Annotated in this window: 115 protein-coding genes, 1 tRNA gene, 3 rRNA genes and 2 pseudogenes (2 of these 121 cut by a window edge); 80 read left to right on the forward strand and 41 right to left on the reverse strand. The window is 66.1% G+C overall.

Annotated elements, in window-relative coordinates; all coding sequences use genetic code 11:
* From infC to rplT, 3 genes are all read left to right on the forward strand, one after another.
* Positions 1-546, forward strand: the 3' portion of a protein-coding gene (infC, locus tag ACP7AR_RS01675; protein WP_426187575.1) for a translation initiation factor IF-3. 81 nt of this gene lie to the left of the window's left edge; the window shows 546 of its 627 coding nt (coding positions 82-627); the start codon falls outside the window, past its left edge; the stop codon is at positions 544-546.
* Positions 547-617: 71 nt separating this feature from the next.
* Positions 618-812, forward strand: a complete 195-nt coding sequence (gene rpmI, locus ACP7AR_RS01680) for a 50S ribosomal protein L35 (protein ID WP_017828564.1) — start codon at positions 618-620, stop codon at positions 810-812.
* 33 nt (positions 813-845) lie between these two features.
* On the forward strand, positions 846-1,232 hold the full coding sequence (gene rplT / locus ACP7AR_RS01685; protein ID WP_033106886.1) for a 50S ribosomal protein L20: 387 nt from the start codon (positions 846-848) through the stop codon (positions 1,230-1,232).
* A 67-nt stretch (positions 1,233-1,299) separates the two neighbouring features.
* On the opposite strand, the gene ACP7AR_RS01690 is transcribed toward rplT, so the two are convergent.
* Positions 1,300-1,722, reverse strand: a complete 423-nt coding sequence (locus tag ACP7AR_RS01690; protein ID WP_426181928.1) for a DUF2809 domain-containing protein — start codon at positions 1,720-1,722, stop codon at positions 1,300-1,302.
* 85 nt (positions 1,723-1,807) lie between these two features.
* On the opposite strand from ACP7AR_RS01690, the gene ACP7AR_RS01695 reads away from it, so the two are divergent.
* From ACP7AR_RS01695 to argH, 20 genes are all read left to right on the forward strand, one after another.
* Complete coding sequence (locus ACP7AR_RS01695) at positions 1,808-2,620, forward strand: TrmH family RNA methyltransferase (RefSeq protein WP_426181931.1); 813 nt, start codon at positions 1,808-1,810, stop codon at positions 2,618-2,620.
* Between the two features lie 103 nt (positions 2,621-2,723).
* A complete protein-coding gene (locus ACP7AR_RS01700; RefSeq protein WP_426181934.1) occupies positions 2,724-3,473 on the forward strand; it encodes an amino acid ABC transporter ATP-binding protein in 750 nt (249 codons plus the stop codon).
* Between the two features lie 35 nt (positions 3,474-3,508).
* The gene (locus ACP7AR_RS01705) at positions 3,509-4,411 is read left to right on the forward strand and encodes a glutamate ABC transporter substrate-binding protein (RefSeq protein WP_426181937.1); all 903 of its coding nucleotides are present in this window, start codon (positions 3,509-3,511) and stop codon (positions 4,409-4,411) included.
* Between the two features lie 55 nt (positions 4,412-4,466).
* A complete protein-coding gene (locus tag ACP7AR_RS01710) occupies positions 4,467-5,126 on the forward strand; it encodes an amino acid ABC transporter permease (protein ID WP_426181940.1) in 660 nt (219 codons plus the stop codon).
* Positions 5,123-6,037 carry an amino acid ABC transporter permease gene (locus tag ACP7AR_RS01715; RefSeq protein WP_426181943.1) on the forward strand — a complete coding sequence of 305 codons (915 nt, stop codon included), beginning with the start codon at positions 5,123-5,125 and terminating at the stop codon, positions 6,035-6,037. Before ACP7AR_RS01710 ends, ACP7AR_RS01715 begins: the two co-directional genes overlap by 4 nt.
* Positions 6,038-6,080: 43 nt before the next feature.
* Complete coding sequence (pheS, locus tag ACP7AR_RS01720) at positions 6,081-7,136, forward strand: phenylalanine--tRNA ligase subunit alpha (protein WP_426181946.1); 1,056 nt, start codon at positions 6,081-6,083, stop codon at positions 7,134-7,136.
* A complete protein-coding gene (pheT, locus tag ACP7AR_RS01725; protein WP_426181948.1) occupies positions 7,136-9,631 on the forward strand; it encodes a phenylalanine--tRNA ligase subunit beta in 2,496 nt (831 codons plus the stop codon). The genes pheS and pheT overlap by 1 nt, the downstream gene beginning before the upstream one ends.
* Positions 9,632-9,760: 129 nt before the next feature.
* Entirely contained in the window at positions 9,761-11,065 is a 1,305-nt protein-coding gene (locus tag ACP7AR_RS01730) for an HNH endonuclease (protein WP_426181950.1), read from the forward strand.
* A 77-nt stretch (positions 11,066-11,142) separates the two neighbouring features.
* Positions 11,143-11,730 (forward strand): pyridoxine/pyridoxamine 5'-phosphate oxidase, encoded by a 588-nt coding sequence (locus ACP7AR_RS01735; protein ID WP_426181953.1) that lies wholly within the window; start codon positions 11,143-11,145, stop codon positions 11,728-11,730.
* On the forward strand, positions 11,727-12,164 hold the full coding sequence (locus tag ACP7AR_RS01740) for a cupin domain-containing protein (protein ID WP_426181955.1): 438 nt from the start codon (positions 11,727-11,729) through the stop codon (positions 12,162-12,164). Before ACP7AR_RS01735 ends, ACP7AR_RS01740 begins: the two co-directional genes overlap by 4 nt.
* On the forward strand, positions 12,161-12,442 hold the full coding sequence (locus ACP7AR_RS01745) for a hypothetical protein (RefSeq protein WP_426181957.1): 282 nt from the start codon (positions 12,161-12,163) through the stop codon (positions 12,440-12,442). The genes ACP7AR_RS01740 and ACP7AR_RS01745 overlap by 4 nt, the downstream gene beginning before the upstream one ends.
* 12 nt (positions 12,443-12,454) lie before the next feature.
* Positions 12,455-12,865, forward strand: coding sequence for a DUF402 domain-containing protein (locus ACP7AR_RS01750; RefSeq protein ID WP_426181959.1), 411 nt, complete (start codon positions 12,455-12,457; stop codon positions 12,863-12,865).
* Positions 12,866-12,903: 38 nt separating this feature from the next.
* A complete protein-coding gene (locus tag ACP7AR_RS01755) occupies positions 12,904-13,863 on the forward strand; it encodes an NAD-dependent epimerase/dehydratase family protein (protein WP_426181962.1) in 960 nt (319 codons plus the stop codon).
* Positions 13,864-14,099: 236 nt separating this feature from the next.
* Positions 14,100-15,185 (forward strand): N-acetyl-gamma-glutamyl-phosphate reductase, encoded by a 1,086-nt coding sequence (gene argC, locus ACP7AR_RS01760; RefSeq protein ID WP_426181964.1) that lies wholly within the window; start codon positions 14,100-14,102, stop codon positions 15,183-15,185.
* The gene (gene argJ / locus ACP7AR_RS01765; protein ID WP_426181966.1) at positions 15,182-16,339 is read left to right on the forward strand and encodes a bifunctional glutamate N-acetyltransferase/amino-acid acetyltransferase ArgJ; all 1,158 of its coding nucleotides are present in this window, start codon (positions 15,182-15,184) and stop codon (positions 16,337-16,339) included. The genes argC and argJ overlap by 4 nt, the downstream gene beginning before the upstream one ends.
* Positions 16,336-17,253, forward strand: coding sequence for an acetylglutamate kinase (gene argB, locus ACP7AR_RS01770; RefSeq protein WP_426181969.1), 918 nt, complete (start codon positions 16,336-16,338; stop codon positions 17,251-17,253). Before argJ ends, argB begins: the two co-directional genes overlap by 4 nt.
* Positions 17,250-18,467 (forward strand): acetylornithine transaminase, encoded by a 1,218-nt coding sequence (locus ACP7AR_RS01775; RefSeq protein WP_426181972.1) that lies wholly within the window; start codon positions 17,250-17,252, stop codon positions 18,465-18,467. The genes argB and ACP7AR_RS01775 overlap by 4 nt, the downstream gene beginning before the upstream one ends.
* Positions 18,464-19,387, forward strand: a complete 924-nt coding sequence (gene argF, locus ACP7AR_RS01780; protein ID WP_426181975.1) for an ornithine carbamoyltransferase — start codon at positions 18,464-18,466, stop codon at positions 19,385-19,387. Before ACP7AR_RS01775 ends, argF begins: the two co-directional genes overlap by 4 nt.
* Positions 19,388-19,410: 23 nt before the next feature.
* A complete protein-coding gene (locus ACP7AR_RS01785) occupies positions 19,411-20,556 on the forward strand; it encodes a heparan-alpha-glucosaminide N-acetyltransferase domain-containing protein (protein ID WP_426181978.1) in 1,146 nt (381 codons plus the stop codon).
* Positions 20,557-20,565: 9 nt separating this feature from the next.
* Positions 20,566-21,996 (forward strand): argininosuccinate lyase, encoded by a 1,431-nt coding sequence (gene argH / locus ACP7AR_RS01790; RefSeq protein ID WP_426181980.1) that lies wholly within the window; start codon positions 20,566-20,568, stop codon positions 21,994-21,996.
* An 8-nt stretch (positions 21,997-22,004) separates the two neighbouring features.
* On the opposite strand, the gene ACP7AR_RS01795 is transcribed toward argH, so the two are convergent.
* Positions 22,005-22,577 carry a DUF1349 domain-containing protein gene (locus ACP7AR_RS01795; RefSeq protein ID WP_426181983.1) on the reverse strand — a complete coding sequence of 191 codons (573 nt, stop codon included), beginning with the start codon at positions 22,575-22,577 and terminating at the stop codon, positions 22,005-22,007.
* Positions 22,578-22,669: 92 nt separating this feature from the next.
* Between ACP7AR_RS01795 and ACP7AR_RS01800 the strand changes: the two genes are divergently transcribed.
* Positions 22,670-23,836 (forward strand): ATP-binding protein, encoded by a 1,167-nt coding sequence (locus ACP7AR_RS01800; protein WP_426181985.1) that lies wholly within the window; start codon positions 22,670-22,672, stop codon positions 23,834-23,836.
* A gap of 36 nt (positions 23,837-23,872) precedes the next feature.
* Here the strand turns inward: ACP7AR_RS01800 and ACP7AR_RS01805 are convergent, their stop codons facing one another.
* Positions 23,873-24,229, reverse strand: a complete 357-nt coding sequence (locus ACP7AR_RS01805; protein ID WP_426181987.1) for a MerR family transcriptional regulator — start codon at positions 24,227-24,229, stop codon at positions 23,873-23,875.
* A 53-nt stretch (positions 24,230-24,282) separates the two neighbouring features.
* Between ACP7AR_RS01805 and ACP7AR_RS01810 the strand changes: the two genes are divergently transcribed.
* From ACP7AR_RS01810 to ACP7AR_RS01820, 3 genes are read left to right on the forward strand one after another with little or no spacing between them, the layout of a single operon-like run.
* Positions 24,283-25,236, forward strand: a complete 954-nt coding sequence (locus ACP7AR_RS01810) for an aldo/keto reductase (protein ID WP_426181990.1) — start codon at positions 24,283-24,285, stop codon at positions 25,234-25,236.
* Positions 25,237-25,268: 32 nt separating this feature from the next.
* Entirely contained in the window at positions 25,269-26,570 is a 1,302-nt protein-coding gene (gene tyrS / locus ACP7AR_RS01815; protein WP_426181992.1) for a tyrosine--tRNA ligase, read from the forward strand.
* Complete coding sequence (locus tag ACP7AR_RS01820) at positions 26,570-27,379, forward strand: DUF4184 family protein (RefSeq protein ID WP_426181995.1); 810 nt, start codon at positions 26,570-26,572, stop codon at positions 27,377-27,379. The genes tyrS and ACP7AR_RS01820 overlap by 1 nt, the downstream gene beginning before the upstream one ends.
* Here the strand turns inward: ACP7AR_RS01820 and ACP7AR_RS01825 are convergent.
* Both ACP7AR_RS01825 and ACP7AR_RS01830 read right to left on the reverse strand, forming a co-directional pair.
* Positions 27,306-28,571 (reverse strand): CoA transferase, encoded by a 1,266-nt coding sequence (locus tag ACP7AR_RS01825; protein ID WP_426181998.1) that lies wholly within the window; start codon positions 28,569-28,571, stop codon positions 27,306-27,308. The two genes, ACP7AR_RS01820 and ACP7AR_RS01825, sit on opposite strands and share 74 nt — an antisense overlap.
* Positions 28,568-28,891: a hypothetical protein gene (locus ACP7AR_RS01830; protein WP_426182001.1), complete on the reverse strand. Its 324-nt coding sequence runs from the start codon at positions 28,889-28,891 to the stop codon at positions 28,568-28,570. Before ACP7AR_RS01830 ends, ACP7AR_RS01825 begins: the two co-directional genes overlap by 4 nt.
* Positions 28,892-29,468: 577 nt before the next feature.
* Between ACP7AR_RS01830 and ACP7AR_RS01835 the strand changes: the two genes are divergently transcribed.
* The 24 genes from ACP7AR_RS01835 to ACP7AR_RS01950 all read left to right on the forward strand — a co-directional run bounded on the left by ACP7AR_RS01835 (position 29,469) and on the right by ACP7AR_RS01950 (position 54,016).
* Positions 29,469-30,993 (forward strand): 16S ribosomal RNA (locus ACP7AR_RS01835).
* Between the two features lie 432 nt (positions 30,994-31,425).
* Positions 31,426-34,534, forward strand: a 23S ribosomal RNA gene (locus tag ACP7AR_RS01840).
* A gap of 112 nt (positions 34,535-34,646) precedes the next feature.
* Positions 34,647-34,763, forward strand: a 5S ribosomal RNA gene (rrf, locus tag ACP7AR_RS01845).
* Together the 16S, 23S and 5S rRNA genes form the textbook arrangement of a ribosomal RNA operon.
* An 81-nt stretch (positions 34,764-34,844) precedes the next feature.
* A complete protein-coding gene (locus tag ACP7AR_RS01850; protein WP_426182003.1) occupies positions 34,845-35,540 on the forward strand; it encodes a hypothetical protein in 696 nt (231 codons plus the stop codon).
* The gene (locus ACP7AR_RS01855) at positions 35,486-36,268 is read left to right on the forward strand and encodes a hypothetical protein (RefSeq protein WP_426182005.1); all 783 of its coding nucleotides are present in this window, start codon (positions 35,486-35,488) and stop codon (positions 36,266-36,268) included. Before ACP7AR_RS01850 ends, ACP7AR_RS01855 begins: the two co-directional genes overlap by 55 nt.
* Positions 36,269-37,300, forward strand: coding sequence for an HAD-IIA family hydrolase (locus ACP7AR_RS01860; RefSeq protein WP_426182008.1), 1,032 nt, complete (start codon positions 36,269-36,271; stop codon positions 37,298-37,300).
* Between the two features lie 57 nt (positions 37,301-37,357).
* Positions 37,358-37,540 (forward strand): hypothetical protein, encoded by a 183-nt coding sequence (locus tag ACP7AR_RS01865; RefSeq protein WP_426182010.1) that lies wholly within the window; start codon positions 37,358-37,360, stop codon positions 37,538-37,540.
* Positions 37,537-38,334: a TlyA family RNA methyltransferase gene (locus tag ACP7AR_RS01870; protein WP_426182013.1), complete on the forward strand. Its 798-nt coding sequence runs from the start codon at positions 37,537-37,539 to the stop codon at positions 38,332-38,334. Before ACP7AR_RS01865 ends, ACP7AR_RS01870 begins: the two co-directional genes overlap by 4 nt.
* Complete coding sequence (locus ACP7AR_RS01875) at positions 38,331-39,254, forward strand: NAD kinase (protein ID WP_426182016.1); 924 nt, start codon at positions 38,331-38,333, stop codon at positions 39,252-39,254. The genes ACP7AR_RS01870 and ACP7AR_RS01875 overlap by 4 nt, the downstream gene beginning before the upstream one ends.
* Complete coding sequence (gene recN / locus ACP7AR_RS01880; protein ID WP_426187577.1) at positions 39,251-40,933, forward strand: DNA repair protein RecN; 1,683 nt, start codon at positions 39,251-39,253, stop codon at positions 40,931-40,933. Before ACP7AR_RS01875 ends, recN begins: the two co-directional genes overlap by 4 nt.
* A gap of 26 nt (positions 40,934-40,959) precedes the next feature.
* Positions 40,960-42,657, forward strand: coding sequence for a CTP synthase (locus tag ACP7AR_RS01885; protein WP_426182019.1), 1,698 nt, complete (start codon positions 40,960-40,962; stop codon positions 42,655-42,657).
* Positions 42,650-43,252, forward strand: a complete 603-nt coding sequence (locus ACP7AR_RS01890; protein ID WP_426182021.1) for an NUDIX domain-containing protein — start codon at positions 42,650-42,652, stop codon at positions 43,250-43,252. The genes ACP7AR_RS01885 and ACP7AR_RS01890 overlap by 8 nt, the downstream gene beginning before the upstream one ends.
* Before the next feature lie 2 nt (positions 43,253-43,254).
* Entirely contained in the window at positions 43,255-44,157 is a 903-nt protein-coding gene (gene xerD, locus ACP7AR_RS01895) for a site-specific tyrosine recombinase XerD (RefSeq protein ID WP_426182023.1), read from the forward strand.
* Between the two features lie 150 nt (positions 44,158-44,307).
* A complete protein-coding gene (locus ACP7AR_RS01900; RefSeq protein ID WP_426187579.1) occupies positions 44,308-45,141 on the forward strand; it encodes a ParA family protein in 834 nt (277 codons plus the stop codon).
* Positions 45,125-45,949: a segregation and condensation protein A gene (locus ACP7AR_RS01905; protein ID WP_426182026.1), complete on the forward strand. Its 825-nt coding sequence runs from the start codon at positions 45,125-45,127 to the stop codon at positions 45,947-45,949. Before ACP7AR_RS01900 ends, ACP7AR_RS01905 begins: the two co-directional genes overlap by 17 nt.
* Entirely contained in the window at positions 45,939-46,541 is a 603-nt protein-coding gene (scpB, locus tag ACP7AR_RS01910; RefSeq protein WP_426182028.1) for an SMC-Scp complex subunit ScpB, read from the forward strand. The genes ACP7AR_RS01905 and scpB overlap by 11 nt, the downstream gene beginning before the upstream one ends.
* The gene (locus ACP7AR_RS01915; protein ID WP_426182030.1) at positions 46,538-47,350 is read left to right on the forward strand and encodes a pseudouridine synthase; all 813 of its coding nucleotides are present in this window, start codon (positions 46,538-46,540) and stop codon (positions 47,348-47,350) included. The genes scpB and ACP7AR_RS01915 overlap by 4 nt, the downstream gene beginning before the upstream one ends.
* Complete coding sequence (locus tag ACP7AR_RS01920) at positions 47,347-48,471, forward strand: prephenate dehydrogenase (RefSeq protein ID WP_426182032.1); 1,125 nt, start codon at positions 47,347-47,349, stop codon at positions 48,469-48,471. Before ACP7AR_RS01915 ends, ACP7AR_RS01920 begins: the two co-directional genes overlap by 4 nt.
* Positions 48,464-49,141 carry a (d)CMP kinase gene (cmk, locus tag ACP7AR_RS01925; protein ID WP_426182035.1) on the forward strand — a complete coding sequence of 226 codons (678 nt, stop codon included), beginning with the start codon at positions 48,464-48,466 and terminating at the stop codon, positions 49,139-49,141. Before ACP7AR_RS01920 ends, cmk begins: the two co-directional genes overlap by 8 nt.
* Positions 49,131-50,654, forward strand: coding sequence for a ribosome biogenesis GTPase Der (der, locus tag ACP7AR_RS01930; RefSeq protein ID WP_426182037.1), 1,524 nt, complete (start codon positions 49,131-49,133; stop codon positions 50,652-50,654). Before cmk ends, der begins: the two co-directional genes overlap by 11 nt.
* A gap of 50 nt (positions 50,655-50,704) precedes the next feature.
* A complete protein-coding gene (locus tag ACP7AR_RS01935) occupies positions 50,705-51,079 on the forward strand; it encodes an ArsR/SmtB family transcription factor (RefSeq protein WP_426182039.1) in 375 nt (124 codons plus the stop codon).
* A complete protein-coding gene (locus tag ACP7AR_RS01940; RefSeq protein WP_426182042.1) occupies positions 51,076-51,567 on the forward strand; it encodes an SRPBCC domain-containing protein in 492 nt (163 codons plus the stop codon). The genes ACP7AR_RS01935 and ACP7AR_RS01940 overlap by 4 nt, the downstream gene beginning before the upstream one ends.
* 102 nt (positions 51,568-51,669) lie before the next feature.
* Entirely contained in the window at positions 51,670-52,743 is a 1,074-nt protein-coding gene (locus ACP7AR_RS01945) for a Glu/Leu/Phe/Val dehydrogenase dimerization domain-containing protein (RefSeq protein ID WP_426182045.1), read from the forward strand.
* Positions 52,744-52,804: 61 nt separating this feature from the next.
* A complete protein-coding gene (locus tag ACP7AR_RS01950; RefSeq protein WP_426182047.1) occupies positions 52,805-54,016 on the forward strand; it encodes an epoxide hydrolase family protein in 1,212 nt (403 codons plus the stop codon).
* On the opposite strand, the gene ACP7AR_RS01955 is transcribed toward ACP7AR_RS01950, so the two are convergent.
* Positions 54,004-54,561, reverse strand: a complete 558-nt coding sequence (locus tag ACP7AR_RS01955) for a nucleoside phosphorylase (RefSeq protein ID WP_426182050.1) — start codon at positions 54,559-54,561, stop codon at positions 54,004-54,006. The genes ACP7AR_RS01950 and ACP7AR_RS01955 overlap by 13 nt on opposite strands.
* Positions 54,562-54,641: 80 nt before the next feature.
* Here ACP7AR_RS01955 and ACP7AR_RS01960 point away from each other — a divergent pair.
* Positions 54,642-55,133 (forward strand): annotated as a pseudogene (locus ACP7AR_RS01960) (NUDIX domain-containing protein); the annotation flags it as partial.
* 23 nt (positions 55,134-55,156) lie between these two features.
* On the opposite strand, the gene ACP7AR_RS01965 reads toward ACP7AR_RS01960, so the two are convergent.
* The 3 genes from ACP7AR_RS01965 to ACP7AR_RS01975 are packed head-to-tail and all read right to left on the reverse strand — an operon-like array spanning position 55,157 to position 56,836.
* Positions 55,157-55,540: an RNA-binding S4 domain-containing protein gene (locus ACP7AR_RS01965; protein WP_426182052.1), complete on the reverse strand. Its 384-nt coding sequence runs from the start codon at positions 55,538-55,540 to the stop codon at positions 55,157-55,159.
* On the reverse strand, positions 55,537-56,208 hold the full coding sequence (locus tag ACP7AR_RS01970; protein ID WP_426182055.1) for a lysoplasmalogenase family protein: 672 nt from the start codon (positions 56,206-56,208) through the stop codon (positions 55,537-55,539). The genes ACP7AR_RS01965 and ACP7AR_RS01970 overlap by 4 nt, the downstream gene beginning before the upstream one ends.
* A gap of 43 nt (positions 56,209-56,251) precedes the next feature.
* Positions 56,252-56,836, reverse strand: coding sequence for a GNAT family N-acetyltransferase (locus tag ACP7AR_RS01975; RefSeq protein ID WP_426182058.1), 585 nt, complete (start codon positions 56,834-56,836; stop codon positions 56,252-56,254).
* Positions 56,837-56,943: 107 nt separating this feature from the next.
* Here ACP7AR_RS01975 and ACP7AR_RS01980 point away from each other — a divergent pair.
* Positions 56,944-57,020 (forward strand) — tRNA-Pro (locus ACP7AR_RS01980).
* Between the two features lie 155 nt (positions 57,021-57,175).
* Here the strand turns inward: ACP7AR_RS01980 and ACP7AR_RS01985 are convergent.
* Positions 57,176-59,739, reverse strand: a pseudogene (locus ACP7AR_RS01985) (ABC transporter).
* 359 nt (positions 59,740-60,098) lie between these two features.
* Here ACP7AR_RS01985 and ACP7AR_RS01990 point away from each other — a divergent pair.
* On the forward strand, positions 60,099-60,236 hold the full coding sequence (locus ACP7AR_RS01990; RefSeq protein ID WP_188438237.1) for a hypothetical protein: 138 nt from the start codon (positions 60,099-60,101) through the stop codon (positions 60,234-60,236).
* A gap of 143 nt (positions 60,237-60,379) precedes the next feature.
* Here ACP7AR_RS01990 and ACP7AR_RS01995 read toward each other — a convergent pair whose 3' ends face one another.
* The 4 genes from ACP7AR_RS01995 to pdhA form a co-directional block, all read right to left on the reverse strand.
* Complete coding sequence (locus ACP7AR_RS01995) at positions 60,380-60,946, reverse strand: NADPH-dependent FMN reductase (RefSeq protein WP_426182062.1); 567 nt, start codon at positions 60,944-60,946, stop codon at positions 60,380-60,382.
* 64 nt (positions 60,947-61,010) lie between these two features.
* The gene (locus ACP7AR_RS02000; RefSeq protein ID WP_426182064.1) at positions 61,011-62,285 is read right to left on the reverse strand and encodes a dihydrolipoamide acetyltransferase family protein; all 1,275 of its coding nucleotides are present in this window, start codon (positions 62,283-62,285) and stop codon (positions 61,011-61,013) included.
* A gap of 10 nt (positions 62,286-62,295) precedes the next feature.
* A complete protein-coding gene (locus ACP7AR_RS02005; RefSeq protein ID WP_426182066.1) occupies positions 62,296-63,288 on the reverse strand; it encodes an alpha-ketoacid dehydrogenase subunit beta in 993 nt (330 codons plus the stop codon).
* Positions 63,285-64,382, reverse strand: coding sequence for a pyruvate dehydrogenase (acetyl-transferring) E1 component subunit alpha (gene pdhA, locus ACP7AR_RS02010; protein WP_426182069.1), 1,098 nt, complete (start codon positions 64,380-64,382; stop codon positions 63,285-63,287). The genes ACP7AR_RS02005 and pdhA overlap by 4 nt, the downstream gene beginning before the upstream one ends.
* 238 nt (positions 64,383-64,620) lie before the next feature.
* Between pdhA and ACP7AR_RS02015 the strand changes: the two genes are divergently transcribed.
* From ACP7AR_RS02015 to ACP7AR_RS02025, 3 genes are all read left to right on the forward strand, one after another.
* On the forward strand, positions 64,621-64,794 hold the full coding sequence (locus ACP7AR_RS02015) for a hypothetical protein (protein WP_426182072.1): 174 nt from the start codon (positions 64,621-64,623) through the stop codon (positions 64,792-64,794).
* A gap of 174 nt (positions 64,795-64,968) precedes the next feature.
* On the forward strand, positions 64,969-66,366 hold the full coding sequence (locus ACP7AR_RS02020; protein WP_426182075.1) for an NAD(P)/FAD-dependent oxidoreductase: 1,398 nt from the start codon (positions 64,969-64,971) through the stop codon (positions 66,364-66,366).
* Complete coding sequence (locus ACP7AR_RS02025) at positions 66,356-68,059, forward strand: cytochrome b (protein ID WP_426182078.1); 1,704 nt, start codon at positions 66,356-66,358, stop codon at positions 68,057-68,059. The genes ACP7AR_RS02020 and ACP7AR_RS02025 overlap by 11 nt, the downstream gene beginning before the upstream one ends.
* 107 nt (positions 68,060-68,166) lie before the next feature.
* Here ACP7AR_RS02025 and ACP7AR_RS02030 read toward each other — a convergent pair whose 3' ends face one another.
* The 3 genes from ACP7AR_RS02030 to sigJ form a co-directional block, all read right to left on the reverse strand.
* A complete protein-coding gene (locus ACP7AR_RS02030) occupies positions 68,167-68,982 on the reverse strand; it encodes a sigma factor (RefSeq protein WP_426182081.1) in 816 nt (271 codons plus the stop codon).
* A 52-nt stretch (positions 68,983-69,034) separates the two neighbouring features.
* Positions 69,035-70,147 carry a lipocalin-like domain-containing protein gene (locus tag ACP7AR_RS02035; RefSeq protein ID WP_426182083.1) on the reverse strand — a complete coding sequence of 371 codons (1,113 nt, stop codon included), beginning with the start codon at positions 70,145-70,147 and terminating at the stop codon, positions 69,035-69,037.
* 71 nt (positions 70,148-70,218) lie between these two features.
* On the reverse strand, positions 70,219-71,121 hold the full coding sequence (gene sigJ, locus ACP7AR_RS02040; RefSeq protein ID WP_426182086.1) for an RNA polymerase sigma factor SigJ: 903 nt from the start codon (positions 71,119-71,121) through the stop codon (positions 70,219-70,221).
* Positions 71,122-71,398: 277 nt separating this feature from the next.
* Here sigJ and ACP7AR_RS02045 point away from each other — a divergent pair, with 277 nt between their 5' ends.
* On the forward strand, positions 71,399-72,259 hold the full coding sequence (locus ACP7AR_RS02045) for an NAD-dependent epimerase/dehydratase family protein (protein ID WP_426182089.1): 861 nt from the start codon (positions 71,399-71,401) through the stop codon (positions 72,257-72,259).
* Between the two features lie 427 nt (positions 72,260-72,686).
* On the opposite strand, the gene ACP7AR_RS02050 is transcribed toward ACP7AR_RS02045, so the two are convergent.
* Both ACP7AR_RS02050 and ACP7AR_RS02055 read right to left on the reverse strand, forming a co-directional pair.
* Positions 72,687-73,754, reverse strand: a complete 1,068-nt coding sequence (locus ACP7AR_RS02050) for a DUF2515 family protein (protein WP_426182092.1) — start codon at positions 73,752-73,754, stop codon at positions 72,687-72,689.
* Between the two features lie 232 nt (positions 73,755-73,986).
* Positions 73,987-74,385, reverse strand: a complete 399-nt coding sequence (locus ACP7AR_RS02055; RefSeq protein ID WP_426182095.1) for a hypothetical protein — start codon at positions 74,383-74,385, stop codon at positions 73,987-73,989.
* A 357-nt stretch (positions 74,386-74,742) separates the two neighbouring features.
* Between ACP7AR_RS02055 and ACP7AR_RS02060 the strand changes: the two genes are divergently transcribed.
* Positions 74,743-75,204: a hypothetical protein gene (locus tag ACP7AR_RS02060; RefSeq protein ID WP_426182098.1), complete on the forward strand. Its 462-nt coding sequence runs from the start codon at positions 74,743-74,745 to the stop codon at positions 75,202-75,204.
* A gap of 363 nt (positions 75,205-75,567) precedes the next feature.
* Here the strand turns inward: ACP7AR_RS02060 and ACP7AR_RS02065 are convergent, their stop codons facing one another.
* Positions 75,568-75,729: a hypothetical protein gene (locus ACP7AR_RS02065; RefSeq protein ID WP_426182100.1), complete on the reverse strand. Its 162-nt coding sequence runs from the start codon at positions 75,727-75,729 to the stop codon at positions 75,568-75,570.
* A 32-nt stretch (positions 75,730-75,761) separates the two neighbouring features.
* Positions 75,762-76,703 carry a LysR family transcriptional regulator gene (locus ACP7AR_RS02070; protein ID WP_426182102.1) on the reverse strand — a complete coding sequence of 314 codons (942 nt, stop codon included), beginning with the start codon at positions 76,701-76,703 and terminating at the stop codon, positions 75,762-75,764.
* Between the two features lie 125 nt (positions 76,704-76,828).
* Between ACP7AR_RS02070 and ACP7AR_RS02075 the strand changes: the two genes are divergently transcribed.
* Entirely contained in the window at positions 76,829-77,821 is a 993-nt protein-coding gene (locus ACP7AR_RS02075) for a DUF1852 domain-containing protein (RefSeq protein WP_426182105.1), read from the forward strand.
* A 20-nt stretch (positions 77,822-77,841) separates the two neighbouring features.
* Complete coding sequence (locus ACP7AR_RS02080) at positions 77,842-78,876, forward strand: methionine synthase (RefSeq protein ID WP_426182108.1); 1,035 nt, start codon at positions 77,842-77,844, stop codon at positions 78,874-78,876.
* Positions 78,877-79,090: 214 nt separating this feature from the next.
* Here ACP7AR_RS02080 and ACP7AR_RS02085 read toward each other — a convergent pair whose 3' ends face one another.
* The 3 genes from ACP7AR_RS02085 to ACP7AR_RS02095 form a co-directional block, all read right to left on the reverse strand.
* Positions 79,091-79,873 carry a hypothetical protein gene (locus tag ACP7AR_RS02085; RefSeq protein ID WP_426182111.1) on the reverse strand — a complete coding sequence of 261 codons (783 nt, stop codon included), beginning with the start codon at positions 79,871-79,873 and terminating at the stop codon, positions 79,091-79,093.
* A gap of 79 nt (positions 79,874-79,952) precedes the next feature.
* On the reverse strand, positions 79,953-81,287 hold the full coding sequence (locus ACP7AR_RS02090; protein WP_426182114.1) for a sensor histidine kinase: 1,335 nt from the start codon (positions 81,285-81,287) through the stop codon (positions 79,953-79,955).
* Positions 81,280-81,957: a response regulator transcription factor gene (locus ACP7AR_RS02095; protein ID WP_426182117.1), complete on the reverse strand. Its 678-nt coding sequence runs from the start codon at positions 81,955-81,957 to the stop codon at positions 81,280-81,282. Before ACP7AR_RS02095 ends, ACP7AR_RS02090 begins: the two co-directional genes overlap by 8 nt.
* A 167-nt stretch (positions 81,958-82,124) precedes the next feature.
* Here ACP7AR_RS02095 and ACP7AR_RS02100 point away from each other — a divergent pair, with 167 nt between their 5' ends.
* From ACP7AR_RS02100 to ACP7AR_RS02110, 3 genes are all read left to right on the forward strand, one after another.
* A complete protein-coding gene (locus tag ACP7AR_RS02100; protein WP_426182120.1) occupies positions 82,125-82,496 on the forward strand; it encodes a hypothetical protein in 372 nt (123 codons plus the stop codon).
* A 406-nt stretch (positions 82,497-82,902) separates the two neighbouring features.
* Entirely contained in the window at positions 82,903-83,274 is a 372-nt protein-coding gene (locus ACP7AR_RS02105; protein WP_426182123.1) for a hypothetical protein, read from the forward strand.
* Positions 83,275-83,463: 189 nt separating this feature from the next.
* Positions 83,464-85,323, forward strand: coding sequence for a diguanylate cyclase domain-containing protein (locus tag ACP7AR_RS02110; protein WP_426182126.1), 1,860 nt, complete (start codon positions 83,464-83,466; stop codon positions 85,321-85,323).
* Here the strand turns inward: ACP7AR_RS02110 and ACP7AR_RS02115 are convergent.
* Positions 85,315-85,617 carry a hypothetical protein gene (locus ACP7AR_RS02115; RefSeq protein ID WP_426182129.1) on the reverse strand — a complete coding sequence of 101 codons (303 nt, stop codon included), beginning with the start codon at positions 85,615-85,617 and terminating at the stop codon, positions 85,315-85,317. The two genes, ACP7AR_RS02110 and ACP7AR_RS02115, sit on opposite strands and share 9 nt — an antisense overlap.
* A gap of 40 nt (positions 85,618-85,657) precedes the next feature.
* On the opposite strand from ACP7AR_RS02115, the gene ACP7AR_RS02120 reads away from it, so the two are divergent.
* Positions 85,658-85,915, forward strand: coding sequence for a hypothetical protein (locus ACP7AR_RS02120; RefSeq protein ID WP_426182132.1), 258 nt, complete (start codon positions 85,658-85,660; stop codon positions 85,913-85,915).
* Between the two features lie 13 nt (positions 85,916-85,928).
* Here ACP7AR_RS02120 and ACP7AR_RS02125 read toward each other — a convergent pair whose 3' ends face one another.
* Complete coding sequence (locus ACP7AR_RS02125; RefSeq protein WP_426182135.1) at positions 85,929-86,699, reverse strand: EAL domain-containing protein; 771 nt, start codon at positions 86,697-86,699, stop codon at positions 85,929-85,931.
* A gap of 71 nt (positions 86,700-86,770) precedes the next feature.
* Here ACP7AR_RS02125 and ACP7AR_RS02130 point away from each other — a divergent pair, with 71 nt between their 5' ends.
* Positions 86,771-87,079, forward strand: coding sequence for an ATP-dependent DNA ligase (locus ACP7AR_RS02130; protein WP_426182138.1), 309 nt, complete (start codon positions 86,771-86,773; stop codon positions 87,077-87,079).
* A gap of 253 nt (positions 87,080-87,332) precedes the next feature.
* Here the strand turns inward: ACP7AR_RS02130 and ACP7AR_RS02135 are convergent, their stop codons facing one another.
* Positions 87,333-87,929 (reverse strand): TetR/AcrR family transcriptional regulator, encoded by a 597-nt coding sequence (locus ACP7AR_RS02135; RefSeq protein WP_426182141.1) that lies wholly within the window; start codon positions 87,927-87,929, stop codon positions 87,333-87,335.
* 34 nt (positions 87,930-87,963) lie between these two features.
* Between ACP7AR_RS02135 and ACP7AR_RS02140 the strand changes: the two genes are divergently transcribed.
* Complete coding sequence (locus tag ACP7AR_RS02140) at positions 87,964-88,896, forward strand: DMT family transporter (RefSeq protein WP_426182144.1); 933 nt, start codon at positions 87,964-87,966, stop codon at positions 88,894-88,896.
* A gap of 10 nt (positions 88,897-88,906) precedes the next feature.
* On the forward strand, positions 88,907-89,665 hold the full coding sequence (locus ACP7AR_RS02145; protein WP_426182147.1) for a glycosyltransferase family 2 protein: 759 nt from the start codon (positions 88,907-88,909) through the stop codon (positions 89,663-89,665).
* Between the two features lie 17 nt (positions 89,666-89,682).
* Here ACP7AR_RS02145 and ACP7AR_RS02150 read toward each other — a convergent pair whose 3' ends face one another.
* The 4 genes from ACP7AR_RS02150 to ACP7AR_RS02165 form a co-directional block, all read right to left on the reverse strand.
* Positions 89,683-90,579, reverse strand: coding sequence for an alpha/beta fold hydrolase (locus ACP7AR_RS02150; protein WP_426182149.1), 897 nt, complete (start codon positions 90,577-90,579; stop codon positions 89,683-89,685).
* Between the two features lie 78 nt (positions 90,580-90,657).
* Positions 90,658-91,323 (reverse strand): SRPBCC domain-containing protein, encoded by a 666-nt coding sequence (locus ACP7AR_RS02155; RefSeq protein ID WP_426182152.1) that lies wholly within the window; start codon positions 91,321-91,323, stop codon positions 90,658-90,660.
* 2 nt (positions 91,324-91,325) lie between these two features.
* Entirely contained in the window at positions 91,326-91,712 is a 387-nt protein-coding gene (locus ACP7AR_RS02160) for an ArsR/SmtB family transcription factor (RefSeq protein ID WP_426182155.1), read from the reverse strand.
* Between the two features lie 42 nt (positions 91,713-91,754).
* Complete coding sequence (locus ACP7AR_RS02165) at positions 91,755-92,417, reverse strand: hypothetical protein (RefSeq protein WP_426182157.1); 663 nt, start codon at positions 92,415-92,417, stop codon at positions 91,755-91,757.
* Between the two features lie 109 nt (positions 92,418-92,526).
* Here ACP7AR_RS02165 and ACP7AR_RS02170 point away from each other — a divergent pair, with 109 nt between their 5' ends.
* Both ACP7AR_RS02170 and ACP7AR_RS02175 read left to right on the forward strand, forming a co-directional pair.
* The gene (locus ACP7AR_RS02170; RefSeq protein ID WP_426182160.1) at positions 92,527-93,648 is read left to right on the forward strand and encodes a sensor histidine kinase; all 1,122 of its coding nucleotides are present in this window, start codon (positions 92,527-92,529) and stop codon (positions 93,646-93,648) included.
* Entirely contained in the window at positions 93,645-94,262 is a 618-nt protein-coding gene (locus ACP7AR_RS02175) for a response regulator transcription factor (RefSeq protein ID WP_426182162.1), read from the forward strand. The genes ACP7AR_RS02170 and ACP7AR_RS02175 overlap by 4 nt, the downstream gene beginning before the upstream one ends.
* Positions 94,263-94,298: 36 nt before the next feature.
* Here ACP7AR_RS02175 and ACP7AR_RS02180 read toward each other — a convergent pair whose 3' ends face one another.
* The gene (locus ACP7AR_RS02180; protein WP_426182165.1) at positions 94,299-95,405 is read right to left on the reverse strand and encodes a serine hydrolase domain-containing protein; all 1,107 of its coding nucleotides are present in this window, start codon (positions 95,403-95,405) and stop codon (positions 94,299-94,301) included.
* A 138-nt stretch (positions 95,406-95,543) separates the two neighbouring features.
* Here ACP7AR_RS02180 and ACP7AR_RS02185 point away from each other — a divergent pair, with 138 nt between their 5' ends.
* The 3 genes from ACP7AR_RS02185 to ACP7AR_RS02195 are packed head-to-tail and all read left to right on the forward strand — an operon-like array spanning position 95,544 to position 97,820.
* On the forward strand, positions 95,544-96,224 hold the full coding sequence (locus tag ACP7AR_RS02185) for a histidine phosphatase family protein (protein ID WP_426182168.1): 681 nt from the start codon (positions 95,544-95,546) through the stop codon (positions 96,222-96,224).
* Positions 96,225-96,272: 48 nt separating this feature from the next.
* Complete coding sequence (locus ACP7AR_RS02190; RefSeq protein WP_426182170.1) at positions 96,273-97,145, forward strand: Rieske 2Fe-2S domain-containing protein; 873 nt, start codon at positions 96,273-96,275, stop codon at positions 97,143-97,145.
* 12 nt (positions 97,146-97,157) lie between these two features.
* Positions 97,158-97,820 carry a DNA alkylation repair protein gene (locus ACP7AR_RS02195; RefSeq protein ID WP_426182173.1) on the forward strand — a complete coding sequence of 221 codons (663 nt, stop codon included), beginning with the start codon at positions 97,158-97,160 and terminating at the stop codon, positions 97,818-97,820.
* A gap of 14 nt (positions 97,821-97,834) precedes the next feature.
* Here the strand turns inward: ACP7AR_RS02195 and ACP7AR_RS02200 are convergent, their stop codons facing one another.
* From ACP7AR_RS02200 to ACP7AR_RS02215, 4 genes are read right to left on the reverse strand one after another with little or no spacing between them, the layout of a single operon-like run.
* Positions 97,835-98,539, reverse strand: coding sequence for an NADPH-dependent F420 reductase (locus tag ACP7AR_RS02200; protein ID WP_426182175.1), 705 nt, complete (start codon positions 98,537-98,539; stop codon positions 97,835-97,837).
* Between the two features lie 45 nt (positions 98,540-98,584).
* The gene (locus ACP7AR_RS02205; RefSeq protein ID WP_426182178.1) at positions 98,585-99,424 is read right to left on the reverse strand and encodes a transposase; all 840 of its coding nucleotides are present in this window, start codon (positions 99,422-99,424) and stop codon (positions 98,585-98,587) included.
* Positions 99,425-99,452: 28 nt separating this feature from the next.
* Positions 99,453-100,097 (reverse strand): DedA family protein, encoded by a 645-nt coding sequence (locus tag ACP7AR_RS02210; protein WP_426182181.1) that lies wholly within the window; start codon positions 100,095-100,097, stop codon positions 99,453-99,455.
* A gap of 10 nt (positions 100,098-100,107) precedes the next feature.
* A complete protein-coding gene (locus tag ACP7AR_RS02215; protein ID WP_426182184.1) occupies positions 100,108-101,076 on the reverse strand; it encodes a methyltransferase family protein in 969 nt (322 codons plus the stop codon).
* 84 nt (positions 101,077-101,160) lie between these two features.
* Between ACP7AR_RS02215 and ACP7AR_RS02220 the strand changes: the two genes are divergently transcribed.
* Positions 101,161-101,541 carry a hypothetical protein gene (locus ACP7AR_RS02220; RefSeq protein WP_426182187.1) on the forward strand — a complete coding sequence of 127 codons (381 nt, stop codon included), beginning with the start codon at positions 101,161-101,163 and terminating at the stop codon, positions 101,539-101,541.
* 18 nt (positions 101,542-101,559) lie between these two features.
* Here the strand turns inward: ACP7AR_RS02220 and ACP7AR_RS02225 are convergent, their stop codons facing one another.
* From ACP7AR_RS02225 to ACP7AR_RS02245, 5 genes are read right to left on the reverse strand one after another with little or no spacing between them, the layout of a single operon-like run.
* Positions 101,560-101,991 carry a GbsR/MarR family transcriptional regulator gene (locus ACP7AR_RS02225; RefSeq protein WP_426182190.1) on the reverse strand — a complete coding sequence of 144 codons (432 nt, stop codon included), beginning with the start codon at positions 101,989-101,991 and terminating at the stop codon, positions 101,560-101,562.
* Positions 101,984-102,802 carry an alpha/beta fold hydrolase gene (locus ACP7AR_RS02230; RefSeq protein ID WP_426182193.1) on the reverse strand — a complete coding sequence of 273 codons (819 nt, stop codon included), beginning with the start codon at positions 102,800-102,802 and terminating at the stop codon, positions 101,984-101,986. Before ACP7AR_RS02230 ends, ACP7AR_RS02225 begins: the two co-directional genes overlap by 8 nt.
* Positions 102,803-102,845: 43 nt before the next feature.
* Positions 102,846-106,343: an error-prone DNA polymerase gene (locus tag ACP7AR_RS02235; RefSeq protein ID WP_426187581.1), complete on the reverse strand. Its 3,498-nt coding sequence runs from the start codon at positions 106,341-106,343 to the stop codon at positions 102,846-102,848.
* The gene (locus ACP7AR_RS02240; RefSeq protein WP_426182196.1) at positions 106,343-107,875 is read right to left on the reverse strand and encodes a DNA polymerase Y family protein; all 1,533 of its coding nucleotides are present in this window, start codon (positions 107,873-107,875) and stop codon (positions 106,343-106,345) included. Before ACP7AR_RS02240 ends, ACP7AR_RS02235 begins: the two co-directional genes overlap by 1 nt.
* Before the next feature lie 2 nt (positions 107,876-107,877).
* On the reverse strand, positions 107,878-108,642 hold the full coding sequence (locus tag ACP7AR_RS02245) for a hypothetical protein (RefSeq protein WP_426182199.1): 765 nt from the start codon (positions 108,640-108,642) through the stop codon (positions 107,878-107,880).
* Between the two features lie 93 nt (positions 108,643-108,735).
* On the opposite strand from ACP7AR_RS02245, the gene ACP7AR_RS02250 reads away from it, so the two are divergent.
* From ACP7AR_RS02250 to ACP7AR_RS02275, 6 genes are all read left to right on the forward strand, one after another.
* On the forward strand, positions 108,736-109,026 hold the full coding sequence (locus ACP7AR_RS02250) for a DUF1905 domain-containing protein (protein ID WP_426182202.1): 291 nt from the start codon (positions 108,736-108,738) through the stop codon (positions 109,024-109,026).
* A gap of 79 nt (positions 109,027-109,105) precedes the next feature.
* Entirely contained in the window at positions 109,106-109,588 is a 483-nt protein-coding gene (locus ACP7AR_RS02255) for a prepilin peptidase (protein WP_426182205.1), read from the forward strand.
* Between the two features lie 34 nt (positions 109,589-109,622).
* Positions 109,623-109,838: a response regulator gene (locus tag ACP7AR_RS02260; protein ID WP_426182207.1), complete on the forward strand. Its 216-nt coding sequence runs from the start codon at positions 109,623-109,625 to the stop codon at positions 109,836-109,838.
* 5 nt (positions 109,839-109,843) lie between these two features.
* Positions 109,844-110,461 (forward strand): CYTH domain-containing protein, encoded by a 618-nt coding sequence (locus ACP7AR_RS02265; RefSeq protein WP_426182210.1) that lies wholly within the window; start codon positions 109,844-109,846, stop codon positions 110,459-110,461.
* Positions 110,462-110,508: 47 nt separating this feature from the next.
* Positions 110,509-111,672 carry a type III polyketide synthase gene (locus ACP7AR_RS02270; protein WP_426182213.1) on the forward strand — a complete coding sequence of 388 codons (1,164 nt, stop codon included), beginning with the start codon at positions 110,509-110,511 and terminating at the stop codon, positions 111,670-111,672.
* On the forward strand, positions 111,662-111,891 hold the beginning of the coding sequence (locus ACP7AR_RS02275; protein ID WP_426182216.1) for a methyltransferase domain-containing protein. 487 nt of this gene lie beyond the right edge of the window; 230 of the gene's 717 nt are visible here — the first part of the coding sequence; the start codon lies at positions 111,662-111,664; the stop codon falls past the right edge of the window. The genes ACP7AR_RS02270 and ACP7AR_RS02275 overlap by 11 nt, the downstream gene beginning before the upstream one ends.

Below are 111,891 nucleotides of genomic sequence, written 5' to 3' on the forward strand. Positions count from 1 at the left end.
GTCCGCATCGAGGCAGCGTTGCGCCTTGCGCAGGAAGCCGACCTAGACCTCGTAGAGGTCGCCCCAAACTCGAAGCCGCCCGTGGTCAAGATCATGGACTACGGCAAGTTCAAGTACGAGGCCGCGCAGAAGGCGAAGGAAGCTCGTCGCAACCAGGCGAACACGATCCTCAAAGAGGTGCGCTTCCGTCTGAAGATCGAAGCACACGATTACACGACGAAGCTCAAGCGCGCCGAGGGCTTCCTCAAGGCCGGCGACAAGGTCAAGGCCATGATCCTGTTCCGCGGTCGTGAGCAGTCGCGCCCCGAGCAGGGTGTACGCCTGCTGCGCAAGTTCGCCGAGGACGTCGCCGAGCTCGGCACCGTCGAGTCGAACCCGACGATCGACGGACGCAACATGGTGATGGTCGTGGCGCCGCTGAAGAACAAGTCGGACGCGAAGGCAGAGCAGAACGCACAGCGTGACGCGCAGCGCGCGGCCAACAAGCAGGCGTCGCATACGACGCGTGAGACAACGGATTCGACAGAAGAAGCCGTCGCGGAGTAACACCCGCCCCCAGACTCCCGCAACGCGGGTTGAACCGTCGCCTGAGAAGGCGCCATACGAAGGAAGAGAAGATGCCGAAGCAGAAGACCCACTCGGGTGCTAAGAAGCGCTTCAAGATCACCGGCAGCGGCAAGCTGAAGAAGCAGCAGGCCGGGATGCGCCACAACCTCGAGCACAAGTCGAGCCGTCGCACCCGCCGTCTGAACCAGGACCAGGTGCTCTCGAAGGCTGACACCAAGGTCGCGAAGAAGCTTCTCGGTCGCTGAAGCGGCCGAACGCAGGAATAGGAACTCAGGAAAATGGCAAGAGTAAAGCGGGCGGTAAACGCCCACAAGAAGCGTCGCGTCATCCTCGAGCGCGCCTCCGGTTACCGGGGCCAGCGTTCGCGCCTCTACCGCAAGGCCAAGGAGCAGGTCACCCACTCCCTGGTCTACGCGTACCGTGACCGCCGCAAGCGCAAGGGCGACTTCCGCCGCCTCTGGATCCAGCGCATCAACGCTGCTGCACGCCAGAACGGCATCACGTACAACCGCTTCATCCAGGGTCTCGGCCTTGCCGGCGTTCAGGTGGACCGTCGCATGCTCGCCGAGCTCGCTGTGAACGAGCCCGCGACTTTCGTCTCGCTCGTCGAGACGGCGAAGAAGGCACTGCCTTCCGACGTCAACGCTCCGAAGTCGGCTGCGTAAGCATCTTCAGAAGACGGGCGCTTCCCTCAGGGGAGGCGCCCGTCTTCGTCTGTGTGCGCTGAGCCCGTCAATGCCTCGGCAGTGACCTTTGCCGTCGCGCTCCTCGTGAGAGCGCGGCGTCGACGATCAGCGCGAGCAGAACGGATGCCGGGTACACGAGCAGATCGCGTTGCGCGAAGCTCGAGCCGAGAACAAGCGCAGACGGCGGGAATGCGAGAGCCCACGTGCGCGGCAGGTCGGTGAGCTGCAGGAATTCGACAGCCGTGCAGAAGATGATCGCAAGCGCTGCGGGCAGCGTGCGTGAGGTCCGTGCCAGGAGGGTCGCGAACAGCAGGTAGACGAGCACGGCGTACAGAGCGTCGCCCGCGATGTCGCCCGCCTTGCCCGAACCGAACCGATGCACGAGCAGACCGCCGATGAGTACCACGACCGCCACTGCCACGAGCGCGAACCGGCGCCGAGCAGTGAAACGTCTGGTGCGATCGGTCACCTGAGTACAGTACGAACCGAACCTGCGCGCAGGCTCGATGTCTCCATGTGCGCAGCTGGGTGTCTGTGTCCCTAGACTGGGGATCGTGCTGGAGAATCCCCGGTCCCCGCGTGTCCGAGCCGTCGCGAAGCTGACGAAGCGCAGCGCGCGAACGGAGACTGGACTCTTCCTTCTGGAAGGACCCCAGTCCGTTCGCGAGGCGCTCGAGTACCGCCCTGAGGGGATCGTCGAGCTGTTCGCGACGCCGACCGGGTGGGAGAAGCATCCCGATCTGCGTGCCGCAAGCGCTGCACACGGGGTGAAGGTCGAGTACGTCACCGAGTACGTGCTGAACGCCATGGCCGACACCGTCACTCCGCAGGGCGTGATCGCGGTCGTCCGGCAGGCTCCGACGTCGGCCCGCGACATCTTCGCGGCATCCCCGCGTCTCGTCGCCATCTGCGAGGAGGTGCGTGATCCGGGCAATCTCGGCACCATCATCCGGGCCGCGGATGCCGCAGGTGCCGATGCGGTGATCCTCACGGGCCGCACGGTCGATCCCCACAACCCGAAGGTCGTGCGTGCCACGACGGGATCCCTGTTCCACCTGCCGGTGTCCGTCGGCGGAGATCTCGAAGACGTCGTCGAAAGGGCCCATGCTGCGGGCGTCACCGTGCTCGCTGCGGACGTCAAGGGCGACGATCTGTTGCAGGCCCGCGCTGACGGCGTGCTCGCGCAGCCGACGGCCTGGCTGTTCGGCAACGAGGCCAGGGGCCTGGAGGAATCAGCCCTCGCGCTGGCGGATCACGTGCTGAAGCTTCCGATCTTCGGTCGCGCCGAGTCTCTGAACCTCGCCACCGCGGCGAGCGTGTGCCTGTACGAAAGCGCCTTCACTCAGCGAGCGGCCGACGGCCGCTGACGGCGACGGCCGCCCTGCTCCACTGTTTCCGATCGGTTACAACTCGATAACCCGCCGAGGCGGATGCTGGTTCCTGCGCTCGTGCACTCACTAGTGTGGGGACATGACCGAGACTGGTGCACCCCTCCTCGTAGTGGAGAACGTTCAGAAGCACTACGGCGACTTCCAGGCGCTGACCGATATCGACCTCACCGTCAACAAGGGTGAGGTGGTCGTCGTGATCGGACCTTCCGGATCCGGCAAGTCGACGCTGTGTCGCACGATCAACCGCCTGGAGACGATCACGAGCGGAAAGATCTCGATCGACGGCGAACCGCTTCCTGCCGAAGGCAAGGGACTCGCGAAGCTCCGCGCCGATGTCGGCATGGTGTTCCAGTCCTTCAACCTCTTCGCGCACCTGACGATCCTCGAGAACGTCACGCTGGGACCGATCAAGGTGCGTGGGCTGAAGAAGGCCGACGCGGAGAAGGAGGGCATGGCCCTTCTCGAACGCGTCGGCGTCGCCCAGCAGGCCTCCAAGCTCCCGGCGCAGCTCTCCGGAGGCCAGCAGCAGCGCGTGGCCATCGCTCGTGCTCTCGCGATGCGTCCGAAGGTCATGCTCTTCGACGAGCCGACCAGCGCGCTGGACCCCGAGATGATCAACGAGGTGCTCGATGTCATGGTCGGCCTGGCGAAGGACGGGATGACGATGATCGTCGTCACGCACGAGATGGGCTTCGCTCGCAAGGCGGCCAACCGCGTGGTCTTCATGGCGGACGGAAAGATCGTCGAAGAGGCGACGCCGGAGGAGTTCTTCACGAACCCGAAGAGCGACCGCGCCAAGGACTTCCTCTCGAAGCTCCTCACCCACTGACCTTTTCTGTACACACAGCACACAAGGAGACGAAAATGCGACGCACACGGACACTGGCAGGGATCGGCATCGCGGCGGTCACGCTGCTCGCCCTGACCGCCTGCAACAGCGGCAGCCCCACGACTCCCGGCGGAGACGCCGGCGGTGACGCAGAAGAGCCTTCGACCTGGTTCGAGGTCGCCTCAGACGTCTCGCTGGAGGGCAGCCCGACGTTCGACGCCATGACCGAACGCGACGGCGTGGTCGTCGGAGTCAAGGAAGACCAGCCGGGCCTGGGCTACCTCGACGTCACGACGGGGGAGCGCACCGGTTTCGACATCGACATCGCGCGTTGGATCGCGGCATCCCTCGGATTCGATGAGGACAAGATCGAGTTCAAGCCGATCGCCTCGGCGAACCGCGAGCAGGCGATCACGAACGGCGACATCGACTACTACGTCGGCACGTATTCGATCACCGACAAGCGCAAAGAGTTGATCGACTTCGCCGGCCCGTACTTCATCACGGGTCAGGGCCTGCTCGTCGGCGCCGACACCGAGGGCGTCGAGACGCTCGAAGACCTCAACGGCAAGACCGTCTGCTCTGCGACCGGCTCGACGCCGATCCAGAACATCAAGGCGAACTTCCCCGAGATCACGCCGAAGGAGTACGACCTGTACTCGGCCTGCGTCGAGGACCTCATCAACGGACAGGTGGATGCTGTCACCACCGACCAGGCGATCCTCATCGGCTTCGCCGCACAGTATCCGGAAGATGTGAAGGTCGTCGGAGACCTGTTCACCGAAGAGCGCTATGGCGTGGGCTTCACCAAGGGCGACTCCGCACTGCAGGAGCACATCAACACGCTCTTCACCGACGGTGGCGACATCTGGCAGGCGATCTTCGACAAGAACCTCGGCGAGTCGGGGATCAAGGTCGAACAGCCCGCTGTCGACTGAGTGACCCTGGGGGCGGTCCGGTGGGCCGCCCCCTCCTATTCCTGAAGGGAAGACGATGTTCGACGTCATCTTCGGCAACCTCGACCTGTGGGGCGAGGCGATAGCCAACACGCTGCTCGTCTTCTTCGGAGGCGCGATCATCGCATTGGTGCTGGGCGTCGTGGTCGGCGCGATGCGGGTCTCGTCCGTGCCCATCGCCCGTGCGGTCGGCACCGTGTACGTCGGACTCGTCCGCAACACCCCGCTGACTCTCGTCTTCTTCTTCTTCGTCTTCGGCTATCCCCAGCTGGGGCTTCCGAAACTCGACAACCTGGTGCTGGGTATTCTCGCCATCGGCATCTACACGGCCACCTATGTGGCCGAGGTCATCCGGGCCGGCATCAACACGGTCCCTGTGGGGCAGGCCGAGGCTGCACGAGCGATCGGCCTCCCGTTCGGGCAGGTCATGACCCTCGTCGTGCTCCCGCAGGCATTCCGTTCCGTCGTGCCTCCCATGATGAGCGTGTTCATCGCGCTGCTGAAGAACACGACGGTCGCCGCCGGCTTCGCGATCGGTGAGCTCGCGGCACTGCGCGCCACCATCTACGACTCGCACGAGCGACCAGGCAACCCGATGGAAGTGCTGCTCTGGGTCGCAGTGGTCTTCGTCGTCCTGGTGCTTCTGATGAGCTGGCTGCAGAACAGACTCGAGAACCGATGGAGGATCGCACGATGACTTCCGTACTCTATGACGTCCCAGGTCCTCGGGCGGTTCTGCGAAACAGGATCCTCGGAGTGGCGACGGTTCTCGTCGTCCTCGGCGCGATCGCATTCATCGTCTATCGCTTCGCGGAATCTGGGCAGTTCTCGCCGTCGAAGTGGTACATCTTCACCTTCTCAGCGGTCTGGGAACAGATCCTCGAAGCGCTCGGCAACACGCTTGCGGCCTTCGCGCTCGCCGCGATCCTCAGCCTCGTGCTCGGCTTCGCGCTGGCGATCGGCCGTCTGTCCGAACACGCATGGGTGCGCGTCCCCGTCACCGCCGTGACCGAGCTGTTCCGTGCGGTGCCGGTGCTCGTGCTGATGATGCTGCTGTACTACGGCCTGCCCGTCATCGGCATCAAGATGGAGCCCTACTGGGCCGTGGTCATCGCGCTGATGGCTTACAACGGCTCGGTGCTCGCCGAGGTCTTCCGCGCGGGTGTCGAGTCACTGCCTCGCGGTCAGAAGGAGGCTGGATACGCGATCGGACTCCGCAAGAACGGCGTCATGCGGTTGATCCTGCTGCCGCAGGCGATCAGAGCGATGCTGCCGGTCATCGTCGCCCAGCTCGTAGTGACGATGAAGGACACCGCGCTCGGGTTCATCATCACGTACCCCGAACTGCTGTACTACGCCAAGCTGCTGAGCTCGCAGCAAGGACGTCCGATCCTCCAGTCGGCATTCATCATCGGCGGCATCTACATCGTCATGTGCCTGATCCTTTCCGGCATCGCGAAGTACCTCGAGATCCGCACCCGTCATTCGCCGAAGCTGCAGGCACTTGCCGCCGATAACGCGGCGGTCATGCACGAGGGCACCGACACCGAGATCATCGTGGCGCAGAAGGGCGCGGGGAAGTTCGACGGGACGAGCACGGGAGCCTGAGGCCGACGGGCGAGACCGGTACGCGCCGGTAGACTCATGTCTCGTGTCTGACGTTCCCCACTCTGAATCAGCAGAGATCACGCCCGAGGCGGTGGAATCCGCCGTCGCCGCAGCGCTCGATGCGATCGGTGCCGCTGCCGATACCGCAGAGCTGAAGGCCGCGCGCGCCGCGCACGTCGCCGAAGGGTCGCCGCTGGCTGTACTGAACGCGTCGATGCGCCAGGTGGCGCCCGAGCACAAGGCCGCCTTCGGCAAGCTCGTCGGGCAGGGCCGTGGTCAGGTCACCAAGGCGCTCGCCGCCCGCGAGGTCGAACTCGCCGAGGCCGAGACCGCAGCGCGGCTGGAGTCGGAGCGGGTGGACATCACCGCCGTCTCCTCGCGCACGCGCGTCGGCGCACGGCATCCGCTCAGCCAACTCCAAGACGATGTCTCCGACATCTTCGTCGGCATGGGGTGGGAGATCGCGGAGGGCCCGGAGCTCGAGCACGAGTGGTTCAACTTCGACGCGCTGAACTTCGACGTCGATCACCCCGCGCGTCAGATGCAGGACACCTTCTTCGTCGATCCGGTCGATCGCCACCTCGTCATGCGCACGCACACGAGCCCGGTGCAGGTGCGGTCGATGCTCGACCGCGAGGTGCCGATCTATGTCCTCTGCCCCGGTCGCGTGTACCGCACCGACGAGTTCGACGCGACTCACCTTCCGGTGTTCACGCAGTTCGAGGGTCTCGTCGTAGACAAGGGCATCACGATGGCGCACCTCAAGGGCACGCTGGATCACTTCGCGAGACTGCTCTTCGGGCCGGAGGCCAAGACGCGCTTCCGCACCAACTACTTCCCGTTCACCGAGCCGTCCGCCGAGCTCGACCTGTGGCACCCGACCTTCAAGGGCGGCGCACGCTGGATCGAGTGGGGCGGCTGCGGCATGATCAACCCGAACGTGCTGCGTGCAGCGGGCATCGACCCCGACGTGTACAGCGGCTTCGCCTTCGGTATGGGGATCGAGCGCGGACTGATGTTCCGCAGCGATGTGAAGGACATGCGGGACATGGCCGAGGGCGATGTGCGCTTCAGCGAGCAGTTCGGGATGGTGGTGTGATGCGCGTCCCGCTTTCGTGGTTGCGTGAGTACGTCGATGTGGCATCGGATGCCACTGCAGAAGACATTCTCGAGTCGTTGGTGACCGTCGGGTTCGAAGAGGAGGAGATCCACCGTTTCGAGGTCTCCGGACCTGTCGTCGTCGGGCAGGTGTTGTCCTTCGACGCCGAACCGCAGTCCAACGGCAAGACGATCCGCTGGTGTCAGGTGGACGTCGGTGAAGCCGAGCCGCGCGGCATCGTCTGCGGCGCGAGCAATTTCGCCGTCGGAGACAAGGTCGTGGTGACGCTGCCGGGTGCCGTGCTGCCAGGGCCGTTCCCGATCGCCGCGCGCAAGACGTACGGCCACGTCTCGGACGGCATGATCGCGTCGGCGCGAGAGCTGGGCCTCGGAGACGAGCACGACGGCATCCTGATCTTGTCCTCGCTCGGCATCGATGCCCCGGTCGGCACGGACGCGATCGAGCTGCTGGGCCTTGACGACGTCGCGGTCGAGATCAATGTCACGCCTGACCGCGGCTACGCGTTCTCGATCCGCGGAGTCGCACGGGAGTATGCGCACGCGACCGGTGCGGATTTCCGCGACCCGGCAGAGCACGAGTGGTCAGAGGTGGAGCCGGGTACAGGGTTCCCGATCTCCGTCGATGCCGTACCGTTGCGTGACACCCCTGCGGTTCAGGAGTTCGTCGTGCGCGTCGTGCGCGATGTCGACCCGTCCAGACCCACCCCGCCGTGGATGGTGGCGCGGCTCTCGCTCGCCGGCATCCGCTCGCTCGGCGTCCTGATCGACATCACGAACTATGTGATGCTCGAGCTGGGAAATCCGATCCACGGATACGACCTCGACAAACTGGCAGGCGGCATCACGGTTCGTCGCGCGCAGCACGGCGAGAAGATGAAGACCCTCGACGGTCAGGAGCGCACGCTCCACGTCGAAGACCTGCTCATCACCGATGATTCCGGTCCGATCGGTCTCGCCGGCGTCATGGGCGGCAGCAGGACCGAGATGGGCGATCAGACGCGCAATGTGCTCATCGAGGCCGCGATCTTCGACCCGATCTCGATCGCGCGCAGCGCACGACGCCACAAGCTGCCCAGCGAGGCGTCCAAGCGCTTCGAGCGCGGTGTCGACCCGCTGGTTCCGTTCGTCGCGGCCCGTCGCGTGGCCGATCTCATGGTCGAACTCGCCGGCGGCCGCATCGATGAGACCGGCGGGGCATTGTTCAGCGACGTCTCCATCGACGGCATCGAACTGCCGGCTGAATTCGTCCCCGGTCTGATCGGCGTCGACTACACCGACGAGGAGATCGTCGACGCTCTCGAGACGATCGGCGCAGAGGTCACCGAGACCTCTGACGGCTGGCAGGTCATCCCGCCGAGCTGGCGTCCCGATCTCACGGACAAGTGGACGCTGGCCGAGGAAGTCGCCCGCATTCACGGCCTCGACCGCATCCCCGCCGTGCTGCCGACGCCCCCGTCCGGGCGCGGACTCACCGTGCTTCAGCAGGGTCGTCGTCGCGTCTCGAACGCGCTGGCTGCTGCCGGCCTCGTCGAGACGCCGGCATTCCCGTTCACCACCGAGGCGCACAACGACATGCACGGCTCGGCGTCGGGGGAGCACCTTCCGAGCATCAAGCTCGCGAACCCGCTCGACGGACAGGCGCCGTTCCTGCGCCGGTCCTTGATCCCGGGTCTGCTGCAGATCGCACATCGCAACATCGCGCGCGGACTCACCGATCTCGCGATCTTCGAGACCGGCGCAGTCTTCCTTCCCGAGCCGGGCGTCGCATACGGAACGGATGAGGTGCCCCCGCTGGGTGAGCGACCTTCGGATGAGACGCTGGCCGCGCTGAACGCCTCGATCCCTCCGCAGCCCCGCCACATCGCCGCCCTTTTCACAGGGAATGTCGTGGCACGTCAGCCTGGACGCGCAGCGGAGGCGTTCGGATTGTCAGACGCATTGGATGCTGTGCGCGTGATCGCCGTCGCTTCCGGGGTCGAGATCGACGTCGTGCAGGGGCAGCGCGCTGCGCTGCACCCTGGACGCACCGGTGTGCTGAGCGTCAACGGCACCGAAGTGGGCTACGTCGGTGAGCTGCACCCGAAGGTGGCGGCTGACGCTGATCTGCCCGGTCGCGCCGTCGTGCTCGAGCTCGATCTCGACGGCGTCCTGAAGTCCGCAGGAACCCGCGTCGTCGCCGAGTCGCTGTCCACCTACCCGGCCGCGACGCAGGACGTGTCACTGGTCGTTCCTGCTTCCGTGACGGCCGGCGACCTGCGCGCAGCCCTCGTCGAGGGGGCGGGGGAACTGCTCGAGTCACTGCGGCTCGTCGACGACTATCGCGGCGAGGGCATCGCCGAAGGCGAGAAGAGTTTGACCTTCGCGCTGCGGTTCCGCGCTGCCGATCGCACACTCACGGCTGCAGAGGCGACCGAGGCGAAGCTCGCCGGCGTCGCGGTGGCGTCTGATCGCTTCGGGGCGACGCTGCGCGAGTAGCATTCGAGTCTCGTTCGGAACGCCGGTGTCTCTTCAGAGACGCCGGCGTTCTGCTTTTGATCTCGATAGGTCGAATAAATATACGAGAGAAAGCCTTGTCGAAATCGAACATAGGAACTATACGGATTCATGGAACCTTGGTTCGACGATGTGGATGACCGACCGCGTGATGCCGCGTTCTTCGTCGAGTCTGCGTTGGATGATCTGCAGTGTGCGGATGTCGATCTGAATCGTCATGAGGCGATGCGGTCTGCTCGGATCGCGGATGCTGTCGCGTTGGCGCGTCGTAATCCTCAGGTGTATGTGCATCACACGACGGACAAGGATGCCGTGGATCAGGCCGAGCGTGCCACGGTCTTCGACATCGCGTTGCGGCTGCGGTGCTCAGAAGACTACGTGCGCGGGGTGCTGTTCACCGCGGAGCAGGCGATGGCGCATCTGCCGTTGCTGTGGCAGCAGGCCAAGGATGGTTTCGTGTCGATGTATCTCGTCGGCCGCACTGTCGGGGCGTTGGCGCGGGTGCGTGCGGATGTCGGAGCGCCGGAGGAAGAGCGCGAGCTTGAACGGGAGGCGATGCGGGTGATCGATGAAGCAGCGTCGGAGTGGGCGCTCTCATGCCCACCGGCGACGTTCCTGCGCCGGCTGCGCACCCTGGTCGACCGGCTCGATCCGGTCGGACCCTCCGAGCGCCACGCCCGTAAGATTCGCGGTCGTCGCGTCGTCGTCCAGGAGGATGAGGACGGCATGAGCTGGTTCATGGCGTACATCCCGACGGTCGAGGCGATCGCCGCCAAACGCCGGTTGACGTCCGCGGCCAAGCACCTGCAGAAGGACCCGAACGAGTGCCGCACGCGGGATCAGATCCGCGCCGATCTGTGCTCCGCGTGGCTGCGCGGTATCGGCACCGCCACGGCGGTCAAGACGAAGATCTTCGTCACCATCCCGGTCGAACTCCTCGGGGACGATCGTGGCACCGGCGCCCACCCGACAGGTGGGGCGATCCGTCCGGCCGAGCTCGTCGGGCACGGTCCGATCGACCCACTCACCGCGAAGCAACTGTTCCTCGACACGAATGCGTTCCGCCGGGTGATCGTCGACCCGATCCGCAGCGTCGTCGTCGACATGGACCGCCGCAGCCGCCACGCCACCCAGGCACAACGTGAATGGCTCATCCTGCAACACGGCACCTGCGCCAGAGACGGCTGCAACCGCCTCGCCCAAGACGCCGACATCGACCACAAGACTCCGTGGGCACAAGGCGGCACGACCGACCTCGACGAGCTCAGACCGCTGTGCCCGCGCGACCACACCCACCGACATCTCACCCGCGCGATCTACCGCAGCCGCCCAGACAACACCGTCCAGGTCATCACACCCACCGGACATGAAAGCAAGCCACCTTCTCGTTCTTCCGCGATCGCCCCACCGTTCTGAGCCGCGCTCAGTGTGCGCTGCCGGGTTCACTCGCGTGTCCGTCGACGTCTCTCCTTATGACGGGCGAGGATGAACGCATGTCCTCGGAAACCGCATCCACCTGGCTGCGCGCGCAACCCGCGCTGACCGGCACGCCTCGCTCGGTCGCGTTCGATGACCTGCCCGACGATCCGACCGCACTGTTCCTGTCATGGATCAGCGAGGCCGCAGAGCTCGGAGTCGCAGAGCCCCATGCGGCGAGTCTCGCGACAGTCGATGCCGACGGCGTCCCGGACGCGCGCACGCTGATTCTGAAGGATGTGAGCGATCGTGGCTGGGCCTTCGCCGGTCATCGGGCATCGCAGAAGGCGGAGCAGCTTCTCGCGCACCCCGTAGCGGCGCTGAACTTCTGGTGGCAGCCGCTCGTCAGAGCTGTGCGCGTGCGAGGCGCGGTGGAGGAGGCGACTCACGAGGAAAGCGACGCAGACCTGGCCGCAAGATCCGCATCGGCTCGCGAGGGCATCGCGCCGGGGGAGTGGGTGCTGTGGCGCCTCGCCCCGACCAGGATCGAGTTCTGGAACGGGTCGGTCGACCGTCGCCACACGCGGATCGTGTACTTTCGCGAGGGTGACAACTGGTCGCACACGGTGACCGGCGGCGAAGCGGACGGAGCGACGACGGCATGAGCGACTACCAGGTGACGCAGATCGGTGCCCCCGAAGAATGGCGCAATCACTTCGGTGGTTTCGTCGAAGCGCGCTCCCGTGACGGCCGCAGGGTCGTCGACCACGAACTGACGATGCAGTACATCGGCATGACCGCGAACGCGCTCGAGCCCGGTGAAGAGGCCGGATACTGGCACACCCACACTCACGTGGAGGAGCTCTACGTGTTCCTGGCCGGGCGCGGACAGATGGGACTGGACGACGACGTGGTGGAGGCGTCGCCTGGCACCGTGATCAGGGTCGGCCAGAACGTGTGGCGCACGTGGCGTGCACTCCCCGACAGCCCAGGCGAGCTGCGATGGCTCTGCGTCCGATCCGGAGGCGAGCAGTTGCCGCACATCCCGGACGACGCCACGCGCGACCTCGAGCGACCGATGCCGTGGCAGGGACGATGATCGTCGCTCCCCGCCCCACCGCACCCACAGCCCCTGTCGACGCCCGCGAGCTCGGAGTCGGTCCCTACCTGAACCCAGGAGCCCAGACCGACTGGCATTACCGCAAGCCGGGCTGGCAGGCCGGCGACGCATCCAACATCGCGCCGATGCGAGTCGTCCGTGACGACGAGCGGGGGCTGGTGGCATGGCTGGCGGCCGGCTCGCTCCTGGAGGGCATGGGGGCTCCGGACGGGCAGCGCATCCGCACCGTTCCGCTCGACGAGCGCTGGCTCGTCTAGCGGACCCGGATCGTGGAGGAGTGGTGGGGCAACGGCGTACTGCGCATCGCACCTGCCGGCACCCCGTGGTCGGTCTGGTTGTTCTGGAGCGACGCCAGCGGTACGGATTGGGTGTTCGACGGTTGGTACGTGAATCTCGAGAACGCGCATCAGCGCACCGACACCGCCACCCACTCATCCGACCATGTGCTCGATGTCGAGATCGACGCCTCTGGCGACATCCGCCTGAAGGACGAAGACGAACTGGAAGCGGCGATCGAACAGGGGCGCATCGCAGCCGATGAGGGCGAGCAGATCACCCGACACGCTGAGGCTGCGATCGCAGCCTTCCATGATGGGCACTGGGCCTTCGCGCAGGAGTGGGCCGACTGGCGTCCGGATCCGGCGTGGAGGACCCCGCAACTCTCCGACTTACCGCACTGACCCCCACATGCAGGAGCCGAAGATGGTGTGATGGCCGTATGACGAACGTGCTCATTCTCGGCGGGACGGCGTGGCTCTCCGGCCGCATCGCGACGCGCTGGATCGACACCGGAGCGCGAGTGACATGCCTCGCTCGTGGCACGCAGCCTGTGCCGAAGGGCGCTGAGCTCGTCCGGGCCGACCGCGGCGATGCCGACCCGTACGGCGAGCTGCGCGGGGAGTGGGATGAGATCGTCGACGTCTCCCGCCACGCCCATCACGCCAGCGGCGCGATAGCCGCGCTGGGTGCGCGTACCGCGCGCTGGACCTATGTCTCGTCCACCTCGGTCTACGCCGACGCGGCCACCCCGGACACCGACGAGTCCGCCGAGATGCTGGCGCCGGCACAGGATGGCGACGAGTACGAGTACGGCGCGCACAAGGTCGCGTCCGAGCAGATCGTCCGCACGCTCGGCGACCGGGCTCGCATCGTGCGGCCGGGGCTCATCGTCGGACCGGGGGACCCGAGCGATCGGTTCGGATACTGGGCTGCTGCATTCGACCGCGCAGCGGAGGGGCCTGTGCTCATCCCTCGCGTTCAGGGCCGCTCAGCACAGGTGATCGACGTCGACGATCTGGTCACCTTCCTCGTGGAAGGCAGTTCCTCCGGCGCCGTCAACGCCGTCGGTGACGTGCACGAGCTCGGCCACGTGCTGAATGCGGTTCGCGCTGCCACCGGACACAGCGGCGAGGTCGTCGCCGCCGACGATGGGTGGCTGGAGGCGCATGGCGTCGAGATATGGGCAGGGGAGCATTCCCTGCCGCTGTGGCTGCCGATGGACATGGGCGGATTCATGACCCGTTCGAATGCGGCGTTCAAGACTGCGGGTGCGACGCTGACGCCGCTGTCGGAGACGATCGCCCGCATCGTCGTCGACGAGCGCGCCAGGGGAGTGAATCGTGAGCGACGCGCGGGGCTCACCCGCGACCAGGAGCTGGCTCTTCTCGCCGCTGTGTAGGCGGTCGTGATTTGCGCACCACGCACGCACGGCGCTACTGTCGCCACATGCCTTCGGCTGCAACCTCCGCTCTGACGCCCGCTCCGGGCGTCGTCGTGGTGCGCCGACGCCGCAGCCGTCTGGGCGGCCGCCGACTCTAGGCGACCCCGTGTTCTCCGACCGTCGTCACCGACGAGAGGGCCGAGCACCGGTGTCGCCGCCATCGGCCCCTGACCCCAGACCGTTAAGGTAGAACCATGACGTACTCCGTCGCCGTCTCCGGCGCATCCGGCTATGCGGGAGGCGAAATCCTCCGCCTGCTGGCAAGCCACCCCGACATCGAGATCCGCACCGTCACCGCGCATTCCAACGCCGGCCAGCCGCTGATCCAGCACCAACCGCACCTGCGCTCGCTCGCGCACCTCACACTGCAGGACACCACTGCGGAGATCCTCTCCGGGCACGACATCGTCTTCCTCGCGCTTCCGCACGGTCAGTCCGGCCAGTACACGGATGCCCTCGGCGATGTGTCGCTCGTGATCGACGCCGGTGCCGACCACCGGCTCACGTCGCAGGATTCGTGGGATGCGTTCTACGGCGGCGACTTCCACGAGCCGTGGGCGTACGGTGTCCCCGAGCTGCTGATCGGCCCCCAGAGCGAGGGCCAGAACAGCGCCCGCAAGCAGCGTGAGAACCTGCGCGGAGCCACCCGCATAGCAGCCCCTGGATGCAACGCCTCGACGGTGAGCCTCAGCCTCGCTCCCGGCGTGGCGGCAGGCGTCATCGACCCGAGCGACATCGTCGCGGTGCTCGCGGTCGGCCCTTCGGGGGCAGGCAAGAGCCTCAAGACCAATCTGCTCGCCAGCGAGATCCTCGGCAGCGCCAATCCGTACGCCGTCGGCGGCACGCATCGGCACATCCCGGAGATCCAGCAGGCCCTTCGACAGGCGAAGGGAACGTCCGCTGCAGGAGCGGACGATGTGCGCATCTCCTTCACACCGGTCCTCGTGCCGATGGCACGCGGCATCCTCGCCACCTCGACGGCGCCGATCGTCGATGGCGTGTCGGATGAGGAGATCCGCGCGGCATGGGAACGCGCGTACGGCGACGAGACGTTCGTGCAGCTGCTGCCAGAGGGCCACTTCCCGCGCACCGCCGATGTCATCGGTGCCAACACCGCCTTGATCGGACTCGCCGTCGACCGCGCGGCGAACCGCGTCACGGTTGTCACCGCCGTCGACAATCTCGTCAAGGGCACGGCGGGCGCCGCCATCCAATCCATGAACCTCGCGCTCGGACTTCCAGAAGACCGTGCGCTGTCACTGAACGGAGTCGCGCCATGAGTGTCACCGCACCCCAGGGTTTCGAAGCAGCCGGTGTCGCAGTCGGCCTCAAATCGACCGGTAAGCCGGACGTCGCGGTCGTCGTCAACCGCGGCCCGCGCAGGATCGGCGCCGCCGTCTTCACGAGCAACCGTGCCAAGGCGAACCCCATCATCTGGTCGCAGCAGGTCATCACCGACCGCACAGTCGAAGCGATCGTGCTGAACTCGGGTGGCGCGAACTGCTTCACAGGGGCGTTCGGATTCCAGACCACGCACCAGACCGCCGAGAAGGCTGCCGAACTGCTCGACGTCAGCGCCGGCGACATCCTGGTCTGCTCCACCGGACTCATCGGCACGGGCGATGAAGAGTTCCGCGCGAAGGTGCTCAGCGGCACCGAGCAGGCGATCGCCCAACTCAGCTCCGACGGCGGAGACGCCGCGGCGCACGCCATCATGACGACCGACACCGTCGCGAAGACGGCGGTCGTCTCCCGCGACGGCTGGACGATCGGCGGCATGGCCAAGGGTGCAGGGATGCTGGCACCAGGACTTGCCACGATGCTCGTCGTCATCACCACCGACGCCGACCTCGAGGCGCTCGAGGCCGACACCGCGCTTCGCCGCGCGACAGGGCAGACGTTCGATCGGCTGGATTCGGACGGCTGCATGTCGACCAACGACCAGGTGACGCTGCTCGCCAACGGCGCGAGCGGCATCCGGCCCGATCTTGAGGAGTTCACGGCCGCTCTCACCGAGCTCAGCGATGAACTCGCCGTCAAACTCCAGGGCGACGCCGAGGGCGCGAGCCACGACATCACGATCCGCGTCACGAACGCCGCCTCCGAGCAGGACGCCGTCGAAGTGGGGCGATCCGTCGCACGCAACAATCTGTTCAAGGCCGCCATCTTCGGCAACGACCCGAACTGGGGCCGCGTGCTGGCGGCGATCGGCACCACCAGCGCGCAGTTCGACCCGTACAACGTCGACGTGTGGATGAACGGCGTGCGGGTGTGCTCCGAAGGTGGGCCCGACCGGCCGAGGGAAGACGTCGATCTCACGCCACGCGCGACCGATCTGCTCATCGATCTGCAGGTGGGCGACGCCGAGGCGACGATCCGCACGAACGACCTGACGCATGACTACGTCCATGAGAACAGTGCGTACGCCTCATGACCGACATTCAGGACACACCGCCTGACCTCGCGGCCCTCAAAGCCACGACGCTGATCGGGTCGCTGCCGTGGCTGAAGAAGTTCCGCGATCAGATCGTGGTGGTCAAATACGGCGGCAACGCGATGGTCTCGGACGAGCTGCAGGAGGCGTTCGCGCAGGACATCGCCTACCTCCGCTACGTCGGCGTGCAGCCGGTCGTCGTTCACGGCGGCGGCCCGCAGATCTCGAACATGCTCGATCGGCTTGCGATCCCGAGCGAGTTCAAAGGCGGATACCGAGTCACCAACACCGAGGCGATCAGCGTCGTGCGCATGGTGCTCACCGGTCAGGTCAATCCGCAGCTCGTCGCCAAGATCAACTCCCACGGCCCGATCGCCACTGGTCTCAGCGGTGAGGACGCCGGGCTGTTCGGCGGTCGCCGCCGCGGCGTGGTGATCGACGGAGAGGACATCGACCTCGGCCGTGTCGGTGACGTCGTCGAGGTCGATCCGACCGCGGTGCTCGATCATCTGGCAGCCGGACGGATCCCGGTGATCTCCAGCATCGCGCCCGACCTCGATCACCCGGGCCAGTCCTTGAACGTGAACGCGGATGCCGCGGCATCCGCTCTCGCCATCGCGCTGAATGCGCGCAAGCTCGTCGTCCTCACCGACGTGCCAGGACTGTACGCGGACTGGCCCAATCGTGAATCGCTCGTGTCGCACATCACGTCCGCACAGCTCACCGAGATGCTGCCGACGCTGGAATCGGGCATGATCCCGAAGATGCGCGCCTGCCTCGACGCGGTCGAAGGCGGAGTGGATGCCGCGGCCATCATCGACGGACGCGTGCCGCACTCGGTGCTCGTCGAACTCTTCACCAGCGAAGGAATCGGAACAGAAGTGGTACTCGGAGAATCAGGGGTGACGGCATGACCGTCTGGCAGGAAGACGCAGCACGGGATCTGGTGCTCAACTCAGGCGAGCGGTTCGCATTGCTCACCCGAGGCGAGGGCTCGTACGTCTGGGACGACCAGGGCAAGCGCCACCTCGATTTCCTCGGCGGCATCGCCGTGACCTCGCTCGGTCACGCGCACCCGGTGTTCGTCGACGCGATCTCGAAGCAGGCCGCCACCCTCGCGCACGTGTCGAACTACTTCGCCACACCGCCGCAGCTCGAGCTCGCCGCACGCCTGAAGCGTCTGGCGGGAGCCGGCATCGATGGCCGGGTGTACTTCTCGAACTCCGGCGCCGAGGCCAATGAGGCGGCCTTCAAGCTCGCCCGCCTGCACGGCGGATCCGAGCGGCCGCGCATCATCGCGCTGGACAATGCCTTCCACGGGCGCACCATGGGCTCACTCGCCATGACTGCGAAAGCCGCGATGCGGGCGCCCTTCGAGCCGATGCCGGGTGGCGTCGAGCACATTCCGGCCACGATCGAGGCGCTCGAGGCTGCGCTCGATGATCGCGTCGCCGCGGTCTTCGTCGAGCCCATCCAGGGCGAAGCCGGCGTCGTGGAGCTTCCGGAGGGATACCTCGCCGCCGCTCGCTCACTCACGTTGAAGCACGGCGCACTGCTCATCATCGACGAGATCCAGACCGGCGCGGGCCGCACCGGCACATGGTTCGGGTTCAACCACGAGGGCATCACGCCCGATGCGATCACGCTCGCCAAGGGCATCGGCGGTGGATTCCCCATCGGTGCTCTCGTCACGTTCGGCGCAGCGAGCTCGCTGTTCACACCCGGATCGCACGGCTCGACCTTCGGAGGCAACCCGCTGGCCACCGCGGTCGCGAATGCCGTTCTCAGCGAGATCGAGAGCGCGGACCTGGTGGAGAACGCGGCCGCGCGCGGTGCACAACTGCGCACTGTGATCGAAGGCATCGGTTCCCCGCTGGTCGGCAGCGTCCGTGGACGCGGCCTGCTCATCGGCGTCGTCCTGACCGCCCCGGTCGCAGGTGAGGTCGTCGCCGCCGCGCAGGAGAGGGGCCTCATCGTGAACGCCGCCAACCCCGAGACGGTGCGCATCGCACCCGCCCTCACCATCGGCGACGCCGAGATCGAAGAGTTCCAGACGCTGTTCGCCGCAGCCCTCGCCGACGTGCAGGCGAGCGTCACGGCATCCGAAACCGGAAAGGTTCCCGCATGACCCGCCACCTGTTGCGTGACGATGACCTCACCACGGCCGAGCAGACCGAGATCCTCGATCTCGCCGTCGAGCTGAAGAAGGACCGCTGGGCGGACAAGACGCTGGCGGGACCGCAGACGGTCGCCGTGATCTTCGACAAGTCGTCGACGCGCACCCGGGTGTCGTTCGCGGTCGGCATCGCTGATCTCGGAGGATCCCCGCTGATCATCTCGACCGCGAGCAGCCAGCTCGGCGGCAAGGAGACCCCTTCGGATACGGCCCGCGTGCTCGAGCGTCAGGTCGCCGCGATCGTGTGGCGCACCTATGCGCAGGCCGGACTCGAGGAGATGGCTGCGGGTACCAGGGTGCCCGTGGTCAACGCCCTCTCCGATGACTTCCACCCGTGTCAGCTTCTGGCCGACCTGCTCACGATCCGTGAGCACAAGGGCGAGCTCAAGGGACTCACGCTGACATTCTTCGGCGACGGCGGAAGCAACATGGCGCACTCCTATGCTCTCGCCGGCGTCACGGCCGGCATGCACGTGCGCATCGCCTCGCCGGAGTCCTACGCACCACGAGCGGACGTGGTGGCCGATGCCGATCGTCGCGCGGCAGAGACCGGCGGGTCGATCGCGCTCTACACCGATCCTGTCGAAGCGGCAGCCGGCGCTGATGTCGTGGTCACCGACACCTGGGTGTCGATGGGCAAGGAAGAGGAGAAGCTCGCGCGCATCCGCGACCTCGGCGGGTACAAGGTCACAGGGGAGACCATGACGCTCGCCGACCCCGAGGCGATCTTCATCCACTGCCTGCCGGCCGATCGTGGCTACGAGGTGGACCCCGAGGTCATCGACGGCTCGCAGAGCGTCGTCTGGGATGAGGCGGAGAACCGCCTGCACGCCCAGAAGGCACTCCTGGTCTGGCTGCTCCGGCAGAACTAGTCCAGCCCGTTGCTCGGATGCGCATGAGATCCTCGGCGGAGAAGCAGACGCGGTCATCGGGAGCGCGCATGCGCGACAACTGGCGCCGCCTCAACGGACCAGCGCGAATCTCCGGCGTCGATCTCGCGCGCGGGCTCGCCGTCGTCGGGATGTTCGCCGCGCACCTGCTGCTGACCGCCGAGAACTTCGTCTGGACAGAGCCCGAGACCTGGACGGCGATCGTCGACGGGCGCTCGTCGATCCTGTTCGCGACGCTCGCCGGGGTGTCGATCGGGCTGGTCACCGGGGGAAGCACACCGTTTCCCGATGCGCGGATGGCATGGGCGCGGTGGAAGCTGGTGCTGCGCGCGCTGATGCTGCTCGCCCTCGGCATCCTGCTGATCCTCACTGGAGTCCCGGTCTTCGTCATCCTGCCCGCCTACGCGATCCTGTTCCTGCTGGCCTTGCCGTTCACCCGGCTCCGAGCCGGCACTGTGCTGTGGACGGCGGCCGGACTCGCGGTGGTCATGCCGCTCGTGCAGCCGGCACTGGCGGCGCTGCCGATCTGGGAGGCACCCTTTCGCGACGAGATCGACGCGATGATCGGCTGGCACTACCCGTTCACGGTGTGGATCGCCTTCGTGCTCGCAGGCCTCGGCGTCGCTCGCGCCGGCGTGACGGGGCTCGCCGTTCAACTGCGGATGCTGGTGATCGGATCCGTGCTCGCCGTCATCGGTTACGGACTCGCCGGCCTGCCATCCCCGGCGCGAGGCACGTACTGGGACGCGGTCTGGACAGATGAGCCCCACTCGTCAGGTGTGTTCGAGGCCATCGGCTCCGGTGGCTTCGCGATCGCGGTGCTGGCTGCCTGCCTGCTGGTGTGCCGCGTCGGTGCGGTGAGGATGCTGACGCTGCCGTTGCGCGCCACCGGTGCGATGCCGCTCACGGCCTACACGGCGCAGCTGGTGGTGTGGGCTGTCGTCGCGCTGTTCACGCTGGGCGACACCACGGACTACTTCGGATTCGTCGCCCTCGAACCTTTCTGGCCGATGACGATCGGCACCCTCGTCGGCTGCACGGCGTGGGCGCTGCTGATCGGCCGCGGCCCGCTGGAATGGGTGCTCGAACGTGCGACGCGATCAGTCGGCCCCAGCAGGGACGCCGACGGGCCGAGTGGCGCGCGCCAGTAGGCTGGATCCATGAGCGACGCGACGCATGAGGGCACGAACGAGGGCGCACTCTGGGGTGCACGATTCGCAAGCGGGCCGTCGCCCGAGCTGGCGGAACTCAGTCGCTCGACGCACTTCGACTGGATTCTCGCGCCCTACGACATCGCCGGTTCGCACGCGCACGCCAAGGCGCTCGCCGCGGCGGGGTACCTCGAGTCCGACGAGGAGCAGCGGATGCATGCCGGCCTCGACTCGGTGGCACGCAGGGTCGCCGACGGCTCACTGCGCCCCGCACCGAGCGACGAAGACGTGCACGGCGCGCTCGAGCAGGCGCTGATCGCCGAACTCGGCCCCGAACTCGGAGGACGTCTGCGCGCGGGGCGCAGCCGCAACGACCAGATCGCGACGCTGGTGCGCATGTACCTGATCGATCACGCCAAGGTCATCGCCCGCGACATCCTGCGCGTCATCGACGCCCTCGTCGCGCAGGCCGAAGCGCATCCTGAGGCGATCCTCCCCGGCCGCACCCACCTGCAGCACGCGCAGCCGGTGCTGCTCGCGCACCACCTCCAGGCGCACGCGTGGCCGCTGGTTCGCGAACTCGAGCGCTTGGTCGACTGGCGCGTCCGCGCCGGTGTCTCACCGTACGGCGGGGGAGCGCTCGCAGGCTCGACACTGGGACTCGACCCGGAGCTCGTGGCTCGCGAACTGGGGCTCGACCGTCCGGCCGAGAACTCCCTCGACGGCACAGCCGCTCGCGACGTCGTGGCGGAGTTCGCCTTCATCACCGCGATGACCGGTGTCGACGTGTCACGATTCGCCGAGGAGATCATCCTCTGGAACACGCGCGAGTTCGGCTTCGTCACTCTTCACGACAGCTGGTCGACGGGTTCGAGCATCATGCCGCAGAAGAAGAACCCCGACATCGCCGAGCTCGCTCGTGGCAAATCCGGTCGTCTCATCGGCAACCTGTCCGGCCTGCTCGCCACCCTCAAGGGTCTGCCGATCGCGTACAACCGCGATCTGCAGGAGGACAAGGAACCGGTCTTCGATTCGGTGAACACGCTCGAGGTCCTGCTGCCGGCGTTCGCCGGAATGGTCGCGACCCTCACCTTCGACACCGAGCGGATGGCCGAACTCGCGCCGCAGGGATTCTCGCTCGCGACCGATGTCGCCGAGTGGCTGGTCAAGCAGCGCGTGCCGTTCCGTGACGCGCACGAGATCTCCGGTGCGCTCGTGAAGGCGTGCGAATCGCAGGGGATCGGGCTCGAGGACGCCTCGGACGAGCTGCTCGCTCAGGTCTCGCCGCATCTCACCCCTGAGGTGCGCGAAGTCCTGAGCATCGAGGGCTCTGTCGCGTCCCGCACCGGCACCGGCGGCACAGCTCCGGTCCGCGTCGCAGAACAGCGCGCCGAGTTGATCGCCCGCGCGCAGGCTGCCGCGCACGCGCTCGGTCTCTGACGCCCGACCTAGTGCAATGCGCCGTCCGCGGCGCTGCGCTCCCAGCGACTGAACTTCACGACCAGGTTCGCACTCGTCGGCGCGGCGAGGAACGGGCCGGCTGAGGCGACGGCGTCTCCGTCGAACGGCGCGACGCGCACCAGGCGCCACTCGCCGTCATCCGCTCGCGCACGCACGATCAGCGCGTCGGCCCAGCGGCTCACGCGCACCGTGATCTCCGACCCGTGCCACTCATCGACGAACCCGACTGACCAGTCCGAGCGGATGTCGGTGACCACGGCGCCGAGCCCGAGGTGGCCGTCGGCGAACTCCAGCCCGGCCTTCATCCAGTGCTCGTCGTCGATCTGGACGAACACGCCGGCCTGATCGAACTGTCCGTCCCAGGGGGCGCGGAAGGAGACCTCCATCGCTTCACCGACGGCCAGGGGTGCGAGGAGCGCATGGGCGTTCTCGTGAACGAACCCGTACGCCGTGTGGCGCCACGCGTCGCTTCCCTCGCGGGCGGTAACGTCGAGGTGGCTCCCCGTGACGCTGCTCGCGGCAGGGGGAGTGGTCCATGTTCCTTCGTTCCAGGCGATCATGCTCGCCACCATATCGGCCGTTGACGTCCTTTGGATACTTTGCGATACTTGGGCCGAAGTATCTCGTAGTATCTCGCGCCGATGGAGGTCCGATGCAGCCGAGTCCGTACACCCCGGGTGAGATCGCACGTGCCGTTCCCGGTCGTGGCGAGCTGATCGAGGAGTTCAACGAGCGGCTCTCGCTTCTGGTCGACCTGCAGCGACTGATCGGCCGCATCCATGTCGCGTTCGGTGAGCGCGGGATCGGCAAGACCTCCCTCCTGCGCGCTTACCAGCGCCTCGCGGAGGAACGCGACGTGCTCTGCATCTGGGTCACCGCGGGGGAGCCGAGCGGACTGATCGCCCAGATCATCGACGGCATCCGCGAGGCGACGAGCTCGTGGCCGCAGGCCACTGCGGCATCGATACGCCAGCACCTCGATGCGCTCACCGTCACAGTGGGCGTCCCGGGGATCGCCTCGGTCAGTGCGAAGACCACCAGGCACGCAGCGCCCGATGCCGTCGGCGCACGCGCGCTCGAGAAGCTGATCCGCGCGACGACGGAGGATCGAAAGCGAGTGAAGGCGCTCGTGCTGTTCATCGACGAAGTGCAGTCCGCCGATGCCGAGGGCATCCGCACGCTCGCCTATGCCTGGCAGCACCTGCAGGCAGAGGCCCCGAACATCCCCGCCGCGGTGTACGCGGCCGGCCTCCCCAACGCGCCGGAGCAGATCGCGGATGCCGTCACCTTCAGCGAGCGCTTCGCATACCGACCGCTCGAGATGCTGTCCGTCGGGGCGCAGGTCGCGGCGCTCCGCGACCCGGCTTCGGAACTGAACGTGACGTGGGAGCCGGACGCGCTCGAACTCGCAGCCGAACTGGCCGTCGGTTACCCCTACGCGGTGCAGCTGTACGGCGACGCCTCCTGGGTCGCCGCCGGGCGACCGGATCCCGGAGGCGCGATCACCCCGCGGCATGTCAAGACCGCCAGGGCCAGCGTCGACCGTGACCTTCGCAACCTCTTCGCCGCCCGCTGGGCGAACACCACGGCGAACCAGCGCCGATTCCTCGTGGCTGTCGCCTGGCTGCAGGCGAACGACGACGCCGTGGACCGCGGCGATCTCGCCGACGTCCTCGACGTGTCATCACGCAGTCTGTCGTCGGTGCGCGCCCGCCTGATCGCGAAGGGTCTGATCCGCTCGGAGGGACACGGGCGTGTGACGATCCCCGTTCCCGGATTCGCGGACTACATCCGCGAGCTCGAAGACGACCCGCGATAGCCGGTCGGCCGGTCATACGATCAGCCGACTCTTCGATCAGAGCGTCGAGCGGTACCAGTCGATCTTCTCCGCGAGCCGCACCTGCTTGGCGAGTACTTCGTCGAGCTGCCGCTGCACGCTGGCAGCGTGCTCCTCGAGCAGAGCGATGCGTTCCGGGACCGTGTCTTCTTCGCGACACAGCTCGCCGTAGCGACGAAGCCGCTCCACAGGCATGCCGGTGTCACGCAAGCACTTGAGGAAATCAAGAGTGCCCAGCTCGGAATCCGAGTAGACCCGATGTCCGCCGGCGGTGCGTCGCACCGGAGCGAGGATTCCTTCGCGCTCGTAGTACCGCAGGGTGTCGATGCTGAATCCACTGCGCTGTGACGCCTCAGCGGGTGTGTACGTCGTCATGACCCGAGCATAGAGCTTGACCTGGAGCGCGCTCCAGGTTGCAGAGTGGGCGCATGACCGCTCAGAACCACCCCGTTTCCCCTCTCGTCCTCGGGGCGATGTCCTTCGGCACCCGCATCGACGAGGACACCTCGTTCGCGCTGCTCGACCGCTTCGTCGAACGCGGCGGTGTCTGGATCGACACGGCCGACTGCTACAGCTTCTGGGACAGCCCTACCGGTCACGGCGGGGCCTCGGAAGCGGTTCTCGGTCGCTGGTTCGCCGCGCGCCCCGGGATCCGTGAGAACGTGAGGCTGTCGACGAAGCTGGGTGCCGAGCCACTGTGGCCGGGATCGTGGCCGGAGCGTCGGGCTGGTCTGTCGGCTCGCGCGATCCGCGAGGCGGTGGCGGGCAGTCTCGATCGACTCGGGATCGATCAGATCGATCTGCTCTGGTTGCACCAGGAGGATCGATCAGTGCCGATCGAAGAGACGGTGGAGGCACTTGCCGAACTGACCTCGGCGAACACCGTGCGTCGCGTCGGCGCATCCAACCATCCGGCATGGCGGGTCGAGCGCGCACGCGCGCATGCGACGCAGATCGGAAGCCTTCCGATCGACGCGTTCCAGCTCAACAGCACCTATCTGCGGGCCCGGCCAGGCACACGGCTGCCAGGAGTCATCCACCGGTTCGGAGTGCTCGACGACGAACAACGCGACTACGCGACCGAGCACGGCATCGAGATGTGGGCGTACACCCCGCTCCTGTCCGGGGCCTACGACAACCCGCACAAGGCGATCGCAGAGGTCTACGACCACCCAGGCAACACCCGGCGCCTCGCAGTGCTCAACGAGATAGCGGGCGAGCGCGGCGTGCAGCGCGGTCAGGTCGTGCTCGCATGGCTGCTGGCCCACGGCATCCGTCCGATCCTGGGTGGGAGCCGACTCGACCAGCTCGAGACGGCGATGGATGCTGCGGTACTGACCCTCACGCCTGACGAGCTCGACGCGATGGATGCACCGGCCTGAGGGGGCAGCGGCGCGCTGATAGCCTGAGACGCGTGTCGAATTCTGATCTGACGACTGCTGAACCCGCGATCGACCCCACGTTCGAGAACGTGTGGGACGAACTCGTGTGGCGCGGCCTCGTCCACGTGTCCACCGACCAGGAGGCGCTGCGCGCCCTTCTCGCCGGAGACCCGATCACGTATTACTGCGGGTTCGACCCGACCGCTCCGAGCCTGCACCTGGGCAACCTCGTGCAGTTGCTCACGATGCGCCGGATCCAGCTCGCCGGCCATAAGCCGCTCGGCCTCGTCGGCGGCTCGACCGGACTCATCGGCGACCCGCGGCCGACAGCCGAACGCACCCTGAACACGCCGGAGACCGTCGCCGAATGGGTCGGCCGTCTTCGCGCGCAGGTCGAGCGCTACCTGAGCTTCGAGGGCGAGAACGCGGCCAGGATGGTGAACAACCTCGACTGGACGGCGCCGATGTCGGCGATCGACTTCCTGCGCGAGATCGGCAAGCACTACCGCGTCGGCACGATGCTGAAGAAGGATGCCGTCGCCGCGCGCCTGAACTCCGACGAGGGCATCAGCTACACCGAGTTCAGCTACCAGATCCTGCAGGGCATGGACTACCTCGAGCTCTACCGCCAGTACGACTGCGTGCTGCAGACCGGCGGATCCGACCAGTGGGGCAACCTCACCAGCGGAACGGACCTCATCCGTCGCGCCGAGGGAGTCTCGGCGCACGCGATAGGCACGCCGCTGATCACCAACAGCGACGGCACCAAGTTCGGCAAGAGCGAGGGCAACGCGATCTGGCTCGACGCCGAGATGTGCAGCCCGTACCGGATGTACCAGTTCTGGCTCAGCACGGCCGACGCCGACGTCATCGAGCGCCTGAAGATCTTCACTTTCCTCCCGCGCGCCGAGATCGAGGAGTACGCGCAGCTCGTGGAGGCCGAGCCGTTCCGTCGTGCCGGCCAGAAGCGCCTGGCGCTCGAGGTGGTCGCCACCGTGCACGGGACGGATGCGACGGCAGCGGTCATCGCGGCGTCCGAGGCACTGTTCGGTCAGGGCGATCTGACCTCGCTGGATGCGCCGACGCTGCGATCTGCGCTCGAGGAACTGCCGAACGCGACGGTCGCAGCGGGTACACCCGTCGTCGACGCGCTCGTCGAGACCGGTCTCGTCGCGAGCCTGTCCGAGGCGCGTCGGGCGATCGCCCAGGGCGGAGTCTCGCTGGACGGCGCACGGGTCGAGGACGACGCCGCGATCATCGAGGGAAGCCTGCCGGGAGGGGTGTCGGTGCTGCGCCGAGGCAAGAAGACACTCGCCGGCGTCTTCATCGGCTGATGCCGTTCACACCGAGTCATGCGGTCGTCGCGCTGCCGTTCATCCGCACACCGCTGATCCCGGCGGCGATCGCGATCGGGGCGATGACGCCGGACCTTCCCCTGTTCCTCCGCGGATTCGGTGTCACTTACGGGTTCACACACACGTACGCGAACGTGCTCTGGACGATGGTGCTCGCCTTCGGGTTGTTCCTCATCTGGCGCGTCGTGCTGCGGCCCACGGCATCCGAGCTGTCGCCGCGCTGGCTGGCTCGCCGGCTTCCGAGCGAATGGGACGAACCAGCCGCGGATGCCGCATCGAAGGCGGTCGGGATCGGACAGGGCCGGTCGTACATTCCGCTGCTCGTCGTCTCGCTGCTGCTCGGTGTCGTCTCACACATCCTGTGGGATGAGTTCACCCACGCCGCGCGCCTGGGTCTTCAGCTCTTTCCGGCGTTGGCCGAGCAGTGGGGCCCGTTGCAGGGCTTCAAATGGCTGCAACACGGATCGAGCGTCGTCGGACTCGTCATCATCGGCATCTGGGTGCTGCTCCGATTGCGTCGCAGCGAGAGCCGCGATGCCGGCGCGCGAGCGATGCCGGGCTGGGTTCGGGTGTCGTGGTGGATCTCGCTTCCGGTGATCCTCCTCGTCGCGTGGCTGATCGGCTATCTGGCCTACGGCCCGTTCACCGCGGAGTTCACGCTTCAGCATCTGGCCTATCGGGTACTGCCGGCCGCGTGCGGAATCTGGGCGATGCTCACGCTCGTTCTGTGCGTGGTGACAGCCATCGTGGGCGGTCGCCGCCCCACGGGCGCGGCGCGGCGAAGCTGAAGCCCGGCAGCGCTGACGCCGCTGTCACGACCGAGCGTCCATCGACGAGGAACTCTTGGCTGTGCGCGGCTGCATCGATCTGACGCTCTGGTCGCGGCTCATCGCGTCGTGGCATTGCGAGCAACTCAGCGGCCACGCGTCGCAGCGAAGTCTCCACGTGCCAGGTGCCGCCCTCAGCCATGCGGCGACGGAGCGTCTCGCAGACCGCCGCAGCCAGAAGATAGCCGGCACTGTGATCGAGTGCCTGCGCCGGAAGTGCGCCGGGGCGCTCGCCATCGGGCGACTCGATCATCGCGATGCCCGACTCCGCTTGCACCAGCGAGTCGAATCCCGCGCGGTCAGGGTACGCGGTGCCCCAGGCGCTCAACTGCGCGATGATCAGGCCAGGATGCTGTTCGGCGAGGAGCTCGGGGGAGAGCCCGAGGCGCGCGAGTGCCGACGGACGGTAGCCGAGCACGACGACATCCGCGTCCTTCAGCAGCGATGTCATCTGCGCGGATCGTGCGTCCAATCGGGCGCTGCGCTTGCCGTGACCGGTGTCGAAGTGCTGCCACTCCGGTTCGTCGAGCCGCGGTGGATCGATGCGCAGCACCTCGGCGCCGAGAACGGCGAGAGTGCGCGTGCAGACCGGGCCGGCGATCACACGGGTGAGGTCGAGAACGCGGATGCCGCGAAGCGGCGCAGCCGGATCGGCGCGAGCCGTTCCCTCCGACCACGCGGACCGTGTCGGCGCTTCGCCGATGCGCCGGACTTCGACGAGAGGGTGCGAGCGCAGTGTCGCGTCGAAGTCCGGGTTCTCTCGTGCGACGGGGACGGCGAGGCCTCCGCCGGACGTGATGCGGTCGATGGAATCCACAACGGATGCTGCGGCGAAAGCTGCACGCAGATCATCGGCGTCAGCATCCGCAGACAACCCGAGACCGCGACGAAGAGCGCTTGCGTGATGCGGGTAGTTCCCGTGGGTGCGAAGCCAGCCGTCACCCGCCCGCCAGAATCCGGAGAACGGCGACCACACGGATGGGGGCTCGCCATCGATGCGCAGCAGGCGGTCGCTGCGATACGCCATCGCGATCCGGTCGGGATTCGGATCGGTAGGAGTCGACTCGCCGATGGCCCGAAGCACCGCAGTCACGCTGGCCCAGGCAAGATCACCGGTCGCCAGGCGAGAGGGGAGCGGGACTGACAAGCTCATCTGTGCTCCGATCGGCCGAGCGCACGCCAAGCCTGGATGCGCACGCGCCACGATTGATCGGCGGTGGCGGCGAGGACGACTTCGGTGCGGTCGGGGCCGAGATGCAGCAGTGCGCGCGCGCCCCATACGCGTGACCAGTACGCCAGCCAGCCGTGCGTCCCTCGGAGCCAGGCGATGTCGGGGTACGCGGAGTCATCGGCGGTGGTACGTCCGACGAGCAGCTCTTCCGACCAGCGCACGACGAGATCGCGCCCGAAGACCTCGGCCGCCATAGCGACACACTCCCGCGGCGAAAGGCGGCGGTCGGGGAGTGCATCCATGGTCGCGATCGTACGCCGAGGAGGGCATTCCGAGCAGAAAACGGGCGTGACCAGGACTGATGATTCTGCGCCGCACAGGCGACACGCCCGGGATGATCCCGTGATTTGCCGGACCCCCGGTTCCCGCGTAACTTATTACCTGTTCGCCCCACAGGGTTGAGCAAGGGCCAAGGCTCAGCTCCCCTCAAGCGGTAGAACAACTCCCCAAACACAGAACATCACCTCGGTGAGATGCTGTGTGGGGATGCTCTGTGGCCCCGCAGATCGTGACCGAGTTCGCTCGGATCGCCGATTTGACAAACGGAAGCCACGGGGTAAGATTGAGAAGTTGCCCTTCGGGCCTGGTTGTGATGACTGGGTCGGGGGAGCGTCCGATCCTTGAGAACTCAACAGCGTGCACTTGTCAAATGCCAAATTATCCTCGTCCATTGACTTCGGTTGATGGTTGAGAATTCCTTTGGATCAAAGACCAGCCCTTCCGGGGGTTGGCATTTTAAATGAAGTCAGTTTGATTCATTTCTTTGGTCAGTTCAAACTCGCTGTTCATGCCTTTTTCCGGTGTGTTCAGTTTTTTTCTTTTACGGAGAGTTTGATCCTGGCTCAGGATGAACGCTGGCGGCGTGCTTAACACATGCAAGTCGAACGATGAAGCCCAGCTTGCTGGGTGGATTAGTGGCGAACGGGTGAGTAACACGTGAGCAACCTGCCCCTGACTCTGGGATAAGCGCTGGAAACGGCGTCTAATACTGGATACGAACAGCGACCGCATGGTCAGTTGTTGGAAAGATTTATTGGTTGGGGATGGGCTCGCGGCCTATCAGCTTGTTGGTGAGGTAATGGCTCACCAAGGCGTCGACGGGTAGCCGGCCTGAGAGGGTGACCGGCCACACTGGGACTGAGACACGGCCCAGACTCCTACGGGAGGCAGCAGTGGGGAATATTGCACAATGGGCGCAAGCCTGATGCAGCAACGCCGCGTGAGGGATGACGGCCTTCGGGTTGTAAACCTCTTTTAGCAGGGAAGAAGCGAGAGTGACGGTACCTGCAGAAAAAGCACCGGCTAACTACGTGCCAGCAGCCGCGGTAATACGTAGGGTGCAAGCGTTATCCGGAATTATTGGGCGTAAAGAGCTCGTAGGCGGTTTGTCGCGTCTGCTGTGAAATCTGGGGGCTCAACCCCCAGCCTGCAGTGGGTACGGGCAGACTAGAGTGCGGTAGGGGAGATTGGAATTCCTGGTGTAGCGGTGGAATGCGCAGATATCAGGAGGAACACCGATGGCGAAGGCAGATCTCTGGGCCGTAACTGACGCTGAGGAGCGAAAGGGTGGGGAGCAAACAGGCTTAGATACCCTGGTAGTCCACCCCGTAAACGTTGGGAACTAGTTGTGGGGTCCATTCCACGGATTCCGTGACGCAGCTAACGCATTAAGTTCCCCGCCTGGGGAGTACGGCCGCAAGGCTAAAACTCAAAGGAATTGACGGGGACCCGCACAAGCGGCGGAGCATGCGGATTAATTCGATGCAACGCGAAGAACCTTACCAAGGCTTGACATATACGAGAACGGGCCAGAAATGGTCAACTCTTTGGACACTCGTAAACAGGTGGTGCATGGTTGTCGTCAGCTCGTGTCGTGAGATGTTGGGTTAAGTCCCGCAACGAGCGCAACCCTCGTTCTATGTTGCCAGCACGTAATGGTGGGAACTCATGGGATACTGCCGGGGTCAACTCGGAGGAAGGTGGGGATGACGTCAAATCATCATGCCCCTTATGTCTTGGGCTTCACGCATGCTACAATGGCCGGTACAATGGGCTGCAATACCGTGAGGTGGAGCGAATCCCAAAAAGCCGGTCCCAGTTCGGATTGAGGTCTGCAACTCGACCTCATGAAGTCGGAGTCGCTAGTAATCGCAGATCAGCAACGCTGCGGTGAATACGTTCCCGGGTCTTGTACACACCGCCCGTCAAGTCATGAAAGTCGGTAACACCTGAAGCCGGTGGCCTAACCCCTTGTGGGAGGGAGCTGTCGAAGGTGGGATCGGTAATTAGGACTAAGTCGTAACAAGGTAGCCGTACCGGAAGGTGCGGCTGGATCACCTCCTTTCTAAGGAGCAACTGGCAGCCTTTGGCTGTCCAGACCCCAGATCGAAGGCGTATGTTCTTCGCTGGGAGCTCATGGGTGGAACATTTGACATGGCATTCGGACCGAGAGTGGTTCTTAGTACGTGGCTTCGGCTACTGGAACGGGATGCTTGAGGAAAGGGTGTCTGCACGCTGTTGGGTCCTGAGGGACCGGAACCGGTTTGATCTCCTTCGGGGGGTTGGATGGGGACTGGGTCTTCTGGACCTTTTGCTGTTTCTGGCTTTGGCTGGGGATGGTTTAAGGTACCGCCCGTACTTTGAGAACTACACAGTGGACGCGAGCATCTTGCAGCTGATCATCGATCAGTTGCACAAGATGATCTTAAAGATCATTAGTCAATTTCAGACGCACACCTTCGGGTGTGGGTCGAGTTTTTGATTCAAACTCATGTGATTTCAAGTCTTTAAGAGCAAACGGTGGATGCCTTGGCATCTGGAGCCGAAGAAGGACGTAGCAATCTGCGATAAGCCTCGGGGAACTGATAAGCAAGTTTTGATCCGAGGGTGTCCGAATGGGGAAACCCCGCTGGGCGGCGTGCCGACCTAGTGACTCCCGCCTGAATATATAGGGCGGGTAGAGGGAACGTGGGGAAGTGAAACATCTCAGTACCCACAGGAAGAGAAAGCAACCGCGATTCCGTTAGTAGTGGCGAGCGAAACCGGATCAGGCTAAACCGAGTATGTGTGATATCCGGCAGGAGTTGCATATTCGGGGTTGTGGGACTCACCAGTCATCTCTGCCGAGATGGCGACGTTACAGAAGCGTATAGACGAACGGTCTTGAAAGGCCGGTCATAGAGGGTGCCAACCCCGTAGTCGAAATGCGTGTTCTGGCGTGGAGAGTATCCCAAGTAGCACGGGGCCCGAGAAATCCCGTGTGAATCTGTCAGGACCACCTGATAAGCCTAAATACTTCCAGATGACCGATAGCGGACAAGTACCGTGAGGGAAAGGTGAAAAGTACCCCGGGAGGGGAGTGAAATAGTACCTGAAACCGTTTGCTTACAAACCGTTGGAGCCTCCTTAGTAGGGGTGACAGCGTGCCTTTTGAAGAATGAGCCTGCGAGTTAGCGATATGTGGCGAGGTTAACCCGTGTGGGGTAGCCGTAGCGAAAGCGAGTCTGAATAGGGCGATTCAGTCGCATGTCCTAGACCCGAAGCGAAGTGATCTATCCATGGCCAGGTTGAAGCGTGTGTAAGAGCACGTGGAGGACCGAACCCACTTAGGTTGAAAACTGAGGGGATGAGCTGTGGATAGGGGTGAAAGGCCAATCAAACTTCGTGATAGCTGGTTCTCTCCGAAATGCATTTAGGTGCAGCGTTGCGTGTTTCTTGCCGGAGGTAGAGCTACTGGATGGCCGATGGGCCCTACAAGGTTACTGACGTCAGCCAAACTCCGAATGCCGGTAAGTGAGAGCGCAGCAGTGAGACTGTGGGGGATAAGCTTCATAGTCGAGAGGGAAACAACCCAGACCACCAACTAAGGTCCCTAAGCGCGTGCTAAGTGGGAAAGGATGTGGAGTTGCTGTGACAACCAGGAGGTTGGCTTAGAAGCAGCCACCCTTGAAAGAGTGCGTAATAGCTCACTGGTCAAGTGATTCCGCGCCGACAATGTAACGGGGCTCAAGCACGCCACCGAAGTTGTGGCATTGACATTATTGGTAGGCCTTCGTGGTCCAGCCGTGTTGATGGGTAGGAGAGCGTCGTGTGGCCAGCGAAGCGGCGGTGTGAACCAGCCGTGGAGGCTACACGAGTGAGAATGCAGGCATGAGTAGCGAAAGACGTGTGAGAAACACGTCCTCCGAAAGACCAAGGGTTCCAGGGTCAAGCTAATCTTCCCTGGGTAAGTCGGGACCTAAGGCGAGGCCGACAGGCGTAGTCGATGGACAACGGGTTGATATTCCCGTACCGGCGAAGAACCGCCCAAGCTAATCCAGTGGTGCTAAGTATCTGAATCCTCATGACCGGATCCCTTCGGGGTGATGGGGTGAGGCCTAGCGTACGACCCCATGCTGGTGCGGTTAGCGTATTAACAGGTGTGACGCAGGAAGGTAGTCCATGCCAGGCGATGGTAGTCCTGGTGCAAGTGTGTAGGCCGAGTCGTAGGCAAATCCGCGACTCACATAGGCTGAGACATGATGCGGATAAAAAGTGGATGATCCTATGCTGCCAAGAAAAGCATCGACGCGAGGTTCTAGCCGCCCGTACCCCAAACCGACTCAGGTGGTCAGGTAGAGAATACCAAGGAGATCGAGAGAATCGTGGTTAAGGAACTCGGCAAAATGCCCCCGTAACTTCGGGAGAAGGGGGGCCATCCACTTATACGGACTTGCTCCGAAAAGGGTGTGGTGGCCGCAGAGACTAGTGGGTAGCGACTGTTTACTAAAAACACAGGTCCGTGCCAAGTCGCAAGACGATGTATACGGACTGACGCCTGCCCGGTGCTGGAAGGTTAAGAGGACCGGTTAGCCGCAAGGCGAAGCTGAGAATTTAAGCCCCAGTAAACGGCGGTGGTAACTATAACCATCCTAAGGTAGCGAAATTCCTTGTCGGGTAAGTTCCGACCTGCACGAATGGCGTAACGACTTCCCAACTGTCTCAACCGCGAACTCGGCGAAATTGCATTACGAGTAAAGATGCTCGTTACGCGCAGCAGGACGGAAAGACCCCGTGACCTTTACTACAGCTTTGTATTGGTGTTCGGTGTGGCTTGTGTAGGATAGGTGGGAGACTTTGAAGCCATGACGCCAGTTATGGTGGAGTCATTGTTGAAATACCACTCTGGTCACTCTGGATATCTAACTTCGAACCGTGATCCGGTTCAGGGACAGTGCATGGTGGGTAGTTTAACTGGGGCGGTTGCCTCCCAAAAAGTAACGGAGGCGCCCAAAGGTTCCCTCAACCTGGTTGGTAATCAGGTGGCGAGTGTAAGTGCACAAGGGAGCTTGACTGTGAGACTGACAGGTCGAGCAGGGACGAAAGTCGGGACTAGTGATCCGGCAGTGGCTTGTGGAAGCGCTGTCGCTCAACGGATAAAAGGTACCTCGGGGATAACAGGCTGATCTTGCCCAAGAGTCCATATCGACGGCATGGTTTGGCACCTCGATGTCGGCTCGTCGCATCCTGGGGCTGGAGTAGGTCCCAAGGGTTGGGCTGTTCGCCCATTAAAGCGGTACGCGAGCTGGGTTTAGAACGTCGTGAGACAGTTCGGTCCCTATCCGCTGCGCGCGTAGGAAATTTGAGAGGATCTGACCCTAGTACGAGAGGACCGGGTTGGACGAACCTCTGGTGTGTCAGTTGTTCCGCCAGGAGCACCGCTGATTAGCTACGTTCGGGATGGATAACCGCTGAAAGCATCTAAGCGGGAAGCCGGCCTCAAGATGAGATTTCCATACCCTTCGGGGTGAGAGGCTCCCAGCCAGACTACTGGGTTGATAGGCCAGATGTGGAAGTGCAGCAATGCATGCAGCTGACTGGTACTAATAAGCCGATGACTTGATAACACACCAAAGTTTGTTGGTGCTACGCGTCCACTGAGTGGTTCTCGATGTACGGTCGAGAACCCTAAACACACGTTCACGCGTGTACTTTAGGTTTTTGAAACATCAATAGTGTTTCGGCGGCCATAGCGTGAGGGAAACGCCCGGTCACATTCCGAACCCGGAAGCTAAGCCTCACAGCGCCGATGGTACTGCAGGGGGGACCCTGTGGGAGAGTAGGACACCGCCGAACTTCTTCTAAACAAAATGGCCACCCAACGCAGGGTGGCCATTTTGCGTTGTACAGGAAGTTGAGAGAATCAGATCATGCCCAATGAGGACGAGCGTCGACCACGACGCGAAGACGATTCCGCCCGACGCAACGATCGTCAGGGCCGTCCTCCGCGCACTGATCGCTCGTCTTCGTCCGGCAGCAGGGGCGCTCCGCGTCGTGATGGCGAGGGAGCACCGCGCCGTGAAGGCTCAGGCGCTCCGCGTCGTGAGGGTTCCGGCGCGCCACGTCGCGATGGCGCCACGCCGCGTCGCGATGGCGGTTACCAGAGTCGCGATGGAGCACCTCGTCGCGAAGGTGGTCCGCAGAAGCGTGAGGGTGGCTATCAGAAGCGAGACGGCGCGCCGCCGCGTCGCGATGGCGCCCCGCCCCGCCGCGAGGGTGGCTACCAGGGCCGCGACGGCGCGCCTCGCCGTGACGGTGGAGGCGCTCCGCGACGCGATGGCGGCTACGTCAAGCGTGATGGCGCGGCCCCTCGACGTGACGGGGCTGCACCACGCCGCGACGGTGACCGGCCAGGCGGCGGATACCAGAAGCGTGAAGGCGGCTATCAGGGTCGTGACAGCTCTCCTCGCCGCGACGATCGCAGCTCCGGCGGGCGCGGGTTCCCGCAGCGCGGTGGCAGCGACCGCGAGCGTCCTGACCGCCGGTCCGACGACCGTCCGCGTCACGACGATCCGATCGTGCCTGAGGATGTCACGCCCAACGATCTGCACGCCTCGGCTCGCAACGAGCTGAAGACACTGAGCAAGGAGAACGCCGAGCAGGTCGCCCGGCATCTTGCCATGGCCGCGCGCCTGATCGATGAGGACCCCGCCCTCGCCCACCAGCATGCCCTCTCCGCATCCCGTCGAGCGGGCCGCATCGCCATCGTGCGCGAGTCGCTCGGCATCACCGCCTATGCGACCGGTGACTTCGCACTCGCCCTGCGCGAGTTGCGCACATACCGCCGCATCTCCGGCAAGGACGATCAGATCGCCCTCATGGTCGACAGCGAGCGTGGCATCGGGCGCCCGGACCGTGCTCTCGAGACCGGCCGCGCAGCGGATCGTTCTAAGCTCCCGACGCCGGTGCGCGTCGCCCTCGCCATCGCCATGTCTGGCGCACGACTCGACCTCGGCGAGACCGAGCTCGCTCTCGGGGAACTGCAGATCCCCGAGCTGGACCCTGATCGTGCTTTCGAGTGGAGCCCCGCGCTGTTCGCCGCTCACGCGGCCGTCCTGGAAGACCTCGGTCGTGACGACGAAGCCGCCTTCTGGGCCGAGCGCGCCGATGTCGCCGCCGACGCGCTCGGAATGGGCGGCGATGACGAGGATGAGATCTTCGTCGAAGACGGCCTGATCGAAGGCGAACTGCCCGACGAGCCGACGCGCAAGATCGATGAGCCGACCAGCAAGATCGACGAGCCGGCGAAGACCGTCGAAGAGCCGAACACGTCTGTCGAGGCGACGGAAGAGGAGTCCTGAGTGGGGCTTTTCTCCCGGTCGCGCCCGACTCCGCTCGATGGCGTCGACGTCGTTCTCGCTGATCTTGACGGCGTCGTGTACGCCGGCCCAGGGGCCTTGCCGCACGCCGTGCAGAGTCTCAACCTGGTCGCCAGTACTCGACGTGTCGGCTACATCACGAACAATGCGTCCCGCACCGACGCATCCGTAGCAGAGCACCTGACGTCTCTCGGATTGACGGTGCAGGCACGCGAGGTCGTCACGAGCCCACAGGCGGCGATGCGCTTGCTCGCGTCCATGGTCCCCGCCCCAGCCACGCTGCTCATCGTCGGCGGTGAGGGGCTCGTCGTGGAGGCCGAGAAGGCCGGTTACACCGTCACCCGCAGCGCAGAAGACGCGCCGGATGCTGTCGTGCAGGGCTTTGCTCCCGAGGTCGCGTGGACCGACCTGGCGGAGGCCGCGTTCGCGCTGAAGGTGCCGGAGGAAGAGGGCGGCATCCCGTGGATCGCCACCAACAGCGACTGGACGATCCCACGCGAACGCGGCATCGCTCCGGGCAATGGCACTCTCGTCTCGGCCGTGCACACCGCTGTGGGCCGCCTGGCCACCGTGGCCGGCAAGCCGGAGGTGCCGATCTTCGAAGAGGCGATCGCGCGCTTCGGCGCCACCAAGACGCTGTTCATCGGTGACCGCCTCGACACCGACATCATGGGCGCCGTGCGCGTGGGCATCGACTCCGTACTGGTGCTCACCGGAATCGATCGGCCCAAGCATGTGCTGGCGGCGCCGGAGGGATCCAGACCCACGTACATCCTCGGCGACCTTCGCGAGCTGCACGAGCCATACCCGCAGACCGAGCGCAAGGACGGCGTCGTCACCGTGAACGGCGCATCCGTGCGAGTGGTCGGGGGAGACGTCGAGATCCTCGCCGAGGGCTCACGGCAGATCGACCTGGTGCGCGCCGGTGCGACCGCGATCTGGGAGTCCGGTACGCCCATCTTCGTGCTGCGTGTGCCCGAGAAGCTCTATGAGGACCCGTTCCATCGTCCATGAGTCGCGCATCCGCCGTGCCTCACCTGGCACGTCAGGACCGCGCCGTAGAGTGGAGGCGTGAGCGATGAGACGACTGCAACGCCGACCGACGGGCTGTGGAGCCGGTTGCGCCTGATCGAAGGGCAGCCGCTGGCCGACCGTGCCGACGCATATTCGACTCTGCACGACGAACTCTTCCGCCGCCTCGAGAGCGGCACCAAGCTCGACGCCCGCGACAAGATGCCGTCGGGAGACCGGTGACGCGCCTCGACGCCGCCCTCGCTGCCCGCGGACTCGCACGTTCGCGCTCGCACGCAGCCACACTCATCGCAGCGGGTGTCGTGAGCGTCGACGGCCGCCAGATCATCAAAGCCTCCACCTCGGTGAGCGATGAGGCCGTGATCACGCTCGCCGAGACCGATCACTACGTGAGTCGCGGTGCGCAAAAACTGGTCGCCGCACTCGAAGCGTTCGAAGTCGTCGTCGACGGGCGGCTCGCGCTCGACATGGGCGCCTCCACCGGCGGGTTCACCCAGGTGCTCCGCGAACGTGGGGCGCGCAAGGTTCTCGCGGTGGACGTCGGACACGATCAACTCGCGGCATCCATCGCAGCAGACCCGGCCGTCGTGAGCGTCGAAGGCTTCAATGTGCGCCATATGACGCGTGACGGTCTCGCCGAGGCGACCGGAGAGACGGATGCTCCCGAGCTGATCGTCGGCGATCTGTCGTTCATCTCCCTTGAGCTGGTCATGCCGGCAGTCGCTGCTGTCGCAGCATCCGATTCCGATATCGTCCTGCTCGTGAAACCGCAGTTCGAGGTCGGACGCACTGCCGTGCGCGGCGGATTGGTGACCGACCCCGCCACTCGAGCGGATGCCGTCGCCCGGGTGATCTGGAACGGGTGGGACGCCGGATTCGGCATGCTCGGGATCATCGCTTCGCCGATCCTCGGCACGCACGGGAATGCGGAATTCGTCGTTCACATGGCGCCCGGCCGGGGGAGCAATCCGACACAATGGAGAGACCGGATCGACGAACTGGCTGGAGGACGATGAACGAGCGAAACATCCTGGTCGTCGCCCATGCCGGGCGGTCCGACACAGTCGCCGCCGCTCGTCGCGTCATCGAGTTGCTTCGCAGCGCAGGTGCACGCCCGGTGCTCGCTCCAGACGACCGCGCCGAGCTCTCCGCCGTCGACACCGACTTCGGTGAGGTCGTCGCACTGGGCGAAGACGTCGGCGTCGACGATCTGGAGCTCGCGATCGTGTTGGGCGGTGATGGCACGATCCTGCGCGCGGCCGAACTCGTCCGTGGCGCCAACAGCGCACCGGTGCTCGGCATCAACATGGGGCATGTCGGATTCCTCGCCGAGATCGAACGCGACGCGATGGACGATGCCGTGCAGCGCGTCATCGCGCGCGACTACGCGGTCGAAGAGCGACTGGCGCTCGCTGTGCGGGTCAAAGACGCTGAGGGCAAGGTCGTCTTCGAGACGTGGGCTCTCAACGAGGCGACCGTCGAGAAGGCGAGTCGGGAGCGGATGATCGAGGTCGTCGTCGAGATCGACGGCCGTCCGCTGTCGAGCTATGGCTGCGACGGCATGGTCATCTCGACCCCCACGGGCTCGACCGCATACAACTTCTCCGCTGGAGGACCGGTGATCTGGCCGAGCGTCGAGGCCATCACGGTGATCCCGCTCTCCGCGCACGCCCTGTTCGCCCGGTCTCTCGTCGTCAGCCCCGATGCCTCGGTGGCGATCGAGATGCTCGAACGCACGGCGGGCACAGGCATCCTCTGGTGCGACGGCCGACGTTCGCACGAGCTTCCGCCCGGCGCGCGCGTGGTCGCCCGCCGCTCATCCCGCCCGGTGCGCCTCGCCCGTCTGCATCCGACAGCGTTCACCGATCGGCTGGTGCGCAAGTTCCAGCTCCCCGTCGCCGGATGGCGCGGACAGGACGGGGGCGCGTCGGCGTGATCGAGGAGATGCGCATGCAAGGGCTCGGCGTCATCGCCGATGCCGTCCTGCCGCTCGGCCCAGGATTCACCGCGATCACCGGAGAGACGGGCGCAGGCAAGACCATGGTCGTCACAGGTCTCGGCCTGCTGCTCGGTCAGCGCGCGGACTCAGGTGCCGTGCGTGCAGGGTCGCCGCAGGCGTCGGTCGCCGGTGTCTGGGTCGTCCCTGAGCACGGCGTTGTGGCCGACATCGTCACGGATGCCGGAGGCGACCTCGAGCCGCTCGACGACGGCCACGGCGAACTTTATGTGTCACGCACTCTCACCGCTGAAGGACGCAGCCGTGCAAGCGTCGGCGGACGGGCGGCGCCGGCTGGAGTGCTCTCCGCCCTCGCCGATGAACTCGTCGTCGTGCACGGGCAGTCCGAACAACTGCGTCTTCGGTCGACAGCCGCTCAGCGCGACGCGCTGGATCGCTTCGGAGGCGCGCCGATCGCGGACGCTCTCGCGACCTACGGGGCCGCATTCGCACGCTGGCGCGAACTGGATGCCGAGATCGTCGAGATCGCCGACAATCGTGACCGCAGGGCCGAGGAGGCTCAGCGATTGCGCGAAGCGCTCGCCTTGATCGAGGCGACCGCACCGGAACCGGGTGAGGACATGGCTCTCGCCGAGCGGTCCGAGCGCCTCTCCAATGCCGAGGAACTCAGGATCGCGGCGTCCCTCGCGCACAACGCCCTCTCGAGCGAGGAGGGCGAAGCCGACGCATCCGCACTCATCGCAGAGGCACGACGGAACCTGGAGCGCGCGACAGATCCGGCGCTCACCGAGATCTCCGAATCGATCGCCGACCTCGGGTATCGCATCGCGGATATTGCTGGTCAGCTCTCCGCATACCTCGCCGACCTGGACGAGACAGGGCCGCACGAGCTCGCCGCGGTCGAGGAGCGACGGGCGGCGCTCACGACGTTGATCCGTGCGCACGGGTCATTGGATGATGCGCTCGAGGTGTGGCAGACCGGCTCTGCACGGCTCGCCGAGCTCGACGACGACGACGATCGCCTCGAGCGGTTGCAGACCGAGAGAGACGCCGCACGCGCAGCGCTCGACGACGCCGCGACGTCGCTGACCTCCGCGCGCACGGAGGCTGCGGGGCGCCTCGGCGCCGCCGTGACTGACGAGCTGCACGCTCTCGCCATGCCGGACGCTCGACTCGAGGTCGCGGTCCGTGAGGGCAGCGAGAGCACGCATGGGCGCGACGACGTCGCCATCCTGCTGGCACCGCACCCCGGCGCAGAACCACGATCTGTCGCGAAGAGCGCGTCCGGCGGAGAACTCTCGCGAGTGATGCTCGCGATCGAGGTCGTGATCGCGGGCACCGACCCGGTTCCGACGTTCGTCTTCGACGAGGTGGATGCCGGCATCGGCGGTGCTGCGGCGATCGAAGTGGGTCGGCGACTCGCCCGGCTTGCAGAGACGTCGCAAGTCATCGCGGTGACGCACCTCGCGCAGGTCGCAGCCTTCGCGTCCAACCATCTTTCCGTCGTGAAAGCCAACGATGGCGCGGTCACCGCGTCCAGCGTGCGGCGTCTGGAGGGGGAGGACCGAGAAGCGGAGATGGCGCGGCTGCTGTCGGGACTGACCGATTCGGATGCCGCGATCACCCACGCCCGAGAACTTCTCAGCCTTGCGGTCTGAGCGAACTGTTAGGATCGAAGCCCGTGATGAACTCTTCTGACGCGGGGCCCAAGAACGACACGACCAAGCACATCTTTGTGACCGGTGGTGTCGTTTCGTCTTTGGGTAAGGGCCTCACGGCCGCCAGCCTGGGAAACCTGCTCACCGCCCGCGGAGTCCGCGTCGTGATGCAGAAACTCGACCCCTACCTGAACGTCGACCCCGGCACCATGAACCCGTTCCAGCACGGTGAGGTGTTCGTCACCGACGACGGTGCGGAGACCGACCTCGACATCGGGCACTACGAGCGTTTCCTCGACATCAACCTGTCGCAGGCGGCCAACGTCACCACCGGCCAGATCTACTCGCAGGTGATCGCGCGGGAGCGCCGCGGCGAGTACCTCGGCGACACCGTGCAGGTCATCCCGCACATCACCGACGAGATCAAGCGCCGCATGCGCCTGCAGGCGGATGAGACTCCGAAGCCGGACGTCATCATCACCGAGGTCGGCGGCACTGTCGGTGACATCGAGTCGCAGCCGTTCCTCGAGGCCGCGCGTCAGCTGCGCCATGAGCTCGGCCGCGACAGCGTGTTCTTCGTGCATGTCTCGCTCGTGCCGTTCATGGGTGCCTCGGGTGAGCAGAAGACCAAGCCGACGCAGCACTCCGTCGCGGCGCTCCGCCAGGTCGGTATCCAGCCGGACGCATTGGTGCTGCGCAGCGATCGCCCCGTCAGCGAGAGCAACCGCAACAAGATCGCGCTGATGTGCGACGTCGACGTCGAAGGCGTCATCAACACCGTCGACCTGCCCAGCATCTACGACATCCCCTCGACACTGAACGACCAGGGCCTCGACTCCTACATCGTCCGCCGCCTCGGACTGGATTCCAAGGCAGCGCCAGAGGTCGACTGGACGCGCTGGCAGAAGGTCCTGCAGGCCGTGCACAACCCGAAGCACGAAGTCACGATCGGCCTGGTCGGCAAGTACATCGACCTGCCTGACGCGTACCTCTCGGTCACCGAAGCACTGCGGGCCGGTGGCTTCGCGCACGAGGCTCACGTCAGCATCCGCTGGATCCCGTCCGACTCGTGCGAGACCCCAGAGGGCGCGGCCAAGGCACTGTCGGACGTCGACGGCATCTGCGTGCCCGGTGGGTTCGGCATCCGCGGCATCGAAGGCAAGCTCGGGGCGCTGAAGTTCGCTCGCGAACAAGGCATCCCGACGCTCGGCCTGTGCCTGGGTCTGCAGTGCATGGTCATCGAGTACGGCCGCAACGTCGCCGGCATCGCCGGGGCCTCCTCGAGCGAGTTCGATCCCGAGACCTCCGAGCCGGTCATCGCGACGATGGCCGAGCAGGTCGAGATCCTCGACGGCGGTGACCTCGGTGGCACCATGCGCCTCGGCCTCTATGAGGCCGAGCTCGGCGAGGGCACGCTGGCTCGTGAACTGTACGGCACAGCCCAGGCATCCGAGCGGCACCGTCACCGCTACGAGGTCAACAACGCCTACCGCGGCCGCCTGTCCGACGCCGGTCTCGTGTTCTCGGGCCTCAACCCCGACCTCGACCTCGTCGAATACGTCGAGCTGCCGCGCGACGTGCACCCGTACTACATCGCCACGCAGGCGCACCCCGAGCTGCGCTCGCGCCCGACCGCACCGCACCCGCTGTTCCGCGGTCTGATCGGCGCAGCGATCGAGCGACACCGCTCCAGCGAGCTGTTCGACGTCTCAGCCGATGACTGAGCCGCTCCGCTCGCACACTGAGCCCGTCGACGCGCACGCACTGCGAGACGAGCCGTTCGAGCCCGAGGTCGTGAGCAGCGACGTCGTCTACAAGGGCTGGGTGTGGGACGTGCGCTCCGACCGCGTCGCCTACGGTGACGGCGAGATCATCCGGGAGTACGTGGATCACACCGGAGCTGTCGCCGTGCTCGCTCTCGATGACGCCGGTCGGGTGCTCCTGATCCAGCAGTACCGGCATCCGATCCGTCACCGTGACTGGGAGCTCCCCGCCGGGCTGCTCGACATCGAGGGGGAGGACCCTCTTGTCGCTGCGCAGCGCGAACTGGCGGAGGAGGCCGACCTCGTCGCCCAGGAGTGGCAGTTGCTCGTGTCGACCTGGACGACTCCGGGCGGCAACAACGAGATGATCCGCATCTACCTCGCCACCGGGATCCAGACGGCGCCTGCCGCGTATGCCCGCGAAGACGAGGAAGCCGACATCCGGGTGGAGTGGGTTCCGCTCTCCGACGCCGTGGATGCCGTGCTCGAGGGAAGGCTGCGCAACGGCATCCTCTCGCTCGGCGTGCTCGCAGCCGAGCGGAGATTGCGGGGCTGAACGTGCGGCTGGATCGTGCGATCGATGCCTATCTCAGGCACGTCACGATCGAGCGCGGCCTCTCCGAGCACACCGTCGGGGCGTATCGCCGCGACCTCGGCGTGTATCTGGAGTGGCTGACGGAGGCCGGCGTCGACGACACGACCGCGGTGACGGGCGCCATCATCAGCCGGTTCATCTCCGACCGTTCGAGCATCGTGCCGCCGCCTGCGGCGACGAGTCTCGCACGCCTGCAGTCGTCCGTGCGGGGTCTGCACCGTTTTCTGGTGCGCGAGGGGATCGAGTCGGAGGATCCGACCGGACGGCTGCGACCGCCCAAGATGTCGCAGCGTCTGCCCAAGGCGCTCACGATCGATCAGGTCGAGCGGCTGCTGGCCGCGCCATCCGCGGAGGAGCCCATCGGCATCCGCGACCGCGCGCTGCTGGAGCTGCTCTACGCGACGGGAGCGCGCGTCTCCGAGGCCGTGGGCCTGGACGTCGACGACCTCGCGCACGGCGACGTGCTGCGCCTGCGTGGGAAAGGGTCCAAGGAGCGCATCGTGCCGATCGGATCCTTCGCGCGGGATGCCGTCGACGCGTACCTCACTCGCGTGAGGCCTGACCTCGCGGCGAAAGGAAGGGCGTCGGCGCGGCTCTTCCTCGGCGCGCGAGGCGCGCCGTTGTCGCGGCAGAGCGCCTGGCTGGTCATTCGCGCCGCAGCCGGCGCCGCGCACATCACCTCCGAGGTGTCGCCGCACACTCTGCGCCACTCGTTCGCCACCCATCTGCTGCAGGGCGGTGCCGATGTGAGAGTGGTGCAGGAGTTGCTGGGGCATGCGTCGGTCGCGACGACGCAGATCTACACGCACGTGTCGGTCGACACGCTCCGCGACATCTACGCGACCTCGCATCCGCGAGCGCGCTGACGGCGCCATTCCGCGGGATCGCCGAGGCCGCACCCCGCGTATCCATGCGTAAATCGCTACAATCGAGCAAGCACTACGGAAGCAGGAGAATCGGTGGCTCAGAAAGTGGCGAAGTCCAAGGGCAAGACGTCGAACGTCGGCGACACCCCGATGGGACCCACTGGGCGGCCGTATCACGGCTTCCCCACGCCTGCCCCGCTCGACTCGCACGGCCCGGCACGCATCATCGCGCTGTGCAACCAGAAGGGCGGCGTCGGTAAGACGACCACGTCCATCAACCTGGCCGCCGCGTTCGCCGAGTACGGCCGAAAGGTGCTCGCAGTCGACTTCGACCCGCAGGGCGCCCTTTCGGCAGGTCTCGGCATCCAGACCCACGACGTGCCGACGATCTACGATCTGCTGCTAGACACGAAGCGCGACGTGCACGAGGTCATCGTGCCCAGCGGCGTGGAGGGTCTCGACGTCCTGCCCGCGAACATCGACCTGTCGGCCGCTGAGGTGCACCTGGTCAACGAGGTCGCTCGTGAGACGATCCTGGCGCGTGTGCTGCGACAGGTCGCGGGGGAGTACGACGTCATCCTGATCGACTGCCAGCCTTCGCTCGGCCTGCTCACGGTCAACGCGCTGACCGCGAGCCACGGCGTGCTCATCCCACTGGAGTGCGAGTTCTTCGCTCTGCGCGGCGTGGCGCTGCTCATCGAGACGATCGAGAAGGTGCGCGACCGCCTCAACCCCGACATCAAGCTCGACGGACTCCTCGCGACGATGTACGACGCACGGACGCTGCACTCGCGTGAGGTGCTGGAGCGGGTCGTGGAGGCCTTCGGTGACGATGTGCTGGAGACCGTGATCGGACGCACTGTGAAGTTCCCCGACGCATCGGTGTCAGGGGTGCCCATCACCGAGTTCGCGCCGGAGCATGCCGCCGCACAGGCGTACCTGCGACTGGCGCGGGAGCTGGTCGCCCGTGGCGCCGTCGCGTGAACCGATCGAGCCTGCTGAGTCCGATTCTGGGTTCCGCGTCTCACTGACGAATTTCGACGGCCCGTTCGACCTTCTGCTGAATCTCATCTCCAAGCATGAGATGGACATCACCGAGGTGTCGCTGAGTGCCGTCACGAATGAGTTCATCGCGTATCTGAAAGAGATCGACGGTGATGATCGTGAACTCGATCAGGCATCAGAGTTCCTCGTCGTCGCGGCGACCCTGCTCGACATGAAGGTCGCAGGGCTCCTGCCCCAGGGTGAGCTGGTCGATGCGGAGGCGGTCGCGCTGCTCGAGGCACGTGACCTTCTGTTCGCTCGGCTGCTGCAGTACCGCGCGTTCAAAGAGGTGTCGGTCTGGTTCGCCCGCTGCCTGCAGCGTGAAGACCGCCGACACGTTCGTGCCGTGCGTCTCGATGAGAAGCATCGTGCACGGACGCCGGAGCTGGTGTGGACGCTCAGCGCCGACGACTTCGCAGCCATCGCACTGCTCGCGTTCGCGCCCAAGGAGATCCCCAACGTCGGGCTCGATCACCTGCATGCCCCGCTGGTCAGCATCCGCGAGCAGGCCGCGATCGTGGTGACCCTGTTGCGCAATGCGGAATCGCTCAGCTTCCGCGAACTCGTCGCCGGGACGACAGAGCCGGGCATCGTCGTCGCGCGGTTCATCTCCGTGCTCGAGCTCTACCGCCACGCGGCGCTGTCCTTCGAACAACTGGAACCGCTCGGCGAGCTGACGCTGCGCTGGGCCGCCGACTCCTGGTCGGACGAGACACTTGCGAGCCTGGGGGCCGACTATGACCGATGAGACGCCAGTCGACACGCCCGTCGACACCGTGATCGACGCGCCGTTGACCGAGAAGCTCGAGGCCATCCTCCTGATCATCGATGAGCCGCTTGGCCTCGTCGCACTGGCTGCGGCCGTCGGCGCCCCGGTGCCCGCAGTCCGGCAGGCGATCGAGACGCTCGTCGCCGACTACGACGGCAACGGGCACGGCCCTCGGCGCGGGTTCGAGCTGCGCGAGGTCGGCGGCGGATGGCGACTGTACGTTCGGGACGATCATGACGCGCTGGTGGCGGAGTTCGTCGGCGGACAGGCACCGGCACGCCTTTCGCAGGCGGCGCTCGAGACCCTCGCGGTGATCGCCTACAAGCAGCCCGTCACCCGAAGCCAGGTGGCATCGATACGCGCGGTCAACGTCGACTCGGTCGTCCGCACGCTGCTCGCCCGTGGGCTCATCACCGAACTGTTCGCCGACTCCGAGACCGGCGCCATCAACTACGGCACCACCGACGCGCTGCTGCAGAACCTGGGCATCAACTCGCTGGACGAACTGCCCCCGATCTCGCCGCTGCTCGATGACGGGGCTGACGGATTCGACGAAGGAACCATCCGATGAACGATTCCACACCCACCCCTGACGCGGCTCCAGAAGGCGTTCGGCTGCAGAAGGTACTCGCTGCGGCCGGTGTCGCGTCCCGCCGCGTGGTCGAGCAGTACATCGTGGAGGGGCGCATCCGTGTCAACGGTGTCGTCGTGGAAGAACTCGGCCGCCGAATCGACCCGGAGACCGACCTGGTCGACGTCGACGGCACGGCGATCCAACTCGACGTCTCCAAGCGCTACGTCATGCTGAACAAGCCCACCGGCGTCGTCAGCACCATGAAGGACGAGAACGGCCGTCCGGATCTTCGCCGGTTCACGGAGGACTGGGAAGAGCGGCTGTACAACGTCGGCCGTCTGGATGCCGAGACCAGTGGTCTGCTGATCCTGACCAACGACGGCGCACTCGCGCACGTGCTCGCGCATCCGTCGTTCGGCGTCACCAAGGTGTACATCGCCAAGGTCGAAGGTGTCGTCACCGCACAGACGATCGCGAAGCTGACGAAGGGGTTCGACCTCGACGACGGCTTCATCAAGGCCGACAAGGCCCGTCTGCTCGACGTCTCGAAGGGCGGATCGGAATCGAGCCTGGTCGAGCTCACGCTGCACTCCGGACGCAACAGGATCGTGCGCCGGATGATGGCCGCGGTCGGACACCCGGTGACCGAACTCGTCCGCCGCCAGTTCGGCCCACTTCACCTGGGAACGCTCCCGGCGGGGAAGACGCGAGAACTGAGTAAAATCGAACGTGGTGCGCTGTTGACTCTCGCGCGCCATGATTCCCCTGCGGACGCCACGCCGGGAGACGTCCAGGAGACCGAGTGAGCGATACGGCCAGAACCAACGGCAGCGGCATCGCGCCGCGGCTCTCGGGGACGGTCCGCATCGTCGGCGCTGGCCTGCTCGGCGCAAGCATCGGGCTCGCCCTCCGCGCCAAGGGCGTCGACGTCGTATTGGCTGACACCTCGCCTGCTCAGCTGCGCCTCGCCGTCGATTACGGCGCTGGCCGCGCCTCGCGAGACGACGACGCTCCGGCACTCATCGTCGTCTCCGTGCCACCGGACGTCACCGCCGACGTCATCGAAACCGAGCTGGATCGTTTTCCGGATGCCGTCGTCACCGACGTCGCGAGCGTCAAACTCGAGCCGTTCCGGGCTCTGAAGGAACGCGGCGTCGACATCACGCGCTACATCGGTTCTCACCCGCTCGCCGGACGAGAGCGCGGGGGAGCCATCTCCGCACGTGCCGATCTGTTCATCGGGCGGCCATGGGTCGTCTGCCGTGATGAGGAGACGCAAGCTGCTGACCTCGCCCTTGTGGAGGCGCTGGCCCTCGACGTCGGCGCGATGCCGCTCGAGATGACGCCAGAGGAGCACGACAGCTCGGTGGCTCTCACCTCGCACGTGCCGCAGGTCGTCGCGAGTCTTCTCGCAGGACGATTCGCAACCGCAGACGAGGGTGCTCTCCGCCTCGCGGGCCAGGGAGTGCGCGACACGACGCGCATCGCCGCATCCGCTCCAGAACTGTGGGTGCAGATCCTCGGGGCCAATGCGCAGCCGGTCGTGGAGATCCTCGACGCACTCGCTGATGATCTGCGCCAGGTGTCGGATGCGCTTCGCGCCCCGGCCGAGCCGGGAGCCAGGCGCGCGGTCGCCGAGGCGATCCGCCAGGGCAACGACGGCGTGGAGCGGCTGCCAGGAAAGCACGGGCAGAACCGCAGGTTCGAGCAGCTCGTCGTCATGGTCGACGACACCGCCGGGCAACTCGGCCGGCTGTTCGGCGAGCTCGGCGAGCTCGGAGTGAACGTGGAAGACCTGCGCCTGGAGCATTCGCCGGGCGCGCAGTTCGGCCTCGCCGAGATCAGTGTGGCCCCTGCCGCGCTGCGCGGCGCGATCGACGGACTGCAGGAGCGCGGATGGCGGATTGCAGGAGCGACCAATGAGTGATTTCATCGCGATCGACGGCCCCGCGGGCTCTGGCAAGTCCAGCGTCTCAAAGGCTGTGGCGCGCTCGCGCGGCTACGGATACCTCGACACCGGAGCCGCCTACCGCGCCCTCGCCTGGCACGTGCTCGACCGCGGCGCCGAGACAGATGACGCCGACGCGGTGCTCGCCGCGGCATCCGATTTCGATCTTCGTCTCGGTCTCGACCCCGACGACCGCACCGTCGCCGTCGGAGACATCGACATCACTTCGGCGATCCGCGAACCGCGGGTGTCCGCCGCCGTCAGCGGTGTCGCCCGCGTGCCCGCAGTGCGCGCACAGGTGAACATCTTCTTCCGGTCACTGGTGGCGGAGGCCTCGTACCCGGCCGTCGTCGTGGAAGGGCGCGACATCACCACGGTGGTCGCCCCCGATGCACCGGTACGCATCCTTCTCACCGCCGCCCCCGAGGTGCGGGCGGCCAGACGCGCCGGCGAACTCGCCGGAGAGAACGCCGCTGTCGTGGCCGAAGCGCTGCACAAGCGCGACGCCTCGGACAGCGCTGTCGTCGACTTCCTCAACGCCGCAGAAGGTGTGGAGGTCGTCGATTCGACGCACCTCGATTTCCCCCAGACCATCGACGCCGTACTCTCGGTGATCGAACGAAAGCAAGGAGCGGAACATGGCCGCTGAAGAAGAATACGAGGGCGGTCCCGACCGCCTCGCCGAGAAGATGGACGAGCTCGACGAGCAACTCGCCGAACAGCGCGCTGAGGCTCTGCGCGCCGGTCTCGCCGACTACGACCTCGATGAGGATGATGCCGCGCTCCTCGCCGGCATCACGCAGGGCGAGGGCGGGATCGAGTTCCTTCCGGCGCTCCCTGTCGTCGCGATCGTCGGACGTCCGAACGTGGGCAAGTCCGCACTGGTGAACCGCATCCTCGGTCGACGCGAAGCCGTCGTGGAAGACACTCCGGGCGTCACCCGCGACCGCGTGACGTACAAGGCCGAGTGGAACGACCGGCGCTTCTCGCTGGTCGACACCGGCGGCTGGGAGCCCGATGCCAAGGGCATCGACCGTTCCGTCGCGGCGCAGGCAGAGGTCGCGATCGATCTGTCCGACCTCGTGCTGTTCGTCGTCGACGCGATGGTGGGGGCCACCTCCACCGACGAGCACGTCGTGAAGCTGCTGCGCAAGAGCGGCAAGACGGTGTTCCTCGTCGCCAACAAGATCGACGACGCCAGGCAGGAGCCGGAGGTCGCTGCGCTGTGGAGCCTCGGCCTCGGCGAGCCGTACCCGACGTCGGCCGTGCACGGGCGCGGCGTCGCAGACCTGCTGGATGCCGTGCTCGAGAAGCTGCCGTCGATCTCGTCGGTTGCGAAGTACGAGATCGGCGGTCCTCGCCGGGTCGCGATCCTCGGTCGCCCCAACGTCGGCAAGTCCTCGCTGCTGAACAAGGCCGCCGGCGAAGAGCGCGTGGTCGTGAACGAGCTGGCCGGAACCACTCGTGACCCGGTCGATACGGTCGTCGAACTCGGCGGCAAGCTGTGGCGCCTCGTCGACACCGCCGGCATCCGTCGCCGTGTGCACCTGTCGCAGGGTGCGGACTTCTACGCCTCGCTGCGTACTTCCGCTGCGCTCGAGCGCGCAGAGGTCGCTGTGGTCGTGCTCGACGTCTCGGAGACGATCAGCGAGCAGGATGTGCGCATCATCGACCTCGTGCTGGAGTCGGGCCGTGCGCTCGTGCTGGCGTTCAACAAGTGGGATCGCCTCACCGATATCGACCTGGAGAACCAGGATCGCCGCCGCTACCTCGAGCGCGAGATCGAGCAGGATCTCGCTCACGTCGCATGGGCTCCACGCGTGAACATCTCGGCGAAGACCGGTCGCCACTTCGACAAGCTGGTGCCTGCTCTCGAGACGGCGCTGGAGAACTGGGATCGTCGTATCCCGACCGGCAAGTTCAACGCCTTCATCTCCGAACTCGTCGCCGAGCACCCGCACCCGCTGCGTGGTGGCAAGCAGCCGCGCATCCTGTTCGGCACGCAGGCGTCGACGCGTCCGCCGACGTTCGTGCTGTTCACGACCGGCTTCCTGGACCCCGGCTACCGCCGCTTCATCCAGCGCCGTCTGCGCGAACTGTACGAATTCGACGGCACGCCGATCGTGATCAACATGCGCGTGCGCGAGAAGCGCCAGCGCTAGTCGTGAAGCAGGGGTGGACAGAAAGGTAACCAATCGGTTACCGTTTTGTCGTGGACGTGTTCGGAGCGATCGCAGATCCGATCAGACGCGAGCTGCTCAGGCGGCTCTCCGGCGGCCCGGCACGGGTCGTCGACCTCGCGGCTGATCAATCCATCTCGCGCCCGGCGATCAGCAAGCACCTGCGCATCCTGAGCGATGCCGGTCTGGTGCGCGCCGAGGTCAGCGGGCGCGAACGGCATTACGCGATCGATGTCGAGCCGTTGGCGGTCGTCAGCGAACTCATGCGCGCGTTGACGGTCGAGCGAGCCCCGATAACGGCTCACCATCTCGACGCTCTCGACACCGAGGTGCATCGAGCCGCACGAGATCGCCGGCGCGGTGCGTCCACATCGGACAGCTCGCACTCGGAGGAGGACATCGCATGACCCTGACAGGAAGAGTCGACAGCGCTCGGCACACGCTGGTGCTGACGCGGCACTTCACGACATCGATTGATGACGTGTGGGAGAGCATCGCGGATTCCGATCGCCTGAGCCGCTGGTTCGGGACGTGGAGCGGGGATTCATCCACCGGAACGGTCTCGGTGACGATGAATGCCGAGGCTGAGCCGATGCCGGCGGTGCCCTACGAGATCCGGAGATGCGAGCCGCCGACGGCGCTCTCCGTGCGCGTCACCGATGAGTACGGCACCTGGAGCCTGACCGCAGAACTCAGTTCGGTCGACGGGACGACCACCCTGGTCCTCACTCAGGAAGACGTCGACTCCGCGACGCTCGAGCAGACCGGTCCCGGCTGGGAATGGTACCTCGACAGGCTCGTCGCTGCCGTTCACGATGAGCGGATGCCGACGTTGGACGACTTCGACACGAGCTACATGCCGATGAGCAAGGAATACGCAGCACTCGCCAGGTGATGCCAGTTGCTCTCGACGCGCACTGGTGGTGCAATGGAGATGGATGCCGTAATCAGACGGCGTCCGTACACGTGCCCACAAGGCCCGCCGAAAGAGGATGCGATGACGCACACCCTGCCCCTGCCCGATTTCACCCACGAACGCGTGGAGGTGATCACCGGCCGACGCAGTGGCCTCTTCATCGCGGTGGCTCTGCACTCGTCCGTGCTCGGCTCAGCGCTCGGCGGCGCACGACTGTGGACGTACCCGCATTGGAGCGACGCCCTCGGAGACGCGCTGCGGCTGTCTGCCGCGATGACGTTGAAGAACGCGACCGCCGGGCTCGACGCCGGTGGCGGCAAGGCCGTCATCGGTCTGGAGGCGGGGACGGTGCTCGACGCCGAGCGGCGTCGTGCCGCTTTCCTCGATCTCGGCGATGCCGTCGAGTCGTTCGACGGACTGTATCGCACGGCGGAGGACGTCGGTTCGACGATGGACGACATGGCTGTCGTCGGCGAACAGACGACGCACGTCGTCGGTCTTCCTGATGCGTCCGGCGGGTCGGGAGAGCCGGCCGGACCCACGAGCCTCGGCGTCTATGAGTCGCTGCGCGCCGTGCTGGAGCGTACGACGGGCTCGTCGGACGTCGCGGGCCGGCGGATCACGATCTCCGGACTCGGCCAGGTCGGTGGGCGTCTCGCCGTGCGGCTCTCCACCGAGGGCGCCGTGCTGACGGTCACCGATGTCAACCCGGAACGCCGTCACCTCGCCAGAGAACTCGGCGCAGTCTGGGCGGAGCCGGGAACGGAGCACCTCGTCGCCTCGGACGTCTTCGTGCCGGCCGGCATCGGGGGACTGCTCACGGACGAGGTCATCGACACTCTTGACACCGCGGCCGTTTGCGGTCCGGCCAACAACCCACTCGCATCGCACAGCGGCGCCGACCGGCTGGCCGCACGCGGCATCCTTTACGCGCCGGACTTCGTCGTGAACGCCGGGGGCGTCATCTACCTCGATCACGAGGCGAAGAAGCTCGGCTCCCGCGCCGAGATCATGGAGCGCGTGTCGCAGATCGGCGAAACAGTGCGAAGGATCCTCGCCGACTCCGAAGAACGTGGGATCACGCCACTGGCCGCGGCGGAAGAACTCGCGGCAGCACGTCTGCGGTCGGGAGTGGAGACTCCGGTACTGCGTTGAGCGACCATCGCAAGGGTGTCACAGGCCTGTGGCACCCTTGCGATGGAACTCAGGAGGTCACATGTCCCACGCGGCGGACGAAGTGCACGCATTCGAAGCCCACGCGACCGATGCAGACCTCGACGATCTGCGCGCGCGATTGGCGGCGGCGCGTCTACCGGAGGCCGAAACCGTCTTTCGCCCAGCGCCGCACCCTCGCCGGTGGGACCAGGGCGTTCCACTTGCCGATCTCGTCGATCTCGTGGAGTACTGGCGCGACGGATACGACTGGCGCTCGTTCGAAGCGCGCCTCGATCGGATCGGTCAGTTCCGAACGACGATCGACGATCTCGGCATACATTTCCTGCACCGCAGATCGACGCGTGCAGATGCCACGCCGCTGATCATGACGCACGGCTGGCCGGGTAGCATCGCCGAGTTCGTCGACGTGATCGACGAACTCGCAGATCCGAAAAATGCGGACGCGCCGGCGTTTCACGTCGTCGCCCCGTCGCTTCCAGGTTTCGGCTACAGCGACAAGCCGGCTGAGATCGGGTGGGGAGTGGAGAAGATCGCCGCCGCATGGGTGGAACTGATGAGACGGCTGGGGTACAGCAGATTCGTCGTCCACGGTGGAGACTGGGGAGGCAACGTCACCACGGTGCTCGGCGGGATGTTCCCGGAGCACGTCGTCGGCATCCACACGACTTTCGCGCTGGCGCCGCCAGGAATGACGACGGATTCCCTCACGGCGATAGAACACGAATGGGTCGAGCAGACGCGCGATTTCTGGCAGCACCACCGGGCATACGCGAAGCAGCAGGCGACGAGGCCGCAGACCATCGGCTACTCGCTCGTCGACTCACCGGTAGGGCTTCTCGCCTGGCTTCTCGACAAGTTCGCCGAGTGGTCAGACACCGAAGACAGCCCCTTCGAGACGATCTCCAGAGACCGGATCCTTGACGACGTCACGCTCTACTGGCTGACACGCACCGGTGCATCGGCAGCGCGCATCTACTACGAGAGCCCGCACTCGTTGGACCCCGACCTGCGGGTCGACGTCCCGTCAGCCATCACGATGTATCCCGGCGACATCGAATCCCGCACGCCTCGAGCCTGGGCGCAGGAGCGGTATCGGCGGATCGTCCGATGGAACCTTCCCGAATCCGGGGGACACTTCCCGTCCTTGGAAGTACCCGAGTACTTCGTCGAAGATCTGCGGGCAGGTCTCGGCGCCGTCTTGGCCGCGAATCGGCCGGCCGGAGCTGAGCCGGACGCAGATCAGACGCCGTAGACCTCGCGCATGTGTTCGCGCAGTTGGTGACTGCAGTCGGTGACCGCCTCTTCCCACGTGATGTTCGCGCCGTCCTTGGCATTGTCGGAGACAGCTTTCCAGATGCGAATCGGGACGCCGAACTGTGCGGCCACCCAGGCGTACGCGTATGACTCCATATCGACCAGGCGGCCACCGAGAGACAAGATGACCTCGACCGCATCGGCATCGTCGATGAAGCTGTCGCCGGTGGCGATGGAGACGTCGCCGACGCCGAGGTCTATGCGCTGGGGCATTGACACGTGCTCGCCGCGCACGCCGTCCTCGTTGATGACGTCGTGCTGGAATGCCCAATGGATCTCATGGACACCGGATCCGACCGTCTCATCGAGCGCGCCGGCGGTGCCCACGACGAGGATCTCGTCATAGGCGCCGGCGTCGAGGGCTCGTGTCAGGCCGTAGGTGGCTTTGAGCTTTCCCGGCCCCGTCACGAGCCGGTCGAAGCCGTCCAGGGGCTCGGAGAAGGCGACGAGTTCGGATTCGAGGGCGGCGACGAGAAGCTTCACCGCTTCATTCTCCCAGACACGGGTTACCTCTCGCGTCGGCCGACGGCACGCAACGGCGGATGCTGTGAAAGGCTGAGGGGGTGACGATCGTTCCTCCTGCACCCGGTGAGCCCCGGCGCCCTGATGGGCCGCGCGACCCTGGCGACGCCTGGGTCGTCGCCGACACGGGGGAGAAGTACTGGGGCCGTTTCGGTGCCGCGGGTCTTCTCGCCGTCGATGCGGAGCGGGGGATACTGCTTCAGCATCGGGTGAGCTGGAGCCATTTCGGCGGCACGTGGGGGCTCCCTGGCGGCGCACTGCACGAGGGCGAGTCGGCGATCGACGGCGCGCTGCGCGAGGCGACGGAAGAGGCCGGCATTCCGTCCGGTGCCGTGGAGGTTCGCTTCACGAGTGTGCTCGACCTGAAGATCTGGTCGTACACCACTGTCGTCGCGGACGTCGTGGAACAGTTCACGCCCGTGATCAGTGACCCCGAGAGTGTGGCTCTCGAGTGGGTGCCGTTGGATGAGGTCACCGACCGTCCGCTGCATCCGGGGTTCGCCGTATCGTGGCCGAGCCTGCGCGCCGAACTCGGCTGAGCGTCCTCGGCTGAGCGTCAGTAGTCGTCGCGCCCGCGCAGTTTGTCGATGTCGCGGCGCTCGCGCTTCGTGGGGCGACCCGCGCCGCGATCTCGCATGCCCATGATCGCCTGCGGTTCGCGCGCAGGGGTGCGATCGTCGTAGGCGAGGGCGGCGACCGGCGCGCCGACGCGTTTCACGAGCGTCTTCCGCACGACGAGGATGCGATCGAAGCCGCTGACGCGCACGCGCAGTTCGTCGCCGGGCTTCACCGTCTGCGCGGCCTTCGCCTTCTCGCCGTTCACCCGCACATGCCCGGCGCGGCATGCCGTCGTGGCAGCTGAGCGGGTCTTGTAGACGCGGATCGCCCACAGCCAGCTGTCGACCCGAACCGGCTTGTCCTGCGCGGGAGCATTCGTCATGCGCTTCTCCTTGCTCGCAGGCTCGTGAGTGCGCCAGCGACGATGAGCCCCTGGCCGAGCGTATAAGTGAGCATCACGAGGGGACTCGTCCACTGCGGCATGGCGTCCGGTGTGAAGAGTCGGAAGGCCAGGACGGTGTCGCTGATGAGGAAGAAGACGCCGCCCCACACGACCAGCGGATGACAGCGCGTGGAGAACGCCGCTGTGCCGCCGAGCACCAGACCGTAGGCCGCGACGGCGAAGAAGAGTGCGCCGGTGTGCGGGCCGAGCACGACCAGCATCAGTACCCACCACGCGACATAGACGAGAGCCCACCACGGCATCCGCCGTACGCCGAGCACTCGTGCGAAGAGCACGATGTAGGCGATGTGCGCGAGTCCGAAGAACATGAGCATCAGCGGGAGTTCTGGTCCGCCCGGGAAGAACGCGCCGGCACCGTCGCCGAGCCAGGACATTGCGATGGCCGCGAGCAGCAGCGCGATCGCGCTCGTGGGGCGCAGGCGCGCTGACAGCAGCACCGGAACCGCGAGGAGCGGCATGAGCCACAGTTTGGTGGGGGAGGCGATGTCGCTCTGCAGTGCGAGGGCGACGACGTGCACGATCGAGATCACGACGTACGGAACGAATGCCCACGTGAGGAGCGTTCGATCGGTGGTGCTGCGTTGCATCCCTCCATCGTAGGTTCGCCGGAACCCTACGCCGTGCCAGTGGTCAGGCCGCGAGCGTCAAGCTCACCAGCGGTCGACCTGGCTTGGCGCTGGCGACTTCGGCGAAGCCGGCGTTGAGGAACGTCGAAAGAGCACCGTGGAACAGATCGTTGACGCGTGGGTCGGTGACGGAGGTGTCGATCGGATACCCCTCGACGACTCGGGCTCCGGATGCTCTGGCGAACTCGATGCCGGCTTCGAGGAGTGCGGCGTTCAATCCCTGACCGCGGTGTTCCTTACGCACGACGAAACAGGTCACGGCCCAGACGGTGTCGTCATCGAGCGGTTCGCGCGTGGTGGTGATGATGTTCCTCGTCCGCGCGAGGCGGTGCTGGGCCGGGCGAGGTCCGATGCGCATCCATCCGGCGGCCTCGCCGTCGATGTATGCGACGAGTCCCGGTGGTCTTTCGGAGGACACCTCGCGCTGGAACATCGCGGTGCGCTCGTCGAGGTCGGTCTCGTCCCACTCCTTGTTCGTGAGCACCGGCCACACGCACTGGCAGCTGCGCCCATCGCCGCCGCCGCTGAGAGCATGTTGGATGTCGTCCCACACGTCAGGGCTCGCGAGCGTCGTCGTGATCTTTGACATGTCGGGCAGGCTACGCCGTGTCACAGACACGGGCAAGAGTGGCGGTTCGCGATGGCGCCTGGGTGCGGCTAAGATAGTGGAGTTGCCTGCGCGAGAGCGCAAGACAACGGGCTGTGGCGCAGCTTGGTAGCGCACTTGACTGGGGGTCAAGGGGTCGCAGGTTCAAATCCTGTCAGCCCGACCAAAGCAAAAAGGGTCGATCCGAATGGATCGGCCCTTTGTCTTTGCTGCGGAAAGTGGACGCCCTTCGCGGCAGCGGCGCGTACGGCCTCCAGTACTCGCTGATCCTTGTTGTCGCGGGGCGTCCGACGTGCGGGTGGGCTGAGTCACTCGGGACGGTCAACGGCGGAGGCACTCGGCGAGATACGGGGCCGTACGGCTCGCGGGGTCTTTCGCCACGGCATCCGGTGTTCCCGTCGCGACGATGCGCCCGCCGGCATCCCCACCCGACGGGCCGAGGTCGACGACCCAGTCCGCGGCGGCGACGACATCCATCTCGTGCTCGACCACCACGACCGTGTCTCCGGAGTCGACCAGCGCGTGCAACTGCGCGAGCAGTCGCCGCACATCGGCGGGATGCAGGCCCGTCGTCGGCTCGTCGAGCAGGTAGAGGGTGTGGCCTCGGCGCACACGCTGCAGCTCGGTCGCCAGCTTGATGCGTTGCGCCTCGCCGCCCGACAGCTCGGTCGCGGGCTGACCGAGTCGCAGATAGCCGAGTCCGACGTCGAGGAGGGCCTGCAGGCTGCGCGCAGCCGGAAGCACCGGCGCGAGGAAGACGGATGCCTGCTCGACCGTCAGCGCGAGCACATCGGCGATCGTCTTGCCGTCGTAGGTGACCTCGAGAGTGTCGGCGTTGTACCGGGCGCCGTGACAGGTCGGGCAGCGTCCATAGCTGCCGGGCAGGAAGAGGAGCTCCACCGACACGAACCCCTCGCCGAGGCAGGTCTCGCAGCGTCCACCGGCGACATTGAACGAGAAGCGTCCGGCGGTATACCCGCGCTCCCGAGCGAGGTCGGTCTTCGCGAAGGTCGTCCGGACCGCGTCGAACAGGCCTGTGTAAGTCGCCAGGTTCGACCGAGGGGTGCGTCCGATCGGCTTCTGATCCACGCGCACGAGCCGGTCGATGTGCTCGAGCCCCGTGGCACGGCGCACCGTCAGCGTGTCGGCGTGCGCATCCGGGACCGTCGCTTCGGTGAGACCCGCGTCATCGCCTGCCCGGTCGGTGGTCGTGGCGTCGTCGTCCGGATCATCGATGCCGTCGTCGCGGCCGGAGCGCAGATGCTCGCGCACGACATCACGCAGCACGCGGCTCACGAGCGTCGACTTGCCCGACCCTGAGACACCGGTGACCGCGACGAAGGTGCCGAGCGGAATGGCCGCATCGACGTCGGCGAGGTTGTGCAGCGTGATGCCCTCGACGGTGAGCCAGTTCGCGGGCTCGCGCACGTCGCGGCGGTCTGCCGCCGTGGTGCCCTGATCGGGGAAGAGGAACGGCCGGGTGACGGATGCCTCGACTGCGGCGAGTCCGTCGACCGCTCCGCTGTAAAGCACGTCACCACCGCCCTCGCCCGCTCCGGGGCCGACGTCGACGATCCAGTCGGCGTGGCGGACGACATTCATGTTGTGCTCGACCACGAAAACCGAGTTGCCCGAGCGCTTGAGCTGCTCCAAGACGTCGAGCAACGGCTCCGCATCGGCGGGGTGCAGGCCGGCCGACGGCTCGTCGAGCACGTAGATGACACCGAAGAGCCCTGACCGCAGCTGGGTGGCGAGCCGCAGCCGCTGCATCTCGCCGGGGAGAGCGTGGTCGTCACCCGGCCGAGTCCGAGGTACCCGAGGCCGAGGTCGGTGAGCACGGTGATGCGCGCCAGGAGATCGGTGGTGAGAGCGACGGCGACATCAGTGCGCTCGCCGGAGAGCGTGGTCGGCAGCGCGTGCGCAGCGTCAGTGAGCTGCGTGGTCGGGCGCAACACCTCGGCGAGTTCGGTCATCGGGAGGGCGTTGAGCTCGGCGATCGTGCGCCCGGCGAACGTGACGGCCAGTGCCTCGCGGCGAAGACCTGTGCCGTGGCAGAGCGGGCACGGGCCCGACCGCACGAACTGCAGCACCTTCGTGCGCATCATCTGGCTCTTCGAGTCGGCCAGCGTGTGGAAGACGTACTTCTTCGCACTCCAGAACATGCCGTTGTAGGGCTTCGCCACGCGGTCGCGCTGCGGGGTGATCTGCACGACCGGCTGCTCGTCGGTGAAGAGGATCCAGTCGCGGTCGGCCTGATCGAGGTCGTGCCACGGGCGCTCGACGTCGTACCCGAGCGCAATGGTGATGTCTCGCAGGTTCTTCGCCTGCCACGCACCCGGCCAGGCGGCGATGGCGCCATCGCGGATGCTCAGCGAGGGATCGGGTACCAGCGAGTTCTCGCTGACGGTGTGCGAGACGCCGATGCCATGGCACTCGGGGCAGGCGCCGGCTGCGGTGTTCGGCGAGAACGCGTCGGAGTCGAGGCGCGTCGTGAACCCTTCGGGGAAGGTGCCGGCGCGGGAGAACAGCATCCGGAGCGAGTTCGACAGCGTGGTGACGGTACCGACGCTCGATCGCGAGCTGGGGGCGCCGCGGCGCTGCTGCAGTGCGACGGCAGGGGGCAGGCCCGAGATCGACTCGACGTGCGGATCATGACCCTGCTGGATGAGGCGCCGTGCATACGGGGCGACGGACTCCAGGTAGCGGCGCTGGGCCTCGGTGAAGATGGTGCCGAATGCCAGGGAGGACTTGCCCGATCCGGAGACGCCGGTGAACGCGACGATCCTGTCGCGCGGCACATCGACGTCGACGTTCCTGAGGTTGTTCTCGTTGGCGCCGCGAACGCGGACGAACGCATCGGTCGGGTCGCTTGGGGTCTCGGGCATCGGTCGAGTGTATCCGTGGGGCCCTGGGGGCGAGGTGAGGGGGCGGTGCAGGCGTCAGGTATCAGTCGGATGCAGGAGGATTCGCCCCTGGCCTCAGAGAGCGATGTGACGTGACGAAGTCGACGCCAAAAGCGTTCGGATCGCGATGATGCTGTTCGCCAGCGCCTACATCTGGGATGGCTTGGTTGAAGATCCCACCCTGCCCACGTCGCGATAGTGATATTCGGTGGGGGCGGGCACCTGATCGACCTCAGGCGTCCGCGGATCCGCGGTGAGTCTGGTGTGACGGCATCCGTCAAGGCCCTCACTCGAGGTGTTGACGTGTGCGTACGGTCGTCGGATTCGACGAAGGAGACATCATGAGTGATCCGAAGGATCCGCAGAAGCACACTGACGACACTGCCGCCCAGGCCGGGTCGGAATCACCCGAAGAGGGCGCCGAAGCCGAAGAGGCCGCGGAGGATGCCATCGTCGACGGCGACCACCTCGACGCCTGAGGGGGTGGCCTGAGGCGTCGCCCGAGGTCATTGCCTGAAGGTCAGGCCGCTGTTGCGGTATGTGTCGGTGTGGCTGTAGCGAGGCGATCTAGGGCCTCGACTGCGGCTGATCGCCGCGGTCGACAGGGCGCGGGATGGGAAGCTCAGGCGGACGTGCGGATGGCGTGCGCGACGTGCTCGTGCAGCGACTTCAGCCAGGTGATCAGGAAATCCGTGGTGCTGTCGTCAGTCACGACGCCGTCTTCCGTGATGAGTCCCTCGCGTGACTGCAGGAATGCCTCGGGCTGAGTGAGCGTCGGTGAGGCGAGGAACGCGAGGATGGTGCGCAGCTGCTGCTGAGCGACAGCCGTGCCGATCGCACCGATCGACATGCCGATGACGGCTGACGGCTTCGCGTCGAAGCTGTTGTCGCCCCAGGGACGGCTGGCCGTGTCGAGCGCGTTCTTGAGCACGCCAGGCACCGAGCGGTTGTACTCGGGGGAGACGAGGATGACAGCGTCGGCTGCTTCGATCGCTCGCTTGAAGTTCGCCGCATCGGCGGGCATCGCGGAGTCGTGGTCCGCCGAGTAGAACGGAAGGTTCCGGATCGGGATCTCGTTGAGGCGCAGATCTGCCTGCGGTGCGAGCTTGGTGAGGGCGCGGGCAAGGCGCCTGTTGATGGATGTCGAGGAGATGCTTCCGACGATCAGGCCGATGTCGTACGTGGTCATGCTGTTTTCCTTTCGATGGGGACGGCACGGGAAGATGAAAGCAATTTGCCGGTATTCATGGCTCTCAGCCGATGACGCGGAGCGGGTTCTCGAGCAGGCTCCTCAGTGTTTCCAGGAACCGTGCGGCATCGGCTCCGTCGATGATCCGATGGTCCGACGTCAGCGTGAGGCTGAGCATGCGACGCGTGATCAGCTCGTCATCCACGAACGAGAGCTCGTCCCGCGTGCCACCGACGGCGAGGATCGCGCCCTGCGGGGCATTGATGATCGCGGTGAAGTGATCGACTCCGAACATCCCGAGGTTGCTGATCGTGAAGGTCCCGCCGCCCATGTCCGCGCTCGACAGTTTCCGCTCCGATGCCTTGCGGACCAGCGCGCGGGACATGTCGGCTATCGCTGACACGGCTGTGCGGTCGGCATCCCGGATAACGGGGACGACGAGACCCGCCGGAGAAGCGACCGCTATACCGACGTGCACGTGAGCGTGCAGCACGGTGAATCCGACGCCCGTCGGATCGTACGACGCATTGACGACGGGATGCTCGCGGAGCGCGAGGGCGACAGCACGTACGAGGAGATCGTTCACGCTCACCTTGACGCCGGTATCGGCGTGGGCCTCGTTGATGCGTCCACGGAGTATCAGTAGCTCGCCGACGTCCGCTGACACGGTCGCGGTGAAGGTGGGGATCGTCGTTGCACTCTCCGTCAGACGTGCGGCCACGGCCTGGCGGATCTTGTCGAAGGGGATCCGCTCGGATGATTCTTCGATGTGCGCATCTGGCGCGTGGGTCATCGGCCCGGACGGCAGCTGGGGTGTCGGGCTCGCGACAGCGTCGAGATCCGCGCGCACGATTCGTCCGCCCGGCCCTGTCCCGGAGACGTGATCGAGATCGATCCCCTGCTCGCGAGCCAGTCTCCGGACGAGCGGGGTGGCCGGGCGATGCTCCTCCTGATAGATCGGTTCCGGTTCCGGCGCCTCGGCCGGTGAAGAATCGGATGCTGCCGTGGCGGCGGGGGGCGCGACCACGGCAACATCCTCGGCTCCCGCGTCCGCGGGGGGAGCGGAGTCCGCCGCGGGAGCATTCGTGGGCCTGGACGGCCCGGTTCCGTCGTCGAGTCGCGCGATTGGGGTGCCGATCTCGACGTTCTCGCCTTCGGCGACCAGGATCTCGACGAGGACGCCTGCGTCGTAGGCCTCCTGTTCCATAAGAGCTTTGTCGGTCTCGATCTCGACGAGGATGTCGCCGGGCTTGACCTCGTCGCCGATCTTCTTGTGCCATGCCGCGATGGCGCCCTCCGTCATCGTGTCGGACAGGCGGGGCATGAGGATGTCGATCATGATGGTCCTTTCAGGCTCGCCGCGCGACGGCGTCGAGGGTCTCCCGGATCGCGTTGACCGCGTCGTCGAGAGAGGGAAGAGCGGCGGACTCCAGGGATTTCGCATAGGGCATGGGCACTTCGGCCATGGCTACGCGCCGGACCGGCGCATCCAGCCAGTCGAAGGCGCCGTCGGAGATCGTCGCCGCGATCTCCGCTCCGATTCCGTAGGTCAGCCAGTCGTCCTCCAGGACGACCGCGCAGTTCGTCTTCTTCACCGAGGTGACGATGGTTTCGCGGTCCAGCGGGCGCAGGCTCCGTAGGTCGACGACCTCGACGTCGATGCCTTCCTTTGCGAGCAGCTCCGCGGCCTGCCGCGCGATGACGGCCATCCGCGAGTAGGCGATGACGGTGACGTCCCTCCCGGGACGGGCGATCAACGCCTTGCCGATCTCCACCGGTTCGACGACATCGGGTACCTCACCGGTGGTGTTGTACAGCGCGAGATTCTCCAGTACGAGCACGGGGTCGTCGTCGCGGATCGCCGCAAGCATGAGAGCCTTCGCGTCGGCAGGTGTCGACGGGGCGACCACCTTCATTCCGGGGACGAATGCGTAGTAGAGCTCGATGTTCTGCGAATGTGTCGCGCCGAGCTGCTGTCCGCCACCGCCAGGGGTTCGGATGACCAGCGGTACTTTGGCCTGTCCACCGAACATTCCGTAGATCTTGGCGGCGTGGTTCACGATCTGATCCAAGGCGAGGAGTGAGAAGTTGATGGTCATGATCTCTACGACGGGGCGGAGGCCGACCATCGCGGCACCGATCGCGGCACCGGTGAAACCCTCCTCGGCGATCGGAGCATCGCGCACTCGCCGCGGACCGAACTCCTCCAGCATCCCGGCGGTGATCTTGTAGGAACCTTCGAACCGCCCGATCTCCTCGCCGATCAGGAAGACATCCGGATCGCGCTGCATCTCTTCCCGCAGTGCGTCGTGAAGAGCCTGTCGATAGCTGATGACACTCATGCCGAGACCTCCGAGCTCAGGGGGGCGACCGATCTGGCGGGCGCGGGGAACAGCGGCTCTCCCGGGAGCCGGCGGGAATCGTTCGGCACGGGGGTCGCATAGTTGTAATCGAAGAGAGTGGAGACCGAGGGATGCGGACTGGCATCGGCGAACTGCACCGCGGCGTCGACCGTCGACCTGGCGGCGTCGTCGATCTCGCGCTCCGATTCGTCCGACAACAGGTTGCGTGCCCGCAGGTCGGAGGCATAACCGTGAAGCGCGTCCGCCGACAGCAGTTGGGCCTTCTCCTCGCGCGTGCGGTACCCGGCGGGGTCGACGACAGAGTGTCCCTTGAGTCGTTCGGTCATGGTTTCCAGCAAGAACGGCTTCCCGGACCGAGCACTAGTGAGAGCGCGTCGCATCGCCTCATGCACCGCCAGTGGATCGTTCCCGTCCACGCGGGCGGAGGCCATCCGATAGGATGACGAGCGCTTGTAGAGTTCGGGTTCCGCAGATGACTGCTCCACCGTCGTCCCCATCCCCAGTCCGTTGTTGTTCACGACGTAGACGATGGGAAGGTTCCACAGTGCCGCGAGATTCAGCGACTCGTGGAATGCTCCGATATTGGTCGTACCGTCCCCCATCTGGCAGACGACCGCTTCCGAACCGCCGCGATGGGCGATGGCGAGTGCCGTGCCTGTTGCGAGCGGAACCTGGCCGCCGACGATGCCGTAGCCGCCCATGAACCGCACGTCAACGTCGAAGAGATGCATGGATCCGCCCCAGCCTTTCGAGACGCCGTCAGCTCGTCCGTAGAGCTCCGCCATCACTCGCTCGGCACTGATGCCGCGCGCCAAGGCGTACCCATGATCGCGATAGTTCGTGTAGACGTAGTCGTCCGGCTTGAGAGCGCCCATCAGCCCGACGACCGCGGCCTCCTCGCCGAGATTCAGATGGCAGTATCCGCCGATCTTGGCTTCGGAGTAGCCACGGGCTGCGCGCTCTTCGAAACGTCTGATCAGCACCATCTGCCGATAGAAGTCCAGCGCGAGAACACCGTCCTCGGTTGGAGCTTCCGTCTTCGCAGGACGCTGCGTCTTCGATCGTGTGGGCATCGACTGCTCTCCCTGATGTTGTCGCGGAGGTGAGCTCGCCGGTCCGACGGAGGTCGGTGCCGATGCCGGGTCACGGCGTCTGCGAGCGTCAGCGCATTCGCGCTTCCTCTACTAAGACCGGACGCCATGCTGGGATGTGAGGTCGAGGCGAGTTGCACGTTTGACCTCACATTGCAGCCGCCCGCGCGGTCATCTATCACGAGGTGCGACCTACGCGCCGCAGAGAGAAGGCGCGCTCATGACGCACGTGAACATCGGAAAGGTGCACCCGGACGCCTATCGGGCGATGGAGGCGCTCGCCGAGCAGGCGGCGGCCGATGCCCGCGAGGCGGGGCTCGCTCCCACCCTCATCGAACTAGTCAACTGTCCTGCCCGACCGAGGCATCGCCGACGCCGATGCGCTCACGGATGAGCAGATCATCAACTCCTGGAATCGAGTTGCGATCACCAGCCACTATTCCGTCGGCCCTACTCGCTGACACCACGCTCCGACCGCGTAGATCAGGACGCGGATTTTCCTCGCTCCCAGGCATCACATCCTGACCGTCTGCCTGGTCTTTGTTTGTAACAGCATTTGGAGGTAGTCATGCGAAGGATTCTCATCATCGGCGGGGGCTATGCGGGCTTCTACGCGGCTTGGAACCTCGAGAAGAGGATCAAGGCGAAAGAGGCGCAGATCACGATCATCGAGCCGCGGCCCTACATGACGTACCAGCCCTTCCTCCCGGAAGTCGTCGCCGGATCGGTGGAGGCGCGACACGTCGCGGTCTCTCTCCGAAGCAATCTCCGGCGTACTGCGGTGATCCCCGGAACGGTGACGTCGATCATGCACGCCGACAAGCAGGTCGTCGTGAAAATGCCGGACGGGTCTTCGCGCACAGTGGACTACGACATCATCGTCATCACTGCCGGTGCCGTCACTCGCGCCTTCCCCATCGACGGCATCGCCGAGCATGCGATCGGACTGAAGACCGTCGAGGAGGCCGTGGCCATCCGCGACCAACTCCTCACGGCTTTCGAGCGCGCCGCCGCTGTGCCCGACGGTCCGGAGCGGCGACGGCTGCTCACGGTGACAGTCGTGGGCGGCGGCTTCTCGGGCGTCGAAGTCTTCGGCGAGATGCTGTCTCTGGCCTCTTCGCTTTTGCGGTCCTACGCGGAGCTGAACTTCTCCGACCTCAGCTTCCACCTCATCGAGGCGAACAGCAGGATCCTCCCGGAAGTGACCGAGAAGCCGGGTCGCTGGGTCGTGGAGCATCTTACGAAGCGGGGCGCGAACGTGCACCTCGGCACTCAGATAGTCTCTGCCAGTGGCGGAGAGGTCGAGCTGTCGACGGGGGAGCGGTACCGGACGAATCTCCTGGTCTGGGCAGCGGGCAACGCCACCAATCCGGTAGTCGCGAACAACACGGACCTACCCATCGACGCCAGGGGTCTGCTGATCACTCGTCCCGACCTCCGGGTCGGCACCGAGGACGCCCCGATCGAGGACGCCTGGGCCGCCGGTGACAACGCGGCCGTTCCCGATCTCGCGCGAAATGTGGTCGGCGCACGAACGGTCCCCAACGCACAGCACGCTGTGCGGCAGGGCAAGCTCCTGGCCAAGAATCTCGCAGCTGTGCTTCGCGGGGAACTGCCGCGCGAGTACTTCCACCAGAGCCAAGGTACGGTCGCGACCTTGGGGATGGGGCACGGGGTCTTCCAGTACAAGCGTCTCGTGATCAGGGGACTCCTTGCCTGGTTCATGCACCGCGGATATCACGTGCTCGCGGTTCCGACCTGGAGTCGGAAGGTGCGAGTGCTGCTGCTCTGGGTATCGGCATTCCTGTTCGGGCGGGACATCGTCTCGCTCGAATCGGTCCAGCAGCCGCGAGCGGCATTCCTCGCGGCAGTGCCGCCGCCCCGGAGTATGGCCGAGAAGCCGCCGGTCGCGACCGAGCTGCCGCGCCTCCGCGAAGAGCCGACGGAGTTCCGCCGTGCGAGTTGATCGCCGCCGCACGCGATCCTTCTCGGAGATCGCGTCGGAGTACCTGCGGGAGCGGACCGCGCCCGGACGCGCATTCGCGGCGTTCCGTGCGGAACTCCGCACGCGCGTCGTGCCCGTGCACTGGACGAACCTGTTCGGAGTGATCACCGTTGCGAGCATCGCAGTGCTCTTCGTCACGGGCGTCATCTTGATGTTCGTCTACGTGCCCTCGAGTGAGCCCGTCATTTACAAGGGCGACTTCGCACCGCTGGTCGGTATCGAGGTGTCCCGGGCGTTCGATTCGGTCATGCGGCTGTCCTTCGACGTGCCTGGCGGGCTGATGCTCCGTCAGCTCCACCACTGGGCGGCTCTGCTCGTACCGGCGTCGATCATGCTGCAGCTGCTCGTCAGCTTCTTCACCGGCGCGTTCCGCCGACCGCGGCGAGGCAGCTGGCTGGCTCTGTTCCTCCTCCTGATCGCCGTCCTCGCCGGCGGCTGGAGCGGATACGCGCTCCCCGATGACGCGCTCTCTGGCACCGGGCTGCGAATCGTGCACGGGATCGTCCACAGCATCCCCTTCGTCGGCACCTGGATCGCCTCATTCCTCTTCGGCGGCGAATTTCCGAGCACGATCATCGAGAACCTGAACCTGATCCATGTGGCGATCGTCCCCGTGGTGGTCCTGCTTCTGATCGCGCTGCGCGCTCGGTCGGCCTACAAAAACAAGCCGCCGCAGTTCGCCGCAGGGGGGCGCGAGGAGGGCAACGTCGTAGGCATGCCGATGTTGCCCCACGCGGCAGTCCGGTCCGGCGGGTTCTTCGCCATCGTGGTGGGTGTGCTGGTGCTGATGGCCTCCGCCGTGCAGATCAGCCCGCTCTGGACCTACGGTCCGGCTGATCCCGGTACGGTATCGGCCGGCAGTCAGCCGGACTGGTACACAGGGTTCCTCGACGGGGCGCTGCGACTCGTGCCGCCGGGCTGGGAGTTCGTCCTCTTCGAACGCACGTTCACGCTTGCGCTGCTCGCGCCATTGGTCGTCATCGGCGTCTTCCTCCTGACCGTCGCGGTGTACCCGTTCCTCGAGGGATGGCTATCGAAAGACAAGAGCGACCATCACATCCTCGATCGTCCTCGCAACACCGCGACCCGGACGGGCATCGGTGTCGCGGGCATGACGTTCTACGGGGTGCTGTGGCTCGCAGCAAGTGCCGATGTGATGGCGTTCGTACTCCAGCTCTCCTTCGAGTCGGTCATCGTGACTCTGCAGGTGACGCTGTTCGCGGGTCCCGTGCTGGCTTTCATTCTCACCAGACGCATTTGCCTCGCACTGCAGAAGAAAGACCGCGATCTCGTGCTACACGGATACGAGACCGGCCGGATCGTGCGTCTTCCCGGCGGCGAGTTCGTCGAGGTGCACCAGCCGCTCGAGGCTCAGGAACGGTGGCGGCTCGCCGCTCATACGCATCCTGATGCGATCGAAGCGCGGCCATCAGAAGCGGGACGGCTCTCGGTGCTCGAGAGGACGCGCTCCGCACTCGCCGCGAAGTTCTACGCGGACCGGATCGACAAAGGAGCCCCGGAGAGTGCGCACGAGGAGCCGGAGGGTGCGCACCAGGAGCCGGAGGGTGCGCACGAGGAGCCGGACCCCGCCCCGAATGCCACGGCCGCCGCGGTGGACACGGGAACGAGGCCGCAGCCGACGATGGTGCGCTGAGGGGCGGTTCGGGGTCGTACTCGATCAGCAGTTGGATGCGCTTCGCGGCCGCCTCATCCGCGAGGAGCGCGACGAGCGTCAGAGCGAGGCGTTGCGCACGCGCAGCCTCAACTCCATAGGGTGAGCCGGCGCGGAACCGTCGACAGCCGTATGTCTCTAGCGATCCCGCCCGCGAGCTCGATATTGGCGACTCCGACGATACAACCGTCCTCCCAGAGGGAGAAGCCGAGCCCATCCGGTGTCTCCTGCTCGAGGATCGTGGTGTCCGGGTAGGTCCGCAGAGGTCGGACGAGGTGGCGCGCGACCCGTCGCGCGCCGATGATCGGAAGCCGATAGTCGTGGTCAGACCCCGAACCGGCTGCGCGGAATCGCACGCACGGATCCAGCAGGGCTGACAATCCTGCGATGTCGCGTCGACGAGCGACAGAGATGAGCGCGCGGACGTGATCATTGCGCTGCGCGCGCGCAAGGCGCTCGGTTCTGTCCTCGGCAGTGCGACGCCGCGCCGTTCTCGCGAGCCTTCGACATGCCTCGGGCGTGCGTCCGATGATCTCGGCGATCTCGTCGAGATCCATCCCGAATCCGTCGTGCAGAATCATGGTGATCCGCTCCGCCGGGGTCGCCTCGTTCGGCACCGCTACGGCGGCACCTTCCTCGGGCCACGTGCTGAAGGAGGCATCGATAGGGCGATCTGCCGATGTGAGGACGTACAAGCACATTCGGCCCAGCGTGCGCGTCAGCCAGGCGCGAGGCTCTGCGACACTCGCTTGACTCTCCACACTGAGCCGGTACCAGCACATGTACGTGTCCTGCACGGCTTCTTCGGCATCGGGCAGCTCGCCGAGCACGTGGTAGGCAAGCGATACGAGGTGGCGACGTTCGCTCTGCATTGCTGCGTGCAGCTCTACTTCGTCCGGAGTCATCGGGTCCGCTATCGAGTCGGGCGAATCGGTCCGGACGTCCGCATCCGGCGCATCAGCGCCCGATGCGGACGGGGGCCTTGTCGTCCTTGCGGGGATGGCCGAAGTACATGACCTCCCAGATGGCCTCGTTAGTGAAGGTCTCGACCAGGGTCGCTCCCGACCAGCGCTGAACGGTGATCTCGCCGGAGAAGCGCAGATAGGCGCCGTCGAAGCGGACGAGGCGGGCAGCCAGCTTGCGCCAGCCGTCCATCTGCTCGACGAACGTCGCGGCGACGAGCTCGCGTCGCTTCTTGAACGTCACCACGTAGCGCTCTGCGCCATCGTCGTAGAAGTATTGGGTCACGTTGGCGACCGGCTTCTTGGTCTTGGGGTCCACGTAGACGTCTGATGCGCGAAAGCGCACGTACTCCGCTCGGTCGGCGACGATCTCGCCGTCGCGCGCGAGCATGAAGATCGGGATCTCTTCGAAGTCGTACTTCTCGTGCGACGTGATGTACGAGGCGATCACCGAGTACGGGCCTGCTTGGCCGCGCGCCCAATACCAGTCGTTGATGATCGCGGTCATCCCGACATTTCCCCAGTTGTGATCGTGGTAGCCGATCCCGCTGACCTCGGTGCGCACCCCATCGATCTCGTAGTATCCCGCGACCTTGCCCTCCGGCACAGAGGGCAACCAGGAGAACGCCGCGTCGCGATTTTCCCCGAAGACCAGATACCCGGTGTCTGGACGCCATGGACGGATAGTGGCGTCCAGAGAGACGGACACCTCCAGGTCATCGATCTCGACGTAGATCTCGTAGTGGGAGAGGTCGCCTACGAACGTGTTGCCATCGATCCTCACGTCGGCTGTGTGCCCTGCTGCCGAGAACATATCGGCGCGGTAGGGGCGGATGAAGCTCTTGCTGGTGCCGTCGGGCAGATCCAGGTTGAGTCGGATCATCGGTGCCAACGGCTTGCCGGGCGTAGAGAGGTCCTTGGTCATGAAGATCACGACCAGCGTCGCACCGTTGTCGAGATGCGCATCGAAGTACCACCACTCGTAGGTCCCCCGCCCGCCATCAGTCCGGGCGCCGTCCTCGGCCAGGACGATCTCGTCCCGGGATATCCCGATACGCAGGTAGTCCCGATCGAGATTCGCGATACTCGCGGTGTGCTTAGTGCTCACGATCTTCTCCGTTCACGGCATTGTCGGCGCCGTTCACGAATACTGACCGCGTAAGCAGTGCTTTCGTGAGGTCACTTCCAGAGCGTGAGCTTGTACGGGTTCATCATCATCCGCACATCGGTGACGAGCCCGTCCATGACATCGAGAGTCACGATTCCGAAGATGCGCCCGTCGTCCCACATCGCGAAACCGGTGCCGTCGGGTGTGTCCTGCTCGACGATGGTGGCGTGGGGGCGCTTGTGCAGCGCACCCATGATGAAACGCGCGACCTTGTCGATGCCGAACACGGGGTTGCGAGCCGCGGTCACTATGCCGCCGCCATCGGAGCGCAGAACGACGTTCGGATCGAGCACAGCAATGAGCCCTGCGATGTCGCCGGCCCGCGCCGCGGCGGAGAAAGCCTTGACGACCTTCTCGTGTTCGGCGTGCGTCGCTCGACGACTTCGACTCTGCTGCACCCGGCGTCGAGCCGAAGTCGCCAGCTGGCGGCAGGCGGCCGGTGAGCGCCCGACCGTCTCGGCGATCTCATCGAACGGCATGGCGAACACGTCATGGAGTACGAACGCGACCCGCTCCGCCGGCGTCATCGACTCGAGCACGACGAGTAGCGCCGTGCTCACGGACTCATCGAGGGTCACCCGGTCCAGAGGATCCGTCGCTCCCTCCGAAGGCGTCGCGAAGGCCAGTGCAGGCACAGGCTCCGGCAGCCACGGTCCCACGTACATCTCTCGACGATGGCGAGCGGAGGCGAGAACGTTGAGGCAGACCCTGCTCGCGGCTCTCGTCAGCCAGGCGCGCGGGACTTCGATCGCCGCACGCTGTTCCTCGCTCATGCGATACCACCGGATGTACGTCTCCTGAACGGCGTCCTCAGCGTCTGCGACGGTTCCCAGCATTCGGAACGCCATCGAGACGAGATGGCGGCGCTCGCTCAGGGCTTCATTCTGGGGCGGGTCATCGTGGTCCATGGTCATGTCGAGCCTCTCGTCTTACTATCCGACCAGGTAGCCAGGAAGAATGTGAGGTTTCGGCTCACATTCTTCCTCGGTGTCCGGTCTAGATAGGTATGAACGCATCACTCAGCCGAGTCTCGCCGAATCCGGGATCTCGACTGGGCGAGCTGACGTTCGAAGAGTGGCTGGCGACGCACGCCACGTGAAGCATCGCCCTCGCCGCGCATACAGACCCGACGTCAACCGGTCACGAACCGAATCGGCGGATCGCTCGGGCGTTCGATCTGAAAGAGCATCAATGAGAATTCTCCTCGCCGGCGGGTCCGGCGTCATCGGCAGCCGGCTCATCCCGGCGCTTCTCGAACACGGGCACGACATCGTGGCGACCTCTCGTCGCCGAGACAACGTGCGCTTCCTCGAGGGCCTCGGCGTCCACGGCGTGGCCGTGGACGCGTACGATTCACCGCACCTCACCGCCGTCGTCCGCGACGCTGCGCCCGACCTGATCATCAATCAGCTGACCGACCTCAGCGACTTCGATCTCGAGGCGAACGCCCGCCTGCGTCGTGCTGGCACGGCGAATCTCGTCGCCGCCGCGAGGGCCGCCGGAGTCGACCGCATCATCGCGCAGAGCATCTCCTGGGCCTACGAGTCCGGTGCCACCGTCGCCATGGAAAGCGACCCGCTCGTCCCGGACACGGCGGTCGCGATAATGGAACGCAATCTCCTGCAGATGCCCCGCGCCACGATTCTTCGCTACGGGCGGTTCTACGGGCCCGGCACCTGGTATGCGGAAGACGGTCGGATCGCCAACGCCGCCACGGCCGGTCTTCTCCAGGCGACGCCGGCGATCGCATCCTTTCTCCACATCGACGACGCTGTCGCGGCGACCGTGGAATCCCTCGGCTGGCCAGACGGCACGTACAACATCGTCGATGACGAGTCGGCTCCTGCTTCGGTCTGGGCGCCGGTCTTCGCTCGCGGAATCGGCGCGCCGATTCCGCGAGCAGTCCCGTTACCCGCACACGAGGTTCGCGGTCGGGCCGTTTCGAATGAGAAAGCCCGTCGGGCGGGGTGGATCCCGCTGCATCCGACCTGGAGGAACAGCTTCCCGTATGCCGAGGAGATCGCGCGGCGTTCAATCGAGAGCCAGGAGTAGCGACGGCACGGGTCTGCTCCGCCGAGCCACTTGGTTCTATGCACTCGTAGCCACCGCCGTCGCGATCATTTCTCGCCGCGTGCGTCACGGCGTTCGTCCTGGTCGGACAAAGCTGGTTCCAGTTGATGCTGTCAAGGCGAGAGGCCCCTTGAAGTCGATCGCTCGAAAGCAGGGCCGGCTCTTCTTCCCTCTCCTCACGCTCGCGGGGATCAACCTTCACTACCTGCGGCTCGAGTTCCGTTTCATCAAGCGGAAGGTCAAGGGGCGCTGGGTCGAGTTAAGCCTCCTCGCCCTGCGGTTCGCCGCCATATGTATCCCTCCGCGTGTACGTGGAGGGACACGCGAGAGGGCATTGGCGGTGCGGGTGGGGGTCGTGGCAGACAGATCCGGAACGTCCGCCCAGCGCCTGCACACATGACGCGCTCGACTACCCGATCGTCAACGTGTCGGTGTGGGCTTCAGTGGGCGCGTGCAAAGGCGAGGACATGGCAGCGGGTGCCGGTTCCGATGGCTCCGTTGGACGTGGGTCGATTGACGATCGCTTGATCGAGGTGCCACATGGGGAAGGAACGGGGTGGCGGTCCTGGTCGAGGATGCGTCGCAGGATGGCCCCGATCACGCGCGGATCGGTATCGACGCGTTGGAACCGGGGCACGACGCTCGACTCGAGCCACCGCCACCGGTCGTCGTAATTGGTGACGAGCGGACACATCCGTCCGTCGAGGCCACGCGGATTCTTGCGCAGGAGGGTGTAGATGAAAAACGATGTGAAGAACTCGATCGCCCGGCGCGGTGCACGCGCATCGAACGTCGTTGCCGACCCGATCGAGACGACCCGGGCGTACCTGGCGGAGAGGCGATCATAGTTGGGTTGCACGACGAAGCGCTGCTCGTGCTCGAGAAGGAGAAGAGTGCCTTTCCATATAAGGTCCCGGGCTCTCCCTCGAGCCGTTCGCGACGCCGTCGCGTCCTCCAGCACCCGACGGCCCCCGTCGAGTGCTTCGAATCCGGCCAGTATCGGCGCATAGTGGCGCTCGTTTCGCAGAAGGGCGCGGAGTAGTCCGATCCCGTCTTCCGAGGTGACGTACGCGAGGTGGACCCAGAACAGATCGTCGAAAATATCGTTGTTCGTCGCCCGGAGCGTGTTCACGTCCGCACTTAGCACTCGACATCTCTTCAGCCTGCGCATGTGACCAGGTGTGTCCTTGAAGGTGTTCTCGATGTGTAGTGGAAGGAGGGCGACGCGGATGTGGTGCGACGCGATCGCCGCCATCCCGGCCCACTTAAAGGAACTGGGCAGAGCCATGTAGGCCCATGCGTAGTACGACGAGATTTGCCGGTTGCGATGGACAGCACAGCATTCGTCGACCAAGAGCCCTTCGGACAGGGCCTTCCATTCAGCGATCGTGCGAGGAGCGCCCTGCTGCTGGATCTGATCAAGTGCCAGAAGGAGGCGATCGCTGACGAAGTCTCCTTCCAACGATCGAACGTTCATCGTCGGTATGGTTCGCGTCGGGTTGAGGCTGCGTGCTTGCTCAAGAACCTTCGGCGTCTCGTACCGGGGCAGGCGGGATGTGCGGCGTACCCTCACCGTTTGGGTGGAGCTGGTCCCGGTCATCGCCAGGTTCCTAGGACCATGCTGCGGCTGCCGTGTGTGTCGTACCGCGCTCGATCCGAACTTGTCATGTGTGTCTCCCGAATGATGTGAGGGTGAACCCCCTCATCACCTATGACCGCAGTCCGACCTTGATTGTGAGGCTGTCAGCGGGAGATGAGCCCGTCCACCACTTTGGGGATGACCACACCGATGACCCGGCGAAGCCACCCCGACGAACGTGACGGTCAGTGCTGGTGCGCGCCGATCCCTTCGGCAGGTCAGCGGCACGGTCGAGCGCGGTGAGGAACTCATCCCGGACTGCGGCGGCTTCCTCGACGTGCTTGAGGCGGAACGCCACTTCGGCGATGCCCGGCACGGGCAGCGTCCGAGTGACGGCCCCTGCCGTGACCACGATGACGTCGTAGGACAAGCTGACCTCGCGCCGCAGGTGCCTGCGCAGTGCCACGGCCACATGCGGTGCCTCGATCGAACCCGAAGCTACCTCCGGCAAGAACGGCTGGTATGTCATGTGCGGACGGGATCGAGGATGGTCACGTGTGGAGTACCGGACATGAATGCGTCCCCTGACCTGACTGATGTAGATCCCAAGGGGGTCTCACGGTATTGACAGTTCTGCGCGTCGGGATGCGGATGCGGATGCGGATGAGTCGATGAGCTGCTCGGTTTCCAATCTTTAAGTCATGAGGGTGACGTCCTTCGCGCCCTGCAGCTCCTGGACCATCGAGGTGGTCATGTCGACGAGGTCTCGCCGATCCGTGGAATGGAAGGTCACAATTCTGCCTGCTGTCAGGTCTTAATAGGCAACAGGTTGGATCTGGCCGACGGCCGGTGCCGATTAGGTCGGGGCAGTCACGAGGAGAAAAATATGAGAGCCCTCACGTCCAGTACGACCGCCCGAAAGAACAGCGAACATACGACGTCTCTGCGGGACGCCCTGTGGGAATGGGTGGCCCGACCGACTCACTATGTGGCCGTTCGCAGGCTCCGTACCATCGCACAGGAGCAGGATCTCCCCGCCCTCGTCGCAATGCTCCATCCGGACGTCGCTGTGGCCGTGACCTCAACCCGCGGCGGCCACGAGAAGACCGTCGTGGCGCGCGGTGCACGAGATGCCGCGCCGGTTCTCCTTCACGGATTCAGAGGTGGCCCCGGCGTCGACGTCGCTGAGCGGTCAGTCGACGGTCAGGCGGGCCTTGTCATGAGGAGCGGCGATGAGGTCACGGCGATGATCACCGTGGATTTCACTGGGCGTCTAGTCAGCCTCGTATGGGTACGGCTACACCCGGACCACCTCCACCACGGGAACGCGTACTGGTTCGCTGATTGACTCGTGTGAGGCCAGACCTCGTTCTCACGCCAAACGAGCAGGCACAAGTGAGTTGACTCGCCTACCGGGGCGCCTGGGGTCAACGGGTCGCAGGTTCAACATCCTGTCAGCCCAACCAGAGGCGATCTGAAGCTCCTTGTCGATCTCGGTGGGCACGCCGGGGCGCAGCTCGAAGGATCGATAGGTCACTTCGACCTGTCCGTCGAACCCTGCGACGGCCGTCTGAAACCTCGGATGTGCGATGAAGCACCACACGCACTGGGGTCGGATCACACTTCGACCTGGTGGGGCCTGGTGGCTGCGGTTGTCATGATGAGATCCCTTCATGTGGACGGTCAGTCGTTGCGCCGGGCGGCGTCGGCCTCAGCGAAGTCCTGTCAGGTCGTCGGGTTCACCCACAAACTCCGCGGTCATGGCCTGCTGCCATCCGGCGATGATGCCTCGTTCGCGGGGCCGGTCGAGTACCTCAGCCTGGTCGGAAGGCAGGGCCAACGGGCCCATGTACACGCGTCCAGCAGCGACCACGAACACTGATACGGACCGACCGGCGGACAGGGTCAGCCGAGCAAGGTCACACCGAACCCCGAGACAACGGTTCGCAGCTCGGCGAGAAATCGCTGCGCCTGCTCGGTGAGGGGGATCGCAGAGTGGCCGATCCAGCCGATCTCGATGCGCTCGTCGACGTCGAGTGGGATGGCGACGATCTCGGGGTCGAGGTCGTCGCTGATGATGCCTGTCGAGATGGTGTACCCGTCGAGCCCGATCATGAGGTTGAAGATGGTCGCGCGGTCGGAAACCCGGATCTCTTGCGGACTCGAGAGGGTGGAGAGGATCTCCTCGGCGAAGTAGAAGGAGTTGTTCGCGCCCTGGTCGAACGTGAGCCGCGGCACGTCGGCGAGATCGGCGAGGGTGACGCGATCACGAGAGGCGAGCGGGTTCTTGCGTGAGATGAAGATGTGCGGCTCGGCGACGAAGAGCGGGTGGAAAGCGAGCCCGGAGTCCCGGAGAAGCTTGTCGATGACGTTGCGGTTGAAGTCGTTTCGGTAGAGGATCCCCAGCTCGCTGCGGAGGGTGCGGACGTCTTCGATGATGTCCCACGTGCGCGTCTCCCGCAGCGAGAACTCGTACTCGGCCGCTGAGGTCGCCTTCACCATTCGCACCAGCGCATCGACAGCGAACGAGTAGTGCTGCGTCGACACCCCGAGCAGGCGCCGTGAGGGCGGCCGCCCGAGATAGCGCTGCTCGAGGAGTGCCACCTGCTCGACGACCTGCCTGGCGTACCCCAAGAACTCCACACCGTCGGTGGTGAGGGTCACACCGCGCGCGGAGCGGAGGAGCAGGACGCGGCCCACTCTGCTCTCCAGATCCTTCATCGCGGCGGACATGGTGGGCTGGGCGACGTAGAGCAGATCGGCGGCGGCGCTGATCGAGCCCTCCGCGGCGACCTCGATGTAGTAAGTGAGTTGCTGCAGAGTGATGCCGCTCGAGCGCTTAGCCATAGCTGCAGACTATGCCATGGCATAGTCGCAGCACATTTCTCGATGGGGGTGCTCAGCCGCCACGATGGAGGAACCCACCCTTCGCGAGGCCGAGCCCGGCCGATAAGCTCACCGTTTGGCACCTCATGGCACACGAGTTCACCTTCCGCATCACGACGACCCGCTTCGACGAGGACTACTCCCCGTCGGACAGCTCCCGGATCACCACGAACTTCGCCAACCTGGCGCGAGGTGAGAATCGTCAGCAGAACCTCCGCAACGCATTGACGATGATCGACCGTCGTTTCAATGATCTCGCGGACTGGGACAACCCGAACCGCGACCGCTACACACTCGAGCTCGAGATCGTCTCCGTCGCGGTGCGGTTCGCCGCAGACGGCGAGGATCGGGAGTTCCCCCTGCTCGAGGTTCTGGACATCCAGATCTTCGACCGTCTCACCGGAAAGCGCAGCCAGGGGATCGTGGGAAACAACTTCTCGTCCTACGTCCGCGACTTCGACTTCAGTGTGCGCCTGCCGGCAGCCACCGAAGCCGCGGGTGGGTTCACTGTTCCTGCTGATTTCGGTGATCTGCACGGCAAGCTCTTCCAGCACTTCCTCGGCTCGGAGGCCTACCGGGAGCGTTTCACGGTATCGCCGGTGATCTGCATCAGCGTCTCGACGAGCAAGACGTACCGTCGCACCGAGAATCACCACCCGATCCTCGGTGTCGAGTACGAGCAGAAGGATTCCTCGCTGACCGACGCGTACTTCGGCAAGATGGGGCTCTCGGTCCGGTACTTCATGCCGCGCGGCAGCGCTGCTCCGCTGGCGTTCTACTTCCGCGGGGATCTGCTCGGCGACTACACGAACCTTCAGCTCATCGGCACGATCAGCACGATGGAGACGTTCCAGAAGATCTACCGACCGGAGATCTACAACGCGAACTCGGCCGCCGCGAGCGTCTATCAGCCGAGCCTCGAGCAGCAGGACTACTCGGTGACGAAGATCGCCTACGATCGCGACGAGCGCAGTCGGCTCGCGACCGAACAGGGGAGGTTTGCGCACGAACACCTCGTGAAGCCGCACGGAGAACTCCTCGAGCAGTGGGCAGCCAACTACCCCGTTCCTGTCGGATGATGAACGGGGAATCACCGATCATGCACACGCTTCTGCCCACCTCGATCGTAGGCAGTCTGCCGAAGCCGTCCTGGCTCGCCCAGCCCGAGACCCTCTGGTCTCCGTGGAAGCTGGAGGGTGATGCGCTGGCCGAAGGAACGCAGGATGCGCTGCGCATCGCCGTGCAGGAGCAACGACACGCGGGCATCGACATCATCAGCGACGGGGAACAGACGCGCCAGCACTTCGTCACGACGTTCATCGAGCACCTCTCGGGCGTCGATTTCGACCAGCGGGAGACGGTCCGGATCCGCGACAGGTACGAAGCGAGCGTCCCGACGGTCGTCGGCGCCGTGAGCCGCGAGAAACCCGTGTTCGTCGAGGACGCGAAGTTCCTCCGACGACAGACCGATCAGCCGATCAAATGGGCACTGCCCGGCCCGATGACGATGATCGACACCCTCTACGATCGCCACTACAAGAGCCGCGAGAAACTGGCCTGGGAGTTCGCGACGATCCTCAATCAGGAGGCGAAGGAGCTCGAGGCGGCCGGAGTCGACATCATCCAGTTCGACGAGCCGGCATTCAACGTCTTCTTCGACGACGTGCAGGACTGGGGTGTGGCGGTGCTCGAGCGGGCGGCCGAAGGACTGCGCGCGGAGACCGTGGTGCACATCTGCTACGGCTACGGGATCAAGGCGAACACCGACTGGAAGGCCACTCTCGGGGCGGAGTGGCGTCAGTACGAGAAGTCGTTCCCGCTTCTGCAGCGCTCGAGCATCGACACCATCTCGCTGGAGAGCCACCACTCCCACGTCCCCCTGGACCTCATCGAACTCATCCGGGGCAAGAAGGTGATGCTCGGCGCCATCGACGTGGCCAGCCAGACGATAGAAACCCCGCAGGATGTCGCAGAAACGCTCCGGAACGCGCTCCGTTTCGTCGACGCCGACAAGCTCATCCCGAGCACGAACTGCGGCATGGCGCCGCTGCCTCGTGACGTCGCGCGCGGGAAGTTGCGCGCGCTCAGCGCTGGTGCCGACCTCCTTCGCGAAGAACTCGCGACCGAGAAGTAGCACCCGGCGGCTCGGGTCCTCCCGCCCTGTGAGCGGGAGGTCCTCGACCCTCGGGCCGAACTTGATGGCGCAGACTGTGGCAGGGTCGCCAGCATCCCCCGAAAGGCCCGGAAACTCGCAAGAGTCTCCGGGCCTTCTGCATGTCCGAATAGCGGATGCCGTAGCGCAGGCCGCACTTCCAGGGTTCGCCCGATAGGGGCGGGACGCGACCTGCTCAGTCGTCGATGTCAGTGCCGATGACGGCGAAGTCAGCGCCGAAGTCGATGTCGATCGAGCGGTTGTCTGCCGTAAGAACCGAGGCGTCGTAGGGGCTCACGTCGTCGCCGTCGACGTCGAGGTCGGTGATCATCCCGTCGGCTTCGTCGAGTGCGGCGGTGACCAGCGCGCGGATCGTCTCGTCGTCCAATGACAAGCTTGCGCCGGTGTCGTCGCCGTCGGCTGGGTCGGTCGAGATGACCGATGCGGCGAGATCCTCGTCGACGCGGACCTCGGTCTCGTCGCCGGCGGCGTTCGTCAACTGCACCTCCCAGGTGCCGTCGCGCTTCGCGTCGATTGACGTGACATCGCCCTCGGCTGCCTCGCGCGCGGCATCCGCGACCTCGATCAGCTCGTCGGCCGATGCTGCGCCGATGCCGGTGCCCGAGCCGCTGCCGTTCGAGGACGCATCTTCGTCGTCAGCGCTGTCGTCGCTGTCGGCGTGGTCGCTGTCGTCGCGAACTGCGTCGTCGTGGCCAGCGTCGTCGGATATCGATGAGCTGTCGTCGTCATCGCCGAACTCGTCGCCGATCGCCGCGCCGATCGCGATGCCACCGCCGGCGAGCACCACGGCCGCCGCGATGCCGCCGCCGATGAGAAGTGCGCGTTTGCGTCCGGGCTTCGATTCGGTGGGCTCGGGCGTCGGCGTCACGCGAACCGTCTGAGCGTCGGGCACGGACCCCGGGGTGTGATGAGGCGTGTGGTCGGGGGTCTGGTCGGGAGTGGGTGTCTTGTCGTCCATGTCATGATCGTCTCGCGGGGGCGCTGAAGCCTCCCTGAAGCATCCTGAAGGCTTCTTCAGGAACCGACGATCCCGCCGATCAGGTACTGAGGGGCAGCGTGAGCACGAAGCGAGCGCCGCCCCAGCGGGAGTCGTCGACCGCCAGAGTGCCGCGGGCGGATGCTGCGATACCCCGCGCGATCGCGAGACCGAGTCCGCTGCCCCCGGCGTCACGGCTGCGCGCGTCGTCCAGTCGCACGAAGCGTTCGAAGATCCGCTCCCGCTCCTCGCCGGGGACACCGGAGCCATCGTCCTCCACCGTGACGAACACGAACTGATCCGATGAGGTCACGCCGATAGCGACTCGGCCACGGCTGTGACGGACGGCATTGTCGACGAGGTTGCGCATCAGCTGACCCAGCAGGCGCGGGTCGCCGCGGACCCGCGCGGCGCGGATGCCGGAGCCGTCGACTTCGAGCCCCGCCGCACGCAACCGCCGCACCTCGCCGAACGCGATGTCGTCGAGGTCCACCGCCTCGTCGTGCGTGCTCGTGCCCTCGTCGAGTCGGGCGAGCAACAACAGCGACTCGACGATGCCCTGCAGGCGCAGCCCTTCCTCCGACACGACCTCGGCGAGCTCGCCGATGCTCGTCACGTCGGGGTGGGCCTGTGCGAGCTCGGCATGCTGGCGGATCGTCGCGAGTGGGGAGCGCAGTTCGTGCGATGCATCCGACACGAACCGCCGCTGCGCGGTGGCAGCGGCATCGAGTCGATCGAGCATGCCGTTCATGGTGGTCGCGAGCGCGGCGATCTCATCGGCCGTCTCTGGCACCGGCACACGCTGGTGGAGGCGCTCGGCGGTGATGTCGTCGACGTGCTCGCGGATGCGCTCCACCGGGCGGAGTGCGCGACCGACGACGAGCCAGGTGGTCACCGCGACGAGGAGCAGAAGCAGAGGGACGGCGATGGTCAGCAGCGTCGAGACCGTCGCCAGGGTCTCCACGTCGTCGTCCATCGGGACGGCGACTACGAGAGTCTGGTCGCCGTCGAGGTCCTCCGAGACGACAAGCATCTGTTCGTCATCGACCATGAGGGTCTGCGCCTCGTCGGAGGCGGTGAGCGTGGTCGATCCCAGCGCTTCCCGGGCATCGTCGCTGGCGGCACGGACGGATCCGTTCGGTCCGATGAGCTGCACGATCTCGTCGTCGATCGTGTTGATCACGTCTTCTCCGGCGCCGTCGAGACGTCCGGCGAGTTCTTCGAGGCGCTGCTCCGCCGCGCGCTCCGTGCTGCCATGGATGCTGGCGCTGAGAACGCCATAGAACGAGAATGCGCCGACGAGCAACGCGACCGCGACGACTGCCGTCGCCCCCAGCGTCGTCCTGCCTCGTACCGAGCGCCAGCCGCACACCGGGCGCCAGCTGCGGCTAGCCACCGTCCGCCGCCAGCCGGTAGCCCGCACCGCGGATGGTCTCGATCGCCTCGCGGCCGAACGGCTTGTCGAGCTTGCGACGCAGGTGCCCGACGTAGACCTCGACGATGTTCGGGTCGCCGTCGAAGTCGTCGTCCCAGACGCCCTCGATGAGGGCGCGCTTCGAGATCACCTGGCCGCGATGGCGCATCAGATACTCCAAGACGGAGAACTCCCGCGCAGTCAGAGTGACAGCGCTGTCTCCCCGCCAGACGCGGTGGGCAGCAGGGTCGAGCCGCAGATCGCCGGCTTCCAGGATCGCCGGGCGGGCGACGGCTCCGCGGCGGACGAGCGCGCGCAGGCGTGCCACCAGGATCGCGAACGAGAACGGTTTCGTGACATAGTCGTCGGCCCCGGTCTCCAGCGCCTCGACCTGATCCCATTCGCCGTCCTTCGCGGTGAGCATCAGCACCGGCGTCCAGTTCTCTTCGGCGCGCAGCGCTTCGCAGACCTTCCACCCGCTCATACCGGGCATCATCAGGTCGAGCACGATCGCGTTGTAGCGCGTCTCCCGCGCCCGCCAGAGCCCGTCGACACCGTTGTGCGCGACATCGACCGCGAACCCCTCGGCCTCGAGACCGCGGCGCACGCCCTCGGCCAGGCGCACCTCGTCGTCCACCACCAGGATCCGCATTCGTCTAGTGTGGCCGCTCGAGGCTGAATCCGGGCTGAAGCGGCGCGGATTCCTGCGTCTGCGCAGATGTATCCGGAGCACAGTCGAGCTCAGCACTGCTCACTCGGCATGAACGCCAGTACTCGCTGTGCGGCGATCCCGCCGACCTCACGGCGTACCGGATCGCCGTGCGCCGCGAGCCGCGCTCGCGCGGCTCGCGGCACTACATCCACTCGTTCCTGCGGGCGGGAAGCCGGGTCTGGGTGCGTCCGACCCGCAACCTTTTCGCTATCGCGGATGCGCCGTCGTACGTCCTTCTGGCCGCCGGCATCGGCATCACCCCGATCCTCTCGATGGCACGTCACCTCGCGGCGCAAAACATGGACTGGCAGACGACGTACGCGACGCGCCACCGCGACGACATCGTGTTCGCGGAGGAACTCCGTGCGCTCGGCGACCGGGTGACGACGCATGTCAGCGGCGAATCCGGGCGGCTGGATCTGGCGGCCCTTCTCTCCGGTATCGCGCCCGGCGCCGCCGTATATGCCTGCGGTCCATAGGCAATCATCGACCATCTCACCGAGCTGACGGCGCTGCTGCTCGAGGGGAGCAGCATCCACATTGAGCGCTTCGAACCCCCGACAGCGCGAGCACCGACCGAACGCGCCCTTCACCGTCGTCTGCACGCGATCGGATGTCACCGTCGATGTCCCGCGCGAAGCGCTCGATGCTCGAGACCCTAGGGCGCGGGTGTTCCCGTCGAAGGGTCATGTCTCCGAGGCATCTGCGCTTCCTGCGCATTGGACGTGCTCGAGGGGGGAGCCCGAGCATCGAGACTCAACCGAAGACGTTGCGGGGTCTCATCGAATGGGCCGACGGCCGACCATAGCCTCAGGCCGCCCCGCCGACCACCGGCTCGATTGGGCGGCCGGGTGTCCGCACAGGTCCTGTAGCTACCCTCGAATCATGCGCCGCATCGTCATCGTTCCTCTTCTGCTCGCCACCGGCGTCCTCATCTCCGGCTGCTCACAAGTGGCTCAGGTCGCAGGCGACACCATGGGCGTCGACGTCGAAGCCACCTGTGCGACGATCGACGACGCCTACGCGCAGTATCAGACGCTGCTCGATCAGGGTGGGGCGTCAGCGGAGCAGGTCGACGCGGCACGCGACCAGCTCGTTACGACTCTGGACACGCTGGCATCGGACGTCGACGGTCAGCTCGGCGATCTCATCCGCTCGGGAGCGCTGCAGATCGGCGGCATGACCGGCCTGCAGGCCCCAGAGACGATCGAAGCGATCGACCGGCTCAAAGACTCGACGTCCGTGTTCTGCGGCTGACCCCGCGCCCGGGAACCGGTACGATCGCACCCTCGTAGAGCAGCAGGGCGTCATTCGCATAAAATCGTCTGAGGACTGCGGTCAGCGGCCGACGGCATCGCGAAGGGAACCTTCTTCTTGACACACACTTTCGCATTCTCGCCGGAAGAGGAAGCTCGACGCTTCGAAGATGAAGCATCACGTCTGGCCGTGTGTGCGACGGAACAGATCCGCACGATCGGGCGCATCCAGTCCTACGGATTCCTCGTGGGCGTCGACGAAGAATCCGGCGCCGCGGTCCTCGCCAGCGCGAACGCCGAGCACCTGCTCGGGCGCGTTCTTCGGGACGAGAGCAGTGACCTCGCATCGATCCTCGATCACGGTTCTGCGGTCGACCCGGTTCGCGCCGACTTCGACGGTCAGGCAGTCGACGTGATCGTGCATCGTGGCACCACGCCATCGCTCGTCGAGTTCGAACCCGTCATCCCCGAGTTCGATTACCGCCGCACCGGTGTCGTCAGCGCGATCCAGCGCTTGGCCGGAGCATCCGAGGAGGCCGTACTATGGGTCGCGGCCGCCCGAGAGATCAAGAATCTGACGGGCTTCGACCGGGTCATGTGCTACGACTTCCACGCCGACGGTCACGGACAGATCGTCGCGGACGAGCGCGAGCCGGAGATGGAGCCCTACTTCGGGCTGCGCTTTCCCGCATCCGACATCCCGACCCAGGCGCGAGCGCTCTACATCGAGAAGCGGTCGCGCGTCATTGCGGACACGGAGGATCCCGGCATCCCAGTGCGCTCACTTCTGTCGGGAGATGAGCCGATCGACCTGGGCCCCACAGAGATGCGCGCGGTCTCACCGCACCATCTCACGTTCATGCGCAACATGGGGCAGGCGTCGACATTCTCTCTGTCTCTGGTCGATAACGGGCGACTCATGGGAATGATCACGTGCGCTCATCGGTCGCCCCACCGTCTGCCGGTGCTGCTGCGTCGTGCGCTGGAAGTGCTCGCGACGGAGATCTCCACCCAGATCGGCTATCTCCGTCGCATCTCAGAGCTCCAGCGGCGACTCGACGCGCAAGAACGTCGGGCCGCGGTGATCGCGTCGTTGTTCGACAGGTCCGACCCCGGCGAGGTGCTGACGACGGGCGCGCCCACGGTCCTCGACATCGTTCCCGCAGACGGGGCTGTAGTACGGCTGGGCGGCGCTGTCCACTCGATCGGCAGGGTTCCGTCCGAGAGAGCGGTGCTCCTTCTCGTAGAGCATCCCGACTTCGCTCTGCGCGCGGTCGAGGACCTGCCCGTCACTCACCCGGACGCCGCCGCGACAGTGCCCGGGGTCGCGGGCCTTCTCGTCGTCCCCCTCGGCGACGACGACGTCCTCGTCTTCGTGCGCCGGGAGGTCGCGCAGACCGTTGAATGGTTGGGGGATCAGCGCTCGGACAACCGGGATGACGCCCTGTCTCCGCGCCGATCCTTCAGCGCCTGGCGGGAAAGCGTCACAGGCCGCAGCCTGCCCTGGGGTCATCACGCGCAGGATGCGATCGACTTCGGCGACGGGCTGCGCGCGGCGTTGAGGGCGAAGGCGCAGGCCGAGCTCGCTGACCTGGCGCTGCAGGACCCGCTGACAGGTCTGCACAACCGCCGCTTCCTCCGCGCACTCCTCGACGGCATGTCGGGGGAGGAGAGCTCCGACATGACCGTCATCTTCTTCGATGTCGACGACTTCAAATCGATCAACGACGCCCATGGGCACGATGCCGGCGACGTCGTGCTGCGCACGATCGCCGATCGGCTGGCATCAGTGGTGCGCGAGAGCGACTCCGTCGTCCGTCTCGGAGGTGATGAGTTCCTCATCGTCTGTCCGGCCACCGGCATCGAGCAGGCCGAGGAGGTCGCGGCGCGGTCGCTCTCGGCCATCGCAGAGCCGATCGAGGTCGATCGAGCTGGGTTGATCGTCAGAGCATCTGCAGGCGTCGTCGCAGGCGGAGACAACGTGGTGACTGCCGCCGATGCCGCGATGTATCGCGCGAAGAACGCCGGTGGTGGCCGCGTCTCAGTGTGAGCGCTCGGGCTCCGGCTCGGGAACGAGACGCAACCCACCGGGCGAGTTCGCCGTATCGATCAGCTCTTGCAGCCATGCTCGGTTGATCTCGGGCATTTCGCCCTGATACTCGAACCGCAGGGTCACATCCGGCGAGATCCACATGGCCTGGCGAGGGTGCGTGCCGTCGGTGAGTGCGAAGGACAGGGCTTCGCGGCGGCGCAGCTTCGCCAGGATGACGAGCTCGATGTGAGCGAGCGCGCGGTCGTCGATGGAGAAGGAAGCCGGTGTCGATCCGTAGTGAAGAATGCCCACGCGTCGATTCTACGGTGTCGCCGCGCGCTAACCTGAGGACATGGCTATCGTGAATCGACTGACCGTGGACGGCCGCGATTATTTCCTGCCGGACCCCGTCGCCGAACTCAAGCAGCAGATCCTCGCGGCGATCAAGGACGGCGGCGGGTACGTGAACATCCCACCGCTTCGCGGGGGCCCTGGCATCGACATCCTCTTCTCGCCGGGCATGCCGGTCACATGGACGCAGATCGATGTCGGCGAGCAGGTGCCGACACCCGACGACGTCGCAGACGAACAAGACGAGTTCGACGTCTGAGATCGACGGCTGATCAGCCGAGCATCTCCTCCATCACAGACGCCGCGGCCGGCAGTCCCCAGAGGAATCCCTGCCCGCGGTGGCATCCTCGTCGAACCGATCGTTCCAGATCTGCCGTCGTCTCTATGCCCTCGGCGACCACCCGCCACCCGTGGTCCCGCGCGGCCGCGACGACGCCGTCGACCACCTCGTCGGCATCGGGGTCGTCCCTCTGCACCAGCGAACGGTCGAGCTTCACCTCGTCGATCGGGAGTCGCTTCAGTAGGTCGAGCGTCGTGTCGCTTGCTCCGTAGTCGTCGACGGAGACCCCGATACCGGCCAAGCGCAGACTCTCCAACGATCCTCGCATCGAATCGGTGAACTGCGGGGGCGGAGTCTCCGTGATCTCGATCGTCAGAGTCGCCGGGTCGAGTCTCAGGGCGTCGGCGATCCGAATTGCGGATTCAGCGTAAGACGCGGAGAAGTGCGATGGCGCGGCATTGACCGATAATCCGACCGCCCGACGACCGGAGCGCCAGGATGCGATCTGTGCCGTGGCACGAGTAAGAACGTCAAGGTCCAGTCTATCGAGGAACCCGCCCTGTTCGGCCAGTGTGACGAACTCCTCGGGCGGGACAGCGCCCACGGTCGGGTGGTTCCAGCGCGAAAGCGCCTCCAACGCGGCCGGCCGCGCATCGCGGAAACCGCCGTCCCACGACGCATCGAGATCCCACTGCCCCTGGTAGGCGATCGTCAGCTCACCGCGCCGCAGCGCTGCGCTGAGGTCGGCGGGTCGCAGATTCATGCGGGTCCCCGCCTCGTCGTGCGGATGCGGCGATCACGCGTGACCGCCGTGCATTCGCTAGTCTGAAGAGGATGGGAACACTCACTTACGACTCGAAGGTCGCCGCTTCCTTCGACGACCGCGTCCTCGCACACCTTCAGCATGTGATCTGGGCGAAGCTGCGCCGTGGAGAGCCGTTTCCGTTCACGTGGACTGACCCCACGAGGGCCGGACTCGGCCGAACGTCGGTCTGGCTCACTCCGAGTGCGCCGTTGTCGTTTCAGTACTTCGGCAGTCGCTCCCCGCGGCTCAACCTCGCGTGGATCGACGCTCTGACGAAGTCGGCCAACTCGCCGGCCGGCCTCCTGCTCGTTCCTGAACCGGATAACGGCGCAGCCTAAAGGGCGATCCATGTGGCACGGCGGCGGCGCCGCGGGCGCAACGCCTGCCGGAACATGTTCGCGACCTTGGTGAATGCTTGTGACGCCTCGGGAGCGGGCATATGGGCCTCCTGCAGCTTTCGCGCTTCTCGATGAATCTCTCGTTACTTCTTCCATGGAACCTCATCGCGCGGAACGATGACGGGTCTTGACGATGGGCGTCGAGTGGCGTATATGACGGCTTCGGCCGGCGCTTGAGCTCAGCGGAGTGACGTCAGGCGAGTTCCTGTACAAGCATCCCGTGTGCCACATCTCGCGCGATCTGGAACGGCTGCGCGAATGTCTCCATGCCGACGGTGACGATCGCGCCCTCGTAGAGCAGCATCAAACCCTTCGCCGTCGACTCGGCGTCTGAGGTGCCCGCCTCGCGGCACAGCTCGTCGAACAGCTCGAGCAACCACGCCTTCTGCCGGGAGACCTCAGGGAAGACGGGGTGTCCGTCGTGACCGTCGCCGATCTCGGCGCGGGCGTTGATCGCACTGCATCCCTTCGGGCTGTTCTCATCCGACCAGCTGATCGCGGCGTCGAACACGGCGAGGATGCGCGCCGCCCCCGGCTCTGGAACCCCGGCGAGGTGCTCGGCGACATGCGCACGCCAGCGGGCGTCTCGATGCTGCAGGTACGAGACGACCAGTGCCTCCTTCGAACCGAACCGGTCATAGAGCGTCTTCTTCGTTACACCCGCGGCTTCGGCGATCGTGTCGACGCCGATCGCATGGATGCCGTGCTCGTAGAAGAGCCGTGAAGCGGCATCGAGCACACGGGTGGCACCCGGGGTGAGCGGGGCGAGCTCGGGAATGGAGACGGCCATGACAGCGACTATACCAACCTGTATAGTCGCTCGCATGGGTAAACAGATCGGTATAGCTCGAGCCGGGGTGACGATCGTTGCCGCCGCGGCCTTCGTCTTGAGTTGGAGCTCTGGGTTCCTCGTTCCGGCGATCGCCACGGTCGACGCCTCACCGCTGACTCTGCTGGTGTGGCGGTTCGTTCCACTCGCCGTGGTCCTGCTCGCAGTTGTCGCAATCACGCGCGCAGGCAGAGACGCGACACGGACGGATGTGCGGAACCAGGCGCTCATCGGCCTGTTCGCGCAGTTCGGCTACTGCACGGCGGTGTACGCGGCGATCGCGGAAGGCGTCGCCACCGGCACCACGGCGCTGATCGATGCCGTGCAGCCGCTCGTGGTCGCGATGCTCGTCGGTCCGCTGCTGGGGCTGCGAGTGCGTGGAGCGCAATGGGCCGGTCTTGTCGTGGGTGCTGCGGGGGTGCTTCTGGTCGTGCGTTCGCAGCTCGACGACTCCACCGCGCACCCGGCCGCCTACCTGTGGCCCGCTCTCGCGATGATCTGTCTGATCATCGGCACCTTCCTTCAGCGCCGCTCTGCACCGCGGACCGGGACGCTCGTCACGCTGACCATCCACGTGACCGTGACCGCCTTGGCGCTGTTGCCGGTCGCCGCGATGTTCGGCGCGCTCATCCCACCGGCATCCGTCTCCTTCTGGCTTGCGTCCGCATTCACCGCCGTCTTCCCGACGCTCGCGGGGTACGGCCTGTACTGGTGGCTGCTGCGCAGGATAGGAATCACCGCTCTGAACGCCCTCCTCTTCCTCGTCGCTCCGACGACCGCGGCTGCGGGGGCGCTTCTCCTCGGCGAGCCCCTCACGGTCGTGACGCTCCTCGGGTTCGCACTGTGCGGCGCAGGGGTGGCCGTGGTGCTGAGGAGCGAGGCGCGCGCCTCGACGTCCCCCGTGGAACTGGCTGGACGCGCACAATAGGAGGACGATCATGACCGACGCCCTCTCCGTCTCAGTAGTCATACCGGTGCGCAACGACGCGCGCCTACTGGAGGTGTGCCTCCGGGCTCTCGATCAGCAGACCCGCCGAGCCGACGAGGTCATCGTGGTCGACAACGGCAGCACCGATGACACGGTGACTGTCGCTTTACGGTACGGAACCCGAGTCGTGAGCGAACCCGTCCCGGGGATACCGCAGGCCGCGTCGGCCGGTTACGACGCGGCGTCGGGAGACATCATCGCGCGCCTGGATGCCGACTCCCGCCCTGGCCCGGACTGGATCGAGAGGATCGTGGAGAGGTTCGCGTATCGTCCCGATCTCGACTTCCTCACGGGCGACCCGCGCTTCTACGGATCGAATCCGTTGGTGCGGTGGATGGGGGAGCACCTCTACATCGGAGGCATGTACGCGGTACTCACGCCCTTCCTCGGGCATGCGCCGCTGTTCGGTTCGAACATGGCGATGCGCACCGACGCCTGGCGGATGCTGAGCGGCGAGGTGCATCGGGATGAGCAGAACATCCACGACGACTTCGATCTCTCGTTCCATGTGCGCCCCGATATGACCGTGCTGCGCGACCGCGGCATCGTCGTGGACGTGTCGGCGCGACCATTCCAGGACTGGGCTTCGCTCCGACGGCGGCTCAGTTTCGTGCTGCCCACCGTCAGGCTTCATCTGCCGCAGGAAGCTCCGCATCGGCGGCGCCAGGCTCGTCGCCGCGCACGCACCGGGTCGCCCGCCGCCGGGTGACTCAGTCGCCGGGTGACTCAGTGGCCGGATCGGGCGTACATGTCGAGCAGGTCCGCGCTGAGTTGGTGCGGCGTGGTCTCGCTCGGGCTGTGTCCCGTCGGATAGACGCGGAACTCCGCGTGGATGTCGTCGGCGTAGCGCTCGTGTGCCGACAGCGGCCACAGATCGCGTGAACCGGCGGCGACGAGCTTGGGTAGAGGAAGATCTCGCACACGACTGCGCAGATCCGGTGATCTCATCATCAGGCCGACGATCTCCTCGACGCTGCGCCGACTGGTGAGAGCGAAACGCGCTCGCACGAAGTGGAGCCGCCGGGGCGGGACGCGATTCTTGTTCGTCACGATGCCCCAGATCATGAGAGCGGCGCCGCGACGCGCACTCGTGAACGGTGCGAGGCGACCGAGCCACCGCATGCCCTCGAAGACATTGCCTGAGCCCGGAGGCGTCGTCAGGAGCGCGAGGGAGAGGAGGAGGTCTGGGCGGTGCACGGCTACGAGCTGAGCGATGGTGCCGGCGAACGAGTAGCCGAGGAGATGCGCCGGTCCGCCCGATTCGAGGAAGGCGATCAGGTCGTCGATGAAGAGCTGGTACGTGTACGTCGACTGATCGCCGGCCGCCTGCGACTGGTACTGACCGGCCAGATCGAACGACTGCACGAAGTAGCCGGCCTGCGCGAGGATCGGCAGCATCAGCGCGAAGTCCTCCTTCGATCCTGTCGCACCGGGCACCAGCACGACGCGCGGGTGCGCCGGGTCGCCCAGCGACAGCACGGCCAACTCCCCGCTGGGTGCGGAGAACCGGGACTGCTTCGACCCAGCCGGCGGGATCGTCCAGTCGACGTCGCGGAGAGCAGCGTCCAGGGCTGCCGGCGGCACCGATGTCCGCTCGCTCCTCGAATCTGTCGACACGCTCACAAGGTACTCTTCACGGCGCTCGCGCAGAAGGATCTGAACCGGCTGAGTCCGCAGCAGGTTCGTCGGGCGGGCGCTCGATCACTGACCGGGCATCTGCCCCGTGTAGAAGCCATAGGTCGCATCAGCCATCCGGGCTGCTGTCTCGCGATCTGTGCCGGCCGCCATATTTGCGTCGGCCCACCGATCCGAGGCCGCTCGGCTGAACGCCTTGCCTTCTTCGGAAAGTGCCCATTGCTCGGCTTCTGCCGGTGAGATGCGGCCGACCTGCGCGCCGAGGTGCAGCGCGAGGCCCAGCAGGCTCTGGTCCCAGCCCACGCCGGTGGCACCAGGCCCGAAGCTGTCCCACATCTCAGCCGGCACATCAGCGACACGTGCGGTGTGCTCGAGCTCGAACCGAGTCTGCTCCGATCCGAGGGGCGTCAGTCGAACTCTGATCCATGAGACCGCCCCAGCGAACTCCCACGTCGCGCGATACTCCGCGCCGTCCTCGGTTGGGGGCGCGCACGACAGTATCTCGCCGCTTGCGTTCCCGGTCAGCTGGTACCGGCCGCCGACGCGGAGGTCGCCGGAAACCGGAAGGAACCATCGCGCGATGCGCTCTGCGTTCGTCGCGGCATCCCACACATCGTCGATGCCGGCGGGATAATCCTGAGCGATCGTCTGAATGCGCGAAGGCGCTCCATCGACCTCTTCCGTGCGCAGTGTGCGGCTCACTGCGTCGATCTGTTCGTTGACGTCGACCATCATCACTCCTTCTCCTGAGGTTCTGAAAGGGAAACTTCTTCGGGTGCGGGATCCTCGGTGCTCATCCGACGTGCCCGTTTGCCACGGGAGAGCTCCGTGCCCAATGCGGCAAGCGGGCCGCGCCAGAAGCGTTCGAACGGACTCAGCCATTCGCTCGCCTGCTGGAGCCCGTGTGGGTCCACCGTGTACAGTCGTCTGGCTCCCGCCGGGCGGACTGTCGCGAATCCCTGCTCACGAAGCACCCGCAGATGCTGGGAGACGGCTGGCTGGGAGATGCCGAACTCTTGCTCGATGACAGTGGAGATGTGACCTGCAGGCGCTTCACCGTCGACGAGAAGCTCAAGAATCCGTCGCCGGACCGGATCACTCAGAACATCGAACGCGTGCATGTACCAAGGTTACGCGTGTGCTTATATAAGTCAAGACAAATATTACAGAAGCAACTGACTGAGCGGGTGCACGAAGTAACGCAGCGAGTACGCCTCCCAGACTGCGCCGATGATGAGCAGCGCCAGCGCGGGAAGCGCAAGCAGACCGATCCGCTGCAGCCCTCGGAGATATCCCTGGCGACGGTTCTTCGCTCCGACCGTACGGGGGAACAACCAGTACTTGCCCAACAGGTAGGCGCCGAGGAGCAGCAGGATGTATGCCTGGAGCTCGATGACGAACGTCAGCGAGTGCGGAATGAGTGCGACCCATCCCTTGGGCGAGGCCGGAACGAGGGTGATGCCGGTTTCCACAGCCCAGTATCCGAAGAACGCGAGGCCGGCAAAGGGCACGATGACAGACGGCAGCACGATCGTCAGCAGGCTGAGGCGGAAGAGGTTGACCCCCAGGATCGTGAGCGCGAAGAGCGCCGGGATGTTCACCAGCCAGCGCACCAGTTCTCCGGTGCCGTCCTCTTCCAGCCCCGCGGCTTGCGCCGCGCTGAGGTCGGGGAAGATGAGTCCGATCACGAACCCGATGAGGGCGAGGCCGTAGGCAGCCACGTTGATGATGAAGTAGGCGCGCCTGTTGTCGCGGATGATTCGGAACGGGCGTCGCCAGAACGGGGCCTGTGCAGGACGCCTGATGTGAAGGGATTCGGTTGTCATGCTCCTATCGCACTCTGTTCGTCGCCTCTCGTGAAGTGTCGTTGTGTCACGGAAAGAGATGACACCACGTCACTACCGCCGACGGGAGGCATGGGCGATCGTAGAGGTCATGCACGATGTCGCCCCGACCGACCTCAGGATGCGGCGGGTGGCGATGGTCACGGCCGTCGCTGCGATCGCTCCGCTGAGCGTCGTCGGCGTTGCGCTCACCGCCACATCCTGGTGGGAAGGGCTGACGATGGCGCTCGGCTACCTCCTCACCCTGGGGGTGCTGCGGGAATGGAGCCTGGACGGCTATCCGCGGCAGGCAGCCGTGGCCCTCGTCTTCACCGCGGCGGCATGGATCATCGGTGCTCTCACTGCTGCCAGCCCCATCAGCTTCGTCCCGCTGTCGCTCGTGGGTGCGCTTCTGATCGCCCGGGCGCGGCGACGGAAGTTGTGGATCGGGGGCTTCGCGTTGGGAGTCGCGGCGATCGGCGCGATCTCGTTCGTCTTTCACACGGCGACGTGGGAACTCGCCACGAGATACCTGGTCATCCCGGTCGTCGGCACACTCTTCATCGCCGGGGTGATCCTCGTCAGCGAGCAGGCCTGGCAGGTCGTGCGACGCCTCGAGCGCGCGAAGGAGACGGAAGCCGAGCTCGCGGTAACGCACGAGCGGATGCGATTCGCGAGCGACCTGCACGACATTCAGGGCCATTCGCTCCACGTGATCAAACTCAAGGCGGCGCTCGCCCGTCGCATGATGCGCGCCGACCCGGACGGGGCGGAGGCGGAACTCGGCGAGATCCGCCGGATCGCGGACGAGACCATCACCGAGACCCGGGCCCTGGCGTATGCACGCCACGAGTTGAATCTGTTCGCCGAGCTCGAGAACGCCAAACGGCTGGGCGAGGCGGCCGGCATCGCCGTCGAGGCGCGGATCGACGACGGCACCGGCACCTCAGCGCATCCTCTGCTCGCGCAAGTCCTTCGGGAAGCAACCACCAATCTGCTGCGCCATGCGCGTCCGACCAGGGTCACCATCACGGCGTCGCCGCACTACGTGGAAGTCACGAACGACGGCGTGATCGATGCGACTGAGTCTTCGCTGCGCGGGCTGGCTCGTCTACGCGAGCGTGTGGAGAACGCCGGTGGCGTTCTGCGGATCGAGCGATCGCCGGGCACATTCCTCGTCGCCGCTCGGATCGATCGGTCGCCCGCCGACCGCGCGAAGGAAGGCGTGTCATGACGAGTACGCCTCCGATCCGGATCGTTCTGGCCGACGATGAGCACCTCCTGCGCACGGCGCTTGCGGCGCTGCTCCCGCTCGACGGCACGATCGAAGTCGTGGCGCAGGCCGAGTCCGGTTCCGAAGCCGTGACGGCGACGCGGGTGCACAGCCCAGACGTGCTTGTCATCGATCTCGAGATGCCCGAGATGGATGGGATCGACGCGGTCGCCTCGATCATGGGCGAGCGACCCGAGCAGCGTGTGCTGATGCTCACCCGGCATGCGCGCCCCGGAGTTCTGCGTCGCGCTCTCAAACTCGGAGTGTTGGGTTTCATGAGCAAGGGCGCCGATCCGGAAGAGATCGTCGAGGTCATCCACGCGCTGCACGCCGGGCGACGTTGGATCGCCCATGATGTGCTCGAAGCATCCGTCGTCGATGATTCTCCGCTCACCGACCGTGAGGCCGACACCCTCCGCGAAACACGCGAGGGCTATTCGGTCAAAGACATCGCACGGCGGCTGCATCTCGCGCCGGGCACGGTCCGCAACTATCTCTCGAGTGCCATGCAGAAGACCGGCACCGCCGCTCGACACGACGCAGCCAGGGTCGCCCGTGACCGCGGCTGGCTGTGACGATCTCGGTATCCGGCCGGCGTATCTCCCGCTCGCCTAGCTCCCGCTCAACCCCTGCAGGTCGCTGAACAGCGCCAAGATCCTGTCACTCATCTCGACCTGGGTCATGACGATGCAGATCGTGCCGTCGGGGTCCACGAAGAAATCAGTGCCGAGGCCTCCCGACCAACCGAAGCGGCCGCGGTGCGGCCCGTCAGTGACGACGGAGACGCCGTAGCCCCAGCCCGTGCTCTCCCAGAAGCCGGGGAAGAAGCTGTCCGGTCCCTTCGCGGACGGCTTCACCTGGTTGCTGGTCATGCCGGCTCGCAAGTCAGCGTCGATCAACCGACCGTCGAGCAGCGCCCGCAGGAAGGCGTGATAATCCGCGAGAGTGGAGACCAACTCCGCGTGACTCACGTCGAACGGGGCAGGCTCGACATAGAAGCCGGCACCGGCGGGTTCAGACTGCTCGATGCCTTCCGCTCCATGCCGGAATGCCGCGGGCAGCCGGTGCGCGCGATCCGCCGGCACGGTGAAACCGGTGTCGCGCATCCCCGATGGTCGGAACACGGTGTCGTCCAGCACTTCCTCGGTGCTCCGGTCAGCGACGCGGCCGAGCAGTATCCCCAGGATGCCGAATGAGTGGTGGTACCGCCATCCTTCGCCGGGCTCGAACGCGAGCGGAAGAGTGGAGAGCACGTCGAGCCAGTCCTTCGCGCCGAGGTCCACAGGTTCGGCGCCAGCGTCGACGCCCGCGTCGACCATCGCCTGCCGCAGCGGGGAATCGGAGGTCATCATGCCGTAGCCGGACTGGTTGGTGAGCAGATGGCGCACGGTGATCGGATGCTGCGCCGGTCTCCAGTTCTCCAGAGGAGCGTCGGGGTGCGTGAGCACGCGCGGCTCGGCCAGCTCCGGCAACCACGTCGCGACCGGATCGTCCAGAGCGATCACGCCGTCCTGCACCAGACGAAGAGCCGCGACGGAGGTGACCGCCTTCGTCATCGACTGGACGCGGAAGATCGCGTCGGTCCGCAGCGGCGGGCCTCCGGGAGCCGCGAGGCCGACCGCGACCGGCTCGTAGCTCTCACCGATCGTGCCCACCGCCCCCGGCATCGTGCCCGCATCGACATGACGGGTGAGGAGATCGCGCAGTGCTTCGGACACGTGGTGCTCCTTGTCGGAATACGTCGTGGGGAGAGTCGTGGGCCAAGGATAGCCCTGCCGCGGCACCGCGGCCGAGTGTGCGTGCGCAGTTCCGACAGGGCGTTACGCCTACGATCAGAGGAACGGATCGGAGGGCACATGACGACGCTCTACTTCGCCCGGCACGGCGAGACCGTGTGGCATGCCGAGCATCGCTACGCGGGGTCGTCCGATGTGGCGCTCGTGCCCGACGCGACAGCGCAGGCCGCGGGACTCGCCGCGTGGGCGGGCACGGCTGGACTCGCCGCCATCGTCGCCTCGCCGTTGAGCCGCGCGCGACTGACCGCCGAACCCGCCGCCGAGGCCGCGGGCCTGCCGCTTCGCATAGATCCCCGTCTCGTGGAGATCGACTTCGGGCGCGGCGAGGGGATGTCGCCGGCGGAGCTTGCGGCGACCTTCCCCGAAGACTGGGCGGGATTCGAGCGGCAGCCGGCGCGGCATCCGCTTCCCGGCGGAGAGTCAGGACGCGACGGCATCGCCCGCGCGATGCCGGTGCTCGATGAGCTCGCGGCCGAGTTCCCCGACGGCTGCGTGCTCGTGGTCGGGCATGCGACTCTGATGCGACTCATGCTCTGCGAACTCATCGGACTCGATCCAGACTGGTACCGCGACATCTTCCCGGCGCTCGACAATTCGGCGCTCCTCGAACTCGACTTTCCGTATGCCGGGGAATCGAACTGGCCGGGGCGCGCGCGCATCCTCGGCATCAATGTGCCGCCGCTCTCTCACACGCCCAGAGTGCAGCCCCAGGCCGTTGACGTGGCGGTATCGCCGGAGTAGACAGAGCGGACAGACGACGCACCGGTGCCGTCGTGAGGAGTGTCCCAGATGAGCGACCAGACGAACATGCTGAGCTCAGTCGTCCAGAGGATCGGGCGAGCAACAGCGCTGGATGCCACGGCGAAGAAAATCAGCGACTCGGTGGACACGGTGACACGTCCCACCTGGCTCAAGAACGCTCTTTCGGGCTCGTGGCTCGGCCATCAGCTGCACCCTGTGCTGACTGATCTTCCGATCGGAGCGTGGGGCGCGGCCGTCGCGCTCGACCTCACCGGCGGGGAGGAGAGCGCGGCGGCAGCACGTCGCCTCGTCGGTCTCGGCATCCTCGCTTCCGCGCCGACGGCGATGTCGGGCGCATCGGACTGGTCGAGCACCCGAGGGGCCGACAAGCGTGTCGGGCTCATCCACGCGCTGTCGAACGCGGTCGCCACGACGCTGCAGGCCGGGTCGTGGCTCGCCCGTCGCAGCGGCCACCGCCGCACGGGCGTCGCCCTCAGCGCCATCGGCCTCAGCATCACGCTCGCCTCGGCGCACCTCGGCGGGCACCTGTCCTTCGTGCGCGGGATAGGAGTCAACCGAACGGCGTTCCAGCGGCCGACGAGGAAATGGGCAGACGTCGCCGCCGACAGCGAGATCCTCGACGGAACGCTCGTGCGCGTCATGGTGAACGACGTGCCGGTGCTGTTGACGCGGCAAGCCGGTCGGCTGCGCGCGATCTCGGCAGTCTGCACTCACGCAGGAGGGCCGCTGGAGGAAGGAACGCTGGACCCGGACGGCTGCATCACCTGCCCGTGGCATGGCAGCCGATTCCATCTCGAAGACGGTGCCGTCGCTCGAGGACCAGCCAGCGTGCCGCAACCGGTGTGGGAGGTCGACGTGGTCGACGAGCGAATCCTGCTGCGCTCAGCGGGCAACGCCTGAGGCGAGCGTCTGATGACGTCGACGGCGGGCTCCCTCCTCCGCGACCTGCATCAGGTCGCGGACCTGCATGCCCACCCCAATCAGCACTACCGAGGGGATGCCGACGTGCTCGGAGTGCGCATGGGCACCGTGTTCGAGATTGCCAAGCGCCACAGCGAGATGCCACTCACAGAGATCATGCGACTCCTCGACGAGACCGAGTACGAACCCCGGCTGGCGGCGTTCTGCGTCATGGACTTCCAGGTGCGACGCCCACGGATCTCGGATGTTGAGCGCGAGGAGCGCTATCACCTGTATCTGCAGCGGCACGATGCGATCGATTCCTGGGACATGGTGGATCGAGCGGCGCCTCGTGTGGTCGGCGTCTTCCTTCGCGAGAGGTCAAGAGCGCCCCTGTTCGGCCTCGCCGCATCGACCGACCCGTTGCGTCGTCGAACAGCGATGACGGCGCCGCTCGCGTACACCCGTCCCGCGCATCCGGCCGGGATCGCCGATCTGCTGCGTCTCGCCGAGGAACTCGCAGCAGACACCGATCCCGTCGTGAGCAGACCGGTCGGAATCGCGCTCAAGCACGCCGGCGCCGTCGCACCCGACGAGGTGCGTGCTTTCCTCGACAGGATGGGAGACCGCCTGGCTGCTCCGGTGCGTCGTGAGGCGCGATCCAAGCTGCCGTAGGCGCGGACTGCGTGTCACACCTGATGTGGCGTCTCGCCGCGTGCTCGCGCCACGACGATGCCTCGCTGCGACGTCGGAAAGCGATCGAGCATCTCCTTCAGCTGCGCCGCCTCGACATCCGCTCCGAATGCTTCAGCGCCGGGCTCCAGCATGATCCCCGAGGAAAGCGGGCCGGCGATGACGGGATCGAAGCCGAGATCGCTCACGAGCGCTGCGACGATCGAGAGATCCACCGGGTCGTCGCCGGCGATCGCGATCGCCTTGCGTCCCGCGCTTCCGGATGGACGCGCCTCATCCTCGAGGTCCTGATACCCCATGTGGCTCAACGCCTTCACCACGCGTGCGCCGGTGAGATGCTCCTGCACGAGCTCGCTGGTCGAGGTTCGTGCATCACTCAGATCGTCGCGGATGCCGTCGGAGCCCCACCAATAATTCATCGCATCGATCACCAGTGTGCCGCGCAGCTCGTCGACCGGCAGCGTCCGATACCTGCCCAGCGGCAACGCCAGGATCACTGCATCTGATTCGGTGACAACCGTCGCAGCAGTCACCGCTTCCGCACCGATGGCCTTCATCGCGGGGGAGATGAGAGCGGGATCTTTCGACCCGGCCGCCAGCACGCGGTAGCCGGCGGATGTCGCGAGCCGGGCGAGGACGGTGCCGAGCCTGCCCGCGCCGAGGATGCCGAGGGTCCGGATCCTGCGCGCTTCGCTCTCCACGTCGCCAATCGTACGGTGGCGATCCCGCTCCGCTGGGAGGAAGTGCTATTCGTCGAGCCCGAGGCGCACCTCATGGACCGCATGCTCCGCTTCCGACACCCGCTCGGACATCGCGGAGACACTGTGATCGGCTGCGTCGATGTCTTCGCGCGCCTGGTCGTGTTCGTGGCGGGTTCGCTCGAGCTCGGCCTCGAGATCGCCGATGCGGGTGGAGAGCTCGTCAGCTCGACGGTTCGCATCCTGCCGATCGCGTTCTGCCTTCGCGAGCGCCCGCTCCGCGACGGCGAGCGCCTCTTCCGCATCGTGGACGGCGCGTTCGGCCTGTCGGCGCTGTCGTCGCGCGCTCAATTCGTCAGCGGGAGGCGGAGCGGTGCCGGTGAGCCCACCCGCGACGGCCGCGTCGATCTCGAGCGGCAAGGCACCGGACGGCCGGAGTTCCCGTATGAGCCGGCCGGAGGCGACTGCGGCTGCAGCCTCGGGATCGAAGAACGCCGAGTTGATGGTCTGCTGAACGGCCTCGAGGGTTGCCGGCGTGATGCGTTCTCCACGGCTGACGGCGAGCTCTGCTGCATCCTTGGCGAGGCGGCTCGTGAGCGCACGCCGCTGGCGGCCGAGCTGCGCGAGCGCCTGTGCGTCGAGGTCGGCCTGCGCTTCGCGAAGCTCTGCGGCCAGCTGCAGCGCTTCCCCAAGTTCGTCGGAGCGTTCCCGCGCGAAGACGTTCACCACCCACGCGGCCACGGACGGCTTCCGCAGGGCGCGCACCTGCTGGGCGACCTCGCGGTCGGATGCTGCTTTCGCATGTGCGTTGCGGACCGCGACGAACTCCTCCGGTGGTCCGGAGTAGAGCGCTGCAGCGATCTCCGCGAGCGTTGATTCTGCGGTCATGCTGCCAGCCTGTCACGCCGCCTACGCGTCAGTCGACTGCCACCCTGTTGCGCCGCACCTGCCGCACGCGCACGACGATCCACACGGCGACAGCCACCACGACGACGGCGATGACGACCTTCTGGAACACCCCGGCGTATTCTTCGACGACGTGCCAGTTCGCTCCGAGGAAGTAGCCGGCCAGAACGAAGATCGTGTTCCAGATCGCGCTGCCCGCCGCCGTCAGCAGCGTGAACCGCAGCAACGGCATCCGCTCGATACCGGCGGGAATCGAGATGAGGCTGCGGAAGATCGGGATCATCCGGCCGAAGAAGACGGCCTTCGAACCGTGCCGTGCGAACCATGCCTCCGTGCGCTCGACATCCTGTGTCTTGATCAGCGGGAGCCGCTCGACGATCGCGTACATGCGGCGTCGGCCCAGCCAGGCGCCGATGCCGTACAGGGCGAGGGCGCCGACGATGGAACCGACGGTGGTCCAGATCAGCACCTCGACGAGGCCCAGTGTTCCCTGCGCTGCGGCGAACCCGGCAAGAGGCAGGATGACCTCGCTCGGCAGCGGCGGGAAGAGGTTCTCCGCGGCGATGGCGACACCGGCGCCGACACCGCCAAGAGTCTCCATGAGTGAGACCGCCCATGCGGCGATCGCGTTGAGGTTCTCGGCTCCGGCATCCATGTTCTCCAGGCTAGGAGGCGGCGCCTGAGGATCTCCGCTGAGGCACCGGATGTTCATCTGCCGGCAGGAAGGGCGTGAGGCGCGGCGTCCAGCACCGCACCGCGCGTGCATATTCGTCGTATGCGGCGCGGAAGCGCTCCCCGAGGTCGAGTTCCTCGAGCGGGCGGACCACCCAGTTCCACACCAGGGAACCGCACAGCGCATAGACGACGACCAGCCAGGAATCGATGATCAGACCGACACCGACGCCCTGCGCGATACCGGCCAGCGCCATCGGATTGCGCACGAACCGATACGGCCCGGCGATCACCAGCCGGCGCGCGGTCGCCGAGGGGAGAGGCGTGCCCTGCCCCTGGGTCGACATCGCGGCCGCCGACCAGACGCCGAGCGCGCTCGCCGCGATCAGCAGCACCAGGCCGGCCCACCGCGCAGCATCCGGAAACGGTACATGCAGATTCCACCGGCGTTCGATGAAGGAGATGATCACCGGGAACACAGCGAGGAACAGCCCCCAGAACACGATGAGTTGACCGGTGGTGCGCGCCACATGTGCAGAAGTGGATGTCACCGGAGCCAGGCGGATGGCGAACGGGCCGAGCAGAATCCACTCGGTGGGCAGCCGTCCGAGCCGGACGAGCAGACCTGCGGCCACGCTGCCGACAGTCGCGGCGACCATCAGCAACGCGCCCCAGCCGGCGAGCCCTGTGAACGTCGCATACAGCGCCATGCTGAGGCCGACCAGCATCGTCCAGGATCCGACGACCCAGATCATCGGACGCACTCCGCACGCGACCAGAGCCGAGCCGATGACGAACAGCGGGATGTCGAACCACGCGACGAGGATCGGATCCAGCTCTCCGAGAGTGAGCGAGCGGATGCTGTCGCTGAAGAACACACCGATCCACCAGGCGGCGCCCGCCACCGCCTGCGTGGCGAAATACAGACGTCCCGCGCGTGAATCGAGACGGATTGCGGGCATGGGGCGATTCTATGAGTGATCAGCGGGCCGCAGAGGCGTCTGCGATGCTCTTGCCTCGGCGGCAGGAGTTCATAGGCTGTAGCCATGGACAGGACGATCGTGATCGCGGTGCCGGCGCCGATACCCCACGGACATCGCATCGAGGTGGTCGAGCGTGTGGACGACACCGGGTCGCGCTCTCTCGTCGTGCTCACCGATCTCGAGACCCGCGTCCGCTATCGGCAGGAAACGTCACCGCCATCGGAGTCGGTGACGTGGACCGGTCGAGTGCTGGAGTGCACGATCGCCCCGACGAGAGGTGGGGTCACGACGACGCTTCTCGTGGATCCGACGGGCCCCGGTTCAGCGGAGGCCGACGTCGCCTTGCGCAGCGCAGATGCGGCTGCGGACAGGGCCAGCGGTGAAGCACTCCGCTGGGGTGGGGGAGATCGAGTGCCAGAACCGGAGCCGCCGCGCTTCTGGTGAGGCGGGACAAGGGGACGCTCAGGTGCGCTCGCGCAGCATCCGCTCACCCGAATCGATGTACGCCTCGAAGAGATCGGTGACATCGCGCAGGCGTGAGACGGCGTGTGGGCCCTGGACGACGTCCTCGCCCGCTCTCAGAGTGCGCACGAATGCCCGCGCCCGTTCATGACTCGCGGCCAGCAGCTGCTCGAATCCACCCGCAGCCTCGATCAGCAGCCGCCTGCTGCCCGGTTGCGGAATCGTTCGGGCCAGGCCCCACGAGACCAGTTCACGGATGGACGTGCTCACCGCACCCGTGCTCAGCGACAGCGCCGCACGGAGCTGGTCCGATGATGCCGGCTCCGCACTCACGAGCAGATAGCCGTACACCCGTCCGGTGGCGCGGGAGAGGTTCCAAGAAGTGAGCAGGTCGCCCATTGTGTCGATGAATCTCTGGCGCTCGTCATCCACGCTCTGCACCCCGGTTCTGAGAGGCGATCGTCTCCAGGACCACTGCGGTGACCGCTTCCGGTGCGTCCAGGGGTGAGATGTGGCCCGCCGCGGGGATGACGTGCTCCGTGATGTTCTCAGCCTGCGCCCACTGCGGCATCGCGGTCCGGATGTTTCCGGTGCGATCCTCCGCGCCGCGGATGAGCGTGAGCGGCACGGGCGTTCGCGCGCCAGGGTCTGGATCGACCAGGGAGAGCGTGGCGCGCCATACGTCGAGGAACACCTGCTTCGGCATTCGTGCGAAGCACTCGCGTGCGTAGGCGACGGCGGCGGGTGTCGTCGCCGAGGCCTTCGCCATGAGATCAGGGAGCCGCGTCGCGGGGACCAGAGCGAGAAGGGGTGCGGCCAGACGCAGTCCGAGGCGCTCCATCGTCGTCAACGGCCCGGCGTTCCAAGTGGAGTCGACGACGATGAGCGCGCCGGCGAGCTCGGGATGGCGCTTCATGACGGTTTGCGACAGATTGCCCCCGAGGGAGTGACCGATCAGCGTCGGACGATCGAGCGCAAGGTGCCGGACAAGCGAGACGAGGTCTTCGATCGCGTCCGCTGCGCGAAAGCGGACGCCGTCATCGAGAACGGATGCGCCGTGCCCACGCAGATCACCGTGGACGACACGGAACCCGGCTTCCTCCGCAGCGCGCGCCTGCGCGTCGAACATGGCGTGATCGACACCTGCGCCGTGCGTGAAGACGACGGCATGGCCGTCTCCGCCGCTGTCGGAGAAATGCAGGTCGCAGCCGGGCCGTCGCAGCCGTCGATCTAAATTCACCATTTTCTGAAAATAGCAGAAGAAGTGCGTCGGTGCCGAGAGACGTTCATCGGAAGTCGCGGGATCGATGCTCGATACCGGTGCGCAGATCCTGGAAGCCGTCGGCGAGCACATTGATCACACCCTCGGGGGAGCGCTCCAGCATGCCCCGCACGATCAGCGCAGGCGAGTCTCTGGCGATCCGTCGATAACGGTTCCAGACTCCGGTCGAGCAGACCACGTTGACGAGGCCGTGCTCGTCCTCGAGGTTGAGGAACGTGACTCCTGCCGCCGTCGCAGGACGCTGCCGGTGGGTGACGAGACCGGCGACCTCGATGCGCCGGCCGACCTCGTGCTCACGCAGCTGCGCGGCAGTCAGCACACCCCGCTCACCCAGCGCGGAACGGAAATGCGCCATCGGATGGTCATCCGTCGAGACACCGGTGGCGGAGAGATCGGCGGCCAACTGCTCGTAGTTCGTCTGGTCGGTGAACAGCGGGGGTTGCACGGACACGGTCGTACCCGGCAGGAAGCGGGCGCGATCGGATGCGGCGGCGCCAGCGAGCCAGATTGCCTCACGCCGCTTCAGCCCGAGGCACTCGAAGGCCCCCGCCGTGGCCAGCGCCTCCAGCTGAGCGGCTGTGGCATCCGTGCGCCGCACCAGGTCATGCAGATCACGATAGGGGCCGTTCTTCTCACGTTCGGCCACGATGCGCTCCGCCATCGGCTTCCCGATCCCTCGCACCTCGCTGAGGCCGAGGCGCACGGCGAAGGCGCCGTCACGGCGGTGCTCTGCCGACTCATCCGGCGCGTTCCTGTCGAACCGGGGCGCGGCTGGCTGCTCGTACCTGCTGCAGGAGTCGCGCCCGGTCGCTGCGGGAGAATCCGTCCGGTATTCCAGAGACAGAGGCTCCAGAGAGTCTGTGGCCGCCGACGCGTGCAGATCCGGCCGCCGCACCTCAACGCCGTGCCGTCTGGCATCGGCGGTGAGCGTCGACGCGGAGTAGAAGCCCATCGGCTGGGAACGCAGGAGTCCGGCGAGGAAGGCAGCGGGGTAGTGCAGCTTCAGCCAGGAGCTGGCGTAGACGAGCAGGGCGAACGACAAGGAGTGCGACTCGGCGAAGCCGAAGTTCGAGAACGCCTGGATCTGCTCGTAGATGCGATCGGCCTGTTCGGGGGAGAGACCGTGGCGCTCCATGCCCGCATAGAGCTGCTTGCGGATGCTGTCGATCCGCTCCAGGCCGCGCTTGGAGCCCATGGCACGCCGAAGGGTGTCGGCCTCGTCGGCGGTGCAGTCGCCGATCGTCGTGGCCATCTGGATGAGCTGCTCCTGGAAGATGGGGATGCCGAGGGTGCGCTCCAGCGCCGGCTTGAGGACCGGGTGCGGGTAGGGGATCTCCATCAACACGGGTTCCTCGCCGCGCGTGACCCGACGGCGATTCTCCTCATCGATGCGGTCCTTCTCCATCTTGCGCCGGACGAACGGGTGCACCGCACCACCCTGGATGGGGCCAGGACGGATGAGTGCGATCTGGATGGCGAGATCGTAGAAGCAGCGGGGCTGCAGCCGGGGGAGCAGACCTATCTGCGCACGGGATTCCACCTGGAACACTCCGATCGAGTCGGCGCGGCAGAGCATGTCGTAGACCGCAGGCTCCTCCTTGGGGATCGTCTCCAGTGTCCAGCGCTCCCCGGTGGAGGAGGCGATCAACTCGAAGCAGCCCTGCAGAGCCGCGAGCATCCCCAGCCCCAGCAGATCGAACTTCACCAGCCCCATCCAGGCGGCGTCGTCCTTGTCCCACTGGATGACAGTGCGATTCTCCATCCGGGCGTGCTCGACCGGCACTACCTCTCCCACCGGGCGTGCGGTGAGCACCATTCCGCCGGAGTGGATGCCGAGATGCCTCGGCGCCTTCAGCACCTCGCCGGCATACTCCAGCACTGTCTCGGGGATGTCATGCCCGTCCACCGGCATCAGGTCAGCGCCCCACCCGTCGACCTGCCGCGACCAGGCATCCTGCTGGCCGGGGGAGTAGCCCAACGCCCTCGCCATGTCGCGCACGGCGTTCTTCGGCCGGTACTGGATGACATTCGCCACCTGAGCGGCGCACTCGCGGCCGTATTCGCCGTAGACCCACTGGATGATCTCCTCGCGCCGGCCGGAGTCGAAATCCACGTCGATGTCCGGCTCCTCCTCGCGCGTACTGGCGAGGAACCGCTCGAACGGCAGGCCGTAGAGGATCGGGTCGACCGCGGTGATGCCGAGCAGGTAGCAGACGGCGCTCGCCGCGGCAGACCCGCGCCCCTGACAGAGGATGCCGCGGCGCTTCGCCTCGGTGACGATGCCGTGCACGATGAGGAAGTAGCCGGGGAAGTCCTTCTCCTCGATCACGTTCAGCTCGCGCTCGATCCTGGCTCGCCCGTCGTCATCGAGTCGTGGATACCGAGCGGGGACGGCATCCCACACCAGTCGGCGCAGCCAGCTCATCGGGGTGTGCCCCTCCGGCACCTTCTGCCTCGGCAGGTCAGGGCGGGCGCGACGCAGCGGGAAGGCGGACTCCTCAGCGATGACCAGCCCATGCGAGATCGCACCGGGGTAGCGCTGGAACCGTGCGGTCATCTCGGCACCGCTTCGCAGATGCGCTGCGCCGTGGGAGGGCAGCCATCCGTCCATGTCGTCCATGCTGCGCACCGCCCGCACCGCAGCCATCGCCTCTGCCAGTCCGGCGCGCTCCGGAGTCGCGTAGTGCACGTTGTTCGTCGCCACCACGGGGAGGCGGTGGGCGGTGGCGAGATCGGCGAGGGCGTCGTTTCGACGGGTGTCCTGCGGATCGCCGTGGTCGAAGAGCTCGACGACGACGTTGTCCCCACCGAAAAGGTCGACCAGGCGCCGCAGTGGCGTCGCGGCATCGCCCCTGGCGAGTCCCTGGCGGACACCGCCCTTGCGGCATCCGGTGAGGATCGTCCAGTTGCCGTCCGCGCTCGACGCCAGATCATCGAGGTCGTAGACCGGGCGTCCTTTCTCGCCGCCGCGCAGCTGCGCCCTGGTGATCGCTCCGGAGAGGCGGTGATATCCCTCGAGGCCGCGCGCCAGTACCAGCAGATGCTCGCCCGCAGGGTCGGGAACACCGCCCTGCGGGGATGGGAGTCCGAGCGAGAGTTCGGCACCGAAGACGGTCTGCAGTCCGTTCTGCGCTCCGTGCTGCCCTTCGGCCTGAGCCCTGGTCTTCATCAGATCGGCGACCTCTGCGAACCTGGCGGCGCCGTAGAAGCCGTCGTGGTCGGTGATGGCGAGAGCCGTGAGACCGAGCCGAGTGGCCTCTGCGAGCAGTTCCTCGGCGGATGAGGCGCCGTCGAGAAAGGAGTACGACGTGTGCGCATGCAGCTCGGCGTATGGGACGGCATCCTCGGGAGGGAGGACCGTCGGTGGGGGTGCCGTGACCCGCCGACGACTGACCGGCCCCGGATCCGGCCGCGGCCGAGGCTCTGCCGGCTCGGAGGGTGCGCGTCCGCTGAGGGTCTGCTCGAGCTCCTTCCAGGTCAGCGGAGGGTTGTGCCAGCCCATCAGCGGTACCGCCCTTCGATCCACCAGGAGTCGTCCTCCCAGAGCACCAGCCAGGCGCGCTGTGACTCGTCGACGATCTGGAGTCGCTGTGCGAGGCGGGCCTGATCCTTGTCCCAGGTGCGCTCGCGCAGCGGCCAGGGTCCTGCCCAGCTCAGTACCGGTGATTCCTGCACCCATGCGGGTGCAGCGGAGAGTGCGCCGCGGTCATCCACTCGAGGCGCGGTGCCATCTGCTGCGGTCACCCGTGCGGGCAGCGGCGGATTGAAGATCTCGGACGGGTACGGCGGAGGCAGACTGCCAGGCCAGGGCAGGGCAGCATCGCGCTCCGTCGGAACCTTGTCGCCCCATGGCTGGAGCAGTTGCCGGTCGGCGAGCCGGCGACCGCCGACGACGACAGGGGTGACCACGCCGCGATGGCCGAGCATCGCCTGCACCCGGGAGACGGCATGGTGCAGCCGCTGCTGCGGGCCCTGCCCGAAGAGCCCTGGCTGATGATGGGCGCTGTCATCGACCCTGATCGGCACGATCCTCACCTCGGCGATGCCGGCCGATGCGCGATCGGATTTCGCGGGATCGGACGTCGCAGGGGTGGTGAGAGACTCCAACTGCCAGCGCACCCGGTCGACCAGGTCGCTCGCCTCGAAGGAGGTCGGGTGCATCCACACCCGAGACGAGATCGCTCCGTCGTCGTCGGTCAGATCGATCCGCACCTCGGTGCACACCTGTGAGAGCTCGGCGAGGGCTGCAGTGACGGCATCCGCCGTCTGCCGCACCGCGAACGCCACCTGATCGGCCTGGTCGAGAGGGCTCTCGAAAACGATCTCGCGTGCGAGCTCCGGCTCCGGATGCTGCGGCACCAGTGGTCGGGAGTCGGCACCGGAAGCCAATGCGTGCAGCCTCGCCCCGCGCTCGCCCAGGCGGTCGCGGATGTCGGTCTCGGCAAGGGCGGCGAACTCCGCAAGAGTGCGGATGCCCAGCCTCTCGAGCAGCGCTGTGACCTCTTCATCGCCCAGCGCCTGGACGGGAAGACGGGCGAGGAACTCCTGCGAACCGCCGGGGGCGACGATGAGCGCCGGTGCGGCCAGGCGAGCGGCCTGCTCTGCGGTGAAGAGTCCGTCGGCGATGGCCGCACGAGTGCCGGGATGATCGTGCTCGGCGAGGGCGTCGATGAGGTGCAGTGCCGCCTGCTCTTCTCCACCGTAGTAGCGGGCCGCTCCGCGCGCTCGCAGTGCGGCAAGGCCCGGGCGAAGCGGCTGGACGCCGGGTACCAGCTCTTCCAGCAGCCGCAGCACGGGGAGGAAGGCGCGCTCGTCACGGCGAGGGTCTGCGGGGATGAGGCGCAGCGACGGCGATCGGTTCTGCGCGAGTCGACGGCGCTGGCCGCGCCGCACCCCCTGCGCCCTGGCGGATGCCGAGCAGGCGATCACGGTGTTCGCCTGCACGACGGCTACGGGGTCATCAGCCGGCGGTGCTCCGAGCGCTGCCCGAACCGGCCAGTCCGGCAGCCACAGCACGAGATGACGCGGAGGCATGCTCATCCTGCCACCGCCCAACTGCCCGATTCGGCGGTGACCACCTGAGGCACAGGCACAGGCAGCGGCGCCACCGGACGCAGGGGCGCCGGCGCGGCATCCACATGGCCGAGGGAGGTGGGCATCCGCACCCGCACCCGACTCGGGGCCTCATGTCGTCGCCCTGACGCCCGCAGAGTCACGGTGCGGTCGGCGAGGAGTCCCCAGCCGGTGCCAAGGCCGTGCCACTCGGTCTCCTCCACGCGGATCGTCGCCTCGCTCTGCGGCCAGGGCGCTGTGACCAGCAGCGTGCAGCCGCGATCGCGCAGACGAGCGTTCAGCCGTGCGATGTCGGCGTCGGCGACTCTGCTGCGCGGATGCACCGCGATGAGAGGGATCACCTCGGAGAGCGCAGTGGCGACCGTGAGCCAGCGCGGACCGGGATCCGGCACGAGGATGAGACGCTCCAGCTCGACGCCGAAGCCGGCCATCGCCTCGACGCCGATCGTGGGCATGCCGATGATCGCGCACCACGACCCCTTCTGGGATGGTGCGGCGAGCAGAGCACCCAGAAGGCTCGGCGAAGGGGAGAGGGAATAGGAGGAGCCGACCCGAAGGCCAGGATCGGGCAGGAGACCCTCCAACGCGGGATCGAGGGGGAGGAAGGGCACATCGCTGCGTCGCCGCTGCATGCGGGCGATCTCGCTGCGCAGGCGATGCACCTCCTGTGCGCGGGAGGCGTTGCCCTCGCGAGGGAGAGCGGAGGGGGCGGAGAGTGCGGTGCCCATACATCCATCCTCGAATTTATCTACGAATAAAGCAAGTGAGACTCTCATGGTAATTCGCACATCCGACAACTGCTTCCGCGCTACCGTTGACGCATGCAGATCGAGTTCGAGAGTCCTGTCACGCGCTGGGACAAGCGCGTGGAGGCGTGGTATTTCGCTACCCTGCCTGAAGAGCTCTCCCTGGAGCTTCGCGAACTGCCTGCGCCGCAGCGCGGCTTCGGATCGCTGCGGGTGCAGGCCAGGATCGGCGCCTCCATCTGGCGGACATCGATCTTCTTCAGTGGCACCTCCTTCGTGCTGCCGCTGAAGAAGGCGATCCGTGACGCACAGGGCATCGAGGAGGGCGACATGCTCACCGTCGATCTCGACATCATCGATCTCTGAGGCATCAGAGCGCGCCGCCGGACACCGGGTTATCCACAGGCTTCACCCGCGGCATCCGCCGTTCTCGTAGCCTTCCGGCATGCCTACTGCTTCCGTGCTGCACGAGGTGATCGTCGTGCTCGTGCACATCGGGCTGGTCGGCATCGGCGTCTGGCTGCTCGTGATCGACGCGCGCACGCACCGCCTGCCGAACCGGATCGTGCTGCCGACACTGGCAGCAGTGCTGGCGCTGGTGGGAATCGACGCGCTCGTCACGGGGCAGAGCGGCTCCATGATCGGTGCAGTGATCGGAATGCTGGCGCTCGGCGGCATCTATGCCGTGCTGCGAGCCGCGAGCAGAGGCGGGATCGGCGGGGGTGACGTGAAGCTCGCCGTCGTGATCGGACTGGTTCTGGGCTGGCACGGCTGGCAGGCGCTCGCCGTCGGTGCGGCATCCGCCTTCGTCCTCGGGGCGCTCTACGCCCTCGCGCTCATGGCGACCCGGCGCGCGAACCGTTCCACTCGGATCGCCTTCGGTCCCTGGATGATCATCGGCGCGGTGCTCGGCGTCGCCGCGGCATGAGCACCATGTCGCGCACTCGGACTATGGTGAGCACATGGCAATCGCACGACTTCACGACGGCCCGCTCGACGGGCAGATCCTTCCCCTCGAAGACATCGAGCAGGACAGCCTGATCGCACCGTACGGCGCGACCCAGGTCATCTATCGACGAGGCAGCGCCGCAGCCAACACCGGTGCGAGCGACGGACCCACCGAGGTGGGGTTCTGGTTCGTCGAGTCCAGTGACGACATCACGCCCAGTGACGACTGAAAGCAGTGACGACTGAGCCTTCTCGCACGGTCGAGGTCGAGCGCAAGTACGACGTCGACGACGCGACGCACCTGCCCGTCTGGGACGCCGTGCCCGGTGTGGACGGCGTGACCTCCGGCGAGCATCGCGCTCTCGACGCCCGCTATCTCGACACGGCGGACGCGGCACTGTCGCACGCCGGCGTGGCACTGCGACGGCGTACCGGCGGACCGGACGAGGGCTGGCACATCAAGGGCCCGCGCGAGGGCGATGGACGACTCGAGCTCGGATGGCCGCTGGGCGACTCCGATGCCGTCCCGGATGCCGTCACCACAGTGATCTCGCGGTGGACGACCGACCCGCTCACGCCGCTCGCGCGCATCCGCAACGACCGCACGGCCTATCTGCTCACCGGACCGGCCGGCGTCGTCGCCGAGTTCGTGGACGATCGCGTGCGCGCCACCGATCTGCGCTCGGGAATTGAACGCGAATGGCGCGAATGGGAGATGGAGCTGGGGCCTGCGGCCCCCGCGGACGCCGCAGGACGTGAAGAGTTCTTCACCGCGGTCGAGGATGCCATCGCCGCCGCTGGTGGCCGGAGCGCGGCATCCGGATCCAAACTCGCTCGCGCACTCGGCTTCTGAGCACAAGCCCCTTTCCCTGAAGTTGCGTGCGTGCTTGAGTGACACACATGACGCCTTCTCCTGTGCTGCGCTCCATCCAGACGATCGTGCCGGAGACGGTGCTGGAGCAGGAACAGGTGCGAGACGTCTTCGCCGCACAGCCCGAGATCAGCCGCCTCGCCAAGCGCATCGTCTCGGCATCGTTCAACGGATCGGGGATCGACACCAGGCACACGGTGCTGGAAGAGCTGTCCTTCACCGCTGACGTCGTCGAGCCGCAGTTCTTCGACCGCGACACCGGCCTGCTGCTCGAACCAGGTACGAAGGCGCGCAACGAGGTGTACATCCGAGAAGCAGGGCGGCTGTTCGTCGAGGCCGCCAGCCGCACCCTCGAGGCCGACCCCGACATCAACGCCGCCGACGTCACTCATGTGATCACCGTCTCCTGCACGGGTTTCTACGCCCCGGGGCCTGACTACGAGATCGCCCGCGCCCTCGGTCTGCGAGACAGCGTGCGCCGCCAGCACCTCGGCTTCATGGGCTGCTACGCCGCGATGCCGGCGCTGCGTGCGGCGAGTGAGTTCTGCGCGGGGGATCAGGACGCCGTGGTGCTGGTGGTCAGTGTCGAGCTGTGCACGCTGCACCTGCGCTCCACCGACGACCCGGACATGATCGTCGCGACCTCGCTGTTCGCGGATGGTGCAGCCGCCGGGATCGTCACCTCTCGCACCTTCGACTCCGCCGTCCCGAGCCTCGCCCTCGACCGATTCCACACCGGCATCATCCCGGAGGGCAAGAAGGACATGGCGTGGACGATCGGGGACCACGGGTTCGAGATGGTCCTCTCCACGGCCGTTCCACAGCTCATCGGCGATCACATCCACGATGCGCTCAGGCCACTGTACGCGCCGGAGGAGCTGTTGGCTGAGGCGTTCGAGAACGACTCGATCGGAGAGCGCGTCGCACACTGGGCGATCCATCCGGGTGGCCGGAGCATTCTGGATCGGGTGCAGGAGAAGCTGTTCCTCACGGATGGGCAGCTCGTGCCGGCGAGGGAAGTGCTGCGAGAGTACGGCAACATGTCCAGCGCGACGGTGCTGTTCGTCATGCGCCGGATCCTGGAGGAGGGTGCGCAGAACGGGGAACGCGTGGCGGCGATGGCGTTCGGCCCAGGACTCACGGCAGAAAGCGCACTGATGACCGTCATCACGCCGGGGAGTCATGAGAGCTGACCTCTCGGCTCGCGCCGTCGACGAGCGTGAGTTGATGGACGACCCTGACGCGGATCTGCGGATGCTGGAGCGCACTTACGAGAGGTTCCATCTCATCAACTCGGTCGTCTCGCGATGGCGGGCCGTCTATCGGCGAGACATCCGTCCGCGGGCGCGGGTGCGACCGATCCGGATCCTCGACGTCGGAGCCGGAGGCGGCGATGTGTCACGCGCGCTCGC

Origin of the sequence: Microbacterium sp. TWP3-1-2b2 (genome assembly GCF_049896145.1) — a bacterium.
GTDB lineage: Bacteria > Actinomycetota > Actinomycetes > Actinomycetales > Microbacteriaceae > Microbacterium.

Bases quoted from the DNA above. Each gene is read 5' to 3' on its own strand.
- rpmI (WP_017828564.1), top strand. From the start codon at position 618: ATGCCGAAGCAGAAGACCCACTCGGGTGCTAAGAAGCGCTTCAAGATC.
- rplT (WP_033106886.1), top strand. From the start codon at position 846: ATGGCAAGAGTAAAGCGGGCGGTAAACGCCCACAAGAAGCGTCGCGTC.
- ACP7AR_RS01700 (WP_426181934.1), top strand. From the start codon at position 2,724: ATGACCGAGACTGGTGCACCCCTCCTCGTAGTGGAGAACGTTCAGAAG.
- ACP7AR_RS01705 (WP_426181937.1), top strand. From the start codon at position 3,509: ATGCGACGCACACGGACACTGGCAGGGATCGGCATCGCGGCGGTCACG.
- ACP7AR_RS01710 (WP_426181940.1), top strand. From the start codon at position 4,467: ATGTTCGACGTCATCTTCGGCAACCTCGACCTGTGGGGCGAGGCGATA.
- ACP7AR_RS01715 (WP_426181943.1), top strand. From the start codon at position 5,123: ATGACTTCCGTACTCTATGACGTCCCAGGTCCTCGGGCGGTTCTGCGA.
- pheT (WP_426181948.1), top strand. From the start codon at position 7,136: ATGCGCGTCCCGCTTTCGTGGTTGCGTGAGTACGTCGATGTGGCATCG.
- ACP7AR_RS01730 (WP_426181950.1), top strand. From the start codon at position 9,761: ATGGAACCTTGGTTCGACGATGTGGATGACCGACCGCGTGATGCCGCG.
- ACP7AR_RS01735 (WP_426181953.1), top strand. From the start codon at position 11,143: ATGTCCTCGGAAACCGCATCCACCTGGCTGCGCGCGCAACCCGCGCTG.
- ACP7AR_RS01740 (WP_426181955.1), top strand. From the start codon at position 11,727: ATGAGCGACTACCAGGTGACGCAGATCGGTGCCCCCGAAGAATGGCGC.
- ACP7AR_RS01745 (WP_426181957.1), top strand. From the start codon at position 12,161: ATGATCGTCGCTCCCCGCCCCACCGCACCCACAGCCCCTGTCGACGCC.
- ACP7AR_RS01755 (WP_426181962.1), top strand. From the start codon at position 12,904: ATGACGAACGTGCTCATTCTCGGCGGGACGGCGTGGCTCTCCGGCCGC.
- argC (WP_426181964.1), top strand. From the start codon at position 14,100: ATGACGTACTCCGTCGCCGTCTCCGGCGCATCCGGCTATGCGGGAGGC.
- argJ (WP_426181966.1), top strand. From the start codon at position 15,182: ATGAGTGTCACCGCACCCCAGGGTTTCGAAGCAGCCGGTGTCGCAGTC.
- argB (WP_426181969.1), top strand. From the start codon at position 16,336: ATGACCGACATTCAGGACACACCGCCTGACCTCGCGGCCCTCAAAGCC.
- ACP7AR_RS01775 (WP_426181972.1), top strand. From the start codon at position 17,250: ATGACCGTCTGGCAGGAAGACGCAGCACGGGATCTGGTGCTCAACTCA.
- argF (WP_426181975.1), top strand. From the start codon at position 18,464: ATGACCCGCCACCTGTTGCGTGACGATGACCTCACCACGGCCGAGCAG.
- ACP7AR_RS01785 (WP_426181978.1), top strand. From the start codon at position 19,411: ATGAGATCCTCGGCGGAGAAGCAGACGCGGTCATCGGGAGCGCGCATG.
- argH (WP_426181980.1), top strand. From the start codon at position 20,566: ATGAGCGACGCGACGCATGAGGGCACGAACGAGGGCGCACTCTGGGGT.
- ACP7AR_RS01795 (WP_426181983.1), bottom strand. From the start codon at position 22,577: ATGATCGCCTGGAACGAAGGAACATGGACCACTCCCCCTGCCGCGAGC.
- ACP7AR_RS01800 (WP_426181985.1), top strand. From the start codon at position 22,670: ATGCAGCCGAGTCCGTACACCCCGGGTGAGATCGCACGTGCCGTTCCC.
- ACP7AR_RS01805 (WP_426181987.1), bottom strand. From the start codon at position 24,229: ATGACGACGTACACACCCGCTGAGGCGTCACAGCGCAGTGGATTCAGC.
- ACP7AR_RS01810 (WP_426181990.1), top strand. From the start codon at position 24,283: ATGACCGCTCAGAACCACCCCGTTTCCCCTCTCGTCCTCGGGGCGATG.
- ACP7AR_RS01820 (WP_426181995.1), top strand. From the start codon at position 26,570: ATGCCGTTCACACCGAGTCATGCGGTCGTCGCGCTGCCGTTCATCCGC.
- ACP7AR_RS01825 (WP_426181998.1), bottom strand. From the start codon at position 28,571: ATGAGCTTGTCAGTCCCGCTCCCCTCTCGCCTGGCGACCGGTGATCTT.
- ACP7AR_RS01830 (WP_426182001.1), bottom strand. From the start codon at position 28,891: ATGGATGCACTCCCCGACCGCCGCCTTTCGCCGCGGGAGTGTGTCGCT.
- ACP7AR_RS01850 (WP_426182003.1), top strand. From the start codon at position 34,845: ATGAGGACGAGCGTCGACCACGACGCGAAGACGATTCCGCCCGACGCA.
- ACP7AR_RS01875 (WP_426182016.1), top strand. From the start codon at position 38,331: ATGAACGAGCGAAACATCCTGGTCGTCGCCCATGCCGGGCGGTCCGAC.
- ACP7AR_RS01885 (WP_426182019.1), top strand. From the start codon at position 40,960: ATGAACTCTTCTGACGCGGGGCCCAAGAACGACACGACCAAGCACATC.
- ACP7AR_RS01890 (WP_426182021.1), top strand. From the start codon at position 42,650: ATGACTGAGCCGCTCCGCTCGCACACTGAGCCCGTCGACGCGCACGCA.
- ACP7AR_RS01900 (WP_426187579.1), top strand. From the start codon at position 44,308: ATGGGACCCACTGGGCGGCCGTATCACGGCTTCCCCACGCCTGCCCCG.
- scpB (WP_426182028.1), top strand. From the start codon at position 45,939: ATGACCGATGAGACGCCAGTCGACACGCCCGTCGACACCGTGATCGAC.
- ACP7AR_RS01915 (WP_426182030.1), top strand. From the start codon at position 46,538: ATGAACGATTCCACACCCACCCCTGACGCGGCTCCAGAAGGCGTTCGG.
- cmk (WP_426182035.1), top strand. From the start codon at position 48,464: ATGAGTGATTTCATCGCGATCGACGGCCCCGCGGGCTCTGGCAAGTCC.
- der (WP_426182037.1), top strand. From the start codon at position 49,131: ATGGCCGCTGAAGAAGAATACGAGGGCGGTCCCGACCGCCTCGCCGAG.
- ACP7AR_RS01940 (WP_426182042.1), top strand. From the start codon at position 51,076: ATGACCCTGACAGGAAGAGTCGACAGCGCTCGGCACACGCTGGTGCTG.
- ACP7AR_RS01945 (WP_426182045.1), top strand. From the start codon at position 51,670: ATGACGCACACCCTGCCCCTGCCCGATTTCACCCACGAACGCGTGGAG.
- ACP7AR_RS01950 (WP_426182047.1), top strand. From the start codon at position 52,805: ATGTCCCACGCGGCGGACGAAGTGCACGCATTCGAAGCCCACGCGACC.
- ACP7AR_RS01965 (WP_426182052.1), bottom strand. From the start codon at position 55,540: ATGACGAATGCTCCCGCGCAGGACAAGCCGGTTCGGGTCGACAGCTGG.
- ACP7AR_RS01970 (WP_426182055.1), bottom strand. From the start codon at position 56,208: ATGCAACGCAGCACCACCGATCGAACGCTCCTCACGTGGGCATTCGTT.
- ACP7AR_RS01975 (WP_426182058.1), bottom strand. From the start codon at position 56,836: ATGTCAAAGATCACGACGACGCTCGCGAGCCCTGACGTGTGGGACGAC.
- ACP7AR_RS01990 (WP_188438237.1), top strand. From the start codon at position 60,099: ATGAGTGATCCGAAGGATCCGCAGAAGCACACTGACGACACTGCCGCC.
- ACP7AR_RS01995 (WP_426182062.1), bottom strand. From the start codon at position 60,946: ATGACCACGTACGACATCGGCCTGATCGTCGGAAGCATCTCCTCGACA.
- ACP7AR_RS02000 (WP_426182064.1), bottom strand. From the start codon at position 62,285: ATGATCGACATCCTCATGCCCCGCCTGTCCGACACGATGACGGAGGGC.
- ACP7AR_RS02005 (WP_426182066.1), bottom strand. From the start codon at position 63,288: ATGAGTGTCATCAGCTATCGACAGGCTCTTCACGACGCACTGCGGGAA.
- pdhA (WP_426182069.1), bottom strand. From the start codon at position 64,382: ATGCCCACACGATCGAAGACGCAGCGTCCTGCGAAGACGGAAGCTCCA.
- ACP7AR_RS02015 (WP_426182072.1), top strand. From the start codon at position 64,621: ATGACGCACGTGAACATCGGAAAGGTGCACCCGGACGCCTATCGGGCG.
- ACP7AR_RS02020 (WP_426182075.1), top strand. From the start codon at position 64,969: ATGCGAAGGATTCTCATCATCGGCGGGGGCTATGCGGGCTTCTACGCG.
- ACP7AR_RS02030 (WP_426182081.1), bottom strand. From the start codon at position 68,982: ATGACTCCGGACGAAGTAGAGCTGCACGCAGCAATGCAGAGCGAACGT.
- sigJ (WP_426182086.1), bottom strand. From the start codon at position 71,121: ATGACCATGGACCACGATGACCCGCCCCAGAATGAAGCCCTGAGCGAG.
- ACP7AR_RS02045 (WP_426182089.1), top strand. From the start codon at position 71,399: ATGAGAATTCTCCTCGCCGGCGGGTCCGGCGTCATCGGCAGCCGGCTC.
- ACP7AR_RS02050 (WP_426182092.1), bottom strand. From the start codon at position 73,754: ATGAACGTTCGATCGTTGGAAGGAGACTTCGTCAGCGATCGCCTCCTT.
- ACP7AR_RS02055 (WP_426182095.1), bottom strand. From the start codon at position 74,385: ATGACATACCAGCCGTTCTTGCCGGAGGTAGCTTCGGGTTCGATCGAG.
- ACP7AR_RS02060 (WP_426182098.1), top strand. From the start codon at position 74,743: ATGAGAGCCCTCACGTCCAGTACGACCGCCCGAAAGAACAGCGAACAT.
- ACP7AR_RS02070 (WP_426182102.1), bottom strand. From the start codon at position 76,703: ATGGCTAAGCGCTCGAGCGGCATCACTCTGCAGCAACTCACTTACTAC.
- ACP7AR_RS02075 (WP_426182105.1), top strand. From the start codon at position 76,829: ATGGCACACGAGTTCACCTTCCGCATCACGACGACCCGCTTCGACGAG.
- ACP7AR_RS02080 (WP_426182108.1), top strand. From the start codon at position 77,842: ATGCACACGCTTCTGCCCACCTCGATCGTAGGCAGTCTGCCGAAGCCG.
- ACP7AR_RS02085 (WP_426182111.1), bottom strand. From the start codon at position 79,873: ATGGACGACAAGACACCCACTCCCGACCAGACCCCCGACCACACGCCT.
- ACP7AR_RS02095 (WP_426182117.1), bottom strand. From the start codon at position 81,957: ATGCGGATCCTGGTGGTGGACGACGAGGTGCGCCTGGCCGAGGGCGTG.
- ACP7AR_RS02105 (WP_426182123.1), top strand. From the start codon at position 82,903: ATGCGCCGCATCGTCATCGTTCCTCTTCTGCTCGCCACCGGCGTCCTC.
- ACP7AR_RS02120 (WP_426182132.1), top strand. From the start codon at position 85,658: ATGGCTATCGTGAATCGACTGACCGTGGACGGCCGCGATTATTTCCTG.
- ACP7AR_RS02125 (WP_426182135.1), bottom strand. From the start codon at position 86,699: ATGAATCTGCGACCCGCCGACCTCAGCGCAGCGCTGCGGCGCGGTGAG.
- ACP7AR_RS02130 (WP_426182138.1), top strand. From the start codon at position 86,771: ATGGGAACACTCACTTACGACTCGAAGGTCGCCGCTTCCTTCGACGAC.
- ACP7AR_RS02135 (WP_426182141.1), bottom strand. From the start codon at position 87,929: ATGGCCGTCTCCATTCCCGAGCTCGCCCCGCTCACCCCGGGTGCCACC.
- ACP7AR_RS02140 (WP_426182144.1), top strand. From the start codon at position 87,964: ATGGGTAAACAGATCGGTATAGCTCGAGCCGGGGTGACGATCGTTGCC.
- ACP7AR_RS02145 (WP_426182147.1), top strand. From the start codon at position 88,907: ATGACCGACGCCCTCTCCGTCTCAGTAGTCATACCGGTGCGCAACGAC.
- ACP7AR_RS02155 (WP_426182152.1), bottom strand. From the start codon at position 91,323: ATGGTCGACGTCAACGAACAGATCGACGCAGTGAGCCGCACACTGCGC.
- ACP7AR_RS02160 (WP_426182155.1), bottom strand. From the start codon at position 91,712: ATGCACGCGTTCGATGTTCTGAGTGATCCGGTCCGGCGACGGATTCTT.
- ACP7AR_RS02165 (WP_426182157.1), bottom strand. From the start codon at position 92,417: ATGACAACCGAATCCCTTCACATCAGGCGTCCTGCACAGGCCCCGTTC.
- ACP7AR_RS02170 (WP_426182160.1), top strand. From the start codon at position 92,527: ATGCACGATGTCGCCCCGACCGACCTCAGGATGCGGCGGGTGGCGATG.
- ACP7AR_RS02175 (WP_426182162.1), top strand. From the start codon at position 93,645: ATGACGAGTACGCCTCCGATCCGGATCGTTCTGGCCGACGATGAGCAC.
- ACP7AR_RS02185 (WP_426182168.1), top strand. From the start codon at position 95,544: ATGACGACGCTCTACTTCGCCCGGCACGGCGAGACCGTGTGGCATGCC.
- ACP7AR_RS02190 (WP_426182170.1), top strand. From the start codon at position 96,273: ATGAGCGACCAGACGAACATGCTGAGCTCAGTCGTCCAGAGGATCGGG.
- ACP7AR_RS02195 (WP_426182173.1), top strand. From the start codon at position 97,158: ATGACGTCGACGGCGGGCTCCCTCCTCCGCGACCTGCATCAGGTCGCG.
- ACP7AR_RS02205 (WP_426182178.1), bottom strand. From the start codon at position 99,424: ATGACCGCAGAATCAACGCTCGCGGAGATCGCTGCAGCGCTCTACTCC.
- ACP7AR_RS02210 (WP_426182181.1), bottom strand. From the start codon at position 100,097: ATGGATGCCGGAGCCGAGAACCTCAACGCGATCGCCGCATGGGCGGTC.
- ACP7AR_RS02215 (WP_426182184.1), bottom strand. From the start codon at position 101,076: ATGCCCGCAATCCGTCTCGATTCACGCGCGGGACGTCTGTATTTCGCC.
- ACP7AR_RS02220 (WP_426182187.1), top strand. From the start codon at position 101,161: ATGGACAGGACGATCGTGATCGCGGTGCCGGCGCCGATACCCCACGGA.
- ACP7AR_RS02230 (WP_426182193.1), bottom strand. From the start codon at position 102,802: ATGGTGAATTTAGATCGACGGCTGCGACGGCCCGGCTGCGACCTGCAT.
- ACP7AR_RS02235 (WP_426187581.1), bottom strand. From the start codon at position 106,343: ATGGGCTGGCACAACCCTCCGCTGACCTGGAAGGAGCTCGAGCAGACC.
- ACP7AR_RS02240 (WP_426182196.1), bottom strand. From the start codon at position 107,875: ATGCCTCCGCGTCATCTCGTGCTGTGGCTGCCGGACTGGCCGGTTCGG.
- ACP7AR_RS02245 (WP_426182199.1), bottom strand. From the start codon at position 108,642: ATGGGCACCGCACTCTCCGCCCCCTCCGCTCTCCCTCGCGAGGGCAAC.
- ACP7AR_RS02250 (WP_426182202.1), top strand. From the start codon at position 108,736: ATGCAGATCGAGTTCGAGAGTCCTGTCACGCGCTGGGACAAGCGCGTG.
- ACP7AR_RS02255 (WP_426182205.1), top strand. From the start codon at position 109,106: ATGCCTACTGCTTCCGTGCTGCACGAGGTGATCGTCGTGCTCGTGCAC.
- ACP7AR_RS02260 (WP_426182207.1), top strand. From the start codon at position 109,623: ATGGCAATCGCACGACTTCACGACGGCCCGCTCGACGGGCAGATCCTT.
- ACP7AR_RS02270 (WP_426182213.1), top strand. From the start codon at position 110,509: ATGACGCCTTCTCCTGTGCTGCGCTCCATCCAGACGATCGTGCCGGAG.